At 41.6% G+C, this 115,343-nt stretch carries 103 protein-coding genes, 4 tRNA genes and 2 pseudogenes (1 of these 109 running past the window's edge); 74 read left to right on the forward strand and 35 right to left on the reverse strand.

Going from position 1 to position 115,343, the window contains the following annotated elements; genetic code table 11:
• The first annotated feature begins 155 nt into the window (after positions 1–155).
• On the forward strand, positions 156–644 hold the full coding sequence (locus F957_RS18805) for a hypothetical protein (RefSeq protein WP_016542686.1): 489 nt from the start codon (positions 156–158) through the stop codon (positions 642–644).
• Between the two features lie 31 nt (positions 645–675).
• Here F957_RS18805 and F957_RS18800 read toward each other — a convergent pair whose 3' ends face one another.
• Both F957_RS18800 and F957_RS18795 read right to left on the reverse strand, forming a co-directional pair.
• Positions 676–1,419, reverse strand: coding sequence for a hypothetical protein (locus F957_RS18800; protein ID WP_016542687.1), 744 nt, complete (start codon positions 1,417–1,419; stop codon positions 676–678).
• Positions 1,420–2,343 (reverse strand): DUF2167 domain-containing protein, encoded by a 924-nt coding sequence (locus tag F957_RS18795; RefSeq protein ID WP_016542688.1) that lies wholly within the window; start codon positions 2,341–2,343, stop codon positions 1,420–1,422. It lies immediately after the preceding gene.
• 313 nt (positions 2,344–2,656) lie between these two features.
• Here F957_RS18795 and F957_RS18790 point away from each other — a divergent pair, with 313 nt between their 5' ends.
• The 3 genes from F957_RS18790 to F957_RS18780 all read left to right on the forward strand — a co-directional run bounded on the left by F957_RS18790 (position 2,657) and on the right by F957_RS18780 (position 4,592).
• A complete protein-coding gene (locus F957_RS18790; protein ID WP_016542689.1) occupies positions 2,657–3,487 on the forward strand; it encodes an AraC family transcriptional regulator in 831 nt (276 codons plus the stop codon).
• A gap of 77 nt (positions 3,488–3,564) precedes the next feature.
• Positions 3,565–4,278 carry an AzlC family ABC transporter permease gene (locus tag F957_RS18785; RefSeq protein WP_016660113.1) on the forward strand — a complete coding sequence of 238 codons (714 nt, stop codon included), beginning with the start codon at positions 3,565–3,567 and terminating at the stop codon, positions 4,276–4,278.
• Positions 4,275–4,592 carry an AzlD domain-containing protein gene (locus F957_RS18780; protein ID WP_016542691.1) on the forward strand — a complete coding sequence of 106 codons (318 nt, stop codon included), beginning with the start codon at positions 4,275–4,277 and terminating at the stop codon, positions 4,590–4,592. Before F957_RS18785 ends, F957_RS18780 begins: the two co-directional genes overlap by 4 nt.
• Before the next feature lie 49 nt (positions 4,593–4,641).
• On the opposite strand, the gene F957_RS18775 is transcribed toward F957_RS18780, so the two are convergent.
• Entirely contained in the window at positions 4,642–5,397 is a 756-nt protein-coding gene (locus F957_RS18775; RefSeq protein ID WP_016542692.1) for an SDR family oxidoreductase, read from the reverse strand.
• 106 nt (positions 5,398–5,503) lie between these two features.
• On the opposite strand from F957_RS18775, the gene F957_RS18770 reads away from it, so the two are divergent.
• The gene (locus F957_RS18770) at positions 5,504–6,388 is read left to right on the forward strand and encodes a LysR family transcriptional regulator (RefSeq protein ID WP_016542693.1); all 885 of its coding nucleotides are present in this window, start codon (positions 5,504–5,506) and stop codon (positions 6,386–6,388) included.
• 87 nt (positions 6,389–6,475) lie between these two features.
• Here F957_RS18770 and F957_RS18765 read toward each other — a convergent pair whose 3' ends face one another.
• Complete coding sequence (locus F957_RS18765; protein WP_016542694.1) at positions 6,476–7,783, reverse strand: CitMHS family transporter; 1,308 nt, start codon at positions 7,781–7,783, stop codon at positions 6,476–6,478.
• A gap of 383 nt (positions 7,784–8,166) precedes the next feature.
• Here F957_RS18765 and F957_RS18760 point away from each other — a divergent pair, with 383 nt between their 5' ends.
• Positions 8,167–8,931, forward strand: coding sequence for an HD domain-containing protein (locus F957_RS18760; protein ID WP_016542695.1), 765 nt, complete (start codon positions 8,167–8,169; stop codon positions 8,929–8,931).
• 64 nt (positions 8,932–8,995) lie between these two features.
• On the opposite strand, the gene F957_RS18755 is transcribed toward F957_RS18760, so the two are convergent.
• Positions 8,996–10,288, reverse strand: a complete 1,293-nt coding sequence (locus F957_RS18755; protein ID WP_016542696.1) for an MFS transporter — start codon at positions 10,286–10,288, stop codon at positions 8,996–8,998.
• A 626-nt stretch (positions 10,289–10,914) separates the two neighbouring features.
• On the reverse strand, positions 10,915–11,292 hold the full coding sequence (locus F957_RS18750; protein ID WP_016542697.1) for a MerR family DNA-binding protein: 378 nt from the start codon (positions 11,290–11,292) through the stop codon (positions 10,915–10,917).
• A 109-nt stretch (positions 11,293–11,401) separates the two neighbouring features.
• On the opposite strand from F957_RS18750, the gene F957_RS18745 reads away from it, so the two are divergent.
• The gene (locus F957_RS18745) at positions 11,402–12,499 is read left to right on the forward strand and encodes an SDR family oxidoreductase (RefSeq protein WP_016542698.1); all 1,098 of its coding nucleotides are present in this window, start codon (positions 11,402–11,404) and stop codon (positions 12,497–12,499) included.
• Between the two features lie 67 nt (positions 12,500–12,566).
• On the opposite strand, the gene F957_RS18740 is transcribed toward F957_RS18745, so the two are convergent.
• Positions 12,567–13,454, reverse strand: coding sequence for an SDR family NAD(P)-dependent oxidoreductase (locus F957_RS18740; protein WP_004657366.1), 888 nt, complete (start codon positions 13,452–13,454; stop codon positions 12,567–12,569).
• Positions 13,455–13,703: 249 nt separating this feature from the next.
• Positions 13,704–14,981, reverse strand: a complete 1,278-nt coding sequence (locus tag F957_RS18735; RefSeq protein ID WP_016542699.1) for an O-acetylhomoserine aminocarboxypropyltransferase/cysteine synthase family protein — start codon at positions 14,979–14,981, stop codon at positions 13,704–13,706.
• A 301-nt stretch (positions 14,982–15,282) separates the two neighbouring features.
• Between F957_RS18735 and ettA the strand changes: the two genes are divergently transcribed.
• Positions 15,283–16,944, forward strand: a complete 1,662-nt coding sequence (gene ettA / locus F957_RS18730; protein ID WP_016660115.1) for an energy-dependent translational throttle protein EttA — start codon at positions 15,283–15,285, stop codon at positions 16,942–16,944.
• 44 nt (positions 16,945–16,988) lie between these two features.
• Here the strand turns inward: ettA and F957_RS18725 are convergent, their stop codons facing one another.
• On the reverse strand, positions 16,989–17,366 hold the full coding sequence (locus F957_RS18725; RefSeq protein WP_016542701.1) for a tetratricopeptide repeat protein: 378 nt from the start codon (positions 17,364–17,366) through the stop codon (positions 16,989–16,991).
• Positions 17,367–17,665: 299 nt separating this feature from the next.
• On the reverse strand, positions 17,666–18,352 hold the full coding sequence (locus tag F957_RS18720) for a YidX family protein (RefSeq protein ID WP_016542702.1): 687 nt from the start codon (positions 18,350–18,352) through the stop codon (positions 17,666–17,668).
• A 153-nt stretch (positions 18,353–18,505) separates the two neighbouring features.
• Here F957_RS18720 and F957_RS18715 point away from each other — a divergent pair, with 153 nt between their 5' ends.
• The 5 genes from F957_RS18715 to F957_RS18695 all read left to right on the forward strand — a co-directional run bounded on the left by F957_RS18715 (position 18,506) and on the right by F957_RS18695 (position 25,837).
• Positions 18,506–18,901 carry a cation efflux protein, CzcI-like gene (locus tag F957_RS18715; protein WP_212749890.1) on the forward strand — a complete coding sequence of 132 codons (396 nt, stop codon included), beginning with the start codon at positions 18,506–18,508 and terminating at the stop codon, positions 18,899–18,901.
• A gap of 54 nt (positions 18,902–18,955) precedes the next feature.
• A complete protein-coding gene (locus F957_RS18710) occupies positions 18,956–20,377 on the forward strand; it encodes a TolC family protein (protein WP_016542704.1) in 1,422 nt (473 codons plus the stop codon).
• A complete protein-coding gene (locus F957_RS18705; protein WP_016542705.1) occupies positions 20,377–21,609 on the forward strand; it encodes an efflux RND transporter periplasmic adaptor subunit in 1,233 nt (410 codons plus the stop codon). Before F957_RS18710 ends, F957_RS18705 begins: the two co-directional genes overlap by 1 nt.
• The gene (locus F957_RS18700) at positions 21,599–24,766 is read left to right on the forward strand and encodes an efflux RND transporter permease subunit (protein WP_016542706.1); all 3,168 of its coding nucleotides are present in this window, start codon (positions 21,599–21,601) and stop codon (positions 24,764–24,766) included. Before F957_RS18705 ends, F957_RS18700 begins: the two co-directional genes overlap by 11 nt.
• A gap of 126 nt (positions 24,767–24,892) precedes the next feature.
• Complete coding sequence (locus F957_RS18695; RefSeq protein ID WP_016542707.1) at positions 24,893–25,837, forward strand: cation diffusion facilitator family transporter; 945 nt, start codon at positions 24,893–24,895, stop codon at positions 25,835–25,837.
• Positions 25,838–25,868: 31 nt separating this feature from the next.
• On the opposite strand, the gene F957_RS18690 is transcribed toward F957_RS18695, so the two are convergent.
• Entirely contained in the window at positions 25,869–26,207 is a 339-nt protein-coding gene (locus F957_RS18690) for a hypothetical protein (protein ID WP_016542708.1), read from the reverse strand.
• Positions 26,208–26,436: 229 nt separating this feature from the next.
• Between F957_RS18690 and F957_RS18685 the strand changes: the two genes are divergently transcribed.
• Positions 26,437–28,047 carry a hypothetical protein gene (locus tag F957_RS18685; protein WP_016542709.1) on the forward strand — a complete coding sequence of 537 codons (1,611 nt, stop codon included), beginning with the start codon at positions 26,437–26,439 and terminating at the stop codon, positions 28,045–28,047.
• Between the two features lie 177 nt (positions 28,048–28,224).
• Positions 28,225–29,160 (forward strand): hypothetical protein, encoded by a 936-nt coding sequence (locus F957_RS18680; protein ID WP_004657391.1) that lies wholly within the window; start codon positions 28,225–28,227, stop codon positions 29,158–29,160.
• Positions 29,161–29,203: 43 nt separating this feature from the next.
• On the opposite strand, the gene F957_RS18675 is transcribed toward F957_RS18680, so the two are convergent.
• From F957_RS18675 to F957_RS18645, 7 genes are all read right to left on the reverse strand, one after another.
• Positions 29,204–29,279, reverse strand: a tRNA-Glu gene (locus tag F957_RS18675).
• Between the two features lie 100 nt (positions 29,280–29,379).
• Positions 29,380–29,455 (reverse strand) — tRNA-Glu (locus tag F957_RS18670).
• Positions 29,456–29,667: 212 nt separating this feature from the next.
• The gene (locus tag F957_RS18665; RefSeq protein WP_016542710.1) at positions 29,668–31,074 is read right to left on the reverse strand and encodes an amino acid permease; all 1,407 of its coding nucleotides are present in this window, start codon (positions 31,072–31,074) and stop codon (positions 29,668–29,670) included.
• Positions 31,075–31,182: 108 nt separating this feature from the next.
• Positions 31,183–31,258, reverse strand: a tRNA-Glu gene (locus tag F957_RS18660).
• A 69-nt stretch (positions 31,259–31,327) separates the two neighbouring features.
• A tRNA-Ala gene (locus F957_RS18655) sits at positions 31,328–31,403 on the reverse strand.
• Positions 31,404–31,461: 58 nt separating this feature from the next.
• The gene (gene gltX, locus F957_RS18650; protein WP_016542711.1) at positions 31,462–32,970 is read right to left on the reverse strand and encodes a glutamate--tRNA ligase; all 1,509 of its coding nucleotides are present in this window, start codon (positions 32,968–32,970) and stop codon (positions 31,462–31,464) included.
• A 105-nt stretch (positions 32,971–33,075) separates the two neighbouring features.
• A complete protein-coding gene (locus tag F957_RS18645; RefSeq protein WP_016660116.1) occupies positions 33,076–33,381 on the reverse strand; it encodes a hypothetical protein in 306 nt (101 codons plus the stop codon).
• Between the two features lie 409 nt (positions 33,382–33,790).
• Between F957_RS18645 and F957_RS18640 the strand changes: the two genes are divergently transcribed.
• The 8 genes and pseudogenes from F957_RS18640 (at position 33,791) to F957_RS18605 (ending at position 43,008) form a co-directional block, all read left to right on the forward strand.
• Positions 33,791–34,786, forward strand: a complete 996-nt coding sequence (locus tag F957_RS18640; RefSeq protein ID WP_016542713.1) for a sulfate ABC transporter substrate-binding protein — start codon at positions 33,791–33,793, stop codon at positions 34,784–34,786.
• 197 nt (positions 34,787–34,983) lie between these two features.
• The gene (rsmH, locus tag F957_RS18635) at positions 34,984–35,904 is read left to right on the forward strand and encodes a 16S rRNA (cytosine(1402)-N(4))-methyltransferase RsmH (RefSeq protein WP_016542714.1); all 921 of its coding nucleotides are present in this window, start codon (positions 34,984–34,986) and stop codon (positions 35,902–35,904) included.
• 2 nt (positions 35,905–35,906) lie between these two features.
• The gene (gene ftsL, locus F957_RS18630; protein WP_004657403.1) at positions 35,907–36,245 is read left to right on the forward strand and encodes a cell division protein FtsL; all 339 of its coding nucleotides are present in this window, start codon (positions 35,907–35,909) and stop codon (positions 36,243–36,245) included.
• Between the two features lie 10 nt (positions 36,246–36,255).
• Positions 36,256–38,089 (forward strand): annotated as a pseudogene (gene ftsI / locus F957_RS18625) (penicillin-binding protein PBP3).
• Positions 38,090–38,092: 3 nt separating this feature from the next.
• A complete protein-coding gene (locus F957_RS18620) occupies positions 38,093–39,592 on the forward strand; it encodes a UDP-N-acetylmuramoyl-L-alanyl-D-glutamate--2,6-diaminopimelate ligase (protein ID WP_016542716.1) in 1,500 nt (499 codons plus the stop codon).
• A gap of 22 nt (positions 39,593–39,614) precedes the next feature.
• Positions 39,615–41,012 (forward strand): UDP-N-acetylmuramoyl-tripeptide--D-alanyl-D-alanine ligase, encoded by a 1,398-nt coding sequence (locus F957_RS18615; RefSeq protein ID WP_016542717.1) that lies wholly within the window; start codon positions 39,615–39,617, stop codon positions 41,010–41,012.
• Positions 41,013–42,131, forward strand: a complete 1,119-nt coding sequence (gene mraY / locus F957_RS18610) for a phospho-N-acetylmuramoyl-pentapeptide-transferase (protein ID WP_016542718.1) — start codon at positions 41,013–41,015, stop codon at positions 42,129–42,131.
• A 58-nt stretch (positions 42,132–42,189) separates the two neighbouring features.
• Positions 42,190–43,008: a methyltransferase gene (locus F957_RS18605; protein WP_016542719.1), complete on the forward strand. Its 819-nt coding sequence runs from the start codon at positions 42,190–42,192 to the stop codon at positions 43,006–43,008.
• A 15-nt stretch (positions 43,009–43,023) separates the two neighbouring features.
• On the opposite strand, the gene ponA is transcribed toward F957_RS18605, so the two are convergent.
• Positions 43,024–45,624, reverse strand: coding sequence for a penicillin-binding protein PBP1a (gene ponA / locus F957_RS18600; RefSeq protein ID WP_016542720.1), 2,601 nt, complete (start codon positions 45,622–45,624; stop codon positions 43,024–43,026).
• Between the two features lie 163 nt (positions 45,625–45,787).
• Here ponA and F957_RS18595 point away from each other — a divergent pair, with 163 nt between their 5' ends.
• The 19 genes from F957_RS18595 to F957_RS18505 all read left to right on the forward strand — a co-directional run bounded on the left by F957_RS18595 (position 45,788) and on the right by F957_RS18505 (position 69,044).
• The gene (locus F957_RS18595; RefSeq protein ID WP_016542721.1) at positions 45,788–46,846 is read left to right on the forward strand and encodes a pilus assembly protein PilM; all 1,059 of its coding nucleotides are present in this window, start codon (positions 45,788–45,790) and stop codon (positions 46,844–46,846) included.
• On the forward strand, positions 46,846–47,496 hold the full coding sequence (locus F957_RS18590) for a PilN domain-containing protein (protein WP_016542722.1): 651 nt from the start codon (positions 46,846–46,848) through the stop codon (positions 47,494–47,496). Before F957_RS18595 ends, F957_RS18590 begins: the two co-directional genes overlap by 1 nt.
• Positions 47,493–48,221 (forward strand): type IV pilus inner membrane component PilO, encoded by a 729-nt coding sequence (locus tag F957_RS18585; RefSeq protein WP_016542723.1) that lies wholly within the window; start codon positions 47,493–47,495, stop codon positions 48,219–48,221. Before F957_RS18590 ends, F957_RS18585 begins: the two co-directional genes overlap by 4 nt.
• 3 nt (positions 48,222–48,224) lie before the next feature.
• Positions 48,225–48,752, forward strand: a complete 528-nt coding sequence (locus F957_RS18580) for a pilus assembly protein PilP (protein WP_016542724.1) — start codon at positions 48,225–48,227, stop codon at positions 48,750–48,752.
• Between the two features lie 61 nt (positions 48,753–48,813).
• Entirely contained in the window at positions 48,814–50,976 is a 2,163-nt protein-coding gene (gene pilQ, locus F957_RS18575; RefSeq protein WP_171068252.1) for a type IV pilus secretin PilQ, read from the forward strand.
• Between the two features lie 19 nt (positions 50,977–50,995).
• Positions 50,996–51,553, forward strand: a complete 558-nt coding sequence (aroK, locus tag F957_RS18570; protein WP_004657425.1) for a shikimate kinase AroK — start codon at positions 50,996–50,998, stop codon at positions 51,551–51,553.
• A gap of 24 nt (positions 51,554–51,577) precedes the next feature.
• A complete protein-coding gene (gene aroB, locus F957_RS18565) occupies positions 51,578–52,660 on the forward strand; it encodes a 3-dehydroquinate synthase (protein WP_016542727.1) in 1,083 nt (360 codons plus the stop codon).
• 19 nt (positions 52,661–52,679) lie between these two features.
• Positions 52,680–53,546: a hypothetical protein gene (locus F957_RS18560; protein ID WP_016542728.1), complete on the forward strand. Its 867-nt coding sequence runs from the start codon at positions 52,680–52,682 to the stop codon at positions 53,544–53,546.
• Between the two features lie 453 nt (positions 53,547–53,999).
• Positions 54,000–58,478, forward strand: coding sequence for a glutamate synthase large subunit (gene gltB / locus F957_RS18555; RefSeq protein ID WP_016542729.1), 4,479 nt, complete (start codon positions 54,000–54,002; stop codon positions 58,476–58,478).
• 71 nt (positions 58,479–58,549) lie between these two features.
• Complete coding sequence (locus F957_RS18550; RefSeq protein WP_016542730.1) at positions 58,550–59,971, forward strand: FAD-dependent oxidoreductase; 1,422 nt, start codon at positions 58,550–58,552, stop codon at positions 59,969–59,971.
• A 189-nt stretch (positions 59,972–60,160) separates the two neighbouring features.
• The gene (locus tag F957_RS18545; protein WP_016542731.1) at positions 60,161–61,567 is read left to right on the forward strand and encodes an MFS transporter; all 1,407 of its coding nucleotides are present in this window, start codon (positions 60,161–60,163) and stop codon (positions 61,565–61,567) included.
• A 114-nt stretch (positions 61,568–61,681) separates the two neighbouring features.
• Positions 61,682–62,572, forward strand: a complete 891-nt coding sequence (locus F957_RS18540) for a metal-dependent hydrolase (protein ID WP_016542732.1) — start codon at positions 61,682–61,684, stop codon at positions 62,570–62,572.
• Positions 62,573–62,751: 179 nt separating this feature from the next.
• Positions 62,752–63,342 carry a LemA family protein gene (locus F957_RS18535; protein ID WP_016542733.1) on the forward strand — a complete coding sequence of 197 codons (591 nt, stop codon included), beginning with the start codon at positions 62,752–62,754 and terminating at the stop codon, positions 63,340–63,342.
• Between the two features lie 36 nt (positions 63,343–63,378).
• The gene (locus tag F957_RS18530; protein ID WP_016542734.1) at positions 63,379–64,449 is read left to right on the forward strand and encodes a TPM domain-containing protein; all 1,071 of its coding nucleotides are present in this window, start codon (positions 63,379–63,381) and stop codon (positions 64,447–64,449) included.
• Complete coding sequence (locus F957_RS18525) at positions 64,443–65,003, forward strand: TPM domain-containing protein (RefSeq protein ID WP_016542735.1); 561 nt, start codon at positions 64,443–64,445, stop codon at positions 65,001–65,003. The genes F957_RS18530 and F957_RS18525 overlap by 7 nt, the downstream gene beginning before the upstream one ends.
• 442 nt (positions 65,004–65,445) lie before the next feature.
• Positions 65,446–65,865 (forward strand): pilin, encoded by a 420-nt coding sequence (locus F957_RS18520; RefSeq protein ID WP_378319713.1) that lies wholly within the window; start codon positions 65,446–65,448, stop codon positions 65,863–65,865.
• Positions 65,866–66,163: 298 nt separating this feature from the next.
• Positions 66,164–66,562 carry a prepilin-type N-terminal cleavage/methylation domain-containing protein gene (locus F957_RS22070; protein WP_016660119.1) on the forward strand — a complete coding sequence of 133 codons (399 nt, stop codon included), beginning with the start codon at positions 66,164–66,166 and terminating at the stop codon, positions 66,560–66,562.
• A complete protein-coding gene (tfpZ, locus tag F957_RS18510; RefSeq protein ID WP_016542738.1) occupies positions 66,563–67,321 on the forward strand; it encodes a TfpX/TfpZ family type IV pilin accessory protein in 759 nt (252 codons plus the stop codon).
• 82 nt (positions 67,322–67,403) lie between these two features.
• Positions 67,404–69,044, forward strand: a complete 1,641-nt coding sequence (locus tag F957_RS18505; RefSeq protein ID WP_016542739.1) for a PglL family O-oligosaccharyltransferase — start codon at positions 67,404–67,406, stop codon at positions 69,042–69,044.
• 68 nt (positions 69,045–69,112) lie between these two features.
• On the opposite strand, the gene bfr is transcribed toward F957_RS18505, so the two are convergent.
• From bfr to gmk, 6 genes are all read right to left on the reverse strand, one after another.
• Positions 69,113–69,577: a heteropolymeric bacterioferritin subunit Bfr gene (gene bfr / locus F957_RS18500; protein WP_016542740.1), complete on the reverse strand. Its 465-nt coding sequence runs from the start codon at positions 69,575–69,577 to the stop codon at positions 69,113–69,115.
• A 245-nt stretch (positions 69,578–69,822) separates the two neighbouring features.
• A complete protein-coding gene (locus F957_RS18495; protein ID WP_004776027.1) occupies positions 69,823–70,017 on the reverse strand; it encodes a bacterioferritin-associated ferredoxin in 195 nt (64 codons plus the stop codon).
• A gap of 183 nt (positions 70,018–70,200) precedes the next feature.
• Positions 70,201–70,581, reverse strand: coding sequence for a RidA family protein (locus F957_RS18490; RefSeq protein WP_004657462.1), 381 nt, complete (start codon positions 70,579–70,581; stop codon positions 70,201–70,203).
• Positions 70,582–70,740: 159 nt separating this feature from the next.
• Positions 70,741–72,864, reverse strand: a complete 2,124-nt coding sequence (locus F957_RS18485; RefSeq protein ID WP_016542741.1) for a RelA/SpoT family protein — start codon at positions 72,862–72,864, stop codon at positions 70,741–70,743.
• Positions 72,865–73,192: 328 nt separating this feature from the next.
• On the reverse strand, positions 73,193–73,471 hold the full coding sequence (rpoZ, locus tag F957_RS18480) for a DNA-directed RNA polymerase subunit omega (protein WP_004803954.1): 279 nt from the start codon (positions 73,469–73,471) through the stop codon (positions 73,193–73,195).
• Between the two features lie 70 nt (positions 73,472–73,541).
• On the reverse strand, positions 73,542–74,165 hold the full coding sequence (gene gmk, locus F957_RS18475; protein WP_016542742.1) for a guanylate kinase: 624 nt from the start codon (positions 74,163–74,165) through the stop codon (positions 73,542–73,544).
• 103 nt (positions 74,166–74,268) lie between these two features.
• Between gmk and ispH the strand changes: the two genes are divergently transcribed.
• From ispH to F957_RS18380, 19 genes are all read left to right on the forward strand, one after another.
• Positions 74,269–75,219, forward strand: coding sequence for a 4-hydroxy-3-methylbut-2-enyl diphosphate reductase (ispH, locus tag F957_RS18470; protein ID WP_016542743.1), 951 nt, complete (start codon positions 74,269–74,271; stop codon positions 75,217–75,219).
• A gap of 140 nt (positions 75,220–75,359) precedes the next feature.
• Positions 75,360–75,893: a pilus assembly FimT family protein gene (locus tag F957_RS18465; protein ID WP_016542744.1), complete on the forward strand. Its 534-nt coding sequence runs from the start codon at positions 75,360–75,362 to the stop codon at positions 75,891–75,893.
• Positions 75,890–76,447: a type IV pilus modification protein PilV gene (pilV, locus tag F957_RS18460; protein WP_016542745.1), complete on the forward strand. Its 558-nt coding sequence runs from the start codon at positions 75,890–75,892 to the stop codon at positions 76,445–76,447. The genes F957_RS18465 and pilV (F957_RS18460) overlap by 4 nt, the downstream gene beginning before the upstream one ends.
• Position 76,448: 1 nt before the next feature.
• Positions 76,449–77,417, forward strand: coding sequence for a PilW family protein (locus F957_RS18455; RefSeq protein ID WP_016542746.1), 969 nt, complete (start codon positions 76,449–76,451; stop codon positions 77,415–77,417).
• Positions 77,417–78,202: a pilus assembly PilX family protein gene (locus tag F957_RS18450; protein WP_016542747.1), complete on the forward strand. Its 786-nt coding sequence runs from the start codon at positions 77,417–77,419 to the stop codon at positions 78,200–78,202. The genes F957_RS18455 and F957_RS18450 overlap by 1 nt, the downstream gene beginning before the upstream one ends.
• Before the next feature lie 14 nt (positions 78,203–78,216).
• Positions 78,217–82,170 carry a PilC/PilY family type IV pilus protein gene (locus F957_RS18445; protein ID WP_016542748.1) on the forward strand — a complete coding sequence of 1,318 codons (3,954 nt, stop codon included), beginning with the start codon at positions 78,217–78,219 and terminating at the stop codon, positions 82,168–82,170.
• Positions 82,171–82,184: 14 nt separating this feature from the next.
• Positions 82,185–82,712: a prepilin-type N-terminal cleavage/methylation domain-containing protein gene (locus F957_RS18440; protein WP_016542749.1), complete on the forward strand. Its 528-nt coding sequence runs from the start codon at positions 82,185–82,187 to the stop codon at positions 82,710–82,712.
• Positions 82,699–83,139, forward strand: coding sequence for a type IV pilin protein (locus tag F957_RS18435; RefSeq protein WP_016542750.1), 441 nt, complete (start codon positions 82,699–82,701; stop codon positions 83,137–83,139). Before F957_RS18440 ends, F957_RS18435 begins: the two co-directional genes overlap by 14 nt.
• A 289-nt stretch (positions 83,140–83,428) precedes the next feature.
• On the forward strand, positions 83,429–83,959 hold the full coding sequence (locus tag F957_RS18430; protein ID WP_016660121.1) for a pilus assembly FimT family protein: 531 nt from the start codon (positions 83,429–83,431) through the stop codon (positions 83,957–83,959).
• Entirely contained in the window at positions 83,956–84,420 is a 465-nt protein-coding gene (gene pilV, locus F957_RS18425; protein WP_016542752.1) for a type IV pilus modification protein PilV, read from the forward strand. The genes F957_RS18430 and pilV (F957_RS18425) overlap by 4 nt, the downstream gene beginning before the upstream one ends.
• Positions 84,420–85,502, forward strand: coding sequence for a PilW family protein (locus tag F957_RS18420; RefSeq protein ID WP_016542753.1), 1,083 nt, complete (start codon positions 84,420–84,422; stop codon positions 85,500–85,502). Before pilV (F957_RS18425) ends, F957_RS18420 begins: the two co-directional genes overlap by 1 nt.
• Positions 85,499–86,221, forward strand: coding sequence for a PilX N-terminal domain-containing pilus assembly protein (locus tag F957_RS18415; protein ID WP_016542754.1), 723 nt, complete (start codon positions 85,499–85,501; stop codon positions 86,219–86,221). The genes F957_RS18420 and F957_RS18415 overlap by 4 nt, the downstream gene beginning before the upstream one ends.
• Before the next feature lie 13 nt (positions 86,222–86,234).
• On the forward strand, positions 86,235–90,677 hold the full coding sequence (locus tag F957_RS18410) for a PilC/PilY family type IV pilus protein (protein WP_016542755.1): 4,443 nt from the start codon (positions 86,235–86,237) through the stop codon (positions 90,675–90,677).
• 454 nt (positions 90,678–91,131) lie between these two features.
• A complete protein-coding gene (gene rpsP, locus F957_RS18405; RefSeq protein ID WP_004657497.1) occupies positions 91,132–91,389 on the forward strand; it encodes a 30S ribosomal protein S16 in 258 nt (85 codons plus the stop codon).
• Positions 91,390–91,405: 16 nt separating this feature from the next.
• Positions 91,406–91,954: a ribosome maturation factor RimM gene (gene rimM / locus F957_RS18400; RefSeq protein ID WP_005275908.1), complete on the forward strand. Its 549-nt coding sequence runs from the start codon at positions 91,406–91,408 to the stop codon at positions 91,952–91,954.
• A 45-nt stretch (positions 91,955–91,999) separates the two neighbouring features.
• Positions 92,000–92,740 carry a tRNA (guanosine(37)-N1)-methyltransferase TrmD gene (gene trmD / locus F957_RS18395; RefSeq protein ID WP_016542756.1) on the forward strand — a complete coding sequence of 247 codons (741 nt, stop codon included), beginning with the start codon at positions 92,000–92,002 and terminating at the stop codon, positions 92,738–92,740.
• 192 nt (positions 92,741–92,932) lie between these two features.
• On the forward strand, positions 92,933–93,304 hold the full coding sequence (rplS, locus tag F957_RS18390) for a 50S ribosomal protein L19 (protein ID WP_004657502.1): 372 nt from the start codon (positions 92,933–92,935) through the stop codon (positions 93,302–93,304).
• A 137-nt stretch (positions 93,305–93,441) separates the two neighbouring features.
• Complete coding sequence (truB, locus tag F957_RS18385) at positions 93,442–94,335, forward strand: tRNA pseudouridine(55) synthase TruB (protein ID WP_016542757.1); 894 nt, start codon at positions 93,442–93,444, stop codon at positions 94,333–94,335.
• An 11-nt stretch (positions 94,336–94,346) separates the two neighbouring features.
• Positions 94,347–95,114, forward strand: a complete 768-nt coding sequence (locus F957_RS18380) for a sulfite exporter TauE/SafE family protein (RefSeq protein ID WP_016542758.1) — start codon at positions 94,347–94,349, stop codon at positions 95,112–95,114.
• 14 nt (positions 95,115–95,128) lie between these two features.
• Here F957_RS18380 and F957_RS18375 read toward each other — a convergent pair whose 3' ends face one another.
• The 3 genes from F957_RS18375 to serA all read right to left on the reverse strand — a co-directional run bounded on the left by F957_RS18375 (position 95,129) and on the right by serA (position 98,258).
• A complete protein-coding gene (locus F957_RS18375) occupies positions 95,129–95,986 on the reverse strand; it encodes an EamA family transporter (RefSeq protein ID WP_016542759.1) in 858 nt (285 codons plus the stop codon).
• A gap of 53 nt (positions 95,987–96,039) precedes the next feature.
• Positions 96,040–96,921 (reverse strand): EamA family transporter, encoded by an 882-nt coding sequence (locus F957_RS18370; RefSeq protein ID WP_016542760.1) that lies wholly within the window; start codon positions 96,919–96,921, stop codon positions 96,040–96,042.
• Positions 96,922–97,025: 104 nt separating this feature from the next.
• Complete coding sequence (gene serA / locus F957_RS18365) at positions 97,026–98,258, reverse strand: phosphoglycerate dehydrogenase (RefSeq protein ID WP_005185444.1); 1,233 nt, start codon at positions 98,256–98,258, stop codon at positions 97,026–97,028.
• A gap of 347 nt (positions 98,259–98,605) precedes the next feature.
• On the opposite strand from serA, the gene F957_RS18360 reads away from it, so the two are divergent.
• From F957_RS18360 to F957_RS18325, 9 genes and pseudogenes are all read left to right on the forward strand, one after another.
• Complete coding sequence (locus F957_RS18360; protein WP_016542761.1) at positions 98,606–100,015, forward strand: FAD-binding oxidoreductase; 1,410 nt, start codon at positions 98,606–98,608, stop codon at positions 100,013–100,015.
• Between the two features lie 251 nt (positions 100,016–100,266).
• On the forward strand, positions 100,267–100,689 hold the full coding sequence (locus F957_RS18355; RefSeq protein WP_016542762.1) for a PAAR domain-containing protein: 423 nt from the start codon (positions 100,267–100,269) through the stop codon (positions 100,687–100,689).
• Positions 100,690–100,707: 18 nt separating this feature from the next.
• Complete coding sequence (locus F957_RS18350; protein WP_016542763.1) at positions 100,708–101,265, forward strand: PAAR domain-containing protein; 558 nt, start codon at positions 100,708–100,710, stop codon at positions 101,263–101,265.
• A 9-nt stretch (positions 101,266–101,274) separates the two neighbouring features.
• On the forward strand, positions 101,275–101,970 hold the full coding sequence (locus tag F957_RS21575; protein ID WP_016542764.1) for a hypothetical protein: 696 nt from the start codon (positions 101,275–101,277) through the stop codon (positions 101,968–101,970).
• A 21-nt stretch (positions 101,971–101,991) separates the two neighbouring features.
• On the forward strand, positions 101,992–102,495 hold the full coding sequence (locus tag F957_RS18345; protein ID WP_016660122.1) for a hypothetical protein: 504 nt from the start codon (positions 101,992–101,994) through the stop codon (positions 102,493–102,495).
• A pseudogene (locus F957_RS18340) lies at positions 102,494–102,789 on the forward strand (hypothetical protein); the annotation flags it as partial. The gene F957_RS18345 and the pseudogene F957_RS18340, both read left to right, overlap by 2 nt.
• Positions 102,786–103,274 carry a hypothetical protein gene (locus F957_RS18335; protein WP_016660124.1) on the forward strand — a complete coding sequence of 163 codons (489 nt, stop codon included), beginning with the start codon at positions 102,786–102,788 and terminating at the stop codon, positions 103,272–103,274. The pseudogene F957_RS18340 and the gene F957_RS18335, both read left to right, overlap by 4 nt.
• A 51-nt stretch (positions 103,275–103,325) precedes the next feature.
• Entirely contained in the window at positions 103,326–103,793 is a 468-nt protein-coding gene (locus F957_RS18330) for a hypothetical protein (RefSeq protein WP_016660125.1), read from the forward strand.
• Between the two features lie 300 nt (positions 103,794–104,093).
• Positions 104,094–104,738 carry a hypothetical protein gene (locus tag F957_RS18325; RefSeq protein ID WP_016542768.1) on the forward strand — a complete coding sequence of 215 codons (645 nt, stop codon included), beginning with the start codon at positions 104,094–104,096 and terminating at the stop codon, positions 104,736–104,738.
• A 93-nt stretch (positions 104,739–104,831) separates the two neighbouring features.
• Here F957_RS18325 and F957_RS18320 read toward each other — a convergent pair whose 3' ends face one another.
• Complete coding sequence (locus F957_RS18320; RefSeq protein WP_016542769.1) at positions 104,832–105,620, reverse strand: hypothetical protein; 789 nt, start codon at positions 105,618–105,620, stop codon at positions 104,832–104,834.
• 136 nt (positions 105,621–105,756) lie between these two features.
• Between F957_RS18320 and F957_RS18315 the strand changes: the two genes are divergently transcribed.
• A complete protein-coding gene (locus F957_RS18315; protein WP_032861143.1) occupies positions 105,757–106,521 on the forward strand; it encodes a nucleotidyltransferase domain-containing protein in 765 nt (254 codons plus the stop codon).
• Between the two features lie 75 nt (positions 106,522–106,596).
• Here the strand turns inward: F957_RS18315 and F957_RS18310 are convergent, their stop codons facing one another.
• Positions 106,597–106,911, reverse strand: coding sequence for a putative quinol monooxygenase (locus F957_RS18310; protein ID WP_016542771.1), 315 nt, complete (start codon positions 106,909–106,911; stop codon positions 106,597–106,599).
• Positions 106,912–106,924: 13 nt separating this feature from the next.
• Positions 106,925–107,515, reverse strand: coding sequence for an NAD(P)H-dependent oxidoreductase (locus F957_RS18305; RefSeq protein ID WP_016542772.1), 591 nt, complete (start codon positions 107,513–107,515; stop codon positions 106,925–106,927).
• Between the two features lie 690 nt (positions 107,516–108,205).
• Between F957_RS18305 and F957_RS18300 the strand changes: the two genes are divergently transcribed.
• Complete coding sequence (locus tag F957_RS18300) at positions 108,206–109,033, forward strand: chymotrypsin family serine protease (protein ID WP_016542773.1); 828 nt, start codon at positions 108,206–108,208, stop codon at positions 109,031–109,033.
• 128 nt (positions 109,034–109,161) lie between these two features.
• On the opposite strand, the gene F957_RS18295 is transcribed toward F957_RS18300, so the two are convergent.
• Positions 109,162–110,037, reverse strand: a complete 876-nt coding sequence (locus F957_RS18295) for a DUF4349 domain-containing protein (protein WP_016542774.1) — start codon at positions 110,035–110,037, stop codon at positions 109,162–109,164.
• A 180-nt stretch (positions 110,038–110,217) separates the two neighbouring features.
• On the opposite strand from F957_RS18295, the gene F957_RS18290 reads away from it, so the two are divergent.
• Both F957_RS18290 and craA read left to right on the forward strand, forming a co-directional pair.
• Positions 110,218–110,589, forward strand: coding sequence for a hypothetical protein (locus F957_RS18290; protein WP_016542775.1), 372 nt, complete (start codon positions 110,218–110,220; stop codon positions 110,587–110,589).
• 358 nt (positions 110,590–110,947) lie between these two features.
• Positions 110,948–112,183 carry a chloramphenicol efflux MFS transporter CraA gene (craA, locus tag F957_RS18285; protein ID WP_378319715.1) on the forward strand — a complete coding sequence of 412 codons (1,236 nt, stop codon included), beginning with the start codon at positions 110,948–110,950 and terminating at the stop codon, positions 112,181–112,183.
• A 20-nt stretch (positions 112,184–112,203) separates the two neighbouring features.
• Here craA and yccS read toward each other — a convergent pair whose 3' ends face one another.
• The 3 genes from yccS to F957_RS18270 form a co-directional block, all read right to left on the reverse strand.
• Positions 112,204–114,354 (reverse strand): YccS family putative transporter, encoded by a 2,151-nt coding sequence (gene yccS / locus F957_RS18280; RefSeq protein ID WP_032861129.1) that lies wholly within the window; start codon positions 114,352–114,354, stop codon positions 112,204–112,206.
• A 241-nt stretch (positions 114,355–114,595) separates the two neighbouring features.
• A complete protein-coding gene (gene sodC, locus F957_RS18275; RefSeq protein ID WP_016542779.1) occupies positions 114,596–115,177 on the reverse strand; it encodes a superoxide dismutase family protein in 582 nt (193 codons plus the stop codon).
• Positions 115,178–115,285: 108 nt separating this feature from the next.
• A protein-coding gene (locus tag F957_RS18270; protein WP_005201278.1) for an AI-2E family transporter crosses the window boundary here: on the reverse strand, positions 115,286–115,343 show its 3' portion. It continues 1,037 nt past the right edge of the window; only the last 58 of its 1,095 coding nucleotides appear in the window; the start codon falls outside the window, past its right edge; the stop codon is at positions 115,286–115,288.

Raw genomic sequence — 115,343 nt, forward strand, 5'->3', positions numbered from 1 at the left:
GACCGCATCTATCGTTAAAATACAAAACGCCTAATGAAATGCATCAGGCGTTTGTTTGAAATAAGTGTCAACCTATTTCAGGACGAGACAGTCATATAATCTAGATTTTTGAGCTTAGAGATGACAATACCCATAAAAAGATCAAGGATGAAAGAATGAAAAAAATACTGTTTCTATTGGCGATTTCAAGTTTAAGTTTTGCTGCGCTGGCGAAAGTTCCTTATAGCGCAACAGCAGATTGTCATTTTGATTATGATGATTTTGACTTTTGCTCCAAACAGAGTATTGCTCAATATAAAGCTGCATTGGCAAAACAATTGCCAAACTATGATGCAACAAAAATTTTGCTCAATGTCGGATCGGCTCAAGCGATTCGTTATGTGGTGATTGATACTGAAACTGGGGTTGTGTTTCCATTACGTGATGAAATCTTAGGCTTTAAAGATGAGAAAGGTGGATTAAATGGTCAGCCTGCCTTGATTCAATTTTCACTTAAACAGCCGCAATTGTGTATTCAGGGCAGTGTCTATGCCTATCGAGATGCCTATGATAATGTCAAAGTCTGTTATCGCATGGAAAAAGACGCAGGGCTTAAATATGGTCAAGCCATCAGACGTATGGATATTCCAATGTCATTAAACTGATCAAGATTTTAATCGCCTCCTTTTGGGGCCTTTATTTAGACTCAATTGCTATTTTTAAAGTAAGGAGTTGTTGCTCTCTTAATTCGAGCTGAGCGATGTTCTGCTCAGTAGAAGCCATTTTTAAGACTTGGATATCCAGCAAAATGTTCTCCAATAGGCGTTGATATTGTTGTGGATCGAGTATTTGAGCAGCCAGTAAAATACCATCCGTTTTAGCCTGATAATTTAAACTAATTTTTCGTAAGAGATTTAATGCAAAAGGTGGGCAGAGGAATGCATCTAATAATAGCTGCATGATTTTAAGCCAAGAAAGCTGGAGTTTTTTCCTTTTGACAATCACAAATAAGATTGAAATAAGATTTAAGCTATAAATAATGACTAAGATGATTGCAACAGCAAGATAGCCTGCTTTAAATACAATTAAAAAGGGTAAAACCGCTAAGGTCAGCACAAAGACCAAAATATTAAGCCATTGCAGAGGTTTTAGGGTTTGGCTGATATTTTTGAGATGGATAATATCATGGTGGTGAATCGTGGGGTCAGGATCTTTTATTTTCCATGCACATTTAAAAAGGAGTTGATGAGACAAGCATAGGTTGGGAATAAATAAATATTTACGGAAGACATTTAGTTGTCTGGAAATCAATTGCGATTTAAAGGTAGAGCCCAGTCCTTTTTGAATATTAAATTCATTATAAAAATAGAGATGAGCCGAGTCATAAATATAGAACCCGACTATGCCTAGTATGATCAGTATGTCGAAGGATAACGACATTTATGATTTCTTTTTATTAAATAGGGAGCGAAGCCATCCACCTACAGCAACCACGCCTACAGCAATGAATTTCCATGCTGCTGCGAAGAATGCGGCAATCGCAGCCCAGAAGCCTTTTTTGGTTGCAACGACTGCAGCACCGCCTGCAATTAATGCAGCTAAGCCATATTCAGCGACTTTATCGCCTTCACGATATTCTGCATATTTCTCACCAAAATTATAATCAAAGCCCTTTAAGCTGGATTTAAATGCATTAATATTCTGGGTTAAATGTTCTTCATCAGATACCAATGTTGCACTGGTTACACCAGTACGCCCTAAAATACGAATGGTGTAGTTAATGGCTTCATTATTCTCTTCATCACGGATTTTAAGTGCCCATTCTAAACGTTTGGTTTGATTGTCATAATGTGGCGGAACGGCCCAGCCAACGGTATACAATTTTGGATAACCTAAACGTGCGCGTTCTTCATTAGATGGTTCATCAGACTCTTTGAGTTGTTTTAATAGGGCATCAGCATCGATTTTCTCATCATCTTTAACATAGCCCGAGGGATCAAAATCAAAGGTCGCCCACCATGAATCATCTGGAGCGACTAAAATATTGGTGGTGCCTGTGGTTAAATTTCCCGTGAGTTCTAGAAATTTATCAGCATTCTTTGGGTCTAAAAATCCTTCATCTTTGAGGGTATTTAAAGTTGCCACATTGGCGACATTTTCTTTTTTCGGCCCTAAATGCCAATCTAATGTTGCCATTGGGTTTTCTGCAGCATTTTGAGTGGTCGTATTATTGGTTGCAGTTTCTTCCGTAGATGCAGATGCATGTACATAACTTGGAATTGTGGTGGTCCCTAATACAGAAAGACTGAGTGCGATTGCATAACTTAAAGGGATTAATTTTTTAGGGTGCAGTGGATTTAACATAGTGTTCTCTCAATTTTTTTGCTTTTGGTTTTATTACAATGTATTGCATAAATTATGTGCGGATTTTAAAAGATTTTAAATAAAAATTAAATATGTCTAGATGATTATCTTTTTTATTTCCTTTGTATCAGAGTAGGTAAAAAATATTCCTTATTTTAATTAATCATTTAAATGGTTGAATAAAAGCTTATTCATCTATTTTTACTGCACAACTAAGATTCATCTTTGTTTTGAACAAATAGCAATTTTGTTCTATACATCTCTCTGAATCGCGTTAATCTGACACAATGCAAAAACTTCAAAGGAGGTCGTGATGTCGCGTAGACCTCGTGAGCAAGTCGATTACTTACACCTAGCAGAGCTGGGTGGTTTGGAAATGCTGAAAGCAAGTTATTATCAGCAGGAATTTTCACGACATGTTCATGAAGGATTTTGCATTGGCGTGATTGAAGAAGGGGCGCAACGCTTCTATCGCACAGGGGGCAACCATGTTGCACCACAAGGTGATATTATTTTGGTCAATGCCGATGAAGTACATACGGGCTCTGCGGCGGTCGAAACAGGTTGGCGTTATCGTGCTATGTACCCAACTCCTGAAGTCTTTTATGAATTGACCCGTGATTTGACCACTGTACATGGGACAGCACCCTGGTTTAGAGAGGCGGTATTGCATGATGAAGGGTTGGCACAGCAATTCCGTCTGTTATTCGATTTATTGGAACAACCCAATAATACCTTATTAAAACAGACCTTGTTTCTGTCGACCATTGCTTGGCTGGTCTCGAAATACAGTCAGGTGAAACCGCAGATTGCCGATCTGAGTAATGCCAAACAACGTATCCTTAATATCAAGGAGCTGATGGCGAGTATGCCAGAGCAAGAGTTTTCCTTGGCTGAACTTGCAGCAATGGCCAATTTCAGCCAATGGCATTTTTTACGTCAATTTAAAAAACATGTGGGGCTTTCACCGCATGCATGGCTGGTGCAAGCACGACTGCAAAAATCACAAAAATTGTTAAGACAGGGGCTGCTGTTATCTGAAGTGTCGCAACAATGTGGTTTTTCGGATCAGAGCCATTTCAGTCGACATTTTCGTCAGACTTTTGGGATTACCCCAGGCGGCTATGTGGCTTATCTCAAATAAAATAGCAATTTTGTACAATTCAGGCTGAGTAAAGTTTGGCATAGTGAGCCAATCTTGTATGAAAAATTGTGATGTCGATGTTAAGCGAAGCCATAACCGATGATACGCCAATGAGCATATCACGGGCATTTCTCAATGGGGTCGTCAAAATACTGCCGCTGTGTTTCGCTGTATTACCGTGGGGATTATTGGCGGGTTCTATGGCTGTGCAAGCTGGGTTGAGCACTGGGCAGGCGATTGCTATGTCAGCCTTGGTCTTTGCTGGTGCCGCACAGTTGATGACCTTGGGCTTGGTGATGGCAGGTACGCCAGCACTGACCATTATTATTTCAGTCTTCTTGATTACCACGCAGCATTATTTATATGCACTGTATTTACGTGAAGATATTTCCAAGCAACCTCTCAAACATCGGCTGATGTTGGGTTTCTTGCTCACGGATGAATTATTTGCAGTGAGCATTAAAAAGCAGCAGCACTATATTTATTATTTATTGGGTGCGGGCAGTTGTTTTTATCTGTGTTGGGTCTTGTTTAGTGTGTGTGGGATATTACTTGCCTCTTCAGTACCGAATCTCGATCAGTATCATTTGGACTTTTCCATTGTTGCAACTTTTATTGCGATTGTGATTCCTTTTATTAAGAACTTAAATACGCTCGTTGGGGTATTGGTTTCCGTGCTGTTAACCTTAGTTTTTCTGAGTCTAGGCATTAAAAGTGCCGCGATTTTGGCAGGGGTGATTGGTATGTTGACCGCGACTTGTTTACAGAATCTTCGGGAGCGTGCCGCATGACTTGGTTCCTTTTGATTATTCTGGCTGTGGTGGTGTTTATGAATCGCTATATTTTGCTAGAACCGAATATTCCGTTGCGCTTACCGAAATGGTTTCAACAATCCTTACAGTATTCTGCACCATGTTTGCTTACAGCGATTGCAACGCCGATTGTATTCATGGATGAACATGGCGCATTTCGTTCGACCTTATTGAATCCGTATTTTTTGGCCACGATTTTAACCATCATCATTGCGTATAAGGTGAAACATACCCTATTGACCATTATCCTGAGTTTAGCCTGTTTCTATGCTTTGGTGTTTTTCTTACCTTAGTAGGTTTGGGCATTGCGCTTGAATGCCCAAACCTTTGTCAATATTCGACTTAACGGGTGGTATAACCACCATTGGCAAAAATCGTTTGTCCAGTGATCCACCAGCCATCAGTCACCAAGAAGCGAACCAAAGGTTCAATATCTTCGATCTTGGTTAAGCCACCTAAAGCAGATGCTGATTTATGATAGGCTACGGCTTCAGGCGCTTCCTGACCGTAGAAAAATGGGGTATCCATTGGACCCGGTGCGACCGCAGTAACGGAGATGCCACGTTGACCAAATTCTTTAGATGCGGCACGAGTATAATGTTCGACGGGTGCTTTTAAGCCTTCATAGGTTGAATAAAGTCCCGTATACGCGGCAAGTAAACTGGTTACGATGGTGCAGATCTTGCCATTGTCATTCAGATGACGACCTGCTGATTGAATAAAGAAATAGGCAATTTTATTGTTGATGTCATTCATACCATCGAACTCTTGTTCGGTGGTGTCTAAATAGGGTTTTTTCAGCACACGGCCTACCGTGTTAATCGCAATATCGACACCACCAAAGTTTTCTTTGGCAGTGAGAAATAGTTGCTCGATATTTTGAATATCGGATAAATCGGCTTGTACCAAGATCGCTTTTGCTCCGAGTGCTTGTACATCCTTTAAGGTTTGTTCAGCATCGGCTTGGGTGGCAGCACTATTGTAATGAATGAGTAGATTTGCGCCTTGTTCTGCAAATTTACGTGAAATTAGACCACCTAAGTTTTTTGCACCGCCCGTGATCAATACGGTTTTTCCATTGAGATTATGCTGTGACATGGGATTTCCCTTGGGTTGTTTTGCATAAAAATCATCCTAGTGGAATTTATTTGTTTGAAATAGTTGTTAGTATTGGATTGATTGTACAAAAAAGTTGAACAATAAAATGGACAAGATCGATCGTTTAAGAATCTTTTGCTTGGTCGCAGAGAAACAATCTTTTGCCCAAGCTGCATTGCAATTGGGGCTACCACGTTCCAATGTCACTTATGCGATCCAAACGCTTGAAAAAGAATATGAAGTATTATTGTTTTATCGCACTACACGTAAAGTGGCTTTAACTCATGAGGGCAGCTTGTTTTACCAGGAAGCCACGCGCTTGGTTACTCAGCTTAAAGAACTCAATCGTTTTAAAAGCCAAGTACGCAGTCAAGAAGGCAAGATCAGTATTGGTCTGCCAAAACGCTTAGCGACTCAAGTTCTGATTCCACATTTATCCTCCTTTTATCAACGCTATCCCAAGGTCAAAGTATTGATCAATGGCAGTGATGATTTTTCTAATTTGATTGAACAACAATTGGATTGTGTCGTGCGTGTTGGGCAGGTGCAGGATGAATATCTACTCATTCGACCGATTTGCCAGACCGAAATATGGACTGTGGCAGCACCACAATATCTGGCTGAATTTGGAGAACCGACACAGTTTGATCAATTACAACAGCATTTTGCGGTGGATTATCATGTGGCCAAACATTATCGGGAATGGAGTGAGCTGGAATTCCAAGCGCATCGGATTAAAATGCCGTATCGTTTATTGGTCGAGAATACTGAGGCTTATATTCAGGCGGGTTTAGCAGGTCTTGGTATCATTCAGATTCCTGAATTTGATGCAGCGCCTTATGTTGAGCAAGGACGGTTACAGCGTTTATTTACCGATACACCATGTTTGCAATTAGCTGTGAGTCTTTTATTGACAGATCGTCAGTACCGTCCCCAATATTTTCAGGACTTTGTTGACTGGTTAGATAGGCTATTAAAAACCAAATTGTAATGGGAAGGGAAAGACCCCATGTATGTGGGCAAAGCAAATAGTCAATAAAAAAAGCATACCTGAGTATGCTTTTTCCTATTTTAAAGATCAGTAGAGGCCCAGCAAGAAACCAGCGCCTAAGGTAAAGAAGCTAAATAGCCAAATCCAGCCAAACGAATAGCGTAGATGGCGCCCCATGTCGGTGCCAGTCAGTCCGACTGCAAGCCAAGTTGCAGGTGAGAATGGGCTGACAAAGGTGCCTGCATTGTTTCCAATCGCCATGGCGTACACCACGGAATCTGCATTCACCCCAGCGGTAGCAGTGACTTCCTGCACAATCGGTAATAGCGCAAAATAATAGGCATCAGTACTGGTAAAGATGTCCATCGGTACACCCAAAATTCCCACCAGAATGTGCAGGCTCGCAATCCATGTACTTGGTAGAATTTTAATTAAATCCAAGGCAATCGATTGCAACATACCTGACTCAGACAAAATTCCGAGGAAGGCACCTGCAGCAAAAATAATGGCGACCATGCTCAATGCTTGCGGTGCATGACGACCAATCACTTCAATCTGTGTTTTCGGCTGTGGGAAATTGACGATCAAGACCAAGGCAAGGGCAATCATAAATACGTAAGGGGCAGAGAACAGACCAAAAGCCAAACATACAATGGCAGTAACGATTAGCCCCAAGTTAAACCATAGATTTTTTGGTTTGGCATCTTCTTGCAGGTCTTCTGCCAGATCTTTGGCCATACAGTCTTGTTCAAATGGTGTAGTGCCAAGGGCTTGGGCCGCGAGAATACGTTTTTTCTCACGTAATCCCATGAATACGGCAAACACCATCATCCCTGCAACACCCACCACTTGAACGGGAATCAGACTATGCCAGAGTGTGGCAGCATCTAAACCTGTTGCGGCTGAAGCACGTCCCAAAGGTCCGCCCCATGGCACCATATTCATTACGCCCATACTGCCTGCCATCAGTAATAGCATCAGATAGGGACTCATACCCAATTTACGGTAAAGTGGTAATAAAGCAGGAATAATAATCAAAAAAGTGGCAGCGCCTGATCCATCTAAATGTACAATCGCAGCAATCAGGGTGGTCATCACGGCAACGATCACGACATTGCCACGGGTCATTTGCACCATGCGTTTAATCATGGGATCAAAGACATGTAATTCTTTTAAAATGCTAAAAAATAAAATGGCGAATAAAAACATGGTCGCCACTTTGGTCACTTTGGCTAGACCGGCTTCAAAGAAACCAGAAATCTCGCTAATCGAAAAACCAGCAATGAGCGCGCCAATAAGAGGAACAATCGACATTGCAACAATTGGACTGGTTTTACCAGACATCAGTAGCGCAACAATTGTCACAATAATTAGAATACCTATCAGCGTCAGCATTATTTACTCCCTAAAGTTGTAACCTCTTGCCATAAAAAAAGTGTTAAAAATACACCAAAAATAAAAAATAAAGCGCCGACCATTATGCATAAAAACTTAATTTGTTCTTAAATTTAAGAAGAAAAACTAAACGATTAGACCAATAAACGAACATTCTGTTTAATTTTTTCGGAAAATAGGTCAGAGCGAAATAATGAATTGCCGAAAAAGTAGCCAGATTTTGGAGTGATATCTGAAGATGAGCGCGGTAGATTTAATCACCAACTTTCTAAAAATGCTGTGCCGAGAACAATCAGAAGGACGTGACTTGATTTTGACTTCTGTGTTTTTTTGCAGTAAAAGATAAATTAGAGTAATTGCTCTAATTTTAAGGTTGAATAAAAATGCAAATTGGTCGACAAGCTTGGATGGCGCAGACTTCGGGGGATTTATCCTTAAAAGATCGTATGGCACTCTTGAGCGATAGTCTTTTACCTGTGCTTAAGCAAAGCATCAAAATGTACAGTTTGGCTTATCGGGATAAACCTGCTACGCAGCATGAACTTGAGGTGGATGATCTGAGCCTGCCAGACAGTTCAGATGTGCGACAGGCCTTGGAGAAAATGCAGGATTGCAGTTCGCAGACTTTACAGAATCATTGTCTCAGAACATGGTGCTATGCCACAGCATTTGCCCAAATGCAGCATTTAAAATCAGATGATGAATTATTAGCGGTTTCCTGTTTATTGCATGATTTGGGCATGACAGAACAACATTATCAGCATCATGCACAGTGCCGCTGCTTTGCTGGTCAAGGTGCTTATGCAGCAAGAGATTGGTCGCTTGAACAGGGGTGGCAATTGCCTCGTGCAGATCAACTGTTTGATGTGATCAGTCTGCATATGAATCCTTATGTTGGACTCGATCAGGGAGTAGAAGCACATTTGCTGCAACAAGCGGCCAGTTGTGATGTGATCGGCAGTCGAGGTTTTGAGTTTTCTAAACAGTTTAGACAGCAATTACAGCAGCAATATCCCCGTCTGGATTTCAGCCAAAGTATGATTGAATTTATTCAACAAGAAGCACAGCAGCGTCCTCGCTCCCGTACCTCCATGCTGGTACAGAGTGGACTTAAGCAGTTGGTGCACTTCAATCCTTATTTGCAATAACGCTCAAAATAAAAAAACCACCTTTGCTTTTACAAAAGTGGTTTAGATTTAGGACACAATTTATTTAGTGGTCATGTTCCAGATATTCAGGCTTTTTCGGTAAGGCCCAACTACACATGAAACAGATTAATAGCATGATAATGACGTATACGAAGAAGGTATTTTCAATGCCTGCATCTTTAAATAATAAAGCTACCGATGGCGCGGAACCCCCAAATAAGGCATTACCCACAGCATAAGAAAAGCCGACACCTAAAGCACGGACATGCGGTGGGAACATTTCAGCTTTAACTAGACCACTGATCGAGGTATAGAAGCTCAGCAACATCATCAAGAAGATCAGTAACAGGGTGATGATGACAGGGGAGTCAGCAAAGCTACGCATGCCTGTGACCATGACAGGATAAATAAAGATGGCGCTGAGTAAACTGAATGCCAACATGGACGCACGACGACCAATCCGATCGGAAAGCATACCGAACAACGGTTGTGCCAGCATAAAGACAAATAGCGCCGTGGTCATGATAAAGCCAACCGTTTTACCATCCATACCGATGTTGGTGAGATAGGTTTTTGAATAAACGGTCACTACATAGAAGGTGAGTGAACCTGCTGAGGTATAGCCCACCACCAATAAGAAGGTTTTCCAGTGCTGCTTCAGTAAGGCAATTAAGCTGCCTGATTCTTCACGCTCAGCATCTTCATGTGACAAAGTTTCTTCTAAACGACTACGTGCGAGTAAAGACAATAATGCAGCAACACCACCGATCACAAATGGAATACGCCATCCACCATCATTCAGTTGTTGTTCGCTCATAAAGCCCAGCAAGATCACCCCAAGTAAACTGGCAAGTAGTTGCCCGCCTGATAAGGTGACGTATTGGAAGGAGGCAAAGAAGCCTCGTTGTCCTTTTAGACCCAGTTCACTCATGTAGGTGGCAACGGCACCATATTCACCACCAACGGAAAGACCTTGTAGTAAACGTACCATGAGCAGTAAAAAGGGTGCCCACATGCCGACTTGATCATAAGTGGGTAAGGCAGCAAAGAGGAATGAACTGAGTGCCATTAAGCAAATCGAAATGACCATCGATTGCTTACGGCCCTGACGGTCAGCAATACGCCCGAATAGCCAACTACCGATTGGGCGCATGAAAAAGCTGGCACCAAATACACCCCACACATAAATGGCTTTCGTGGTTGGTTCCATATCTGGGGCAGTTAATGCATGCGTAAAATAGGCAGCAAACACAGCATAAATATAGAAATCAAACCACTCAACTAAATTCCCTGATGCCGCACCCACAATACCTTTGATGCGACTTCTTTTTTCTTCCTTGCTATATGTCTGACTCATATATGTTCCTTTTCAACCAAGCAAGATTCTGTAACTGAATCTTTACAGAATGTTATATACCGCTAAAAAAGCATGAAAATGGCACTATTTTGTATGTTTTTTATGAATGCATTTTTAGATTGGGAGAAAACCCCTTATTTTTTGCTAACCCTTTGACAGATAAAGCATGTCAAAATAGTCAATGTTGAGAATTTAATATGATTAAAAGCAGTAAATTGAATATTTAGAAAAGTAATTAATTGATTTATTAACGATGACACTCTTTTTGAAAAGGCTAAGTTGTTTTTTGTAAGCTGCTTGAAGAGGTGCATCCTACATCATCAAGATGAAATGATGAATTTTATATTCTCAAACAAACTATTCAAAAGATCGATTTTGAAATTAGAGAAAAAGAGGATTTGTGTCTGTTTGCTCAGATCGAATTGATCGGGTTTGCTCCAAGACGCAGTTGAATTCGAAAATAGAATGAAAGTAATCGACTTTAGATATTGTTAATGGCTGGAATGAACATCTCGGTCATACAAGTCATCAGAGCTTAGTTCGTTGATTAAAACAGCAAAGCTGTGGATAAGTTCTAGTTTATACACATGAGCAGTTGTTGCGATTTATGGCTGTTTTCAAAGTAATTAATTGAATACTGGAATAGGGCAGTCTGCTCTTAATGGACATGCTTCTCCTTGCGTGAGCTTGTTCAGCATTGTTCTGATTTGATGAAGCTGTGCAATTTTTTCATCGATCATGTTGAGCTTTTCTTGGAGGATGGTTTGGACTTGTGGTGCGGGAATTTCATCCTGTGCTGTCATTGCTAAAATCTGCTTAATCTCACTCAAGGCAAAACCTAGATTTTTGGCAGTACGAATCAATTGCAATTGTTGCAGCGTCTGTTCTGGGTAATCTTTATAGCCATTATTACAGGTGATGGATTGGATCAACTGCATTTTTTCATAAAAGCGAATGGTGTCTCGGCTCAGATCGGCCTGTTTTGCTAATTGTCCAATCAACATGGTCGGTATCCTTTATTATTTTATAAAAAAGTGGTGCATAAATCACTTGACCATTGAGTGTACTCCATCCTTTAGCCTCTGCCTACATGCATTAAAAAGGGCGTATCAGATGGAGCATAACAACTTAAAAACACAGCCAGATCAACCAGTCGCATTGGTGGCAGGTGCAACGGGATTTATTGGTCGTTATTTAATTTTAGAACTCTTGAGGCAGGGCCACGCGGTCTTTGCCTTGGTTCGAAATCAAGCGAAACAACAAGTAATACTCAGTGATTGGCTCAGTCAAAAGGGTGTTGCCTTGAATCAACTGACGTTTATTCAAGCAGATGTAACACAAGCTAATTTAGCTATTAGCAGTGGGGATTGGGAAAAATTAAAGTCCGTCAACACTTTATATAATAGTAGTGCATTATTTGCATGGAACCTGAGTTTGCAGCAAGCACGGGCAGTCAATGTTGAAGGTGCATTGAATTTATTAGATTGTGTGCATCGGCGGTGTGATTTAAAACGCGCTGTGCACGTTTCGGGTTATATGTTGACGATTTTAAGTCATTTACAGCAAGCGGGAGTCTGCCTTGAGCAGCCGGACAATACCGACTGGCCAGCTGTATACCAACATTTAGGTGCCTATGAAGCTTCGAAAATAGAAGCGCATTTTGCATGGATACAGCAGGCGCAACAGTTATCTGTCGATTGGACCATTATTCATCCAGCGACAGTTGTTGGCGATGAGGAGTCTGGTGAAATTCCAATCAATCAACCGATCGCGCAGATGATTGATTTACTCAAGCGAGGAAAAATGAGTGCCGTCCCTGCGACAGCCCAGCATTATCTTCCATTAATCCGTGTCGATGATTTATGTCAGGTGATGGTGAAAGCGACGCTGGATCATGCTTTGGAAAATCAAGCGATGTTGGTTGTGAGTGAGCATCCTCTTGCCTTGCATCAACTGACCCGTATGATCGCAGATCAATTGCAGGTCAAAGCGCCTACAAGACATGTGCCACTTGCTGTATTGAGGTTTATTTTAAAATGGCAATGGTTGGCGAAAAAATTAGAAATGTCTACGGAAATGCTGAGCTTTCTAAGAACAGAACAGTTGGATCGAGAACGATTGACGCAATTTCAACAGCGCTGGCAGATCTCAATGGGCGATCTTGATGCAGCGATTCGGAAAAGCACTGACTGGATCAATCAAACCAGCTAGAACCGATTTCAAATAAAAAAGCAGCCCATCAAAAGATGGGCTGCTTTTCTGAATTTAGTGAACAAGATTACCAGTGTTCACCTGGGAACAAACGCGCATAAGCACGTTGAATCAGATTCAACTTCTCTTGTTCACCGACAGAGGCGGTAGAGCTTGGGAACAAGTTGAAACCAATCGACATTAAAATATTGTTGATGTCTGGTGCAATGGCATAAGTAATCGAAGCAAGGCGACCTAAGTTCGTCGCGATCTTTTTCGGACGCTTCACGATCGCATAAGCAATCAGGTCTGCCGCTTCTTCAGGAGAAAGTGTTGGTACATATTTATAGATCTTGGTCGGCGCGATCATTGGCGTACGGACTAAAGGCATATAAATAGAGGTAATCGCAATCTTGTGTGAATGAACTTCAGCAGACAAACAGCGGCTAAATGCATCCAACGCAGCTTTAGAGGCCACATAAGCTGAAAAGCGCGTTGCATTGGCAAGTACACCAATCGAGCTGATGTTAATAATTTGCCCGTCTTTACGCTGCATCATGTGTGGTAAAACATTCAAGACTAAACGTACTGCACCAAAGTAATTTAACTGCATGGTACGTTCGAAGTCATGGAAACGATCAACCGACTCATGTACCGCACGACGAATTGAACGTCCTGCATTATTTACAAGAATATCAATGTGATCAACCGCCGCTAAGATTTCTTTTGAAACCGCATCGATTGATTCCATATCGTTGAGATCGCATGGGAAAACAGAGGCTGTTCCACCTTCCGCTTCGATCTCTGCTTTTACCTCATCTAACTTCTCCTTGGTACGAGCAAGCAAGAGCACATGAGCACCTGCTTGTGCGAGGTATTTTGAAACCGTTAAACCAATACCACTTGACGCACCAGTGACAATGATCGTTTTACCGTCGACTTTTTGCTGAAAAAGTTTTTTGAGTTTTGCATTCATGTAAGTGTCCTACATTAATCACGCTGTTGTTTGCAATGCCTTCTTATTACGATTAAACACTGCACTTTATTTTGGTGTAATATTAACCGATATTTTTTGTTTGTCCAGTGTAAATATTTGAAAAATAATGTCTTTTTTAGAGTAAAAGCTCTAAAACAAGATCTTGTAATAGTTGAAAAAGCAATTATATTTTTTAGCTTTTGCACAAAAAATAAGCCCCTAAAGAGGGGCTTATTGATTTCATTTAAATTAAACGTGTGCAAGGGCCTGTTCAAGGTCCGCAATTAAGTCATCTACATGCTCAATGCCAATCGACAAGCGCACTAAGTCTTCACTGACGCCTGCTGATTTCAGCTCTTCGGCATTGAGTTGGCGGTGTGTGGTGGTGGCAGGGTGACAAGCCAAACTTTTGGCATCCCCAATATTTACTAAACGGGTAAATAGCTGTAATGCATCAATAAACCGTGTTCCGCCGGCTAAACCGTCCTGAACACCAAAAGAAAGGATGGCAGAAGGTTTACCTTTCACATATTTTTGTGCCAAATGATGCTGTGGATGATCAGATAGACCTGCGTAATTGACCCATTTTACTTTTGCATGTTGTTTTAAATATTCAGCAATTTTGATGGCATTTTCGGTATGACGCTCCATTCGCAGATTCAAGGTTTCCAGTCCTTGTAGGATCAAGAATACGCTTAATGGACTAATTGCTGCACCAGTATTACGTAAAGGCACCACGCGCGCACGTGCAATAAAAGCGGCTTCACCCAATACTTCGACATAATTCACGCCATGATAGCTTGGGTCAGGTGTATTTAAAGCTTTGAAGCGTTCAGGATATTTGCCCCAAGGAAACTTGCCGCTGTCGACAATCACGCCACCGATGCTATTGCCATGTCCGCCGATATACTTGGTGAGTGAGTGAATCACAATGTCGGCACCAAATTCAAAAGGTTTCAGCAGTGCAGGGGTTGCTACGGTATTATCCACGATCACAGGCACACCATATTCATGCGCAATTTTGGCGATCACTTCTAAATCGATAATATTGCCAAGCGGATTACCAATGGATTCAACAAACACCAATTTGGTTTTGTCATCAATAATCTGACGCAGTGCTTCTGGATTTTGATAATCAAAGAAACGCACTTCAATGCCTTGCTTTGGTAAAGTGTGAGCAAACAGATTATACGTTCCGCCATATAAGGTCGAAACTGAGGCAATATTGTCGCCCGCTTCAGCAATGGTTTGAATCGCGTAAGTGATTGCAGCCATACCAGAGGCTAAAGCCAATGCACCAATTCCACCTTCAAGTGCCGCAATACGTTGTTCAAGTACGGCTGTGGTCGGGTTCATGATCCGTGTATAGATATTACCTTGCACTTTGAGGTCAAATAAGTCTGCACCATGTTGGGTATTATCAAAGGCATAAGACGTGGTTTGGTAAATGGGTACCGCCACGGCTTTGGTGGTTGCTTCTGGTGAATATCCCGCATGAATGGCTAAAGTTTCATCTTTATAGGTCATGATTACATCATCTACGTGAGTTAAATACTGATCGAGTCTAGCGCATATTTTATTCAAAATGGTGCATATTTTTTGCGCTGCATAGCATTTTTGGTGATATAGACCATGCTTTCGCTCTGGTCGCGGTTTTAGGAAAAGTGAAATCATTCAAGCTTGTAATGTCTTGAAAAAGAAAATCCTTTGTTCGAGGCAAACAAATCCCAACATAACTTCAAGTCAATTGGGTTTTCAGCGTATAATACGCCCGATTATTTTATTCGCTTATTTGCGATGTATTGGTTTTTCAATTGAGGAGTCCTGCGTGGCCCAATATATTTATACGATGAACCGAGTGTCGAAAATGGTTCCGCCTAAGCGCGAAATCTTAAAAGACATCTCTTTATCATTTTTCCCAGGCGCAAAAATTGGTGTGCTTGGTTTGAACGGTGCAGGTAAGTCAACCTTACTCCGTATTATGGCTGGCGTAGATAAAGATTTCTCAGGTGAAGCTCGTGCACAACCAGGAATCAAAATCGGCTATTTAGAACAAGAGCCGCCACTTGATCCAAGCAAAGACGTTCGTGGTAACGTTGAAGATGGTGTACGCGAAGCACTGGATGCTTTAGAGCGCCTTGATCAAGTTTTTGCTGAATATGCTGAACCAGATGCAGATTTTGATGCACTTGCGAAAGAGCAAGAAAAATTAGAATCAATCATCCATGCATGGGATGCACACAACCTGAATAACCAGCTTGAAATTGCTGCTGATGCATTGAACCTCCCAGCTTGGGATGCGGATGTATCATTGCTTTCAGGTGGTGAACGTCGCCGTGTTGCATTGTGCCGTTTATTGCTGTCTAAGCCAGACATGTTACTTCTTGATGAACCAACAAACCATTTAGATGCTGAATCAGTGTCTTGGTTAGAGCGTTTCTTGAAAGATTTCCCGGGTACGATCGTTGCGATTACGCATGACCGTTATTTCTTGGATAACGTGGCTGAGTGGATTCTTGAACTTGACCGTGGCATGGGGATTCCTTATCAAGGTAACTATTCTTCTTGGTTGGAACAAAAGAATGCCCGCCTAGAGCAAGAGAACAAACAAGAAGAATCTTTTGCCAAAGCATTGAAGAAAGAACTTGAATGGGTTCGTTCAAATGCCAAAGGTCAGCAAAAGAAAAACAAAGCGCGTATGGAGCGTTTTGAAGAGCTTAACTCTCGTGAGTTCCAACAGCGTAATGAAACCTCTGAAATCTATATTCCACCTGGTCCACGCCTAGGAAATAAAGTTGTAGAAGTTGAAGGCATCAGCAAATCATTTGATGGTCGCTTACTTTACGAAAACTTAACGTTTACTGTACCGCCTACAGCGATTGTTGGTATCGTAGGTCCAAACGGTGCAGGTAAAACCACGTTATTCCGTATGATGACTGGCGAACAACAACCAGATACAGGTACGGTGACGTTGGGTGAATCAGTTAAAGTGGCTTACGTCGGTCAGATCCGTGACACCTTAGATAACAATAAAACCGTTTGGGAAGAAGTTTCTGGTGGTTTGGATATCTTAAAAATTGGTGATTACGAAATTGCATCACGTGCTTATATTGGTCGCTTTAACTTTAAAGGCCAAGATCAGCAAAAACGTGTAGGTGAATTGTCTGGTGGTGAGCGTAACCGCTTACAGCTTGCCAAGATCTTACAGTTGGGTGCAAACGTGATCTTGTTGGATGAGCCATCGAACGACTTGGATATCGAGACTTTGCGTGCACTTGAAGATGCAATTCTTGTCTTCCCAGGTACGGTCATGGTGGTATCGCATGACCGTTGGTTCCTGGATCGTATTGCAACGCACATTTTGTCTTTTGAGAACGAACAGCCAGAATTCTACACAGGTAACTATGCAGAATACGAAGCTTACCGCCAATCACGTCTAGGTGATGATGCTGCTCAAAAACGTACCAAGTACAAAAAAATTACAGGTTAAGTCCTGATATAAAAAAACCAGCTTTCGAGCTGGTTTTTTTATGCTTATGAAAACGCTAATTCACTAAAGGCGCTATATAAATAGCCTTTGGCTTCAGGATGTCCTAAATGGGCTGCGCGTTCTAGCCAATATTGTGCTTTACCATAATTTTTATCTAAACCAAACTCGCCATGTAAATAGCTCTCGCCTAGTTTAAAGGCTGCATCTGCATTACCACGTAGGGCTGCACGTAGAAAATACCAAACAGCATTGCGGTCATTTGAGGAAATGGTGTAATGATCCTCTTTAATATGTTCATTAATAGCCAAATTTTCAAAAAACTGAGCTTTACTAATTTCTTGTTTTGATTCAGAAAGAAGGTCATTATTCCTAAAACTCAGGAAACATGAGCGCAATTGTTGTTTTACGATATTGATGTTCATAGCCGTCTCCTTTCATTTAAGCTTTTTCTTTATTGTGATTTGAATATAAATCTTTTTTATTAGCTTGTGTTGATTTATTTATAGATAAAATCAGATTTAAATGTAATTTATGTAAAGATTTTATTTGTATATCAGATTTTAAATGAATTTAGGTATTTAACCTCTATTCTATTCATATCGCTTGGCCTTTTCGGGGCGATTTAAATAACCAAGGCGCTATGTAATAAGAATGAATAAAGATTAAATGATGATTTGCAAAGTTAACTATTCCAGAGTGCTCGTCTGCTTTAAAGATGAATTTATTTATTAAAGTCACCCCGTAAATCAGACCACATCAGGAGTGGTGTAACAGTGACCACATCGAAGACCATCGCCAAAGGGTAGAGTACTATGCGGGTTGCTCGTTTGACTGGATGTTTGGTGGTGATGGTGGTTTCTTGTTGTAGGGTAATTGGATAGGGGTGTGCCAATTTCTGTTGGATTTTTTGTTGATCAAGCGCTTGATAGAGTTGTCCTTTAAAAAACACATTCATATAAGGATATGGCACAGTTTCTTGATTTTGAATCAAATCAAAATTTTGTCTAAAACCTAGAGATTTTAATAATTCTTTTTGCTTTGGATTGAGATCCACCATACGGGTGTGGTAGCGAATTTGTAATACGCCGTGAAAATGATTTGGGTCATCCATGGTCAACACCAAGGGTGAAGGGCTGGTTAAACTGCGTTGTTCTGTTGGAATGGCATGTAAAAGTTTGAGGAGTTCGGTGCTACCATCAGTCATTAAATAGTTAAAATCTTGGCCTATAAAGACCAACCCTTGGTTTTTCTCATTATGAATGGCTTGTCCCAGCGCCAGAATTTGATCGGTTTTGAGTGTGGTGGTTTGAACCTGAGTGCTTTCATTGGGCAGGGCTGTGGAAAGTAGCGTGGTTGCGCATCCACTTAAAGCAATGGCTAAGACCAGAAGGGAGAAGGTTTTATACATAAGATACCCGTAAGAGAGAACATTATTGTCATGAATCAAAATCAAAAAACGTTTTAAATCAGTGAGAAACTCACTGAAAATTGTTTTGTAATTTTATTACATTGGCATAGCCTGCTATAGTGCCTTTGTACAATTTACTGTAAGGGTGTGCTGTTGCAACGCTCAACTGTTTTCGTGACCGTCTTGCTGAGTTTGTTCATGTTCCAAAGTTTCTGGAATGTGGCGGCAGCTTTTTGTGCGCATGAAACGGTCAGTGAGTACAGTAGTTTGAATCATTTTGGGCATCATGCTTCTGAAAAGAAACCAATAGCGGAACATCGTGCAGCATTTGATAAAGTGGCAGCAGATTTGCCGATGCCCTTAAGCTTGCAAGATCATCATGATCATCTGCCATCTTGTTTTCATGTGGTGGTGGCTGAAGTTCAGCAACGTGTGAATGAACCGATGTTGCATAGCCAAGACATAGAACAAAAATATTACTGGTCTAATTCCTACCAGTCACCACATCTCACAGGACTCAATCCGCCCCCTGTATTGACCCCGCTATAGGTGGGGTAGCCGAAAAATAGCCCACCGCAATCTTATTACTTTGCGGGGCTTTATATGTCTTCTAGTTTAAATCAGCGTATCCATGCGGTTGAGCAGCGTACGCGAAAAAATCCTACTCAATTGTCATTGCCGTGGTCAGTCTTGGCTCTTGCCTTGAGCACTGCTATTTTGAGTCCATCCATTGCCGCAGAATCTTTACTGGATGCCAATCAGCAGCCTGTAACTCAGGCTGCACAACGCAATGTGAATTTTGAGCAAATCTTGCAGGATGTGAAACGATATCAGGCTGGCACGGGGGTGTGGCAAACACAGCAAGGAATTGCTGAGGCCAATGTCAAACAGGCGGGTTTATGGGCGAATCCAAGTATCTCGATTCAGCAAACTGATTTCAGGTCAGGTAAAGACAAGGAATTGGAGTTTGGTGTTTCGCAGAAGCTTGATATTTTTGGGGAACGTCGTGCTGCGGTGAAGCTTGCCAATGTACAAGCCTCTCAAGTCGGTCTCAACCAAGAGCTATACAATGCGCAACTTGAGTTGGCAGTGAAATATCTGTGGTCGCAGGTAGTTGTGTTAGAGCTGGAACATGATGTGGTTCAGGCGCAGTTAAAAACCAGTCAAGCCACTTTAGACGCGACACGTTTAAGACTCAAAGCGGGCAGTATTGCGCAGGTCGATTTAGATCGTACTTTGATGGCGCATATTGAAAATCAGCGTTTATTTCAGCAGACCGAGCTGGCTTTAGCCACGGCAAAGCGTCAGTTGGCAAATCTGTGGGGCAGTACCGATAATCGCTTCTCTACCCAAGCAAGCAATGTCTGGCCACAACAAAAAGATTTGCAAGATTATTTGCAGAACAACTTATTTGAGCGTGCCATTCAACTCGACATCGTGCGTCAAAAAGCCAATATCGATTATTTAAAAGTATCTAATCGACCGAATCCAACCGTGAATTTAGGCATGGTGCAAAGTAAAAGCGCCGAAACCAATTCGACCGATAACAAGTTCAGGGTGGGAATCGATATCCCTTTGAATATTTTTAATCGTCAACAGTATTCATTGCGAATTGCCAATGCCAAACAAGATTTATTGGTCAAGCAGCAACAGTTCTATAAGCAACAAAACCTAAATGCGATTCAGACCTTGAGTTCAGAATTGGCTGGTCTGAAGCAACAGTTTGATCTGGTTAACCAGCGACAAATTCCATTGTCCGAAACGGTACAAGAGAAAATGCTGCTTGGTTTCAAAGTTGGTAAATATGCCATTACCGATGTGCAGCAAGCCACCATGCAATTGCAAGATCAACGTTTAAATAAAGTGCAGTTACTCAAGAGTGCTTGGCAAAAACAAATTGATGCAGAGAGTTTAGCACTGGGCATTGAGCCGAGCATGGTGAGCTCAAGTGACGCATTAAATCAGATTAATCAAACCCTTTGGAAAGATACCAATAGCCTTCCCGCTGTAGTAGGAGCAGAATAATGTCGACAAATAAATCTAAAAAGCAGTGGTTTTGGGTCATTCTGGTTGTTGCTGTTGGCTTAGTCCTCAGCGCATTATTATTTTTCACAGGCAAGAACAAAACCAGTAGTGATGCTGCTACGGCTGATAGCCATGGCGAAGGTGAGGCAGGGCATGCTGAGGGTGAAGCAGGGCATGCTGAGGAAAGTGAGGAAGGCAGTTTAAATCTTAGTCCAAAACAGATGACTGAATACGGGGTTAAACTGGCTCAGGTCGGTGTGGGCGAAGTCGGACAGCAATTCGCCTATCCTGCCAAGTTGGTCACCAATACCGATCAGCAAGCGCATGTTTCAGCGACCTTTGCTGGACGTGTGGAAAGTGTCAATGCGGTACTCGGTCAACAAGTCAAGAAGGGGCAAGTGTTAGCCACGCTATTTATTCCTGATTTGGTGGATCAGCAAGCCAATTTAAGTATTGCTCAGGAAGCGTTAACCCTCGCTCAGCAAGATTATCAACGTGAAAAGCAACTTTGGGAGCAAGGGGTTTCTGCACGTCAGGATTATCAACGTGCTTACAATGCCTATCGTCAGGCGCAGATTCAGGTACAAGCTGCGCGTAGCCGTTTATCTGCCTTGGGTGCATCCAATGGTAGTCAGGGCCGCTATGTTTTGACCGCGCCTTTAAGCGGTGTGGTGAGTCTAAAAGATATTGTGGTAGGTGAGCAAATTACGGCAGATAAGCAGTTATTTGTGATTGATCAGCTAGATCAACTTTGGATTGAATTTATTTTACCAAGTGTGAATAACATCAATGTCCAACCCGATCAACAGATCGAGTTTAAGTCGTTGCAAACCAATAATAGCTTTAAAGCACAAATCCAGACTTTAACCACAGCAGCAGATACACAAACGGGTCGTTTACAGGTACGTGCCAAAGTGTTAACCCCAGCCAAAGAATTACGACCAAATTTGATGGTGAATGTACTATTAGATGGCACGGACAAGAAGCCTGTACTCCGTGTTGCCAAAGCGGCGATTCAGCAGATCGAGGGCAAAGCCACCGTTTTTGTTGCTAAGCAAGAAAAAGACCAAATGCATTTCACGCCAACGCCAGTACAACTGGGTAATTACTCAAGTGATGGATTATGGGTTGAAATCCAATCGGGTCTGACTGAAAAGCAACAATATGTCAGTCAAGGTAGTTTCCTTTTGAAATCAGAGATCGAGAAGGGAGAGGCTGAGCATGGACACTAACGATAAGTTGCAGCTTCCTCCCGCGGAAGGTCTGTTTGATCGGATTATTCAGTTTTCAATCCGCAATGCGATTTGGGTCATGCTGTTTGTAGTGGCATGGATCGGGGTCGGGATTTATAGCTACCAAAAATTGTCGATTGATGCAGTGCCTGACATTACCAACGTACAGGTACAAATTAACAGCCAAGCGGGTGGATTCACCGCGCCTGAAGTTGAACAACGGATTACCTATCCGATTGAAAATGCCATGTCGGGTATTCCAAATTTGGAGCAAACCCGCTCGATCTCCCGTTATGGCTTATCGCAAGTCACGGTGATTTTTAAAGATGGGACTGATATCTATTGGGCGCGTCAGCTGATTAACCAGCGCTTACAGGAAGCCAAGAGTGCCTTGCCTGATGATATTGATCCACAAATGTCACCGATTTCAACTGGTCTAGGCGAGATCTATCAATGGGTGATTAAGGCTGAACCGAATGCCAAAAAAGCAGATGGTACGCCTTATCAGGCCATGGACCTACGTGAAATTCAGGACTGGATTGTTCGTCCTCAATTACAACGTGTGCCAGGTGTTGCAGAAATCAACACCATTGGCGGTTATAACAAGACCTACGTGGTTTCTCCTGATCTGAAACGTTTGCAACAACTGCAAATTCCGTTAACCGATTTACAAACCGTACTCACTGAAAATAATGAAAACCGCGGTGCGGGTTTTATTGAAGAAAATGGTCAGCAACTTACGGTGCGTATTCCGGGGATGTTGAAAACTGTACAAGATATTGAGAATGTCACGGTCAGCACCAAGAATGGTTTGCCAATCCGTGTTGCCGACGTTGCAACGGTTTCGATTGGACATGATCTGAGAACAGGCGGTGCCACCTATAATGGTGAAGAAACCGTACTGGGTATTGCCATGATGATGATGGGTGAGAACAGTAAATCCATCGCTCAAGCACTCGACAGCAAAATGCAGGAAATTAAACGTTCATTGCCTGAAGGGGTGGTGGTCGAAACGGTATATAACCGTAGTAATTTGGTCGACAAAGCCATTAAAACGGTGGCGAAGAACCTGATTGAAGGCGCAATCTTGGTGATTGTGATCCTGTTTGTATTCTTAGGGAACTTCCGTGCGGCATTGATTACCGCCTGTATTATTCCCTTATCCATGTTGTTCACTTTAACTGGTATGGCGGAGCAGAAAATCAGTGCCAACCTGATGAGTTTAGGGGCATTGGACTTCGGGATTATCGTCGATGGTGCAGTCGTGATTGTCGAAAACTGTATCCGACGGCTGGCAGAGGCACAGCACCATAAAGGTCGACTCCTGACCCGTTCAGAACGTTTTACCGAAGTCTTCTTGGCGGCCAAGCAAGCACGACGTCCACTGATTTTTGGTCAAATCATCATTATGGTGGTGTATTTGCCTATCTTTGCCTTAGCGGGTGTGGAAGCGAAAATGTTCCATCCAATGGCGATGACGGTGGTCTTGGCCTTGATCGGTGCCATTATTTTATCGGTGACTTTCGTTCCAGCAGCAGTGGCGCTATTTGTTACTGGTGAGGTCAAAGAGAAAGAAAGTCGCTGGATGGCGACGTTAAAAAGCAGTTATGAAAGCCTACTGGATAAAGCTTATGCATTCCGTTATGTGGTCGTGGCCGGTGCGATTACCATTCTGGTCTTAACGGCTGCGATTGGTTCGCGTGTCGGTAGTGAGTTTGCGCCACAACTGAGTGAAGGCGACTTTGCTTTACAGTTAATGCGTGCTCCAAGTACCGGAATTGAAGAGTCACTGAAAATTCAGGAAAGTGTTGAAAAACAATTGTTAGCAGAGTTCCCTGAAATCAAAGCAATCTTTGCACGTACGGGTACAGCCGAAGTGGCAACAGATGTGATGCCACCCAATATTTCAGATGCCGTGGTGTTATTAAAACCGCGTGATCAATGGCCAGATAAGTCGGAAACCATCGATGAACTTCGGACTCGAATGTTGGCCTATGTAGAGAAAATCCCAGGCAACAATAGTGAGTTTTCACAACCGATTGAATTGCGTTTTAACGAACTGATTTCAGGTGTCCGTAGTGATATTGGGGTCAAGATCTTTGGTGATGATATGCAGGTTCTGAACCAAGAGGCTGAAAAAGTTGCTCAAACCCTGAGAACCATCACGGGTGCAAGTGAAGTCAAGGTCGAGCAGACCGATGGCTTACCTTTACTCAATGTGGATATCGATCATGCTTTGGCGGCGCAATACGGTTTATCCGTGAAATCCATTCAGGACTTGGTCGCTGCCAGTATTGGTGGACAAAGTGTTGGACAGATTTTGCAAGGTGACCGTCGTTTTGATTTTGTGGTGCGTTTGGATGATGTGATGCGTACGCCGCAGCAATTGGCCATGCTGCCAATTCAACTGCCAAATGGTGGTTTGATTAAACTGCAAGATGTGGCAAAAGTGGAAAATATTTTAGGCTTGGCGCAAGTCAGTCGTGAAAATGGCAAGCGCCGTGTTGTGGTCACCACCAACGTACGCGACCGTGATTTAGGTTCATTTGTGGGGGAGATGCAGCAGAAATTATCTCAGCAAAAATTACCAAGCGGTTATTGGCTCGGTTATGGCGGTCAGTTTGAAAATCTGGCCTCGGCAAAAGCCAGAATGCAGATTGTGGTGCCATTGGCATTGCTGATGATCTTCGTTTTGTTGATGGCGGTGTTTAATAACTTTAAAGAAAGCTTGCTGGTGTTTAGTGGCGTGCCATTTGCCCTATCGGGCGGTTTGGTGGCGCTGTGGTTACGCGATATCCCCTTGTCGATGTCAGCAGGTGTCGGTTTTATTGCGCTCTCTGGTGTTGCAGTGCTGAATGGTCTGGTGATGCTGAGCTTCATTAAAGAATTGCGTGAGCAATATGATGTTCATTACGCCACATGGCATGGTGCGGTATTACGTTTGCGCCCTGTCTTGATGACCGCTTTTGTCGCATCGCTTGGCTTTATCCCAATGGCGATTGCCACCGGTACAGGGGCAGAAGTTCAGCGCCCACTGGCCACTGTAGTGATTGGCGGGATTATTTCATCCACTTTACTGACCTTGCTGATTTTGCCAGTGGTGTATCGTTGGATGAATGAAGCGAAACAAAGTAAACGTCAGGAAAGTGCAATTTAATCTGTTTATGCTATCTTCTTAATGAAGCACTTTATTAAGAAGAATCTGAACCAGCCAAAGCGATTTCCGCTTTGGCTGACTTTAAGACTGCAACAGGTCTTATTTAATTATGATAAGGAGTCCAACATGGGTGGACATCAAGGGCATGACCATAGTCATGCAGCGGTCACTGAAGGTAATATCAAAAAACTCACCATTGCGCTGATACTGACTTCAACTTTCTTAGTGGTCGAAGTGGTTGCGGGTTTAATCACCCAGAGTTTAGCGTTACTGTCTGATGCAGCACATATGTTTACCGATGCTGCTGCATTGGCGATTGCTTTAGTGGCGATTAAAATTGCCAAACGTCCAGCAGATAACAAACGGACTTTTGGTTATCAGCGTTTTGAAATTCTTGCCGCCTTATTTAATGCCTCAATGCTATTCTTTGTGGCCATGTATATTTTGTATGAAGCATATCAGCGCTTTACGCAACCGCCTGAAATTCAAAGTGTCGGTATGTTGATTGTGGCGAGCTTAGGTTTGATTATTAATCTTATTTCCATGAAGCTGTTAATGTCCAGTGCTGCTGAAAGCCTGAATATGAAAGGTGCATACTTAGAAGTGTTGAGTGATGCACTCGGTTCAGTGGCTGTTATTGTCGGTGCTGTGGTGATCTATTTTACCAATTGGTATTGGGTTGATACTATTCTTGCCGTTGCGATTGGTTTTTGGGTATTGCCGAGAACATGGATTCTGCTCAAGCAAAGTATCAATATCTTGCTGGAAGGTGTTCCAGAAGAAGTGGATATTGAAAAGCTGCGCAATGATTTACTCGGATTAGATGGTGTTGAGAGTATCCATCAGTTAAAGGTCTGGGCAATTACCTCGAAGAATATTCATTTGACTGTGCATCTGTTTGCACCGAAGGTTGATCGTAATCAATTGCACCGTGCTGCGATTGAAATGTTATCGCATGAGCATGGCATTGCTGAGGTGACCTTGCAAATTGAAGATGATGAAGAAATGAATTGTCAGCATACTCATCAACATGATGAGAAAGCTGAACAAGATCCTTCACATCAGCATTAAGCTGATGTGAAGATTTGTTTTGGAATAATAATTAATTCTGCCATTCGTTGTTGCAGTCACGGCATTTCCAATGTTTTTGTGCTTGCATAAAGGCTTGCATTGAAATTTTAAAATCAGGTAGATCACGCCAGAACAGAACACCTGCAGTCACACAGATTGCAAACACCACAACGGTTGCAATTTGCAGACCTTGACCCGCACCATTACCAAAAATCCACATTGCAACACTAATCAAGACCAAAATTAATAAAATAAAAATGGCAGGAACCAGAAGCACTAAACTTTTAGGTACATTCGGACGAGGGCTGTTAGCACCCTGACTGGCAGGCATAATTTTCACGCTTTGACATTTAGGGCAACGGTATTGCATAAAGGATTCCTATTCTGTTTTGACTATTTTAGCGAAAATTATGCAAAAGCAAAAATCTTGAGCCTTTCAAATACATAAATTTACTTATTTTATTGTTTATCCTGTCCCCCAAGCCGACGTTTAGATTTGCCTAAAAACCTTGCGACAGCTCGTCTAAAGCCATTCGCAAAACTCGGGGCAGTCTGCTAAGTTGCAACATGAGTGGGTTGAATAATGCGAAAGGAAACGCATGTTAAGCACCAAAATTCTAAAATTGCGTTTATCTCGCATTCAGAAGGGCAAAGAACATCTCTCCAGCCAAGATAAGTTGATGTTGGTGACGATGCAAAGCCCTGATCTCAGTGCGCATTTTCTGTTGCGTTTATTTAAGGTGACTTTACCCAAGCAATGGCAATTCAGGCATGAGAATGATGAAGACCTGCTCTATGCCAGCCAATTAATTGAGTTGATTGAAGGTGAGCTACTGAGTGCTTATGAGTCACATGCGCGTAAATATGCATGGTATGAGCAGTGTTTGGTTTATCGTCTGAATTTTATTGAGACTCAGCCGAATCAGCAACATATCAATGGCTATCTACGTCAGTTGGATCGCTGTCTCGATCAACAACCGAAAATTGACCTTTTGCATTATTTCCAACGACATTATCCAAGTGCGCAACATGCGATTGCACTGGCCAAAGCCTACGCAGGGGCTGCACAATATAGCCAAGCAATTGAATACTATGAATGGGCGGCACAACAATCACCGCAACGCAATGAAACTGCTTTTTATGCTTATATTGATTGTCTGTTGAGTCGCAATCAGCCTGAATATCTGTCGCAGCTGAGTGATGTCGAATATGCGTTACATCTGTTGCTCCATCATCTGAAACCGATTGACCAGAAAAATCAGGCCCAGCGATTACAGCGTGCGGTCAGTTTGTTGTTACCCGAGTCGATACTGCGGACACGAGCTTCAAATACCAATTTATTGGCAGATATGGGACGTGGTCTAAATTCGCTGGGGAAATCCTTAAATGGCATTTTTGGCGCTAAGCCATCGCATATTCCTTATAGTCGGGATGTGATTGCAACTGCACCACAGCTTTTAACAGCACAGCGTGTACTCACAAGTTTAGTTCAGCAGAACACGATGCAAGCCGCATGGCAGCGTTTTCTGGAACAGGGTACGAGCAGTACAGAGCAAGTTGATCTACCGCTGACTTGTTTATGGCAAGCCATCCAACAGAATGCAGAGATTTTGTGCTTATTACAGCAACCTGTTCAGTATGAGGTGTTACTTACTCAACTGACTCCAATTGAATCGAAGTCAAACTATGATTTTGATCTGGGCCATATTCAGATCATCTTGCAACAAGGCTTGATGGCATATTTAGGTGATATCCGTTTGAATAAACAGCATCCTGAACGGAATGCACTCTATGAGCAACGTGATGTGGTTGTTCAGGATATGATTGCTTTTGCAGTCTGGTTCAATCAAGAGGTTCTAGCTGCATATTTGCAACAACAAAGCCAGCAGTTTGAGCAAGTGCGGAATGGATTAAGATTATTGGATGTATCGGCCTTAAGCAGTGGATTATTTGCCTTGCAGTTTGAAATGCAAAAACGCGTGCAGGATCTCGCTGATTGGATGGCGCTAAAACTGGTTAAAGGCAGTGAGTTTGAGCAGATGCAAGCCGCATGGGTGGCATTACGTGAACTCCCTAATTTTGGTATTGGACAAGAGAAAGTACAGCAGCTTGAATCAGCATTGGCACACTATAAAGCGCTGCGTTTCAGTCAGATGCAGACGCTGAGTGCTGAAGATCGATCAATACCTAGTGAAGCTGATGAGCCATAGAATTGTATGTAAAAGTGATGTTGCTCTGAAGTAGTAAATAATTTGAAGCGATGCAACAAAAAGACGCAAATCGCAGTGCAGAGCATGCTAATCTACAGAAAAACATCTAATAAGTTCAGAAAGCAGATTGATGCTCATAAGAAATGAGCTGGTAAGAAAGGGAAGAGGGAGAGCATCTTGAATCGACAAGATGATAAAAAGGCGATGTTCGATATTATGCCAGCGGATGCGGAAGTCTCTGCTGAGAAACCATCATTATCACGTCGACTGATTAATAAAACATTGCAGCATGCACAGGATGCGGTGGAATTTGCCAGCGATACTTCACGTAATATTGCGGGGGTGGCAGATGCCGCACTAGATGCCTTGGATCATGTCACGCATCACACCAAACGCGGTGTCGAAGGGGTGCGCAATACTGTACGTGATATGGTCTCGGAGACCAGTGAAGCGGCACGTCAGGTTGCTTTAGCCATGGCCAGAGCTTCTTTGGGAAAAAGCAGTCTGACCCTATATTTACCTGAGATGTTGCTGAATAATCAGATTCGCAAACGCATGGATCGTAGCGAAATTGACGATATTAAAATTGAGTGTGGTAATGACCGCTTCCATATTGAACTGGATGGGCACTATCGGCGTTTTCTGTATCGTCTTTCACTCGAATTTAATGTCTTAGAGTGTCGTATTGGGCAGGAAAAGTATTTACGTTTGCGCCAAGTCGATGAACATCTTGATCTACAAATTCGCCATGGCGGCACTTTAACTAATTGGGCGGCACGTCGTGTTGGGAATGTGAGCTTCGAGTTAATTAATTCTTTACCGATTCCATTCTTAATCAATCATCTGATTCGTGATGTGCCTGGTATTCAAAAAGAAGGGCATCGCTTATGGTATATCGACTTGGAAGAAGCGGGCTTTATTGATTTCATTAATAACCGTTCGTGGATGGTAGATAAGTTATTAAACCTGACCGATTTTAGTATTTTACCAGGTTTAAATATCTTGCAAGAAAGCCGTGAATTGGTACAACAACTGGTTGATCAATTCGAGATCCGTGGCCTACGAGTACAGTCTGGACGACTAGAAGTTCAGGTCGGGATTGGAACTGAATAGGCAATAAAAAAGCCACTGTCAATGCAGTGGCTTTTTCAGAATTTGGCGTCCCTACGGGGATTCGAACCCCGGTTACCGCCGTGAAAGGGCGATGTCCTAGGCCTCTAGACGATAGGGACATATCTGAGGAAATTTACCTGAGCGTCGTATGTAAAACATATTGATCGCTAGGCCTAAATTCTCGGCAAAGATTTTGTCTTTGCTTTTCCTCGAATTTAGTGGCGTCCCTACGGGGATTCGAACCCCGGTTACCGCCGTGAAAGGGCGATGTCCTAGGCCTCTAGACGATAGGGACGTTTCAGAGGTGGGCGTATATTAGGGTGAATTAGATAGGGTGTCAAACACTTTTCTCAAGAAAATCTAAAAAAAGCGGATAAGTGTCTAAAAATAAAACATGTTGCGGAATAAATAATCAAAAATAAGCAGTTAAGCAAAAAATACCGAGAAAATGTGGGTTTTAACAGACATAAAAAAATGCAGTCTAAGCTGCATTTTTTTGCGTATTGCTTATTTACGATGACGATAAAAAACGTAATGACTTAAATAGCAAGCTGCGATAAATAATAAGCAGCCAATAAAGCCCGCTTGCATTTCAGGGTCTGCTGCCATACTTAAACCTGTAATAAAACAGAAGATAAAGCCTAAGATCGGTACAATCGGATAAAGGGGAGCAGCAAATTTTAAATCTTTTGCTGTATGACCCGCTTTATACCATTGGCGTCTGAAGTTAAATTGACTCCAGCAAATACTCATCCACACGATGACCATGGTAAATGCCGCAACGCCCAATAAGTTCTTAAAAATCGTCTCAGGCGCAAAATGCTCTGATAACAGACCTGGAATCGCGCCAAACATGGTCACGACCAATGCAATAATCGGTGTACCACTTTTTGATAAGCGTGAGAAAACACTTGGGAGCTGGCGTTGATCTGACAAAGACCACATCATGCGTGATGCCGCATAGAGACCTGAATTGGCAGCAGACAGGAGTGCGGTAATAATCACGAAACGGATAATATCATCGGCATAAGGAATACCAATGTAGTTAAATACCGTGACGAAAGGACTGCTACTAACCCCTTCTCCCCCTAAGCCAGCGACTTGGAATGGCAGTAGGGCGCTGATCACAATAATGGTCCCCACAAAGAAAATCAATAAACGCCAGATTGCGGCATTGATGGCCTTTGGCACATTTTCAGCTGGATCTTTGGTTTCACCTGCAGCCACACCAATTAACTCTGTACCTGAAAAGGCGAAGTTAACAATCAGCATGGTGGTAAAGATGGGGATTAGCCCTTGCGGGAACCAGCCGTGTGCGGTCAAGTTATGGAATAACGGTGCTGACTCATAACCATTGAATGAAATCAAACCGAAAATTGCCAACAAACCTAAAATGATAAAGGCAATCACGGTCACGACTTTAACCAGTGCCAGCCAGAATTCGGATTCGGCAAACATTCGGGTTGAAGTGAGGTTGAGTCCTAAAATGGTGACTGCAAAGATAATGGTCCAAATCCACATCGAAATATGTGGAAACCATTCCTGCATCAGCAAGGCAGCGGCAGTAAATTCTGTGCCGAGGGTTGCCGTCCACGTGAGCCAATAGACCCAAGAAATCATATAACCTGTGCCTGGACCAATATATTTTTGAGCGTATGCACCAAAAGATCCAGCAACAGGCATGTGTACAGCAAGCTCACCTAAGCAGAGCATGACCATATAGGCAATTAAACCACCTAACACATAGGCGATAATTGCGCCCACAGGGCCAGTTTGAGCGATAACTTCACCAGAACCTAAAAATAAACCTGTACCGATTGCACCGCCTAAAGAAAGCATAACTAAATGGCGAGTGCTCATGGCACGTTTTAATGTTTTTGATTCTGAATGCGTATTCGAGTTGGAAGATTGCATACGACAATTTGTCCAAGCATAGAGAAGCGGCTATTTTATGGAAAATTCGAAAATGTGCAATCTGATTGAGAAAGATTGTGAGAAAAATATAATTATTAGATAAGAATATGGCGTCCCTACGGGGATTCGAACCCCGGTTACCGCCGTGAAAGGGCGATGTCCTAGGCCTCTAGACGATAGGGACAGATGAGGCAACACACAAATGACTAAAAGTCTAACTTCATCTCGGTCACGTGTTGTGATTTCGAGAATCTGGTGGAGCCAAGCAGGATCGAACTGCTGACCTCTACAATGCCATTGTAGCGCTCTACCAACTGAGCTATGACCCCAGAATGTGTGAGCGCAATATTAGGGGGAATGCGCTCACACGTCAATCACTAAACTGGATTAAGTCTCACTATTTGCATCATTTTTCGGCAATTTTAGTGATTCATTTAGCTTTTCCCAAACTTTCAGCTCTTTCTTGCTTGGTCCACCCACAAGTTCTAGGGCATGACGTAAACGTGCAAAAGTCAAATCAGGGCCGAGAGTGACCATCGCTTGCATCACAGGCGTTGAACTGGTTGAACCTGCAATCGCAATAAAGAAGGCTGGCATGAAATCACGTAATTTGATTTCCATTTGATTAGCCAAGTCCATCAAGGTTTGGCTAACCGTGTCATTATTCCAACTAAACTGACTTTCTAAACGCCAAATCGCAAATTGTAGGCTCTGGCGCACTTGCTCTTCAGTCAATTTTTTGCTTTCAAACTGTTCTTTGCTGATTTGTGGCATGTGGTTGAAATAGAAACCTGCCCAATTGACGGCTTCAGAGAGTAAGTTGATACGTGGCTGAATCGCAGCCGCAATATCTTCAAGGGTTTGACGATCACTTTTCCATGTCAATAAACGGTCTAAAAGCTGTCCTGGTGTCAATCCTTTGATCCACTGACCATTGAGCCAATTGAGTTTTTCAACATCAAAAATTGGTCCGCCTAGTGAAACACGTTGCACATCAAAGTTTTCAATCATGTCTTCTAGGGTGAACACTTCACGCTCATCTGGCATTGACCAGCCCATACGACCTAAATAATTTAATAACGCTTCTGGTAAAACACCGATATCACGGTAGTAATTGATTGAGGTTGGGTTCTTACGTTTAGACAGTTTCGATTTGTCTGGGTTACGCAACAATGGCATGTGACACAGCGTTGGCATGTCCCAACCGAAATATTGATACAGTAATTGATGCTTCGGTGCAGAGGGTAACCACTCCTCACCACGCAAGACATGGGTGATTTCCATTAAGTGGTCATCGACCACATTGGCAAGGTGATAGGTCGGTAAACCATCCGTTTTGAGCAGCACTTGCATATCCACTTGTGCCCAAGGGATTTCCACTTCACCACGCAGTAGGTCATTGATTTTGCAAATCCCTTCTTCAGGCACTTTCATACGAATCACATGCGGTTCAGCAGCAGCAAGACGGCGTTGTACTTCTTCTTGTGATAGTTTTAATCCACGACCGTCGTATTTCGGTGTTTCACCACGCGCTTGTTGTTCAGCACGCATTTGGTCAAGTTCTTCTGCGGTTGCAAAACAATAGAAAGCATGACCTTTTTCAACCAATTCCAAAGCGTACTGTTTATAAATTCCCATACGTTCAGATTGGCGATAAGGGGCATGTGGACCACCTACATCTGGACCTTCTGACCAATTCAAACCCAACCAGCGTAAAGAATCTAAAATCATTTTTTCAGATTCAGGTGTTGAGCGAAGTTGATCCGTATCTTCAATACGTAAAATAAACTCACCGCCGTGCTGCTTGGCAAAACATAGATTAAATAACGCAATATAAGCTGTGCCTACGTGTGGAAAACCAGTAGGAGACGGCGCAATACGGGTACGAACTTTCATAAATGATCGGAGCTTAAATTTAAATTGAAATGATTATAACGAAAAAGCCTAGTCACGGCATGACTAGGCTTGATTTAAATATGTGAAGGGGCACATATTTAAAATTTAAGAGGTATGCGGTTGGAATATAGTTTGAACGAAACGGGAAAAACGTTCATGCTGACTTGCAAAGAAGGTTTGTGTCGGTGTGGTACGAATCGTATTCAGCATTTTTAATTCATCATCTGTCGATGGCAACATGCTGGTATTACGTTTTTGCTGATCAAGCGCTTTTACGATCAGGCTCGAAGAAGATTTATCAATGGTTTTTATGTTGTTCGTTTCTTTAATTGCCGCTGCATGTCCCATTTGAACAGACGCTGCTAGAAATATGCTTAGGCTCAGTGCTTTTTTCAATTTTAATGCTCGCATTGCTCACATCCCCTTCATGATTTTGAGTCTACAAGACTAACCAAACAACTATAGTATTGCTTTAATAATACGATTTAAACATAAATCTTAATAAAAAAGTATAACTACGTCACACTTTTTACAAAAATATTAAAATTTGACACATGCTGCCATGTATTTATAGCAAAACGACTACTTTGTATACAAGTGGAATTTAGCAAGCAAATGTGTAGAAAAAGTGGAGAATGATAATTTTTCTCATTTTGACATAAAAATAACTGCTTGAGTATTTTTTTTAATGCAGGAAATACAGGCTGTGGCTATATCTTAAAAACAGAATAGTAATAAATTAATTGATATAACTATATGATTGTAAATTATTTTTAAAGAAATATAGTGGTGACAAACGGGGCGAAATGAGAAAGAATAAATGAAAACAGTTATTGCAGCGGCATTGCTGGCGCTGGGTCTAAATAGTGTGGCACAAGCGGCAACCACTTTTTTAAACGTGTCTTATGATCCGACACGTGAATTTTATCAAGAATATAATCAGGCATTTGGTCAGTACTGGAAAAAAAGAACAGGGCAAGAGGTTGATTTCAAGCAGTCGCATGGTGGTTCGGGTAAACAAGCGCGTTCAGTCATCGATGGCTTGCAAGCGGATGTGGTGACCTTGGCCTTGGCCAATGATATTGATGAAATTGCCAATGCAGGTTTAATTCGTAAAGACTGGCAAAAACAATTTAAAGACAATTCGGCACCATACACTTCAACGGTGGTGTTTTTGGTGCGTAAAGGCAACCCCAAGAATATTCGTGACTGGAATGACTTGACCAAGCCAGGTGTTGAAATCATTACTCCGAACCCGAAAACAGGTGGAGCGCCACGCTGGATTTATTTGGCGGCATGGGGTTATGCACTTAAACAACCGGGTGGTAACGATGCGAAAGCCCGTGAATTGGTGAAAAAGCTCTATCAAAATGTCAAAGTCTTGGATTCAGGTGCGCGCGGCTCCTTAACCACTTTTGCTGAGCGAGGTATTGGTGATGTGCTGTTGTCTTGGGAAAATGAGGCTTTATTGGCAACTCAAGGCTTAGGTAAAGATAAGTATGAAATTGTGTATCCATCAATTTCGATTTTGGCAGAGCCTTCAGTTGCGATTGTTGATAAAACCGTCGATAAAAATGGCAACCGTCAGCTAGCGCGTGGTTACTTGAATTTCCTTTATTCACCATTAGGGCAGGATTTGGCTGCGAAATATTATTTCCGCCCGCGTAATCCTCAAGTTGCGGCAAAATATGCACAACAATTTCCAAAGATTCAATTGTTCAAAATTAATGACGTGTTTGGTGGGTGGGCAAAGGCGCAAAAAACCCATTTTGTAAATGGTGCGATATTTGATCAGATTTATGCGGAAAAACCATAAACCAGATCCGTACTCAACATATTGCAAAAATTGAAAAAGCAAATACCAACTGTATTTGCTTTTTTATTGACTGAAAAATGATAAGAAAACGGTTTTATCTATGAAAAGTTAAGAATTCTCTACAAAAAGTCGTTTGGTACTGGCATAAAACAAGGTGATAATGTGCAGTTACATTTTCAGCTGTTGATTCTTTTCTTATGTCGCATATTTCTGTCTTACTTCATGAAACCGTTGATGGCGTATTGGCAGGTCGCGATACTGGTATTTTTGTTGATGCGACTTTTGGTCGTGGCGGACACACCCAGCTATTACTGTCCAAATTAGATGCCAATGCGCGTGTCTATGCTTTTGATAAAGATCCACAAGCCCTTGAAGTTGCTGCACAATTAGAACAAGAAGACTCGCGCTTTAAAATCATTCATGCCAGTTTTGCCGATATTCAAACAGAACTTGCCAACATTGGCATCACTGAAGTGGATGGGATCATGGCGGACCTTGGGGTTTCATCACCACAACTCGATCAGGCAGAACGTGGTTTTAGCTTTATGCAAAACGGGCCACTGGATATGCGTATGGACAATTCGCAAGGCCCAACAGCTGCACAATGGTTACTTGAAATTGAAGAAGAAAAACTCGCAAATATTATTTACCAATATGGTGAAGAACGTTATAGCCGCCGTATTGCCAAAGCGATTAAACTGGCAGGGGAAATGACCACAACGGCACAACTGGCAGAGGTGGTCAAAACAGCACATCCAAAGTGGGAAAAGCATAAGCATCCTGCCACACGAACCTTCCAAGCGATTCGTATTGCCATTAACAAAGAACTTGATGATATCGAGAGCTTTTTACCGCAAGCTGTCAGTTTGTTAAAAGCAACGGGGCAATTGGCCGTGATTAGCTTTCATTCTTTGGAAGATCGTTTAATTAAGCAGTTTATCCAAAAAGAATCGAGCTTACCTGAAGATTCGGGTTGGGGCATGCCTCAAGCACAGGTGGATACTCGACGTTTAAAGAAAGTCTCTCGTATTCGTGCGAGTGAAGCAGAAGTAAAAGCAAATCCTCGTTCACGTAGTGCGTGGCTACGTGTGGCAGAGCGTTTAGAGCAAAAAGGCTGAGAATGAACAACAACAATGATGATGACGTGATATCAAGTAGCAGAAAGGGACTGAAAAAGGTTGCTGTTTATGCTGTACTCGTTGCACTGGTGTTCACCAGTGCAATGATGGTGGTATTTCAGGTATTTGAATATCGTCATGATTATCGTGACTTGAGTGCATATATGCGTGAACGAGATGATTTAAACGCAGAATGGGGGCGTTTATTGATTGAGCAGCAAACCTTTGGGGCAACCGCCCAGATCGGTTCACGCGCAGTGACGCAACTCCGTATGTTCTCACCACCAGCGACACAGACGGTTGTGATTTCTTTACCTATGACTTCAAAGCAAGATAAATAAGGCATGCTGTATGGCAGATAAGCGAAGCAAACCAATACGAAAAAAACAGCAGTCCATTTCTGAAAGACCGACCCTTACTTTAGATATGTGGCGATTTTACTTGCTTTGGGGCACTGTGCTGCTGTGCTTTGTGGTGCTGATTGCGCGTGCTTTCTATGTGCAGGTGGTCAATAAAGACTTTCTGCAAAATAAAGCCAATGCCAATATTCTGCGGACGGAGCGATTGGAGGCGATGCGTGGCGTGATCAGTGATCGTCACGGCGTACCTTTGGCGATTAGTACGCCGATCATGAAAATTGTGATTGACCCGAGAGATTATTGGGACACGAAACAGCAATTTGATGAAATTACCGCGGAGCTGAAAAAAGATCCGAATAACCGTAAATTAAAACGCCAATTGCCTGATAAAAACTTGAATCTTGATGAGTTGGCAGATGCTGTTGGGGTTGATCGTGCAGATTTGAAAAAACAAATGCAGGCGCGTCCACGCTCACGCTATTTGGTCTTACAAAAAGAAATTCCACCGCAACAAGCGGACTTGATCACCAAGCGTAATTTCCAGGGTGTTTATGCTGAGAAAAGCTATAAGCGCTACTATCCGCAGCCGCAACCGAATGCTCAGATTATTGGGTTGACCAATAGTGAAGGGGTCGGGATTGAAGGCTTGGAAATGCAGCTGAATAAACAGTTGTCAGGTGTTGATGGCGAGCAAAAAATTATTCGGGATAAAAAGGGCAACCGCCTCAAAGTTTCTGAAGTCATTAAAGAAGTCGAGTCGGGTGAAAATGTCACCCTGAGTATCGACTCGCGTTTGCAATATATTATGTACCGTGAATTGACTGCGGCAGGTGTGGCCAATAATGCCCGCTCAGCAACGGCGATTGCGGTGGATGTCAAAACGGGTGAAATTTTGGCGATGACCAGTTGGCCATCGTATAACCCGAATGATAAAAATGGTCTTAGCAACAAAGATGCGATGCGTAACCGTGGCGCGATTGATATGTTTGAGCCAGGCTCAACCATGAAACCTTTTACCGTGGCTGCGGCGTTGGAAAGTGGTAAATATACCCCAAATACCATCGTCAACACTTCACCAGGTTCAATGCGTTTAGGTTGGCATACCATTCGTGATACGCATAACTATGGTGCCTTAACAGTTTCTGGCGTGATTATTAAATCTTCGAACGTCGGTTCGGCCAAGATTGCACTCTCTTTACCTAAAGATACGGTACCGTCTTTCTTTAGACGTGCGGGCTTTGGGCATCGTTCGGCGGTTAAATTCCCAGGTGAAAGTGCTGGTTTACTCTATTCAGGCGATAAGCTGAATCCGTCTCAATTAGGGACCATGGCCTATGGTTATGGCTTGAATGCGACCATTTTGCAGGTCGCACAAGGTTATGCCATGTTGGCGAATCATGGTGTGCAAATGCCCCTGAGCTTGCGTAAGTTAGACAAAGCCCCTGAAGGTACGCAAGTCTTAGCCCCTAAAATTGCGGATCAAGTACTGACCATGCTTGAACAAGTAACCATGCCAGGCGGAACCGCGAAACAAGCGGTAATCCCCGGTTATCGTGTCGGCGGTAAAACAGGGACGGCACATAAATTACGTGCCGACCGTAAAGGCTATTCAAACAGCGAATATCGTGCTTTATTTGCAGGGGTTGCGCCGATCAGTGATCCTCGTTTAGCCATGATTGTGGTGGTTGAAAATCCACAAGGTCGCTACTACGGTGGTTTGGTGGCAGCACCCGTATTTGCACGTATTATGCAAGAGTCCTTACGTTTACTGAACGTACCTTTAGATAAGCCCCTTGATACTTCTATAAAATCCAATCCGTAGGTAGATTATGTCGATTCGTTTTCAACAGATACATCCGATCAACATCGATGCGGCTTGGTATACACAGCCTTTTCAAGGCTTTTGTCTAGACAGTCGCAAGGTTGAACAAGGGCAGATTTTTATTGCACTGAGTAGTTATAGCCAACCTGAAAAAACCCGCCAATTTGCACAAAATGCTTTGGATGCAGGTGCATTGGCGATCATTAGCGAGACTGCTTTAGGTTTTGCGAATGAGTGGGTTTGTCCAGATGTGCGCTATTTGATGGGTGAGTGGCAAAAGCAATATTTGCAAGCGGTTGATCCTGTAACCACATTGCGTGGAATTGCAGTCACAGGAACCAATGGTAAAACCACGATTTCACGTCTAATCGCAGAGTTGGTGAGTTCACAAGGCAAGGGTTGCGCAGTCATGGGCACCACGGGTAATGGGATTTTGCCGAATTTAACCCCATCAACACATACCACTTTGGATGCTTTACAATTACAACTCGCCCTGCATGATTATGCTAAACAGGGGGCAAGCTTTGTGGCATTGGAAGCTAGCTCTCATGGTTTGGAGCAAGGCCGCCTGAATGGCTGTGAACTTGAAATCGCGGTGTATAGCAATTTAAGCCGTGATCATTTGGATTATCACGGGACTTTGGAGGCGTATGCCGAAGCTAAAGCTTTGTTATTCAAATTCACAACTTTAAAGGCTGTGGTCATTAATCTTGATGATGCATATGCACATCTGATGTTGAATGCTGCGAAAGCCAATCCAGCACAACCTAAAATTCTGACTTATTCTTTGACTCAGACGACAGCGGATTATTATATTGCGGATTTGCAATATCGTTTGAGTGGAGCAAGTTTTACGTTAATTGCTCCGACAGGTCACTATGTGGTGCAAAGTCCATTACTTGGGCAGTTTAATGTTGAGAATTTATTGGCCAGCCTGATTGCGGCAGAGTATGCCGGTTTTAGCTTGGCAGATTTAGTCCAGTTTGTACCGCAGCTCCAAGGTGCACCGGGGCGTATGCAGGTGATTCAGGATGCAGAGCGTTTATTTGTGGTGGATTATGCACATACCCCTGATGCCTTGATTCAGGTATTAACGACATTAAAGCGTCATGTCACGGGTCAGCTTTGGGCGGTATTTGGTTGTGGTGGCGACCGGGATCGTGGCAAACGTCCATTGATGACACAGGCTGCATTGGATCATGCCAATCCCGTTGTGCTTACCTCGGATAATCCGCGAACTGAAAATCCTGAACAGATTTTTGCGGATATGAAGCAAAGCATCAATTTCGCAGAACATGAGATGCATGAAATTCATGATCGTCGTGAAGCGATTAAATTTGTGGTCGCACAAGCTCAAGCGGGTGATATTGTGGTGATTGCAGGTAAGGGACATGAAAACTATCAAGAGATTGATGGGGTTCGTCACTGGTTTGATGATGTGGTTGAGGTGCAGTCTGCGATTGCTGCACAGCCACATTCTGTCGATTCAGCATATTCTGCGCAATAAGCTTAAAAGGTAAATAAAGCATATGCATACTTCAACGACCAGTACCGTTCCATTACAAGCTTGGACCGCAGAACAATTACAACAAGCGACCCAAGGCGAGTGGTTTCAGCACAATATTCCACAAGGTGAAATTAAACGTATTTTAACCGACTCACGTCATGCCGAAGCTGGTGATGCTTTTCTCGCCTTAAAAGGTGAGCGTTTTGATGCGCATACTTTTGTCGCGCAAGTTGCGAAGCAAGGTTGTCAAATTGCCATTGTCGAACATCCTGTTGATGCAGATATTGCACAGTTGATCGTCAAAGATACCCGTCTGGCGTTGGGGCAGCTCGGTGCTTATCGCCGTCAACAGAATTCACAGCTCAAAGTGATTGCTTTGACAGGTAGTAGTGGCAAAACCACCACTAAAGAAATGTTGGGCAGTATTTTATCTCGTTTGGCACCGACCTTAATTACCCGTGGCAACCTGAATAATGATTTGGGCGTGCCGATGATGTTGCTTGAGCTACGTCCTGAGCATCAATATGCTGTGATGGAGTTGGGCGCGAGTCATCAAGGTGAAATTGATTACACCTCGAATTTGGTGCAGCCGCATGTGGCAGGCATTTTGAATATTGGTACCGCACATCTGGGTGAGTTTGGTGGACGCGAGGGCATTTGCCGTGCTAAATCAGAAATCTATGCGCATATCTTGCCTGAAGGGATTGCGATCGTCCCTGCGCAGGATGATTTTAGTGAGACCATTCGCCAAAATGCACAAGCACATTCAAGCTTGAGTTTTGGGGAAGGTGGTGATGTATTTGCAACCGAAGTTCAGCTGCATCCTCAATCGGCGCAATTTAATTTGCATACACCACAGGGGATGCGTGCAGTGAATTTGCCATTTGCAGGCGCGCATAATGTCCAGAATGCCGCTGCAGCGACTGCTTTTGCACTCGCGCTTGGTATTGCACTGGATGATATTGTACAAGGTCTGGAGCAAGCGCAAGGGGCGAAAGGTCGGTTAAACTTTATTCAACACCAAAATCATTTATTTATTGATGATACCTATAATGCCAATCCAACTTCGATGCGTGCAGCAGCACAGGTTTTGTTGCAGCAGCAAGGCTTAAAAGTCATGGTGATGGGAGATATTGGGGAACTCGGTGAAAGCAGTTGGCAAGAACATCATGATTTAGGGCACGATTTAGCAATGTTGCCGCTGGATCAATTGGTTGTGGTCGGGGAGTTTGCAACCGCTGCACAACAGGGCTCAGCCAATGCAGCAAAGTTACATGCCTTTGCCTCTCAAACAGAAGCATTACCGTTTTTAATTAATTTAGTCCAAACACATCAACCCCAGTCAATGAGTTTCCTATTCAAAGGGTCTCGTTATACCCATATGGAAACGTTGATGGCTGACTTGATGGAGAAAATTTAAATGTTGTTATGGTTATTTGAACAATTGGCGGACTATAACAGTTCGTTTCAAGTTGTTCGTTATTTAACATTACGCTCTTTATTGAGTTTGCTGACGGCCTTGACGATCGGACTGGTGCTAGGCCCTGTCATGATTCGTAAATTACAAGCATTAAAATATGGTCAGGCGGTGAGCTCTTTTGCGCCTGAAAACCATGCCAAAAAAATGGGGACCCCAACCATGGGCGGGATTTTAATCCTGCTTTCGATTGGAATCAGTACGCTATTGTGGGCGGATTTATCCAATCCTTATGTCTGGATTGTGCTGGGCGTCATGGTGGTGTTCGGTGCTGTGGGTTGGGCGGATGACTGGATTAAAGTTCGTTATAAAGACAATGCGGGTTTGCCTGCACGTAAGAAATTTTTCTGGACCTCAGTGGCTTCGCTTGGTGCAGGTATTGCACTATATGTCATTGCAAAACAGCAAGATAGTGTGGTTCATACCGCGAATATGCTGGATTTGTTGATTCCATTCTTTAAAAATCTCTCTATTCCACTTTCCGCGATCCCATTAGGTTTGGCATTTATTGGATTCACCTATCTGGTGATTAATGGCGCATCTAATGCGGTCAATTTGACCGATGGTCTGGATGGCTTAGCGATTATGCCGATTGTGATGGTGGCCGCAGGTTTAGGGGTATTTGCTTATTTATCTGGTGATATCCGTTTTGCCAATTATTTGCATATTCCTTATGTTAAATATACCTCTGAACTGGTAGTGATCTGTTCAGCGATGGTCGGTGCGGGTTTGGCTTTCCTTTGGTACAATGCGCACCCAGCCCAAGTCTTTATGGGTGATGTCGGTGCCTTGGCGCTTGGTGCAATGCTTGGTACGATTGCGGTGATGGTTCGTCAGGAAATCGTATTTGCCATTATGGGCGGTGTGTTTGTGATGGAAGCGGTTTCGGTGTTCTTGCAGATCGGTTCATTGCGGATGCGCAATAAGCGCGTATTCTTGATGGCCCCTTTGCATCATCATTATGAAAAGCAAGGTTGGAAGGAAACCCAAGTCGTGATTCGTTTCTGGATCATTACTATTTTCCTCGTGGTATTGGGCTTAATGACGCTAAAATTACGTTAAACCAAGATTCAAAAAGAAGCTGGTGATCACCAGCTTTTTTTATGTTTGGAGAAAATAGATGAGTTTGTTGATGTGTCCTGTTTGTCGCCAATCATTGAATTTGGTTGCGAATTCTTGGCAGTGTGAAAAAGGGCATCATTATGATGTAGCCAAACAGGGCTATGTCAATTTGCATGTGGTCCAGCATAAGCATAGTAAAAGCCCAGGAGACACGCCAGAGTCGGTATTGGCACGTCGTGAGTTTTTGCAGGCAGGTTTTTATCAACCCTTACAACACGCAGTTGTGGCATTGTTACAACAATTGCAGCCCAAGGCTGTCTTGGACATTGGTTGTGGTGAAGGTTATTACACCAGTGCTATGCAAGCTTATACCCAGCAATGTATTGGCGTAGATATTGCTAAAACAGCGGTACAACGTGCAGCGAAGTTAAATGACAAGGTAACTTGGGTGGTGGGAACGGGAGCAACATTGCCAGTTCGGGATCATGTACTGGATCTTTGTACCAGTTTGTTTAGTCCAATACCGCAAGATGAAATCGTAAGAGTATTGCGTGATGATGGTTATTTAATTGTGGTGACCCCTGCACCAAAACATCTCTATGATTTGCGTGAAGCCTTATTTGAGCAAGTTAATTTACATGAGCCAGAGAAGTTTGTGCAGCAGTTGGATGCTCAGTTTGAGTTAATGCAAGCACAGATCGTTGAAGCACCCATGCAATTGGATCAGCAAGCATTAAAGAACTTAATTGCGATGACGCCATATGCCTACAAAGCCAATCCTGAGCGCCGTAACGCCTTAGAGCAGGTACAGGGCTTTACAGCGACTGCAGCCTTTCAAATTTATTTATTTCAGAAAAAAAAGAAGCCATCAATGTGATGGCTTCTTTTTTATTTACTGGATTTGATTGATCAAATGCTCAATCCCATCCTTTTCTTTCGGTGGAGGTGCTGGGTTTGATGAATTCGAGCCCATGGCTGGTGGTTGCTTTTTAGCAGGCACAATTGGTTGTTCGTCAGTTGATGAGCTTGTTCCAGGTAAGTCTGAAAAATCATTTTGTACTGAACGTGTTGGCGCTGGTGGCGCTGGACGATACAGTGGACGAGCCAGTGGTGGAGAAGCACGATATTCTTTTTTATCTTCGCTTTGCTGAATCTGCAATTTATCACGAGAGATCGGATCTTTTGCTTCTTTATCCAAACGCACCCATGCAGATGGGGTATCTTTTAATGAGTTCCCCATAAAGTTGGTCCAGATTGGAAGTGCGGCAACGCCACCGTATTCGCGGCGACCGAGTGTACGCGGTTGGTCAAAACCAACCCAAGCAATCGCGACCAACTTGCCATTAAAGCCAGCGAACCATGCATCTTTGGCATCATTGGTAGTCCCTGTTTTGCCCCCTAAGTCATCACGACCAATTTTAAGTGCCGCTCGACCTGTACCGTGCTGGATCACATCACGCAAAATGTTGGCCATGTCATAGGCAGAGCTCGATTTTAAGATGCGTTGGGCTTGACGGTAATCACTGTTGGTTTTGGTAGTTGGTGCCGTATCCGCTGTGAGCATTTGTGCTTCGGAAGCAGCAGTGGACTCATCTAAGCTTTGATTGGTCACATCGGTGACTTGGTCCTTGGATTGATCTTTATCAGCTGCTTGTTGTTTTGAATCTGCATTGGCGCTACTAATACATGGGATACAGGCGTAGTCAGGTTTCGCTTCGTAAATAACCTTACCAGCTGCATCTTCAATCCGCTTAATGAAGTGTGGCTGAATACGGTAACCGCCATTGGCAAAAGTGGCATAGCCTGTTGCCATTTGAATTGGTAATACCTGTGGTGTACCAAGGGCAATGGTATAGTTACGTGGAATTTGATCTTCTTGTAGACCAAAATCCATAAACAATTGACGAGTACGCTCAATGCCAACGTTTTGTAATAAACGTACAGAAACGGTATTTCGAGATAAATATAAGGCACGACGTAAAGGAATCATGCCCAGATAACGACCATCTGAGTTTCTTGGAGACCACTTACCAATGGTAATAGGACTGTCATTGACCATGCTATAAGGGGTCATGCCACGCTCTAAAGCCAATGCATAGACAAAAGGCTTAATGGTGGAACCTGGTTGTCTCCAACCTTGTATAGCACGGTTAAACTTCGATTGATAAAAGTTATAGCCTCCGACAACAGCTTCGATTGCACCGTCATTGGGATTAATGGCAATCAGTTGTCCTTGAACTTTCGGCACTTGAACCAAAGACCAAACGGTTTTACCTTCGTTTGGACGCAGGCGAATAATGTCTTTGACTTTGACAATCTGTGAGGCATTCGAGGGTGCACCACCGACGCTATTGGCGTTGCGATAAGGACGAACCCAAGACATACCAGACCAATTCACGGTCACTGTTGAGCCATCTTGCATCAAGGCATCAAAAGAGTTGTTATTGACCTTGACCACTTGCGCAGGGTAGGTGTTGGCATAAGCCATAAATTGCTTCAATGGTTTATCGTGTGCTTCAGGGCCACGCCAGCCATGACGACGGTCATAAGCCTCTAGACCATTTTGAATCGCTTGTTCAGCATAACGTTGACGTTTGCTATCAATAGTCGTGTAAACCTTGTAGCCTGAGTCAACTGCTTGTTCACCAAAATGTTCGACCAATTCTGAGCGAACCATTTCACCCACATAAGGGAATACATTGCTCACTGAGCGATCAACCATATTCAAATTGATCGGTTCTGCGACCGCTTGTTGATATTGATTTTGGTTAATGTAGCCGAGTTGTAGCATACGACCTAAAATCCAGTTACGGCGTTCAAGGGCGCGTTCAGGATTTACGACAGGATTGTATTTTGATGGTGCCTTAGGTAGACCTGCAATCATCGCCATTTGTGCAGTGCTAAGTTCATTAATATTTTTGTTGTAATAGACACGTGCGGCAGCTGCAATTCCATAGGCATTTTTACCTAAGAAAATTTTATTGACGTAAGCGGTCAGAATTTCCTGTTTTGTTAAGTTTTGCTCGATTTTACGTGCCAGAAACACTTCTGTTAGTTTGCGTCGAAGTGTTCGGTCTGGACTTAAATAATAGTTTTTCGCTACCTGCATGGTAATGGTCGAGCCCCCAGTTTGGACATCAGACCCTGTAACAGATTCAGTCAGTGCTCGCCCAAGCCCTTTAAAACTAATCCCATTGTGCTCAAAAAAGGATGAGTCTTCCGCTGCCAGAAAGGCGTGGATAAAAGAAGGAGGGATCTGTTCATATTTAACAGGAATGGATAATTTCCCGCCATATTCCGCAATTAACTGATCATCTGTCGTATAGACTTGCAATGGTTTTAGTAAAGGCGCTTTTTTGAGTGAACTCATATCTGGCAGTGAAGGTGCAAGATAGAGATACATGCCATAAAATCCCATTGGAAGTGAGACTAAGATAATAATAATGATCAAAAAAAATGGGCGAACAATACCAGAACTGGATAGCTTTTTCATAATAAGTAAGTTTTAATAAGAGCGAATGGCAAACTAATTGTGGTCAGTATATCCTTTAGACTTGCGGATTGTTAGATGAGTTATTGTATCCGTAGCAATTAAAGACCAAAACAAAATTAGTGTGTTGTATTTTTGGGGATAAAAAAATAAATAGGAAAGTACTGTGCTCAGGTTATATCGTAAACCAAATAAGGGGTTAGTGGGTGTCGATATTAGTTCGACAACTGTTAAGTTATTGGAGCTCTCTGTAAAGAACGGTAGATATTGGGTTGAAAGTTATGCGGTGATGCCATTGCCTGAAAGCAGTGTCGTGGAAAAAAGCATACTGAATCCAGAGGCGGTAGGTGATGCACTTGAGAGGGTGGTCAACCTTGCCAATCCTCATGCCACCAATGTTGCAGTTGCTGTGCCGACATCCATGGTCATTAACAAGATTATCGAGATGGATGCCGACATGACGGATGAAGAACGTGAAGTTCAAATCCGCATGGATGCTGAGCAATACATTCCGTTCCCATTAGATGAAGTCAGTCTTGATTTTGAAGTTTTACCTGATCGTTTAGCGAATCCAAATCGGGTCAATGTCCTCTTAGTTGCAACGCGAACTGAGAATGTCGATACACGTGTCGAGGTTCTAGAGCTGGCTGGCCTAACTGCAAAAATTGCTGAAGTGGAAAGCTATGCGATGGAGCGCGCATTCAGTGTATTTGCTGATACCTTGCCAATGGGTGCCAATACGGTTGGGATCTTAGATATTGGTCATACCATGACCACTTTGTCGGTGATGCAAAAAGGCAAAATCATTTATACCCGTGAGCAGGTCTTTGGTGGTCGTCAACTGACTCAAGATGTGCAGACTCGCTACGGTCTTTCTTTTGAAGAAGCTGGGCGTGCTAAGAAAGAGCGCACCTTGCCAGATGATTACGACACCGAAGTCCTTGAGCCTTTCTTGGATGCTGTGGTTCAACAGGCGGCACGTTCGCTCCAGTTCTTCTTTTCATCTTCACAATTCAATGAAATTGACCATATTTTGTTGGCGGGCGGGAATGCCAATATTCCAGGCCTTGCCAAGTTATTACAACAAAAACTCGGTTATCGCGTTACCATTGCCAATCCATTCCTACAAATGGGTTTTTCTCCCCAAATTGATATTAAGAAAATTGAAAACGATGCTTCCTCTTTAATGGTGGCATGTGGTTTGGCATTGAGGAGTTTTGATTAATGGCAAAGATTAACTTACTCCCTTGGCGTGATGAGCTAAGAGAACAACGAAAGAAACAGTTTGTCGCATTTTGCGTTGGGGTCGCTGCATTAGGCATTGCTTCGGTATTTTTTGGATGGATGTACTTTGATCATAAACTCAATGACCAAGAACAAGCCAATCAATTGATTGTGAGTACCAATCAAAACTTAGATACGCAACTCAAAGCACTGGATGGTTTGCAGGAACGCCGTAACGCCATTATTGAGCGGATGAAACTGATCCAAGGCTTACAAGGACAACGTCCAATTACCGTGCGCTTGGTGGATGAATTGGTTCGAGTCACGCCGCCGACAATGTACTTAACCAAATTTAGTCGTACAGGGGATAAATTCACGATTGAAGGAAAGGCAGAAAGCCCGAATACCGTGGCTGAACTGTTACGTAATCTAGAGGCTTCGCCTTGGTATCGAAATGCCTTTATGAACTCCTTCCTTGCCGTGGATGAAAACAAAAATAAAGACAAAACAGCAACGTCGTTGGTGCCTCGTGTTGAGGAAAATTATGGCAGTTTTGTGGTCACTGTAGATCTGGGTGAGATCGGGACAGTTGCGGAAGCTGCACCAACATCAGAAGCAGCCGCATCAGGGGTAGTCGGGGTGGCAAAATGAAGTTAGATAAAGCTGATGATTTAAATCAAGATACCGTTGCGATCAAGAAAAAGAAAATGACGGTTGAACAGTTTTTCCAACAGTTTAATACGTTGGATATGAACAATTATGGTAGTTGGCCACTATCGGTCAAAATTACCTGCTGGATTTTTGTGTTCTTGGCGGTTGTTGCATTAGGTTATTTTGTGGTGATCAAGTCTCAACTTGAATCCATCGCGAATGAGCAAGCCAAAGAGCAGAGCTTACTCAATGAGTTTAGAGAGAAAGATTCAAAATTACGTAATTTGCAACAATATCAAGCACAACTGCAAGAGATGGAAGCGAATTTTAATCAGCAGTTAGAACAGCTGCCTAAAGAAACAGAAATTCCGAGTTTGGTTGAGGATATCAACTTAACGGGGGTGAATTCTGGATTGAAATTTAAAAACATCCGTCTAGAAAGTGAAGTGAAGCAAGAGTTCTTTATTGAGCAGCCAATCAGTATTGATGCCACAGGTGATTATCATGCCTTTGGTGCATTTGTCACGGGCATTGCCGCTTTGCCACGTATTGTGACCTTGCATGACTTTACGGTTGAAGCAAAAGAAGATACGCAGAAAAAATCTGACATTCCTGTAGTGAACTATACCGTTAAAGCAAAAACCTATCGTTATATCGGTGTTGATGAGCATGTAAATGAATCAAAAGCACCGAAAGATAATCCACCTGTCTCAGGAGGAAAATAGTAAATGAATAATTATAAATTGCTTCTGAGTTTTCTGCTTGGGTTGGGCTTGGTTGGATGTGATTCCCGGATTGATGCGGTCAGTCAAAAAATGGCGGAAATCCGTAATCAACCGCCTTTGCCGATTGAGCCAGCACCCGTATTTAGCCCTGTGCCTTTGTTTAATTACGCAGCACATCAGTTAAAAAGTCCTTTCATGCCAAGTTCTTTGGCAGCTGAATTGAAGATTATGGCAGGGAAGCGGGTTTATCCAAATTTTAATCGCCAGCCACAGCCTTTAGAGGCGTATGCATTAGAGTCATTGAACATGAAAGGCAGCATGAGGGGGAAACGTAGTGATACGATTGCTCTGCTTCAGACACCAGATGGTCAAATTGAACGGGTGCAAGTGGGAAGTTATTTGGGGATGAACCAAGGTCGCATTATTAAAATTAGCCCGACTCAAATCGATTTGGTGGAGATTGTACCCGATGGCCGAGAGGGCTATGTCGAAAGACCTCGTACACTCGTTTTAATTGGACCAGCGCCGTAAGATTAAGGGAATAACAATGAAAAAACAGTTTAAAGATTCTTTATTTGGGGAAGCGAAGACCATGAATCATGCATTCCGTCAATTTTCTATGGGTGCTGTTGCAATTGCGGTGATGCAAGTTGCATCGGCGCAAGTGAGTATGACCAATATTGTACCGATGAGTTTGGCTGATCAGGGCACGGAAATTCGTGTGATGTTTAATGGTCTTCCACCACAACCACAAGCGTACCAACTTGAGCAGCCGTCTCGTTTGATTTTGGATTTTGATAAGGCTCAGCAGAGTTTAAAGCAAAACTCAATTCCTGTTTCAACAGCAGAGGCCAGCTCGATTGAGGTTGCGTCAGATGATCAACGTTCTCGTGTGATTGTGAATTTAAAAGAGGCGGGTGCGTTTACGACGCGGGTTGAAGGCAATACTTTTGTATTGAAAATTAATTCAGCGAAACCGACTAGCGTGAATGCACCATCAGTTAGTTCACGTCAGATACAACAAGGCGTTTCCAATATTGGTTTCCAACGAGGAAATCAAGGTGAAGGTCTGGTCGTGATTGATTTGTTGGGCAGTAATACCCCAGTCGATGTGCAACAACAAGGCAGTAAGATTGTCGTACGTACGATGGGGAATAAAATTCCGACTCATTTAGCGCGTCGTTTAAATACCAATGATTTTGCAACACCAGTTGCCAGTATTGATGCATATAATGACAAAGGCAATGGGGTGATTACCATTCAGTCTGCGGGTAGCTATGAATATATGGCCTATCAAGCAGAAAACAAGCTGACCATTAGTTTGAAACGTCCTGAAGATAAATCTCCTGCAAAAGCGAAGGCGCATACTTATACGGGCAATAAAATCTCATTAGATTTCCAAGATATTGAAGTGCGTCGTGTATTGCAGCTCTTGGCTGATTTTACTGGCATCAATATGGTGGCAGCAGATACGGTACAAGGGAATATTACCCTGCGCCTTAAAGATGTGCCATGGGATCAAGCTCTTGATATTGTATTAAAAACCAAAAATTTGGATAAGCGCCGTAATGGTAATGTGATTTGGATTGCACCTGTTTCTGAGCTGATTAAAGCAGAAGAGGAAGAGGCGAAAGCGATTGCACAGAGTGTGAAGCTGGCTCCGTTGCAAACAGAATATATCCAGTTAAGTTATGCAAAAGCCGTAGATATTGAGAAGCTGATTACTCAAGGCAAAAATGTTAACAATAACGGTAGCAATGGTAATAGTAATAACTCGGGTAATAACTCAGGATCAATGTTAAGCAATGATACCTTAGAGGGCGGCTTATTAAGCCCACGAGGCACCATATCGATTGACCCTCGAACCAATACTTTAATTTTGAATGATACTTCACAAAAAATTGACCAGATTCGAAAAATGGTGGATTTACTCGACGTACCCGTTAAACAAGTGATGGTTGAAGCGCGTATTGTACGTGCCAGCACTGACTTTACGAAAGAGATGGGGGTGAAGTGGGGGATTTTATCACAAGGAATTACCAACAATAATGATCTGTTGGTTGGGGGAAGTGATACAACCTTATGGAATTTACGCAAGCCAGAGAAAAATGATGATACAGGGGGCTGGAAGTATGAAATTGAACGTCCAGATAACCTGAATGTGGATTTAGGTGCGACGACCGCCGGTGCTAGCCGTATTGCGTTTGGTTTAATTAGTTTGTCTGATTTTATGCTGGATTTAGAGCTGTCTGCAGTGCAGGCGGATGGTTATGGTGAAGTCATTTCAACACCGAAAGTCATGACAGCCGACAAGCAACCAGCAAAAGTCATGTCAGGGACACAAGTTCCATATCAAACAGTCACAGGAACAGCGGGTAACCAGACGACCAGTACCGCATTCAAAGATGTATTGCTGAGTTTGGATGTTACGCCAAGTATTACACCTGAAGGGAAAGTGCAAATGAGATTAAATATCTCAAATGACTCGATTGGACAACCCGCACCAAATGGACAACTGATCCTGAATAAGAATGCAATTGATACCAATGTATTGGTTGATAATGGTGAAACTGTTGTTTTAGGCGGGATTTTTGAGCAATCGAATCGTAATGCCCAAACCAAAGTGCCATTCTTGGGAGACATTCCTTATCTAGGGAGATTATTCCGAAGAGATCTAAAAACTGAAAATAAAAGTGAACTGCTTATTTTTGTGACACCGAGAATTGTTAATGACACTTTGACCAGAAATCATTAATATATTTTCAATAATTGCAATGAATATAGGTGGCGCGTTGCCAAGCAAAGCGTTTGAAACCCTACCAAATGTTTATTTGGTAGGGCCGATGGGGGCAGGAAAAACAACAGTTGGCCGACATTTAGCAGAATTGTTAGGTCGAGATTTTATTGATAGTGATCATGAAATTGAACGTAAAACAGGTGCGACCATTCCGTGGATTTTTGAAAAAGAAGGTGAAGTCGGATTTCGTTTACGTGAAACCAATGTTTTAAATGACTTAACCTCTCGTCCATTATTGGTACTGGCGACGGGTGGTGGTGCTGTTACTCAACCGAAAAATCGAGAATTTCTAAAACAACGTGGCATCGTTGTTTATCTTTATACACCTGTAGAACTACAACTACAGCGAACCTACCGTGATAAAAATCGCCCATTATTACAAGTCGAAAATCCAGAGCAAAAATTACGTGATCTCTTGGCGATCCGCGATCCTTTGTATCGTGAGGTTGCGCACTATATTATTGAAACAAATCAAGGTGCGGCACGGGATTTAGCGCAACGTATTTTGCACGTTATTTTATCTAAACAAGTTTAAGTCGTTTCTGGTTGGTCTAAGTTTATGCAAACGTTACATGTTGAGTTAGGTGATCGTCGTTATCCAATCTTTATTGGCAGTCATTTAGATCCTAAAACCTTACTTGAGCCGTATTTACATGGCAGACAAGTCATGTTGGTGTCCAATACAACGGTTGCGCCACTCTACCTACAACATTATCTCAATGCTTTAACCCAGTTGGAAAAACAGGTTGCACAGTGCATCTTGCCAGATGGTGAAAAATATAAAGATATTCAGCACCTGAATTTAATTTTTGATGCTTTATTAGAAGCGGGTTTTAACCGTGACTGTACCGTACTGGCTTTGGGTGGCGGCGTGATTGGGGATATGGCAGGTTTTGCATCAGCCTGTTTCCAGCGTGGCGTAAACTTTGTGCAGGTACCTACTACTTTATTGTCGCAAGTCGATTCCAGCGTTGGTGGCAAGACGGGGATTAATCACCCCTTAGGTAAAAATATGTTGGGGGCTTTCCAGCAACCGCAAGTGGTGCTTGCCGATATGGCGCAACTGGATACCTTGCCTGACCGAGAATTGTCTGCAGGTTTGGCGGAAGTGATTAAATATGCCTTACTTGGTGATGTCGACTTTCTGGTCTGGTTAGAGCAAAACATAGATGCCTTGGTTGGGCGTGATGCAAACTTACTGGCTGAAGCCGTTTTTCGTTCATGTGCGCATAAAGCACGTATCGTGGCCAATGATGAAAAAGAACAGGGTGAGCGTGCGTTGCTCAATCTTGGGCATACTTTTGGGCATGCGATTGAATCCTATCTAGGCTATGGCACCTGGTTACATGGTGAGGCGGTAGCAACTGGGATGGTGATGGCGGCAGATTTGTCGCAGCGTTTAGGCTGGATCACTGCTGAAGATCTGCAACGTACAAAAAATATCATTCACCGTGCTCATTTACCGATATCATGTCCGAAAATTCCATTAGATGAATTCTTGGCTTATATGTCGCACGATAAAAAAGTCTTAAATGGTCAATTACGCTTGGTTTTATTGAAAAAATTAGGGCAAGCGGTGATTACCAAAGACTTTGATATTGAGCTGATGAAACAATCTATTCTTGCAAATCAATCTGCATAATTAATCATTTGGGAAAAGCATGGCTGTATCACGATCAATTTGGCAAAATATTCAACAATATAGCTGGCTCGTTTTTGCTGTGGCGTGTTTAATTGCTGCATTGATATTCTGGGGCGTGACGGATAGTAAGGCGCTCGTGAAAGAACAACAGCCAGCTGAAAAAGAAACTCAGGCTCAGATTCAGATTCAACCTGAAAAAGTTGCAGCGACTACGCATTTAGGCGCGCTTTCAGATGAAGTTAAGCCTCTGGATTTGACCACGCGTGTTGTGGTTTCCAATGAGCATGCGCCTGAATTCCGTGGCACCAAATTTATTAAAGAAAATCAGCGCCAATGGACCATGGAAATTTTCCGTAGTTCAGATGAGGCAATTGTTAAAAACTTTTTGTTAAACCGTGAAGACCGTAGAAAGTTTGTGTATTTTCGCTTGAGTGGTGAAGATCAGGTTGAGCAATATGTACTTGCTTATGGTGTGTTTGGCAGTGCTGAAGATGCAAGCCGTCAATTTGCGCAATTGAATTTGGCTTTAGCTGAATCAATTCAACCTACAGCCCACCAGCTATCCAGTTATGCTGCCTTGGTCAATGATTTGGGTTCTGATGAAATGAAGTCGGCAACCAATCAGCTCTATGCTGTGCAATTAAGACCTGCTGCATTGCCACGCGTAGATGAAAGTTTATTGATTGGAACAACATCTGCCTCAAGCAACGCACGTAGCACAGATACATCGAGCACAGTAAAAACCACCGTCACACAGCGTGATGCGCAGGGTAATGTGGTGAACGTAAAGCAAACCCAATCTGCACCGAAACCACCTGCAACTGCTGAAAAAATAAAAGAAAATTCAGATGCTTCTAAGCGTGAAGTGAGTGATCCTTTTAATTAAAATTGCACCATTAGTGTGCGTTAATGGTTCTTTTTATAGCATGATGGTAGTTTTTGGTGCATTTTTGTGCGCAAAAATGAGCTCCCTCTTCCTTGTATCTTGATGTTATTTTAACTTTTTTAATGATTTAGTAAAAACATGTCTATATGGCATGTTTTTTGCTTTTTTGTGGTGCTAATTTGTCTGCTCATTGCCCTTTTTTGTGCTAAACAGTTCATTAATTGGGTGAAATGGAAAGTTTTTGTGCTTTACAAACCTAGGTGAAGGTGTAATAACTGAAAACACTTTATAGGGTGCAATCTTGTAAAGGAAAGACGTATATTGCAAATTCGCCATGAAAAATGTTTTCGCGAAGCATTGAACTTTGTATGAGTTAATCGGCAATATCGCAGAAAATGAATTGATTGTTTGTTGCTCGAAAGAGCCATGTTGAAAGAAGGGTACGCTATGCACATGCCATCGCCTAATACTGTAGCTCCCGCTCAAGGTTTATATCAGCCTGACGAGTTTAAGGATAACTGTGGTTTTGGTCTGATTGCCCATATGAAGGGTGACTCAAGCCATCATCTGGTCGAAACTGCGATTCACAGTTTAAGTTGCATGACGCACCGTGGTGGTATTGCCGCGGATGGTAAGACAGGAGATGGTTGCGGATTGTTATTGGCGATGCCGAAACAATTTTTCCGTGAAGAAGCACAGAAATTAGGCAGTAACCTGACTGAGATTTTTGCTGCAGGAACTGTATTCCTAAACATCGATCCTGCTTTAGCGCAAAATGCCAAAAATATTTTAAATAAAGAAATTGCTGCTGAAGGTTTAACTGTTGCAGCATGGCGTGTTGTACCTACAAATAATGATGCCTTGGGTGAGATTGCACTACAATCCTTACCTGCATTTGAACAAATTCTCGTGAACTGCCCGATGGGTTTAACTGAAGTTGAGTTTAACCGTAAACTATTCTTAGCTCGTCGTCGTGCAGAACAACAATTACAAAATGATCCGCTTTTCTATGTGACCACATTGGCGACAACGGTGATCAGCTATAAAGGTTTGATGATGCCAGCGGCAATTGCTGACTTCTATACCGACTTGGCGGATGCGCGTTTAACCTCACATATTGTGGTGTTCCACCAACGTTTCTCGACCAACACGCTACCACGTTGGCCGTTGGCGCAGCCGTTCCGTTATTTGGCACACAATGGTGAAATTAACACCATTACAGCAAACCGTAACTGGGCATTGGCACGTACGCCAAAATTCGAAAATCCATTACTACCAGGTTTAACGGAGTTAAATCCAATTGTGAACCGTACTGGCTCGGATTCTTCAAGCTTAGATAACATGCTTGAAATCTTGGTGGGTGGTGGTATGGACCTGTTCCGTGCACTCCGTATGTTGGTTCCGCCAGCATGGCAAAACGTTGAGACTTTAGACGCTGACTTACGTGCATTCTATGAGTTTAACTCGAAGCATATGGAAGCCTGGGATGGTCCAGCGGGTCTGGTGATTCAAGATGGTCGTCATGCGATCTGTATGCTTGACCGTAATGGTTTACGTCCAGCACGTTGGGTGATCACCAAGAATGATTACATCACACTTGCATCAGAAATTGGTGTATGGGGTTATGAACCTGAAGATGTGGTGTCTAAAGGTCGTGTGGGCCCAGGTCAAATTTTAGTGATTGATACTTTGACTGGCAAAGTGCTGGATACCAAAGATGTCAGTAATCATCTGAAAAATATGCGTCCATACCGTGAATGGTTACGTGATCATGCCATCCGTTTACAAGCTAATCCTCAGCTTGAAGAGCAGTTGCTTGACCAAGGTTTAACGGGTGATGCATTAAAAGCAGCTCAAAAAATGTTTATGGTGACATTTGAAGAGCGCGACCAATTATTACGTCCAATCGCAGAAAGCGGCCAAGAAGCAGTCGGTTCAATGGGTGATGATACGCCAATGGCGGTATTATCTCGTCAAGTGCGTCACGTGTCTGACTACTTCCGTCAGCAGTTTGCGCAAGTGACCAACCCACCGATTGATCCATTACGTGAATCAATCGTAATGTCATTGGAAACCTGTTTAGGTCGTGAACAGAACGTGTTTGAGCAAGGCCCAGAACATGCGGACCGGATCATCATTTCAAGCCCTGTATTATCGAATTCGAAAATGCAGCAGCTTCGTGATGTTGAAAAAGAACGTGAAGGTTATGGTGTTGTTGATATCGATCTGAACTATGCAGAAGCTGAAGGTTTACAAGCAGCGATTGCACGGATTTGTGAAGAAGCTGCACAAGCGGTTCGTGACGGTAAAACACTGATTGTGCTCACCGATAAGCACTTGCGTGAAGGTTTCTTGCCTGCAAACTCTGCATTGGCAACAGGCGCTGTGCACCATCATTTGATTCAAACTGGTTTGCGTACCGATGCAAACATTTTAGTTGAAACAGGTTTTGCTCGTGATCCACACCAATTTGCAGTCTTGTTAGGTTTTGGTGCAACTGCGGTATATCCATACTTGGCTTATGACGTGATCAATGACTTGGTTGCGAAAGGCGAACTTTTGGGTGACCCAATCCATGCACAAGCCAACTTCCGTAAAGGGATTGAGAAAGGCTTACTCAAAGTTCTTTCTAAGATGGGAATCTCGACGGTTGCTTCTTATCGTGGCGGTCAATTGTTTGAAGCGGTGGGTCTATCATCTGAAGTGGTCGATAAATGTTTCCTTGGTGTACCTAGCCGTATCCAAGGTGCGACTTTTGCTGACCTTGAAAATGACCAGAAAAAATTGGCAACCACGGCTTGGCAACATCGTAAGCCGATTGATCAAGGTGGTTTGCTTAAATTCGTATTTGGTAAAGAGTATCACGCGTTTAACCCAGACGTGATTAACTCACTGCATAAAGCGGTGCGTTCAGGTCAATACCAAGACTTTAAAGAATATGCAGAGCTGGTGAATAACCGTCCTGTTGCAACGATTCGTGACTTATTTAAGTTAAAAACTACGGATTCGATTGCTTTAGATCAGGTTGAAACGATTGAAGAGATTCTGCCACGTTTCGACTCTGCGGGTATGTCACTGGGTGCATTGTCACCAGAAGCACATGAAGCCATTGCCATTGCCATGAACACCATTGGTGGTCGTTCAAACTCAGGTGAGGGCGGTGAAGATCCAGCGCGTTATGGCACCATCCGTAACTCGAAGATCAAACAGATTGCATCAGGTCGTTTCGGTGTTACCCCTGCATACTTAACCTCAGCAGAAGTATTGCAGATTAAAGTGGCGCAGGGTGCAAAACCAGGTGAAGGTGGTCAGTTACCAGGCGGTAAAGTGAATGGCTTAATTGCGCGTTTACGTTACTCAGTGCCGGGTGTAACGTTGATTTCGCCACCACCGCACCATGATATTTATTCGATTGAAGATTTATCACAATTGATTTTTGACTTGAAACAAGTCAACCCTCAAGCGATGGTTTCAGTAAAACTGGTATCTGAGCCGGGCGTTGGTACGATTGCTGCGGGTGTGGCAAAAGCCTATGCCGATTTTATTACCATTTCGGGTTATGACGGTGGTACAGCTGCATCACCATTGTCATCAATTCACCATGCGGGTTCGCCATGGGAGTTGGGTCTCAGTGAAGCGCATCAAGCGTTACGTGTGAATGACTTGCGTGGCAAGGTGCGTGTACAAACCGATGGTGGTTTGAAAACCGGTCTAGACGTGATCAAAGCTGCGATTTTAGGTGCTGAAAGCTTTGGTTTCGGTTCAACGCCAATGATTGCATTAGGTTGTAAATACCTGCGTATCTGTCACTTAAACAACTGTGCGACCGGTGTAGCAACACAACAAGATCATTTACGTCAAGAGCATTATATTGGCGAGCCACAAATGCTAATCAACTTCTTCAAGTTTATTGCAGAAGAAACGCGTGAATGGTTAGCCGCATTGGGTGTTGCATCACTCAAAGATTTGATTGGCCGTGTCGACCTACTCGAAGTTTTACCAGGTGAAACAGAGAAACATGCGCATCTTGATCTCAGTGCGTTATTGACGTCGCATCCTTCTGCAGAAGGTAAGGCACAATATTGCCAAGTTCAAGGCAATGCACCATTTGATAAGGGTGTCTTGGCTGAGAAAATGGTGGCTGAAATGTTGCCAGCGATTGAAGCAGGTCAAGGTGGTTCATTTAACTTCACAGTAGGTAACTGTGACCGTTCGATTGGTGCCCGTATCTCTGGTGAGATTGCGCGTCGCTATGGCAACTTGGGGATGGAAAGCAGCCCAGTGGTGATGAACCTTGTCGGGACTGCAGGTCAGTCGCTTGGGGTTTGGAACGCAGGTGGTTTGCATATCAAACTGGAAGGTGATGCCAACGACTATGTCGGTAAAGGGATGGCGGGTGGTCGCGTATCGATCTTCCCACCAAAAGGTTCACCATTCCAAACTCAAAACACAGCAATCATTGGTAACACCTGTTTATATGGTGCAACGGGCGGTAAAGTCTTTGCAGCTGGTACTGCAGGCGAGCGTTTCGCAGTTCGTAACTCAGGTGCATTTGCGGTGATTGAAGGTGCTGGCGACCACTGTTGTGAATATATGACAGGTGGTGTAGTGACGGTATTGGGTAAAGTCGGTCATAACTTTGGTGCAGGGATGACAGGTGGTTTCGCCTATGTTCTCGACCTTGATAATGACTTTGTGGATTATTACAACCATGAACTGATTGATCTGAATCGTATTTCTACTGAGGCGATGGAAGATCATAAAGAGAATTTATTACGTATTCTGGATGAGCATATCCAAGAGACAGGTAGTGCTTGGGCCTACAAAATCCGTAATGAGTTCGACTTCTATAGTCGTAAGTTCTGGCTTGTAAAACCGAAAGCTGCTAATTTGCAAACGCTTTTGAAAACAACCCAAGCTGACCCACAATAATTCCACGACTGCAAAGACATAGGCAGGTGCAGCGGTGAAGGACATCACTGCGCCTACCCACGGAGAGAGACATGGCAGAGCGCCTTAATAATGACTTTCAATTTCTGGATGTAGCACGCCAAGATCCAGAGAAAAAAGATATTACTGTCCGCAAGGCAGAGTTTGTGGAAATTTATAAACCTTTTACCGCGGAAGTGGCTGCAAACCAGACCCACCGTTGTTTAGGGTGTGGTAACCCGTATTGTGAGTGGAAATGTCCAGTTCATAACTACATTCCAAACTGGCTAAAGCTCATTGCAGAAGGTCAGATTTTCCAAGCAGCTGAACTGTGCCATCAAACCAATACCTTGCCAGAAGTCTGTGGTCGTGTTTGCCCACAAGACCGACTTTGTGAAGGTGCATGTACTTTAAACGATGGTTTTGGTGCAGTCACGATTGGTAATGCGGAAAAATATATCAATGATACTGCTTTCGCTTTGGGCTGGCGTCCAGACATGTCTGGGGTCAAATGGACCAATAAGAAAGTGGCGATCATTGGTGCAGGTCCTGCAGGTTTAGGCTGTGCGGATATTTTGGCGCGTGGTGGGGTTAAACCAGTTGTATTTGACAAGCGTCCTGAAATTGGTGGCCTACTCACATTTGGTATTCCAGAATTTAAAATGGAAAAAGATGTGATGAAACGTCGCCGTGAGATTTTCACAGGGATGGGCATTGAATTCCGTTTAAATACTGAAATTGGTGTGGATGTGACCATCGAGCAATTGCTTGCGGAATACGATGCCGTGTTTATGGGCATGGGCACTTATACCTATATGAAAGGTGGTTTCCCTGGTGAAGATCTTGACGGTGTTTACGATGCCTTAGATTTCTTGATTGCCAACGTGAACCGTTGCCAAGGTTGGGAAAAAGATCCAAGCGAATACATCAGTGTCGATGGTAAAAAGGTGATCGTTCTAGGTGGTGGTGATACGGCCATGGACTGTAACCGTACTTCATTACGTCAAGGTGCGCATGATGTAACTTGTGCTTATCGCCGTGATGAAAGCAACATGCCGGGTTCTGCACGTGAAGTGAAGAATGCCTATGAAGAGGGTGTAAAATTCCTGTTCAACCGCCAGCCAATTGAAATTGTCGGTGAAAATGGCAAAGTCACAGGCGTTAAGGTGGTCACTACACAAATGGGTGAGCCTGACAGCCGTGGCCGTCGTAGCCCTGAACCAATTCCGGGTTCTGAAGAAATTCTACCAGCAGATGCCGTATTATTGGCCTTTGGTTTCCGTCCAAGCCCAGCAGACTGGTTCGGTGGTGCGAATGTGAGTTTAGATGGTTCAGGCCGTGTGGTTGCGGCTGAACAGCAAGAATTTAAATTCCAGACTTCGAATCCAAAAATCTTCGCAGGTGGAGATATGGTTCGTGGTTCTGACTTGGTGGTCACCGCGATCTGGGAAGGTCGTCAAGCTGCTGAAGGCATCTTGGATTATCTTGGTGTATAAACCTATTTTGCATATTTAAGTTATTCAAAAGCCCAAGCCTCGTGCTTGGGCTTTTTTATTTTGTCGATGGCTGATGGTATGTGTTCTTATGGACTATGAAAATAAAAACTTTAACAAGCAGTCAATACCTTGCTATGCTATTAATGATAATAATTCTCATTTTTGATTTTTTGCTGAGTGGATAAAATAATGACATCGAAACTCAATGATCGGTTGTTAATTGCGGCACTGTATACCAGTACCTTTCTCTGCTTGGTGGATTTGAGCAGTGTCAATCTGGCTTTAACCGCAATTCAGACACAGTTCAATAGTCATCTCGCCGATTTACAGTGGGTGATTGATAGCTATGCGTTGAGTATGTCGAGTTTGATGTTGGCAGTGGGGGCTTTAAGCCAATGGTTGGGGCGTAAACGCTTGTGGTTGGTCGGTGTCGGGATCTTTATTTTAGGCTCGGTGATTTGTGCCGCAGCACCAGATTTTGGCATCTTGATTATTGGGCGAGTGATTCAGGGCATCGCAGGTGCGATGTTGATTCCATTGACTTTGGCGATCATTGTACATCATTTTACCCAAGCCAATCGCAAAGCACGGGAAATTGGCAACTGGAGTTCATTCAGTGCCTTTGCCTTGATTGTTGGGCCCTTGATGGGTGGCCTGATGGTGCATTATTTGGGCTGGCAAAGTATTTTCTGGTTGAATCTGCCAGTTGGGTTATTGGCCTTATTTTTGGGCTGGAAAGGTATTGCCGCCGATCAATATCAGCAAAAAATCAGTTTTGATTATTTGGGGCTGATCTATAGCGTGATTGCGATTGCCACCTTGACCTATAGCATTATCATGGTTCAGCAAGCACATATAGGGTATTTAATTGTTTTTAGTTTCCTACTTTCGGTGGCGTTTACGCTGATTTTTATTCGACATCAAAAACACGCTTTGCATCCGCTGATTCCACGTCATTTATTCCATAACCGCATTTTTTTACGTTTTAATCTGATCTCTTTTCTATTGGGGTTTGCAGGCTATAGCTCCTTATTTGTCTTTGCCTTGTTTTATCAGGAACAGGTTCATTTAAGCGCGGCTCAAGCTGGTTGGTTGATCGCCCCACAATTTCTGATGCAGGCGCTGGTTTCTATTTGCTTTGGTCGGTTACAGCAAAGTTATGGTGCATTGCCCTTACTCAGAATAGGGTTATTCATTTCTGGAATCGCCTTGATCGCAATGATCAGTTTCCAGAGTAATTCTTCTTATCTGTTGTTTATGGGCTTAAGCGGCCTGATGGGAGCAGGCATTGGATTGATTGTACCCAGTTCCAGTACTTTGAGCTTACATGCGGTATCGCAGGCAGATGCTAGCTTTGCTGCGGCAATTTTAAATATGCTCAGACAGCTTGGGCTGACTTTTGGCATTGCTGTATTGGGGACACTGACTGCGTTTATGATCAAATGGGCAGTGATAAGCTTGCATTATTCGATGGCGCAGGCGCAGCTATTGGCATTCCATGTGGTGGTGGCGATCATGGGCGGACTATTTCTTGCGGCGATGTGGAGCTTAAGAAAAATTAAACAAGAATGTATCGCACCGATCTCATCGACCTAGACCAGTCATCATTTTGGTAGTTTTGGCAAGTTTTGTAAGCTTTTTTGCCCTGTGCATGGATTTTTTACAGCGTAATACTCGAACACAGTCTAGAAAATGATGCAGGCAATCGAGATGGCTCTTGCAAATGCGAAGGTAGAAAAAACTTATTTAAATCGTCCCAAAGCCTTGGGAATTACAGTACGACGTTTGCAATTTAATCCGAACAAAATCAAACGTCATTATTTTGCCAATTCCCCAGTAATGTCACATTTACTCACGGCACTGTCTTCAACTTTCCCGATTGGAGAGCAGTATTTTGTCAATAGTGTGCGTAATGTCCGAGACAAAGTACAAGACCCACAATTACAAGCGCAGATTGCGGCTTTTATTGGGCAGGAGGCGATGCATTCCAAAGCGCATACGGAGTTTAATGATGCTTGGCGACGTGAGGATTATAATCTTGATCGTTTTCAGGCATGGTTAGCCAAGCGCGATGATGCACTGCGTAATATCCACCCGAAACTACAATTGGCTTTGACCTGTGCCTTTGAACATTTTACCGCGATGTTAGGTGGCTACATTCTCAAGCATCCTGAAATTCTCAGTACCTTGGATGATGATGCCATGAAACTGTGGGTCTGGCATGCGATTGAAGAAATCGAGCATCGTTCGGTGGCTTTTGATGTTTACCAAGATGTCTACGGTGATGACCGTATTCGCCGTTTACTGATGCGCAGTGTCACGACAGGCTTTGCCAGTTTGACTTTTTATGCGACTACGCGTTTGATTTGGCAAGATAAATGGCAGAGCTTGCCGAAACTCGGTGGCAATCTATTTGGTATGTATTTACTCAGTAAAATGCTACTGCAGTTGATACCCGAGTATTTATCGTATTATCAAGCGGATTTTCATCCTGCCAAACATGATTACAGTGCATTGGTGAATTACTGGAAAGCGCGTATGGCCGATGAATATGGGATGGCAAGTTTTCAAGAAGAAACAGCATCTAAAATTTATAGTTAATTTCAATTCAAATCACAACGTTTGTGCTTAGCGCGGCATTACTTCAAGCTTGCTTGGGTAATGCCTTTTTTATTTAAAGACCCATAAATCAACTTTAATAAATGTTACACAGCTGACAAAAAATCCCATTACAATGAATTATCGCAAAAATATAAAGAAAAACTTGAGGATAAATTTTTATGAAAATCATCAAACAAACTGCACTGGCAACCGTATTGGCAAGTACCTTGTTATTTACTGGTTGTGGCTATAACACTTTGCAGGTCAAAGATGAAGCCGTGAATGCGTCTTGGTCTGAAGTGCAGAACCAATATCAACGCCGTGCCGATTTGGTACCGAATTTAGTCAATGTGGTGAAAGGCTATGCCAAACATGAAGAGCAAGTGTTGGTCGAAGTCACTCAGGCACGTTCTAATGTGGCAGGTTTAAAAGTCGATAAAGAGGTGCTAGAAGATCCTGCATTATTCGAGAAATACCAACAGGCGCAAAGCCAATTGACGGGTGCTTTATCGCGTTTGATTGCCGTGTCAGAAAACTATCCTGACCTGAAAGCCAATGAGCAGTTCCGTGATTTACAGGCACAGCTTGAGGGCACTGAAAACCGTATCGCAGTTGCCCGTAACCGCTATATCACCACGGTTCAAGACTATAACGCTTATGTACGTCAGTTCCCGCAAGTGATGACGGCTAAAGTGATTGGCATGAAAACCAAAGAAAACTTCAAGGCGGAACAATCTGCACAGCAAGCACCGACAGTTTCATTTAATTAATCTGTGAAATTGTTCTGAACTGTGAGGAGTTGCCGTATGTTGAACCTGTTTAAGCAGCAGCACTTAAAACAGAAGATTTTACCTGTTTTAAGCATCGTTTTTGCGACACTGCTTTTCCAACATACGGTTTGGGCTGAAGTCGCAACTGCAACCGATCAAAGCGATGTGATTGTTGCGGGTAAGATTATTCAACAACAGCAAAAAGCAAATACCTCATCGACAACACCTCAGCAGCCAGAAACAGCAGCTTTAGCGCAAGTGGCCAATGATATGGCCGAAGGTGAATCCATCCGTGGTTTGCCGACCTTAAACCAACCTGTGATTGATCAGGCCAAAGTCTTGAGTGATGCTGAAATGCAGCAGCTCAACCAGAAAATTTTGGGTCTGTATCAGCAAGGCAAAGCGCAAATCGGGGTGATTATCGTACCAACCACTGGGCAAGAAGCCATTTTTGATTTTGCTTTGCGTGCAGGAGAGAAATGGCAGTTGGGTTCAGCCAAGCGCGATAATGGTTTGTTGATGGCAATTGCGGTCAATGACCGTAATATTCAAATCTTGACAGGTTATGGTCTGGAAGGCGTATTGCCTGATGTGGTGCTGAGTCGAATTATCCGCAATCAAATTACCCCCTATTTTAAACAGGGGCAATATGCTCAAGGGATTGCAGCAGGTTTGGATGAAATTAGCCGTATCGTCAATTTAGACCCTGAAATTGCACAACAAGCCGCACAAGAATTGAAAGATCGGCATGAACAAGCAATCCAAGCACAGCAGGCCAAAGACAATACCTTGACTATGGCACTGTTTATCTTGATTGCGGGTGTGGTCGGTTCGTTTATTGTCGGTAATCGTTTGAGTGCTTCCACCGCTGCCGTGGCTGCAACCGTTGCTGGTCTCGTCAACGGTGCAGGTTTGGTCATGAGTTTATTGCTCGGTGTCGGAATCTTCTTTTTACTGATTACCTCATTGGCGCAACTTATTTTCCAAGCTTTTCTATCGGGTGGTGGTCGCGGCGGCGGAGGTGGAGGATTCGGTGGTGGCAGCGGCGGTGGTTATAGTGGCGGTGGCGGCAGCTTTGGCGGGGGAGGAGCATCAGGCTCATGGTAACCAAGACAGATACAACACAGATTATTACTCAGCCGAAACTGGATGAGCAGGTGCAACCGAGCATAAAGCGCTGGTTTAAGCACTTTCTCTATGTCTCCTCTGCACATCGTTATTTTAGTAAGCAAGATCGAGTCGAGATTGCCAAAGCCGTCCAGCAAGCTGAAAAGGGCCATGTCGGCGAGATTCAGGTGGTGATCGAAGGGCATATCCCTTGTTCACAAGCCTATCACCAAAATACCCGTTTACGCGCGCAACAACTGTTTGCCGAGCTTGGAGTTTGGGACACCGAGCTAAATAGTGGTGTATTGCTCTATCTCAATCTATGCGAGCGTAAAGTCGAGATTGTGATTGATCGTGGTTTAAAAAATGCCACGCCAATAGAAACATGGAATGGGATCTGTCAAAGCATCGTACTGCTCTTGGCTCAAAAGCACTATTTACAGGCTGTGAATAATGGCGTAACGGAAATTGGGCAGGTCTTAGATCAGTATTATGTAAAAACCGAACCAAATGATCAGAATGAATTGCCAAATGAACCAATTATCCTAAACTAAAATAGCGTTGAGTGTTTCGAGTAGAAATAGCGCTTGAGATTTTTAATGAAATCAATTAGTGTGCAGAATGTTCTGTATGTGCTTGTTCGGCAGTCACTTCCATGGCCTTTGCAGCCAGCTTCCGATAAACGGCGAGAAAAAATAAAATAATTAAAAATATTTTTTTTGTGAATTGAGTCGCTCAATTTGCATACAAGTAGAAAGTAGTCAAATTCGTTAGCAAAAAAAACGAATAATTAAGCAGTAAAGATGACGTTAATTGTCATTTTTTTTCTGAAAATGTCTGATTTGATCTTCTTTTGTACAGGGTGAATTTCTTTTAAGTCCCTGTTTTTTTAAGTTAAAATTAGCTAAGCTAAGGACTGGCATAAAACATGCTAATTACTAAATAGCTGAAAAAAGCTTATAAAAAAATACTCATTGGAGAAATGTTATGAAATCAATGCAAAAGGGTTTTACTCTTATCGAATTGATGATCGTTGTGGCGATTATTGGTATTTTGGCGGCAGTTGCGATTCCTGCGTATCGTGAATATGTAGCAACCTCTTATGGTGGTGCGGCAATTGGTGGTGCAAACAACTATGTTTCTAAAGTTCAAGCATGCGTGCAAACAGGTATTGGCTGTACCGAACTAGCAACAAATCCAGGTACTACTGCTATTGCAGCAGCGGCAGCGACTTCACAAACTCAAGTTTACTTAACTGCTGCTCCAGCAGAACAAAGTGGCGCTAGTGTTGTCGGTATTAATAAAGGCTGTACAGTGACTGCTGCTGTGGACAACGAAGGTGCAGTAACGTATTCAGCTGCTGCTACAGGTACTGTTTCTACAGGACCACAATGTCAAAAAGGTGCTAACTTATAATAAGTTTAATCTAAATAAAAAAAGCTTCACTATAAGGTGGAGCTTTTTTTGTTTTTATAAAAAATATACTTTAGTTATTTAAATATAAGTTTTAGCGTATACCCCGATGATGTGATTTTGAATGCTAAATAAAAGCTAGATGATATTAATTTTATGGTTGTATGTGACATAAAATGTTACTTATTTACGCACCTTAAATATTATGAATATTTTTTAAATCTAAGTTATTGAAAATATATGATAAATTTAATGGCATGAAATTTGTAATATTATTAAAAAATCAGTTGGTGAGTTTAATATGCAAAGGGGATTTACATTAATTGAATTGATGATTGTAGTGGCTATTATTGGGATAATAGCGTCTATTGCTATACCGGCATATCGTGAATATATTGTGGTTTCACATGGCGCATCAGTAATGCATGGCGCTTCTAGTCAAGCGATTAATTTACAAATGTGTATTCTTGAGGCAGGTAGTTGTAGCGTAATTAATCAAAAAGTATCAACTACAACAGAATTATCATCTGTACCGAATCCAATAATATCAAATGCACCAGCAACTTTAACTTTTGCGGATGCATTCTGCCAAGTGACGGTGAGTGTGGATATTAATGGTGGTCTGAGTTATTCAGCAAATACATCGAATGCAGCAAAAGCAACGCTTCAACAGTGTAAGCAAGGTGCGGGTTTATCATAAATGATACAAAAGATTGAGGGGAGTATGTTGAGGGATAAATTTAAAGCATTTGCGGTACATTTAAGTTTAAGTGCTTTAGTTGGGTTGGTCTGTGCCTTTATTATTTATAAAGTCTGGTTTATCGCACCTTTAGAGATTGCTACAAAAATTACGCCCATCTTTTTGATGATGGTTGGTATTGATATTGTTGTTGGTCCTTTATTAACCTTCTTGGTGTATAAAAAGGGCAAGAAAACCTTAAAATTCGATCTCAGTGTGATTGTGATCATACAATGTATTGCTCTCATTTATGGGGTTTTTAATATTTATCAAAGTCGTCCATTGTGGATTGCTTTTGACCAAGATAGTTTCTATCTGGTTAGAGCGAATGAGGTTGATCTGGAGAGTGAGAAAAAAGCCGCTGTCGCTTATCAAAGCCGCATTGTTAGCAAGCCGCAGTTTGTGAGTGTAAAACGACCAGATATCGAAACACAAAAGGGTAAAGAGTTACGGTTTTATGATTTTATGGGAATGAATTTAGCGGTAAAAAAACCAGAACTGTATGATTCTATGAATAACGCTCGACAAGCTTTGTCAGCACAAGCATTCGCTTTACAGGATTTAGAAACATATAATGCCAATACCTCACTAATTTTGTCTAAGTATCCACAAGCAGATGCATTTCTACCACTGAAAACAAATGTTATTGATATGACGGTTCTCATAAATAAAGAAAAAGGTGAAGTGGTTAAAATTGTTGATTTGCGTCCAGGGAAGTAAATTGTAGTTTTTATCTTATATTTAGTTTGTAGCAGAAGGCTTGGCGATATAATTCACCAAGCCTTTTTTCCATGTACAACGTATGCGATATCTCTGCCTTTTCCTCGCCAGCATTTTGATAGCTTTTGCTTGGCTTTCTCCATTTCATGTCTATCCTTGGGTGACTTTCTCTGGTGAGCTCGCTGCATTTGGGGCTGGATGGGTATTACTAGCGATTTATTTAAATAAAAATATTGTAGTGCCAAGAGCACAGCTTTTAATTGCGCCGATTATTGTTGTTCCAATGCTGCAATGGGGCTTTGGATTAGTGAATGACTTTAGCACAGCACTCCTAAGTAGCACCTATATTTTTGCTTTTTGGCTGATGATTGTACTTGGCTACAATCTTTCTTTGCAGACCGATCAACGTGAATCTCTCATGCAGGAGTTTTCTAAACTCTTATTGGGTATCGCGATAGTCTGTAGTGTCATGGCGATCGTGCAGTGGTGCGGCCTGGGTGGCGCCATTAATGGCATCATGCAACTCAAAGGGGATCGGCCTTATGCAAACTTTGGCCAGCCAAATCATTTGGCAACCTTTTTGATTATGGGGTTGATGGGCGCATTATATCTTTATGAAAAAAGAGTTATGGCCTCGTATTGGTTATTACCAGCGAGTTTATTGATTCTATTTACGGTGGCTTTAACTCAATCTCGAACATCGTGGGTGGTGTGCGTATTTATCTTATTCTATTGGATGTATAAGCAGTACAAGCAGCAACCTCGCTTTAGCTTTGCTCAGCTTTGGATCTGGTGTGTGGGTTTTTTTGTGATTGCGGCTTGGGGCTTACCACAGCTGACCAATCTTATTGAAACCTTTTCAAATTCAGAGTTGATTCAAACCAGTAGTCTGGCTGAACGTGCTAGTTCTGGCTATTTACGTTTTGATATCTGGACGCAAATGTTGCTAGCGTTGAAAGAGCAGCCGTGGTTTGGTTATGGCTGGAATCAGACCAGTGTTGCGCAAATCAGTATTTTCAACTTGCATCCTTCACATGAATGGGTGATCAGTGCACATAATGTGCTGCTCGATATCTTGGTGTGGAATGGTTTGCCAATTGGACTGTTGCTTATTGCTTATATGGGCCTGTGGTTTTTTTGGTTAGATCGAAATGCCAAGGACAGCACTTCCGTGATTGCAATCATGATGGTTGCTGCAATTCTGATTCATGCCATGCTGGAGTTTCCGCAACGTTATGCGTATTTCCTACTGCCTATGGGGTTTCTCTTAGGTTTAGTTCAAGCACAAACACCTAAGCTCAAAGCGGTGACGCTAAATAAAAACGTTATTCGCTTAATCTGGTTGATCGCATTGGTTGTTTTAGTGCTGATTTGGCGTGACTATAAGCTTTTCCAAGAAAATAGCCGTTTAGTCTTTAAAAAGCAGCAACCAACAGTAGAGATATTCGGAAGTTCTAAAATTTTATTATTGACTCAATTTCAACAACGGCTTGATTGGATTGCTCTAAAACCGCAAACACGAATGTCAGACAGCGATTTGAAGCAGATTGATGCCTTAGTTAAAAATAAGGCGACGCCTTATAACTTGAAGAAGTATGCACAGTTGCTTGCGTATAATCACAAATTTGAAGAAGCGGAACAGCAACTTTTCATTTTACGGCAGTTGTATAAGCAAACACTCAGCTTGCCAGAAGTGGTTGAAATGAATAAACGAGCAGTCTAAAAAAAGCCCTGTACAGGGCTTTTTTTTATTCAATCCAAACTATATTTGGGATTGAAGCATGATTTTAATTAGATTTGGCTTTGAATATAATTCTCGATCCCTACATTCTCAACCAGATCTAGTTGGGTGTCGAGCCAATCCCAATACTCTTCTTCTTTCTCTAGAATTTCTTGAACCAAATCACGGGTCACATAATCCTGTTCTACTTCTGCAAGTTCAACGGCTTGCTTGAGGGCTTCAATGTTTTCTTTGACCTTGCGGATATCGCAATTCAGAACTTCTTCAGTATGTTGGCCGATATAGAGCTTGCCTAAGTGTTGTAGGTTCGGTAAGCCTTCTAAGAATAAAATGCGCTCAATCACTTTATCTGCATGTTTCATTTGGCGAATAGATTCTTTGTATTCAGCTGAACCTAATTGTTCAATTCCCCAATCATTAAACATACGAGAATGTAAGAAATATTGGTTGATCGCAGTTAAATGGTGGTACAGCACTTGATTGAGCTGATTGATAACTTCGCGATTGCCTTTCATTGCACTTACTCCAAAAACACCAAGTGATGCCCTAGTTGCTAAGGCAATTTATTCTATTTTAATCAACAAAGAATCGTCTGGCGAGTAATTTATAGAACGGCAAATGAAAATCACAATCAAAAACATCCTGATATGGTTATGATTTTTATAAAAAAACCGCTTAAATGAGGAACTTTTTAGGTTCTACAGGAAGCGGTGGAGTCGTAAAACACGAGTTGAATTGGAGGAATAATTTTGAAGATAAATCAGGCAGCTATAGAAATACGCGCAGCGATTTCAGCAAGTTCGTCGCTGATAATAGCACGTGCTTCAGGAGCACAACGACCACAACATGTTCCTAGATCGAGTAGGTCACGGATTTCACGATAGCTCTCGGCGCCATTTGCAACGGCGTCTTTGATATCTTGATCTGTAATTCCACGACATAAACAAACATACATGGGAGTGAGCCACAAATATAAATGCGATAATTGATATTATTGATAATTATTATCGTTTGTCAATGAATTTCATTCTAACAATGAATATATTCTTATTGGGAATTTGAATAAAAAAATACCGCCTGATCGGCGATATTTTTGATGATTTATATCTTTTTGATAAATATAAATTTAAAAAAATGCTTATGGAATGATCACAATCCCATCCATTTCAACCAAGGCACCTTTGGGTAAGCTGGCAACACCCAATGCTGCACGCGCAGGATAAGGTTGAGCAAAGTATTCTCCCATGATCTGATTGACCAATTGGAAGTGGGAGAGATCAGTTAGAAAAATATTCAATTTCGCGATGTCTGCCAGACTACCACCTGCAGCAGTACAAACCGCTTTTAAGTTATCAAATACGCGACGAATCTGAGCTTCAATGCCTTCTACAAGTTCCATACTGTACGGATCTAAACCAATCTGGCCAGAGAGATAGAGCGTGTTGCCAACCAAAATTGCTTGAGAATAGGTTCCGATAGCAGCAGGGGCGTGTTCAGTATGAATAACTTGGCGTGACATTTAGCTCTCCTATGTCGTTTTTCTATCTTAAATCCATGTGACTTTAACACAAAACCATAGCGACGAAAGAGCTGAATACTGTGTAGTCGCCATGAAGGAGGTTTTTGTTTGCACTTTTCTGTCTATAAACAGCGAGAACGCTGAATGGGAACAGTGCGCTTAGATTGAGCTGGCGGTGGCTAATTTTGCAACTTCAGGCTGAACAATCGGCATATTTAAGCGTTCAATACGTGGGAAGCCAAAGTGCATACGCAGATCTCGAATGATTTGAGCAATTTGATTTCGGTTGCTGACCACGATATTGACATAGGTTTTTTGGTCTTGCGAGTGCACCATTTCTACGCCGGTTTTGGCTTTACGGCATTGGTAGATCAAATCAGAAATTTGTTCATCGTTCATGGCCATATGGATGCATAGATAGGCACTAAAACGAACATCATCAATTTCTTCAGATTGCCAATGTAGCGGCATGATGTTTTCAGGATGCAGATGCTGTTCGTGTAATAAGTTCCGACAACGGGAACGGTGCACAATCAAGCCACGTCGCGACAAATGTCCTTGAATTGGATCACCCAATACTGGGTTACAGCAATGCGCATATTTGACATCAACGCCTTCTGTTCCGACGATTAAACGATCGGAAGCATCTTGGTGCTGTGAATGATAGTCTTGTGCAAATAAATGGTTGGCAACCAGCTGTGGTAATAGGTCACCGACTGCAATCTGTTCAAATAAGGTGTCTTTACTGCTTAAATGCCGCCATTCAAGTACATTGATCCAATCGGTTGGGGAAAGATCATTGATTGAGCGCTGAAACAGTTTTAAGGCACGATTTAAGGCCTGTTGTCCGACTAAGCGTTGCTCATCGATGTCTTGTTCTCTCAGAATATTCTGTAACGCCCGACGTGCTTTTTGCGTATTAATGAAGCTGAGCCAATCTGGATTTGGTGTTGCCAATACATCGGTAATGATCTCAACCACTTGGCCGCTATGTAGTGGGGTGGATAATGGTCGAATTTCACCATCGACTTTGGCACCTACCGCATGGTTACCCAAGAACAGGCTGGCTGAATAGGCGAAATCAACCACCGTGGCACCTTGCGGTAATTCGTGCAATTGTCCATGTGGGGTATAGACCCAAATTTTTTCTTGGTGCAAATAATCGAGTAGATCACTAAAGGTGGTTTTTGCACAACCGCTATCAATTAAGGTGTTCAAGTTCTGCATAGACGCCTGAATCGCTGAGCGACAGGCTTGCGGTGCATTTTCACCAAGGACAACACCAAAACGGGCTGCTTTACGCATCAATTCGGTTTGGATGGTCAATGAAAGTGTGGTTTTCTCACCTTTCAACTGGATCATGAGCGATTGGTTGCCGCCGGGTAAAGGACGGCGAATATGATCGCGATATTGCAAAACTTGGAAATTGTCTTTTAGCGCATCAACCAGGCGGTCGCAGTCAGCAATGCTTTGTAAAATAATTTCAAAGGCATGGCTGTGGCTAAGTTCATTTAAGTCGATTTCATTTTTAATAAAATGACGCAGTAATTCGATATTGTTGTTTTTCTTTTTAATTCGACCCTTGAGGTCATAGGCTTTTAGCAGTTCAGAAAGTTTTTGCTCCCAAACCGCTTGGTATTCACAACGTTTTGGTTTGGTTTCCAATAATGCGGTTTGCACATCATTAAACATGTCTAAATCAAGATTTTGATAACATAAATGTTCAAGGTTATCCGCCATCTCGTTCATACCGACCAGACGCGCCATTGGCACAAAAATATCGAGGGTTTCTTGGGCAATGCGTGCACGCTTATCTGGACGCAACGCGCCCAAGGTGGTCATGTTGTGATAACGGTCAGCCAGTTTAATAATAATGACACGAGGGTCTTGTAGAGTCGCTTGCAGAATTTTTCGGAATGATGCAGCTTTGTTATATTCTTTATCGCTGGAATGGCTGAGCTTGGTGACGCCATCGACCAGTTCGGCGACGACGACACCATATTTCTGCCCAATTTCATCTTTGGTAAATTCAGTATCTTCAATCACATCATGTAAAAGTGCAGCCATCAACGTTTCAGCATCAAGACGCATGTGTGCCAAAATGCAACTGACGGCTATCGGATGCAATACATAGGGCTCACCACTTTTACGTGTAATACCGCTATGCGCTAGATCAGCAAAATCACAGGCAGCAAGCACACGTTGAACGTCACTATCTTTGAGATAGGCTTCAATAATTGCTTTGAGCTGCTGCTTCGCTTGGCTGACTTCTTCGCCTGGCATATAACACCTTTTATAACTTGAATTCAGTAATCATCTGTCTGTTGATACTTTAACGATCTATTGCATGAATGCTTTTGTGATTCAGTACAATCTTCATGTGCTTAATCTATGGGATCGCATTGAAGACTCATTCCTAGCGCAAGTACTCACAAACATTACGCTTATCTTCTAATGAAAAGCAAATTGACAAACTTGTCAATTTGTTCATTAGAAAAACTCGTAAATTTTTTCAATGACGGATATTGCTTTTATCAATATGCGCTGAATTTTGCAAGAAAGAAAAAAGCCCAAAGTATTCACAATGGGCTTTTCGCATAACAAATTCGATTTAGAAAGTGAAACCTTCTAAGTTCAATGAATTTGTAGACAATACCATATCAAGATTTGATGTTTGGTAGTCTTGATCGCGTTGTTTTAAAATTTCTTTGGTGACATGGCCAATCGCAATTTCGCGTAATGCAACTACGGTTGGTTTGTCATTGTCCCACTCTACAGTTGGTTCCATGCCTTGACGTGCCAATTGACGTGCACGTTTACTCGCCACCAGTACCAACTCGAAGCGGTTATCTACATGGTCTAAACAATCTTCAACGGTTACACGTGCCATAAGTTGTCTCGTTTGAACATTACATTTGAAAAGACTGAGTAGTATAAAAGGCTTTTCGGTCAGACTCAAGTCATTCGCGATTAAGGGTAATCAAGTTTTCGATTAATTGTTGATGGCGAGCGCTTTGTTGTAAGGTCACTAAACGGTTTGCAGTAATAATTGCTTCCAAGTCATGCACGGCTTTATTGAAATCATCATTAATAATGACATAGTCAAAACTGGCAAAATGACGCATATCTTCGACTGCACAACTTAAGCGATGCTCAATCACATCGACAGAATCTGTACCGCGATTAGACAGGCGCTGTCTTAAGTCATACTGTGTTGGAGGGAGAATAAAGATTTGTTTTGATTCAGGAAAAAGTCGACGAACCTGTTCAGCACCTTGCCAATCAATTTCGAGTAAAACATCATGACCCTGTTGTAGTTGTTCTTTAACTTTGGCTTGAGAGGTGCCGTAATAATTACCGAAGACTTCAGCGTATTCGATAAAACCGCCTTCATCCACTTGTGCTAAAAAGCTTTCTTTGCTGGTAAAATGATAGTGAACACCATCGAGTTCGCCAGGTCGTTGACCACGTGTAGTATGTGAGACAGAAACGTGTAAGTTGCTGACTCGATCGAGTAGGGCTTTGACCAAAGATGTTTTGCCTGTTCCTGAAGCTGCAGAAACGACAAACAAGAGACCCGACATGATATTTTTCCTGAATATGATAAAATATCTTGGCTATTGTAGTGTAGCGTGCCATTAAACGAAATAGTTTGGTGTAAAAATTCAGATGATGAGAGAGGATGTTATGGAAATCGTGTTGGCCAATCCACGAGGCTTTTGTGCTGGTGTTGACCGTGCTATAGCAATCGTCAATCGGGCGCTTGAATGTTTTAACCCACCAATTTATGTACGCCATGAAGTGGTACACAACAAATTTGTGGTTGATGACTTACGCCAGCGTGGTGCTGTTTTTGTGGATGAGTTGGATCAAGTGCCTGATGATTCGATTGTGATCTTTAGTGCGCACGGCGTATCTAAAGCGGTACAGCAAGAAGCGGATCGCCGTGGTTTAAAAGTTTTCGATGCAACCTGTCCATTGGTCACCAAGGTGCATATCGAAGTGACCAAATATGCACGCGAAGGGACGGAAGCGATTCTGATTGGACATGAAGGTCATCCAGAAGTTGAAGGCACCATGGGGCAATATGATAAGTCTCGAGGTGGTGAGATTTATCTGGTTGAAGATGAGCAAGATGTCGAAGCGCTCATGGTCAAGCATCCTGAAAAAGTCGCATTTGTCACTCAAACCACACTTTCAATTGATGATACCGCTAAAGTGATTGATGCTTTACGAACCAAATTTCCTCTGATTCAGGGGCCGCGTAAAGATGATATTTGCTATGCCACACAAAACCGTCAAGATGCGGTACGTGATTTGGCTGAGCAATGTGATGTGGTTCTTGTGGTCGGCTCTCCGAATTCATCAAATTCAAATCGTTTGCGCGAATTGGCTGAGCGGATGGGCAAGTCTGCTTATTTGGTCGATAATGCAGATCAACTTGAAAAAGCTTGGTTTAAACAGGACAGTAAAATTGGTGTCACAGCAGGTGCATCAGCGCCTGAGATTTTAATTAAACAAGTCATTCAGCGTTTACAAGATTGGGGTGCAACACCCCCCAAAGAGCTACAAGGGCGTGAGGAAAACATTACCTTTAGCCTACCAAAAGAGTTGCGTATCCAAGTGATACAAGCCTAATTTTATTAGAAAAATGTGAACTAGAAACGGATGGATGACACTCCATCCGTTTTTTTTGGGTGCTTATCTGCTTTGTATTGGTTCTGTAAAAATAAAATTTAATATAGAGTAGTGAATTTTAATCATTAGGTGCTGGGGAAATGGGGAAAACTCGGGGTTTCACCTTAATTGAACTGATGGTGACGATTGCGGTATTTGCAATTATTACAATGATTGCTGCACCTAGTTTTAAGAACTTTCAAGATCAGCAGCAAGTTGATTTTTCAAGTAAGGACTTTGAAAAGACTTTGATACAGGCACGCTATGACGCACTGTTACATCGTAAAACCATCACAGTACATTTAAATCAAACGGGGACTGTCAGCCCAACTGATTTATATTGGGCCGTTGATGAAAATGAAACGATGGTTTTTAAAACATTAGTTTGTACAAGCGAAAAGTGGGTAGGGACTGCCGTTGCCGGTGTGGATCAATTGACCTTTTCGCAAGATGGCAATGCTCAACTTTCTCGGGGATATAAAGATCAGAACGGGGTTGATACACGTGAAGGAGTCGTCTTATCAGGTGTAGAGATTACGCTATCGAATAATAATATTAAAAATTATATCGAGATTACGCCTTTTGGCAAAGTCACAGTCAGCAAAGACACCAAACAAGGCAAGGAGTGCTCATGATGCAACAATACCAAAAAGGGGTGGGGTTGGTTGAAGTACTGGTAAGCCTTTTGTTGTTGGCAATTGGGGTATTGGGTTTTTCTTTGTTACAAGTACGAGCACTAGATTCTTCGATAGAAGCATCAAAACGTATTCAAGGGATGGCATTGGCAAAAGATATTGCTGAGCGAATTCGAGCAAATCAGGAAGGCTTGACGAAAAATATCGAAGTAGAAAAAGATGGCAAGAAAGAAAGTTATAAAGCCTATATTAAAGCATTTGAAGGTAAACAAAATTTAAGTAGTTATAGTTACTCAAAATGTTTTGGAACAGCCGTAGCGTGCAATAGTGAAAACTTTGCAACTGAAGATGCAAATCAAGCGCTGTTTAAAGCCTACCAAATGGGAATGAAAATCGGTGTAAACCAATGTGCAGGAAGCACTCAGCGGGATCGTTACTGTATCTTTGTTGCTTGGGACGAGACCAACCCTAAAGATGGCTCGGATGCTAAGGATTGTACAACGGGAGGCTCCTATCGTTCAGACTCTAAATGCGTCGTCTTGGAGGCATATTAAAATGAAAAAGCAAAAAGGTATGACGCTGATTGAGCTGATGGTGGCATTGGTCTTAGGGCTCATAATTGTTGCAGCAGGCTTTCAGACTTTTCTTGCGGGTACGATTAATTATAACTTACAGAAAACATTAGCTGAACTCCAAGACAATGGGAATTTTGGCTTGAACTATATTACGAAAGATATTCGTATTGCCAATTTAGATGCCAACCTCGCTATTTTAAATGATCGTAACTTATATAGTGGTGTGGTGTTGACGGGGCTTAAAAGCTACGAAGCTTTGACTGAAGAAGAGCAGAAGACACAATCAGCAAATCTCCCGTTCAATCTGAATGACAATGACACCACTAAAGTTGAACTGCTTACAGCCAGTGCCTTAGGTGAAAGTAATGTAAAAAGTGAGAAAAGTGACCAGTTGGTCATTCAATACAAGGCGGTTATTGCAGGTGCAATGGATTGTGAAGGTAATGGCATTAGTCAAGCAGAGATTAATGAAGGGGTCTTTATTGTTCAACGCTACTTTTTAAGAAAAGATGGCGATGACCTGGCACTTGCCTGTGATGCTGGACGTTATAAAACCATGGTTCCTACTGCAAGTTTACCGACAAAAATTTCAGATTTCGGTGGTCAGGGACAGGTCATTATTCGCCGTGTTGATTATTTTCATGTGTTATTGGGCATTAAAGATAATGTTCGGGATGAATATAAATATATGCCAATTAGCGATTATATGGGGAATGGCAAGTTGGTTAAGGATGGCCAAGCTCGAGGGCGTATTATGTCGATTCAAATAGGCATACTCATGCGAGGAGTAGAGGCAATTCCAGCAAATCAAACTGTGCCTACAGCGTTTCAAGTATTGGATAAAAAAGTTGAATTAACGACCAATGCAACCAAGCAAAAATATGTGCGAGAGGTGGTCAGTCAAACAGTTGCGTTGCGCAATGGTTATGGATTAATGGAGAGCCTGTAATGCATAAGATGAATCAACAGGGCGCGACACTGATTACGGTACTGTTTGTTTTACTGATCGTCACAGTCATTGGAACTTTTGCTGTAAAGCAAAGTATTCTAGGCTTGAACATTGCAACCAATAGTCAGGCCAGAAACCTGATGCAACAAACCGCTGATGCCGTCTTTTTTGCCCTTGAACAAGACAGTAAAACTAAAGAAATTCTGCAAAGAAATTTAAGTTCTTTGGGGATGTTGGGAATGGTTAAATCAGATAGTTTTTTAAATAAAGAATTGGTGTTCTGTTATCGACCTAAGACTCAAAAAGAAATGTTTAGTTTGCAGAATGCCAGTATTGTGTCATGGGCGACGGATAGTGATGGGAAAAAAAATATTAAAAACAATGAAATTGGAACAGCTGGCTTTTGTAAGTATGACTCAAATGATTTTAGTAGTAGTCGAGATATTATGATTTCGCAGATTGCTGTGAAAAAAAGTAGTATTAACAGTGATGTTCCGTTTAAATTTTTCCCAACAGGTACCGATACGACAACGGTACAGCTTGATGGTGTACAGCCTGTGCGTATCGTGGTGACAACGATTATTCCAAATGCAACGACAGGCAGTAATAGTTGGAGTTCACTGAAGAGTGATGTCAACAAATGTTTTAGTAATTATACCAATGAAAAATCGACACAGAATGATGGAACAGAATCTGTAACCGACTGTTTTGATCAGCTCGGTGTGCCATATAGTCAGCAAGTGATGGACTATGCCGTGGTTAGTTATGCCACAAAAAGCAGTTAAATGGGGATAAGGCAATGAAAATGATGAAACTAAAAAAATTGGTTGTTGCTTGCCAGGCTGCTGCGATAACCATGGTGACGAGTGTGGCAGTTAGCACACAGGCCAGCGATGTCGAGTTATATAAGGCACCACAGACTTCAGAAACCACGCTTATGTTTATGCTGGATGTATCTGGAAGTATGAATCCAAATTCGAATAGCTATGGCGAAAATCGTTTAAAAAGCTTAAAGGATGGGATGACGACTTTATTACAAGGAGATAGTAGTAAAGGTATAGCACCACTTGAGGATAAGCTGATCGTTGGCTTATCTACATTTAATGCCAGTACAGGGCGTATCAAGCTAGAGGCAAAACCATTGGGTGAGCCTGTACAACTGGCTGGAAATCGTGAGGTGTTTAGAACAGTTCAGCAGGTGACGCAGCTGGCACAAAGAACACGGTCGCGTACAAAAACCGATCTAACATGGCAAGAGAGGATAAGAGTTCAGACGCGCTCATGTAGTTTTTTGGGATGTGGGAATTGGTCAAGTTGGAGTAACCCTAATTGGTCAAACCAAAGTTCGAATGGAAGTTGGTCTAGTTGGTTTGAGTCTAACTGGAGCTTAATAGGAAATGAAACGGCGGGAAGCCCTATTGCGCAGGAATGCGTTGATTGGAATGCTAACTATACTTGCAAGGCCAATGGTTGGGTAGCTACAACAAAACAAGCTGAAGATTTTGCTGGAACGATACCTGTTTCGCAAATAACGAACCTTAGTTTTAATAACATAACCGATATTGACCGTGTTTCAACGCCCTCTCCAGCAGTCTTGTTACCGTCAACAAGTAATGAGAAATGCACGCAAACGGATTTTTGGAACAGATGCACGAGAAATGAAGATACACAAAAACAAAATCAACAAAGCATTACGACTACTGAAACTGTGAGGCAGGAATCTACTGCATCATTTTCAAAAACAACGACTTATACCGGAGCAGCTTACGAAACTCATCGTAAAAAAATGTTGCGAGAAGTCAATAATCTTAGTGCTAATGATGGTACCCCTACTGCATTTGCGTATGCTGAGGTTGCAGCTTATTTGTTGGGCCGGACAACGAAGGGGTTATCGGGAAGTGGTTTTACAGAGTCCGTCGTCGGTAATATTCGGGATAATGATCAGTATAACAAACCAGCGCAAATTGATCGCTCCAAACAATGTAATACCCAGGGGATTTATTTTCTGACCGATGGTGTACCAGAATATAGTAATCGTATTTCTGCTGAAAATGTTATGCAATCTGCATTAGATGATACGAGCTATACATGTTCAGCAACGGATTTAAATCCAACATCAGGAATGTTATCCAATAATTTTTATAATGATTGTAGTGGTTGGAATCAGGCTGGTACATCTTGTGACAGAGGTTGGTATAGCAACAAAATCGCAAAGACAAACTGGCAATGTATAGCAGGTTTAACCAAAAGGTTAAAAGATGGAAAGTTAAATGATAGTGGTAGCCCTGTGAACAATCCGCAAGGGGTGAGTATTTTAACCGCGGTTGTTGGTTTTGGTAGTACATTGGGTGAATCCACAGGTAAATACGCCAATGATGTCGCCGCCGCAAAAGCTTGGGGTGATCTTGGTGGTGGTGGCTATTATTCGGGTTCAAACGATAAAGCCGTTGTTGACAGTGTCAATGCCTTCATTCACAAATTAGGCAAGTATATTCCGCCTGTTACAACGGGTTCCGTTACGATTCCTGTCGATGCACTGGATACACAGAATATTCAACCGTGGGGGTATTTCCCTCAGTTTGACCCAAAACCCAATGCGATTGGTAATACAGGTGTTGTTACCTGGCTCGGAAACTTGAAAAAATTTAAAGTGGCTGAAGGGGTGCTGTATGATCGCGATTCTAGTGCGGTTGCCAATAGCAATGGCTTATTAAAAGACGATATCAATGATTATTGGGCAGATACGTCAGTCAAGAAATGGATTGAAAAAGAAGAAAATGGAGTTAAACAAAGTCTTGAAGTCAAGGTGGGTGGGGCATTAAGTCGGATGTTGTTAGGCTATAACACCGCCCAAACACCCAATGAAAGACGAATTTTTACCGATCGAGCACTACGACAAAATGCAACTGATAATAGTCAAAACGATATCATCAGTATTAACTCTGGTAATCTGATTCAAGTAGGACGAGCAGACTTCATTTCTTCCAGCCAGAAATTGTATAAACAAGATCCAAAAAGAGGATATCTACTTTCATTATTTGGCTATCCAATTGCAAAAGATTTAGCTTATAACCTTGATCTATATCCGAAAGAAGCAACATTCCAGTCAGAACTAGAGCAAGTGATTCAGCAACAACCTAAACGAGATTGGTTAATGGGTGCGGTCATGCATTCTCGACCTATATTGTTGACTCAAGAAGGTACGACTGCCTTTGAAAAGGATGTGCTGACCTATACCAACAGAGATGACTTGGTCTTGTTTGGAACAACTCAGGGTGTTTTACATGTAGTCACAGCAGGAAAAGATGCTACCGATGGTAATGGTGGTAAAGAGGTCTTTACTTTTGTTCCAAATGAAATGATTGAAAATCAGGCCAAAGGATTCTTGTCACAAGATAATCAAGCTGCAAATTTACAATATGGTATAGATGGTCAATGGACGGCTTATACAGAGTATGTAACCAAATCTAGTTCTACACCAAAGGCACCTGTTGTGACTGTAAAAGGTGGGAAACAATGGGTGTATGGTGGCTTAAGGATGGGAGGTAAAAGTTACTATGCTCTAGACCTTTCAGATGTCACTTCAACTGGCGGTACCCCAAAACTGAAATTCCGTATTAACCCAACTGGGAGCTGTAGCACAAGCAATGCCTTGGGGTGTATGGGACAAAGTTGGTCGAAACCAACGATTGCATGGGTAAATTGGCAGGGGCAACGTAAACTGGTGATGTTTGTGGGAGGTGGCTATGATCCTAGATATGAAGCAGATATCAATTATTCACCAAGCGGTACAGATCAAGGTGCTGGCGTTTATATGTTTGATGCAGATAATGGTGATTTACTTTGGTGGGCCAGTGCAAACGCTGGATCGAACTCAACAAATAAAACATACAATAAAGATCTGAATCGCAGTGTTGTCAGTAGTATTAAGACAGTAGATCGTAATAGTGACGGTATTGCTGATCATTTATATTTTGGTGATTTGGGTGGGCAAGTCTGGCGTATTGATTTAAGTAGTTCAACCAATGCAGGGAAGACAGGTGGTGATAACTTTGCCACACGTGCAGTCCGCCTTTTAGATATGTCTGGAACCGATGCACCACGTTTTTATAGCACTCCAACATTTACAATTCATAACTCAAACAATGGTCTTTTTGCTGCGATCACGATTGGTTCAGGTAATTTTAGCTATCCAATGTCAGCAAAAAATAATGATAAAGATGCTGTCTATGTGATCTATGATAAAGATGTGACACGTCGTAACTTACCGATTTTACTCAATAATGAGCTATATACCTATGATGTAAAGGTGAATGGAGCAACAGGTCGAAATCTGGTTAATAATGTTAACGGTAATACTGAAACGACCATAGCCAATGGCGGATGGTATTATTCGGTTGGGGCAAAAAAACGTATTTTAAATGACCATGTCGCAATTGATAATGATCTTTATGTGAGTGTCTTTGATGCTGCCAAAGATATCGTAGGTGTTGATTGCGCAGGTGGCGTAAGAGGTGAAAGTAAAGTTTCACAATTTTGCCTACCATATGGGCAGTGTACGAAAGTAGGAAGCTCTGGTGCTGTTGTCGCAGAGCGTCCCGATGATATTTTCTTGGGTAAAGGCAATATTGGTATTAGTTTTGGTGGAATCAACCAGACTAGGAATATGGTTTTGAATTTGCCTAGTAATGGCAATATTAAAAAATATGCAGGAAAAACTCAATTTGTATCTCAACGTTGGTATGAGCGATGATGGGATAACAGAAGATGAAAAAGAATCTAGGTTTTACTCTGATAGAAGTCATGGTTGTGGTCATTATTGTTGCGATTTTGGCTGCAATCGTTATACCCAGCTATAAAGATTTTGTACGTCGAGGAACAGCTTCACAAGCGGAGCAAGAGATACAACGTTTAGCGACACTGTTGGAAAAGCACAGAAGCCGTAATTTTAGCTATGCAAATTTTACAGTTGCTAGTTCCGTGTTACCTGAAGGTAAAACGGGAGCGGATATTACCTATAATGTCTATGTACGTGATGTGATAGATCCATCCAAGGCATTAAATGATCCCGCTGCGATGGGTGTGGGTTGGGTTATATTGGCAGAAGCTAATTCTGAAATTAATCATCCAGGAAGTTGCCCATCTTGCAACCCTCTGCAAACAGGTAACTATAGCTTTTTGATGATGAGCAATGGGATGAAATGTAAAACCAAAATGAAATTGGCTAAGGATGACTTAACAGCGAGTAACTTATCGGGAACAACCCCATGTGGAGGTCAAGGTGAAGATTGGTAATCATGTGGGCTTTACCCTGGTTGAGGTAATGATTGTTGTGGTCATTATTGGGATATTAGCAGCCATCGCCTATCCTGGATACAATGATTATATACTCAAAACAAACCGTACAGCGGCACAAAGTGAAATGTTGGATGTAGCCAGTAAGTTGCAACGCTATAAAGCACTAAATTCCAATTTGCTGAAAAATAATGCGGCTGTGACCTTGGCTGATTTTAATCATAATGGTGCTATTCCGCAGACGGGTACGAAATTGTATAGCCTAGAGCTTGCAAATGTAACGGCTGGTGAATGGACGCTTATTGCGACACCTGATTCTGCTGGCCGGCAAAAACAGGATGGTATTATTTGTTTAAATCATTTAGGACAGCGGTATTGGGAGAAAGGCCAAACGGCATGTGACTTTAGTAAGAATAAATGGAGTTAATCTTAAGAGCACTGCAATCTTCTGATTTATTTAAAAGCAAAGATCCTGATCTTTGCTTTTTTTATGCGACTAAAACAACACATTTATAATTTAATATTTATTGTGATGTTTATCACTAAATGTAAAAAAATATTATCAAAAGTCTGAAACAGTTTCGGTTATCTGACATTCTCTACCATTTGTCTGTGAACAATAGATTTTTAATCACTTTTGGCAAAAAGTGATAATTAAACATAATAATGTTAATCAAAAAAACGAAAACAATAAGATATGTAGTGAGGAGGTCTAAATGAAAAGAGGCCATTGTTTAAAATTTCATTCTTCCCATTTTTTGGGTGAAGGATTTATTAAGACGAGATCACCTTTCACTGATCCACACCGTGGATTTACGATGATAGAGTTAATTGTTACGGTTGCTGTATTGGCTATTGTTGCAACCTTAGCAGCTCCTTCTTTTACCGCATTGTATACGCAAAAAAAAATAGAATCAGTCTCAAATACCATAAAAATCAAAGTCTCTGAAGCAAGAAGCCAAGCGGTATTGCTACGTGATACGACAGGTCTTTGTTTAGACTCTTTATCGAAACAAAGCTGTTCGGCAGCGCTCTCCATTCCAGAGACTGATGCAGATCGGATTTTCTGGGTGCATTTAGCGCATGGTGTAAGCGTAGTGAATACGTCAGCGACAAGCTTGTTATTTAATCAAAATGGCGGAGTGAAAACATCGAAGAACTTTGAGTTATCTAAAGATGGCTTTGTGTATTGCATTCAAGTCGGCATTGTTGGGGACACAATAATAAAAAAAGGGGCTTGCACATGAAAAATATACAACACGGTGTGGGTTTAGTTGAGGTGCTTGTGGCGCTTGTGTTATTGGCTATTGGTATTTTGGGTTTTATTGGCCTCCAGCTCAAAGCAATAGATGCAAGTGCCGAAGCTCGGCAGCAAGTTCTAGCACTGACCATTGCTCGTGATTTGGCGGAACGAATGCGGGCAAATCCAGAGGCGACATTAAAGAGATATTATCAGCCTTTAGTTGTGAGTGAGCACAGCGTCGCCAAAATTGCAAAGCAGGATGTTCTCGAGATTCAAAGTCAGGCAAAAGACTATGGGATGAATTTGGTTGTCGATCAGTGCCCATCAGGGAAGAGCCGCCAATGTATTTATGTCGCTTGGAATACAACGCTATTGGTCAAGGATGGGAAAACGGATTTAACACAGTGCATTGAAAATGGCACTTATGTTCCAAACTCCCATTGTTTATTTTTGGAGGCGTATTAATGAATACAGACCTTCAGATCAATTCTCAGTTTTCAGAAAGCCATGATGATGCGTTGATGAAGTTTCATATTACCGAAGCTGAGCAGCGCCTTCATACTCGGCCACATGTGAATCATAGTGCTGGCTTTACATTGATTGAGTTGATTATTTCTTTGGCCCTGGGGTTGTTGATCGTTGCCGCAGCAACTCAGTTGTTTATTGCGGGTCTCACCAGCTATAAGCTACAAAAAGCGATGGCGGATATACAGGATAATGCAAGTCTCGGGCTGAACTTTATTATTAACGATATTCGTAAGGCCAACCTGAGTGCACCCGTGCCTGCATTAAATAATAAAATTGGTTATGCCGGAATTATTATGACGCCAGATAATATTGGCGAAAAAATTAATTTAAATTGTAACCCTGCATGTTTTGAGAGTAATCAACTTGCGGATTTGGGTACAGCCAATGTCGTTGGTAAGAAAAATAATCAGCTGATTATTCGTTATCAAGTACCCCAAGCAACCGTTGATTGCTCAGGTCAGGATGTTGAAAAAAATACCTTTGTGATTCAACGCTATTTTGTGGCTTCGACTTCAACCGATTCGCGACAGTCGTTGCGCTGCCAAGCTGCTCAGTATACCCAAGCTCAATTGGATAAAATAACGGGGACAAATAAGCTTGCTCTAGCTTGGGAAGCAAGTCAGGTTATTTTGCCGAATGTTGACTATTTTAAAGTGCGTATTGGGTATATGGATGGCGATTTAAATAATGTGAATAGCACATTGGTTTATAGCGATATAAAAGATTACGTCAACTTAGATCAAACGGAAAAGAAATACCAAAAAAATATAGATGGTGTCGTCCAGCCCATTCTTCCGCATGTCCATGCAATTCAAATCGGTGTACTGGTACAGTCCGAAAGTAGTACAGGTTTACCCGACCTTGTTGTAGAGAAGAATAAGGCGGATTTTACCATGTTTGGAAAGGAAAAAATTAAGCTCGATACCCAATATCAAAATACTCATTTGCGTCAAGTTGTTGAACAAACGATTTCATTGCGGAATGCCATGGGATGGATTAATGAGGGAGTTGAATCATGAGCAAACATCAACAAGGTTCAACATTGGTCGTTGTATTAATGCTGCTTCTGATTATTACCGTGATTGGAACATTGGCTATTCGGCAAAGTGTAAGTTCTTTAAAGTTAGTCACCAATAATCAGATTCAAACATTATTACTACAAAGCTCTGATGCTGCTTTGCTGGCATTGCAGAATCCAGAAAACAGCACTGATATTACAGCAACGAGTGGAATCGTCAGTTTTTTTAGAAATGCAGATAATTACGATAAAGAACTGATTTTGTGCTTTAGAGGTGATCAGCCCTTTCATTTATCCAATACCAGTTGGCTATATTGGCAAAACACGACTGCATTTCGTCAAAAAATGGCAACAGGTGGTGGGCCATGTACCGATGATAAGAATGATACTGCTGGTCGTAAAGCCGTGATCACACAGGTACATATTAAACGAGCAGATACGGATGCTCAGCCTTTTTCAGATATGGCTCGCGGTACTGATGTTGTGAGTGCTAAAACTGAACAAAGTCTAAGATTACAAGTCTATGTAACTTCTGTCATGAAAGGACTTGCCAATACGGATGATTTATTTGATAGCACGAAGGGATGTCTCAACCTCAGTATTAAACCACCAGTGGGGCAACAAGGTCTTATTTCATGTTTAAAAAAGAATAAAGTTTTATATAACACTCAGGTCGCGGAATACCGCTTCTTGTCTGACTTTGAACCTTCAGCTTCATAAAGGAAAAATTGTCATGAATAATAATAAAATGAAAAGCCGAATAAAAAATCAGTCTAGCAAAGAACTTAAAATAAAAAGCTTGTTGGCATGTTGTTCGGTATTGTCTAGCTCCTTAGTGTTGTGTTCGGTTGCTTCTGCAAGTGACATAGAAGTGTATCAACCTGCTGATGGCAATAAAAAACGGATTATGTTGATGGTGGATCAGTCTCGTAGCATGGGAGGGGCTGGTTTATTAGATTTAGTGAAAGATTATCCCTTGTGTGTGGGAGGCGGCGTTACCAATGTCCTTGGTAAAGGTGGTTTGGACTTAGGGATTAAAGTTGCTGGAGAGACTGATGTCAGTAATATTGTCACTAATATTTTGGGTGCAGTAGATAAGAATGTTTTACAACAAGCACTTGGTGGTAGTTTAGACCCGTTGTTAAAAGTGACCACAGAGCAGCTGTCGGATCAGTATCCATTTCCTCGGCAATATTGTACGGTCGTAACCACAGATTTGGTGGTTGACACTTTAGATGGGCTTTTAAAGCCACTGTTAGGTGCAACAGGTTTATCTGCAAAAGAATATATCGAGCAGACCTGTGACTTACAAATGAACCTAGATTTATTAAAACCCGTGACAGGCAAGTCTGCGGTTGGTCTTTATCGTTGTTATGATAAGAGTTCTCGCGTTCGTATGGCGTTGCTTGATGTCCTTAAAGGAAATGATGCGTTTGGAATAGAGCGTATTCCTGATAGCACAGCTGTCGGATTGTCCGTTTCTCCTGATGATCATACTCAAAATGACCGGGCCGGTGCGATTGTCAGTGAGCCAAAACTGTTAAGCACAAAATATATCGTAAACGGAACAGAAAAAACGCATCGTGAACATTTGATCGATTATATTTCGAGTCCGAAGATGGCTTCCCAAGGTGAGTTTAGTGTAGGAAATTTATTGGCTCAGAATATTCCGAAACTGATTGGCGCAGTACTGAGTGATGTTTTAAGTAAAGTATTAAATATCTTGGCGAATCCGCTTGGCGCAGCGAGCTCATTATTAGAGTTTGAGAAAACCAATAGTGAATTAAATAAATTATTAAGCGTTCTTGGGTTGGGGGGCAATAGCCCGTTGGCAAGCAGTTATGCGGAAACCGGAGCTTATCTATTAGGGACGACCACCAAAGGAACAGGTGCTCGACAGTTGTATATGAGAACGACTACGTTGAGTCTCTTGGGGATTAAAATTGGAGAGCAACAGTATCGATGTCAAGACTGGGATGTTAAGGGAAACTGTTTAACAAACAAATGGCAAAAAAGAGAGTTTAAATTGTTTGGGGGAGGCTGGAATTGGAACTGGGACACTGAAGAGATCAAGCAGCTGGTCAAAGTGGAGGGCGATCTGGTCGGCAACTTATTAGGTGATGGAGGATTGTTAGGAGCGGTCGGTAATATTGTTGGTAGCCTCGCTGAAATTGGTGAGAAGGACCTCTATTACGGATTCGTTGCTGAGCAGGATGCAGAATATAGTGGTTTTAGCAACAGTTTGAAACATCAGAATACAGCCAATGTTTTAACTCAAAATAATAATAAATTTTATAAAACACCTTCTGAAAGTCCTGAGTGTGATGCCAATGGTCTAATTGTTATTGCAGGAGGAGTTCCCAATATTTCACCAACGATTACCGATGCATTATTGCAACCCAATAGCCAAACCAAGATTGGTGGAGTTGAAAAAGCAATTGAACGTATGATGGGGCGCTCTTTAGATCAAAAACAGGCGATTTCGATTACTTATAAAAATGGGGATATGCGTGAATGGGATTTTAGATGTAATTCTACGGAATTGAAAAAAACACAAAAAGGAGATAGTGACTTTGCTACGTGGCAATGTATAGGAGCGTATGCAAGAGATATTCGGAAATTGTCCAGTAACCCAATTACAACGGCCGTGATTGGAATGGATCGTTCATTTTTACAATTACCCAGTCAAATTAATGGACGTATGAATGAGCAGGATACCAGTGGTCTAGATCTGATTAACAATACGACGGTGTCAGAAGATCAACTATTGACTGGGTTTGTTCCGAAAACGGTAAAAAGTTTATTGGATACTTTGGCAATAGGTCCTCTTGGAAATGGGGTAAAAAGCTTACTGAATAGTTTGTTCCCGCCAAGTCCAGAAGACATTAAAAATATGGCGCGTTGGGGCGTAGTCGGTGGTGGTGGTTGGTATAACTCTGCAAATAGTGCCAATATTTCAGCAAGTATTAAAAACTTCCATGACAATCTAGGCGTAGTGGATGGAGATCCAATTGGTTTACAAGCTTTACCAGCGGATCCACTGACGCCGTATCGTATGGAAAATAGTGTGTATACAAGCCTATTTGAACCCACATATAAAGCGAGTTGGTTTGGTAATTTTAAAAAATATTATGTTGAATCAGATAACGCAATCAATAAGTTAAAGGATGCATGGGATAGCAATGCACCGTCTTATGATGTTAAGGATTGGCATAAAGGAGGGGTTCTAGGTTTTTTGCGGGGCAAAGCTCGCAAACTGTATATTAATCGCGGCTGTCAAAAAACAGGTGATAGTTATCAGTTTATCGCGACAGACCAGCTACAAAGCATTGATAATCATTATCTAGATAGTAGTAATGCAAAACGCTGTGTACTGAATAATAGCCTGAAAGATCCTAAAGGTTATTATTTGATGAACCTTTTAGGCTATCAAATTGCACAGAATGCAACTGCAGCAGATCTAACCGAGATCAACTTTAAGAACTGGCAAATAGGAATGAATTTACATTCGATTCCAGTGAAGCTCACCCAAGAAGCAACCCTCAATGCAGATCAGAGCATTCAAAAAAGAAGTGATTATGTGTTGTTTGGAACCACACAAGGTGTTTTACATGTTGTGGATGCAAAAACAGGTCAGGAAAAATTTGCTTTTGTTCCAAATGAGATGCTGGAAGATTCAAAAGACCCGACCCGAATATATTATAAAGGCTTGCAGCGTGAGGCATTTATGCATACGCGTAAAGGGGTGAGAGAGCAGATGCCATATGGTGTAGATGGTGCATGGACCGTATACAGTGAATATGCATATGGAATAGAGCCAGGAAGTAGTGGAAGTACTAGTCGCAACGTTATTGCAACCGTTGGAACGATTAAAAGTAATGGTCAGATCATTGCGAAAGGTCAGCAGATCGCATATGGCGGTTTAAGAATGGGCGGGCGGAGTTACTATGCTTTGGATTTAGTCGATTTAGATGCGCCTAAACTCAAATTTCATATTGATCCTGACAATGCAGATAATGCCTCACCATTGAGTTATATGGGGCAAAGTTGGTCAAAACCGACCATTACTTATGTCAAATGGAATGGTCTTCGTAAACGCGTCATGCTTGTTGGTGGTGGTTATGATATGGGCTATGAAAAAACGGATTATAGTCCAAGCTTTGCCAAAGGTGCTGGTGTCTATATGTTTGATGCTGACAATGGTGATTTGTTGTGGTGGGCAAGCGCCAAAGCAGTACCGGCTCAAAATGGTTTGAAAATTGATAATATGAAATATAGTGTCGTGAGTCGTATTGCCGTTGCAGATCGTGATGGTGATAGCCTGACGGATCATTTGTATTTCGGTGATTTAGGTGGGCAAGTTTGGCGTATTGATTTTGATGCAAATTTAGGAAAAAAAGAGACTTCCAATCAAGTGAATATGGGCGGGTATAGCCTATTATTTTCAAATACAGCGGATCGTTTCTATGAAGCTCCTAGTTTTAGTGTATATGGCTATGAGCAACCTATAGCCGTCGTGAGTATTGCATCAGGGAATCGTAGCTTGCCGTGGAGTGATAGAACGTCTTCAAGTCGGATTTATAATTTATTTGACCAAGATGTCGTTAAGCCTAATTTTACGATAAATCAAAATAATACCGCTAAAATTGTGCTGTCTGATCTGAAAAATATGGCCAAAGCAGATCAGATTAAAGGGAAAACGCTGGCAGAGGTCAAAGCCTCTATGTCATCTGGTTGGTCAACTTTGGCGGTTAACGTTGCTGGGCTTGAGGTTAAGGATGGTAAAGAAGGGCTAATTCAAGATAGTCGAGGAAGTAAAGTCCTTGGTGAAATGGTGGTAATGAACAAAAGTTTATACGCCAGTGTTTATAATCCAAATGATACCTTGGGTAAGGGCTGTAGTGTCCAAGCCAAAGGGCTGACAACGGTTCAACGTTATTGTTTGCCATTTGGTGTTTGTGAGCAAAAAATTAATGAAAATACCATCATGAGCTTTGGTGCAGGTCATGGGATTGTCGACAGTATGGTGGGGTCTGGTGTTGCGACAAAGGATAATGGACTGGTACGTCAACTGTTAAATACAAGTGCTAAAGACAAAATCGGAAATGGTGTAATGTCGGCCAATCAAATGCGTCGACATCTGGTACCGCTTAAATGGTACGAAGACAGTGAATAAACACGCGATATCTAGGTTGATTAAGCGGATTGTTGTGGGATCGCACCGATCTAAGCTGTGATCCCACGCTCAGCAAGCAGAACAATACGCTAATTGCAAAACCAAGTCGGTATTTTAATGAGGGTTACTTTATGTTACGTGACCTAAACAGGCCATCTGTTTATGACATCCTTTTTGTTGTAACCAAGATGAGTTTGTTCTCGTAGCTTCTTTATTAATCAGTGGTGCTGATCAAAACTGCCGCTAATATTATTGCATCAATTTGCGGTAATACTAGCGAAGACGGGTAAGGTCATTGATTTTATAAATTAAATTCAGAGCTGTGGATAAGCTGAAATTTAATCTTTCTTTCAGGGTAAATATAACGTAGAATATCGCCCTCTATGAAAGGGGTTTGAAGTGTTGCCGATGGTCGGTGGCAGGGATAATCCGTAAAAATTATAAGGTTGTTCTCATGGTTGTTATTCGTTTAGCGCGCGGTGGTGCAAAAAAACGTCCATTCTATCAAATCATTGTAACTGATAGCCGCAATGCACGTGATGGTCGTTTCATCGAGCGTATTGGTTTCTTTAACCCAACTGCACAAGGTAAAGCTGAAAAAATTCGTTTAGATGCTGACCGTTTTGCTCACTGGGTTGCTCAAGGTGCTCAACCTTCAGATCGCGTTGCTTCTTTAGCTGCTCAAGCTAAGAAAGCTGCAACTACTGCTTAAGTGTAGTAGGTAGCCCATGACATCGACACAGAATGTGCCAGAAGATCGTATTCAGATTGGACAGTTACGTTCAGCTTATGGATTGAATGGGTGGCTCTGGGTGTATTCAAATACTGAACCCATGAGTAATATGTTTGACTACCTTCCTTGGTACATTGAAACCAAGGCAGGTTGGCAAACTATAGATGTAAAACGTTGGAAACCACATGGCAAAGGCTTGGTTGTTGCACTAAAGGACGTGAATGATCGTACTGGTGCAGAAAACTTAGTTGGCGCGAATATCTGGATTGCCAAATCTCAGCTTCCTAAAGCAGATGTAGACGAGTACTACTGGTCTGATCTTAAAGGCTTAACCGTGTTAGGTCTTGGAGAGGATGAACAAGAAGTCAATCTCGGTCAAATCTACGAGCTGTTTGAAACAGGTGCTAATGATGTCATGGTTGTGAAAGCGACCCCTGACAGTATTGATGCTGAAGAGCGAATGATTCCTTGGCATAAAGATGTGGTACAACGCGTTGATCTTGAAGCTGGTCGTATTTACGTCAATTGGGGCGTAGACTACTAATCCTTTCGAGGAGTGTAGCGCAGCAGGAAAATAGAGGAGTCTGCGGTGTTTTTTGCAGTCATCACATTGTTTCCTGAAATGTTTACAGCGATTACAGCGCACGGGATTAGCGGGCGTGCAGCAAAGCGTGACATCGTGCAAGTGACTTGCATTAACCCACGAGATTTTGCTGAGGGCAACTACAAACGAGTGGATGAACGTCCTTTCGGTGGTGGCCCGGGTATGGTGATGATGGCCGAGCCATTGGCAAAAGCAATTAACCATGCCAAACAACTTGCAACACAAGCAGGCTGTGTTCAGGCCCCGGTGGTGTATATGTCACCACAAGGCAAGACTTTGAATGAACAGGCAGTACAGCAATTCGTTGATTATGATGGTTTGATTGTATTGTGTGGGCGTTATGAAGGCGTCGATGAACGTTTAATCCAGCATTATGTTGATCAAGAATGGTCAATTGGAGATTACGTCTTATCGGGTGGTGAACTGCCAGCGATGGTGTTGCTTGACAGTATTATTCGTCGATTGCCCAATGTCATGTCTGATGAGCAATCTGCGATCCAAGATTCTTTTGTGGACGGTCTGCTGGATTGTCCACAATATACCAAGCCTGACCATTTTGAAGGGTTGGATGTGCCTGAGGTACTTAAATCAGGACATCATGCCAATATTGAAAAATGGCGTTTTTTGCAGCGTTATCAACGAACTTTAGAGCGTCGACCAGAATTGGTGGAAAAAGTAGAGTTGAGTAAGCAGCAAATTAAATGGTTAAAAAATTCGAAAGGTTAAACTGATATCAGTTGATCTTCGCACCCAACGAGAAGCTTTGCTTCGAGTTCTGCTTAAACAATGTTTAAGTTAAAAATAGGCTCTTTAAGACGTTGGTCTTAAGGGGAAAGTTAAACGGGAGATATGCGCTTTAGCCTCTATTCCCAGCGGTGTCAGAGACCTCTTCTCTCCCGCACATATTGGAGATTCCACATGAGTGGTAAACATCCTTTAGTTCAAGCTGTTGAAAATGCACAGTTAAAATCAGACATCCCTGCTTTTGCACCGGGCGATACAGTTATCGTTCAAGTTAAAGTAAAAGAGGGTGACCGTGAGCGTCTTCAAGCATTTGAAGGTGTTGTAATCGCGAAGAAAAACCGTGGTTTAAACTCTGCTTTCACAGTTCGTAAAATCTCTAGCGGTGTTGGTGTTGAGCGTGTTTTCCAAACTCACTCTCCAATCGTTGCTAAGATCGAAGTGAAACGTCGTGGTGACGTTCGTCGTGCTAAACTTTACTACCTACGCGAGTTGTCTGGTAAAGCTGCACGTATTCGTGAAAAGTTACCAGCTCGTAAACAAGGTTAATTTTAACTTTGTTGTAAAGCAGAAAAATGCGCCCTCGGCGCATTTTTTTATGTCTGCGTGTGCTTTAAAGCCATTCCTTTTTTAAATCTTCGACCTAGTTTTGCTAAAATAGGTCTTTATGCTTTGATTTTTCTTTTATGAAAAAAAGTTCTTATCGTCATTTGAGCGGTGTTTTCCTATTAAATAAACCTTTGGGTTTAAGTTCTAATTCTGCATTACAAAAAGTGCGCCGTCTGTTCAATGCTCAAAAAGCAGGACATACTGGAGCGCTCGATCCATTAGCGACTGGTCTACTACCGATTTGCTTAGGTGAAGCGACTAAGTTTTCACATTATTTATTGGATTCAAGCAAACGTTATCAAACTACGGTCAAATTAGGGCAAACCACAGCAACTGGTGATGTTGAAGGTGAAATTCTGCAACAACGAGAAGTGCCCGCATTGACGCAAGAACGAATTGAACAAATACTTGAGCAATTCCGTGGTGATATTCAGCAGGTGCCACCGATGTATTCAGCGTTAAAACGCGAAGGTCGTCCACTCTATGAATTGGCACGTAAGGGCATTGAAGTTGAGCGTGAAGCACGTCCAGTCACCATTTATAACTTAAGCTTGCTTGGCTTCACTGAAGATAGTCTGACATTGGATGTGACTTGCTCAAAAGGCACTTATATTCGTGTATTAGGTGAAGATATTGGCGAATCTTTGGGTTGTGGTGGACATTTAACCCAATTGCATCGTACTCAAACAGGCCATTTTGAGATTAATCCAAGCTATACCATTGAATATCTTGAAAGTCTTACTCAAGAACAACGCGATGCATTATTGCTGCCAGTCTATGCACCTGTTGAGCATTTTCCTCGTGTGCAATTGCCTGAAGGCCGTGAAAAGTATTTTGGTAACGGTCAGGAAAGCAATATCGAGCATGAGGCTGCTGCTGAAGTGTTGGTTTTTGATGGGGAACGTTGTCTAGGTTTGGCTGAAATTACCGATAAAAAACGTCTAGTACCAAAACGCTTGTTAAATTTATAAGAGTATCGTCAATGGAATGGGAACTGATTCTAACTTTAGTGTTCTTTGCGTTTTGTGCGGGAACCATTGACGCCGCTGTCGGTGGTGGTGGTTTGATTCAGATTCCAGCCTTGATGGGGGCATTACCACAAACCGCACCTGCCACCTTATTTGGCACCAATAAATTGGCCTCGATTTGTGGCACAGGGTCGGCGGCTTTTTCATTTGTACGCCGTGTCAAATTACAATGGTCGTTGCTCGGTGTGATTGCACTATTCGCCTTTATCAGCTCATTTATTGGGGCGGCGTGTGTATCGTTAGTACCCACACATATTTTAAGACCAATTGTTTTGGTCATGCTGATCGTGATTGCGATTTATACCTTTATGAAAAAGCAATTCGGGCAAGTGCATGTCGATCAGAAAATCACGCCTAAGTTACTGATACTGGCTGCAATGGGTAGCTTAGCGATTGGTTTTTATGATGGTATTTTTGGTCCAGGTACCGGCAGTTTCTTTATTTTCTTTTTTATCCGCTTTTTGCAAGTCGATTTTCTACATGCTTCAGCCTTGTCGAAAATTGGCAATTTCATGACCAATCTGGCGGCATTAAGCTTCTTTATTCCAACTGGTCATGTGCTGTTTGCATTGGGCTTGATGATGGCAGTTGCCAATATTGCGGGTTCATTATTGGGTGTGCGTTTGGCTTTAAAATATGGCAGTGGCTTTATCCGTATTTTATTCTTGATCCTGGTGAGTATTTTGATCTGTCGTTTGGGCTATCAAATTATTACGGGATAGAGGCTTAGATCTCACTAAGCTTTTCCACCGCGTAAGGTAACGCCAATCGAAGCCACCATAATACAGGCCAAAGCCACCCATTGAATTAAGCTAATGCGCTCATGGAGCAGCACCAAACCTGCTAATGCCGCTAATGCCGGTGCAAGGCTGGAAAGTGTGCCATAGCTGAGCTTGGTCAGACGTTTGAGTGCCATTAAATCCAGAGCATAAGGAATCGCAGTTGCCATTAGGGCAATCACCAGTGCTTTGCCCCAATATTGAGTGTCTAGCAGTACAGGCGCATTATTCCATAGCCCGAAGGGCAGGAGCGTCAGTGCGGATAAACCAATGGCAATAGTTAGCGCATGCATGCCAATATTTTGCTGTACTACACGATGTCCATAATAAATATACAAGGCCCAGAAGAATCCTGCGCCCAGCGCACATGCCGCACCGATATAGGAAAAATGCTGTGCTTGAGCATCGTGCCACGGTACCATCAAAGCAATGCCTAAAATCGCAAAGGCCACCCAAATATAATCACTGCGCTGTTTAATCGAGAGCAGGGCCAAACCCAATGGGCCAATAAACTCTAAACCTACTGCAATGCCTTGAGGTAACTTGCCTAAAGAGGTATAGAACAGAATATTCATACAACCCAAGGCTGCGCTATAACAGAGTAAGTCGCGCCATTTCAGCTCTTTCAATTTGGCAATGATTTTCCATGAGCGGAACATGATTGCGACTAGAATAGTGGCAAAACAGAGCCTTAAAATCGTCACGGTCAAAGGATCAAGTGTGGCAATCAATTGCTTGGCAAAGGATGCACTGATCTGATAGGACAGCATGGACAATACCATGTACAGCACAGCAACCAATTGGAGATTTTTCATCTAAGATCTCCAAGATAAGCGAGGGCGCTTTTCTGATTTTGAGAGAACATCTTTTATTTGGCCTCTTTTTGCTGTCGCGCTTGTTGCGTGGTAAAGGTGCAGCCAATTGAGGCAATGATAATGGTACCCAACGCTAACCATTGATTCCAAAGCAACATTTCACCAAGGAAAATAAAGCCTGAGAGAGCGGCAACTGCGGGTTCCAAGCTCATCAAGGTTCCAAAACTGAGTGGGGTTAAACTGCGTAGCGCAATCATTTCTAGGGTAAATGGTAGAGCACTGGCTAAAATTGCAAGCCCGATAAAATAATATAAATTAGGCAGTTCAAAGACTCGATCAATCGCCCCTGAAAATAGGGCGAAAGGCAGTAGGCAGAGCATACCAATTGACATGCCTAAGCAAACGGTATGATTGCCAGAAATGCCCGAAGGCTTTTGCCCTGCAATAATATACAGCGCCCAACATGCACCCGCACTGACCGCAAAAAATACACCGACCATGTCGAGACCTTGCTGTGCCTGTTGCAAAGGAAACAGCAAGATTAAGCCTAAAATGGCACAGCCGACCCAAATAAAGTCGTATTTTTGTCGAGCATGATACAGTGCCACACTCAAGGGGCCGATAAATTCAAAGGCCACTGCCAAGCCTAAAGGTAAGCGTTCTAGTGATAAATAGAACAGCGCATTCATCCCTGCAAGCGCAACCCCATAGGTCACAATGGCTTTCCAGCGTACCACTTTGAAGTTGATGGTCCAGATTTTAAAAATCAGCGCCAATATGATCGCACCAAAAAATAGGCGCATGGCGGAGACGGTCAATACAGGAAAGCTTTGAAACAGAATTTTGGCCAAAGAACCACTGCCTTGTACACACAACATGGCAATCATTAACAGCAATAAAGCATGCAGTGGTGTTTTCAGTACAGGGCTAGGCATCTTATTTTTTTAACATTCAGTATAATATTCACATAATAATTCAAATGCCCATAAAAAAGCCACAGCATCAACTGTGGCTTTTTCGACATTATTCTAAATATTGCTTAGAACAATACGCGAACGCGGATCGTGCCTTCAACGTGGTTCAAGGTATCAAGTGCTTCTTGAGATGCAGATGCGTCAACATCCATCACCAAGTAACCGATATCACCTTTGGTCATTAACGACTGACCAGAGATGTTGATGCCTTGTTCAGCGAACAATGTGTTGATTTTCGATAACACACCCGGAACGTTTTTGTGGATGTGAAGCAAACGGTGCTGACCATCAGAAAGTGGTAATGCGATTTCTGGGAAGTTCACCGCAGAAAGGGTCATCCCTTTGTCTGAATAAGCAACGAATTTTTCAGCTACTTCTAAACCGATGTTTGCTTGCGCTTCCATGGTCGAACCACCCACGTGTGGGGTTAAGATCACGTTGTCTAAACCGCGAAGTGGAGATAGGAACTCTTCACCATTGGCTTTTGGTTCTTTCGGGAATACGTCAACCGCCGCACCAGCGATGTGGCCAGATTTGATCGCATCGGCTAAATCTTCGATGACCACACAGGTACCACGTGCTGCGTTCAAGAAGATTGAGCCTTTTTTCATTTTCGCGAATTGTTCTTTTTTGAAGAAGTTACGCGTAGACGGAACATCTGGAACGTGTAGCGTTACCACATCTGCCGTTTCTAAAAGTTCATCTAAAGAGCCCACTTGACGTGCATTACCCAATGGTAATTTAGTCACAGCATCAAAATAGATGACTTTCATACCTAAGCTTTCTGCTAATACAGAAAGTTGTGAACCAATCGAGCCGTAACCGACGATACCTAGAGTCTTACCACGAGTTTCAAATGAACCCACCGCAGCTTTATTCCAACCGCCCGCATGGGTATCTTTCGACTTTTCAGGTACACGACGAAGCAACAAAATGGTTTCAGCAAGAACCAATTCTGCAACCGAACGTGTATTTGAATACGGTGCGTTGAATACAGGGATACCACGAGACATCGCCGCTTTTAAATCGACTTGGTTAGTACCAATACAGAAGCAACCGACTGCGATCAGTTTGTTTGCAGCTGCAAAGATTTCTTCAGTCAATTGTGTACGGGAACGAATACCGATGAAGTGCGCGTCTTTAACTGCTTCTTTCAAAGCGTCGCCTTCAAGCGCAGTTTTGTGGTAGTCGATGTTGGTATAACCCGCTGCATTTAAGGTATCGATGGCATTTTGATGCACACCTTCTAACAGAAGGAAACGGATTTTGTCTTTAGGTAGTGATAGATGTTGGCTCATTACGGCTCCGCTACAAAGGCCAAAATTTAGTTGCAGTACTATAGCATAGAGCTTTGAGATATAAATATTTGGTTTAAAATTCCCACAGCAGAATTATTGATAATTTTTCAGTTGAAGCTGAATTTTATTGGTTATACACATTTTGTTATTACAGTATCTTTATCCTAAGCTTTATCCCGTGCCTGCTTCTATGTAAAATGCAGAGATCTGATAGTCAAATCTGAAAACATCAGGTTTGCGCTGTTCTGCCGAGTTTCTATATGTTGAATACTGCATTTTAAGATATTGAAAAATATTATGTTGTTATTCAAATGCTCTATCTTTACTTCTTGCTAGGCCTGTAAACGATGAATGCTTCAGTCGCTTTAACACCTGAGTTATTGACCCAATTAACGGCAATTGTGGGTGAAAACCGAATTAAAACCGATGCCGACAGTTTGGAAAATTGGGGACGAGATCATACTAAACATTTTGATCCGAACCCATCAGTCATCGTTTTCCCTTCAAGCACTGAACAAGTTCAGGCCATTGTCAAACTTGCCAATCAATTTAATGTGGCGATTACCCCATCGGGTGGTCGTACTGGCCTTTCAGCGGGTGCAGTGGCTGCCAATGGTGAGATCGTAATTAGCTTTGACAAGATGAACCAGATTCTTGAGTTCTTCCCCGCAGATCGTATGGTCCGTGTTCAAGCAGGTGTGGTGACTGAGCAATTACAGAATTATGCCGAACAACAGGGCATGTATTATCCAGTAGATTTTGCTTCAGCAGGTTCAAGTCAGATTGGCGGTAACATCGGCACCAATGCGGGCGGGATTAAAGTGATCAAGTATGGTATGACTCGTAATTGGGTGCTTGGTCTGACGGTGGTGACGGGCAAAGGTGACGTACTGCGTTTAAACAAAGGCATGATTAAGAATGCGACGGGTTATTCGTTACAGCATTTGTTTATTGGTGGTGAAGGGACATTGGGTCTCGTCACCGAAGCTGAAATTAAACTTGAGCGTCAGCCACAGAACCTACAAGTTTTGGTTCTAGGGGTGCCTGATTTTGATGCGGTAATGCCTGTACTGCATGCGTTCCAGAAAGATATCGACTTAACTGCATTTGAGTTCTTTGGTGAGCTTGCGATGCAAAAAGTACTTGATCGTGGTCATGTACAACGCCCATTCGAAACGCAATGCCCATTCTATGTATTGCTTGAGTTTGAAGCACCGTATGAGCCGATTGTCGACAAGGCAATGCAGATTTTTGAGCATTGTATGGAACAAGGTTGGGTGCTTGATGGTGTGATGAGCCAGAGCCTTGATCAAGTGGAAAGCTTATGGCGTTTACGCGAAGATATTTCTGAATCAATCGCGCCGTTTATTCCATATAAAAACGACATTTCAGTATTAATTACCCATGTGCCTGCATTTATCCGTGAGATTGATGCCATTGTTCAAGATAATTATCCTGACTTTGAAATCTGTTGGTTTGGTCATATTGGTGACGGTAACTTGCACTTAAATATTCTCAAACCTGAAAATCTGACCAAAGATGAGTTTTTTGCCAAGTGTCAGGTGGTAAATAAATACGTGTTTGAGACCGTGAAAAAATATGATGGTTCGATCTCTGCCGAGCATGGTGTCGGTATGACTAAGAAGCCATATTTGGAATATTCACGTTCGCCTGAAGAAATTGAATATATGAAAGCATTGAAATTGGCGTTTGACCCGAATGGGATTATGAACCCAGGCAAATTATTTGATCTTTAATGCTTGATGAGATAAAAGAAGTTCTGTTAAAAGCGTATCGAAAGATACGCTTTTTTATTTTCCGTAAATAAAAAATTAATGTTGTGCGTTTCTTCTTATAATACAAAATGTAAATATATAAACTTCATTTTCATTATTTGTTGACATTAAATGCCAATTATAAGTGTTATATATGATTTTTATTGAATAAATAAAAAGAAATAATGTATTTAGTATTCATTATTCAATTAAATAAGAATGAGGGTATATAAGTGAATCCTAAAAAACATTTTTCTGAAGATGAAGTATCCAATTTATCTATAGAGGAAATTCATGAACGTATTGCTGCTGAACAAGAGTTTATGAATAAACAGAAGCATAAAAAGTTCTTTGCTGCGACACATGGCTCTAAAACAAAAAATGGTGGATTAATTAGAGCGACGATGAACCAAAAAATTAAAGTACAAGGGCATCTTATTGCTGTTGTTGGTGATGAAGCCATTTATAAGGATGGAACAACTTCTAAAATTATTTCGGGTGCTGGCGAAGCAGGGTCAATTGAAGGATATGACATTGCACTTGTTGGTAGCCGTTTAGAAAATGGTGATGAAATCATTGAAAGCCTACAATCAGTATTTGAGTATCGTTTGTATGCTGATCAAGAAATCCCTCAAGGTTTTCTCAGTCATGACTAAATTTCTTAGGAGACAATCATGGCTGTAGGCTTTGCAATTCATAACTCGATGACAAATCATGGTGGTATCATTCCTGCAACCCAAATGAGAACCTCTCAAATGGGTAACTTATTTTTGGTAGCAGGGGATGGCCATTTTTGCCCTAAATGTAAATGTTGGTCAAAGATTATTAAAAGTCATGATCATATTATTCTTGATGGAAAAGCTGTTGCTTATGTCGGTGATCAGCTTACTTGTGGTGCTAAAATTTTACCGAAACAATCTCATGTTGTGGGGGAAAGTCAGGGGACTAACTGTTCTTCAATATCATCGTCACCTCTAACACCTTTGCAAGATTTTCTTGTAGGAACCCCATCTAAAGAAATCCATAAGATTCAGTTTAAAATTGTAGATGAGGAAACAGAGGAAGGAATCTCTGAAATGCTATATGAGATCTATAGTAAAGATACTGGTAGTTTGCTCGTAAAAGGATATACAAATAAACAGGGAATGACGGCTCTTTATGAAAGTGAATACTCTCCAGAATCAGTTCAGTTAATCACTGTAGATCTATCAAAACCATTAGACGAGCTATAAGGGATATATATGGGAAGTAGTAATCGAGTTAGTAGCAATGAAGGTCGATTAATTTTTCATTCAAACTATGATAAGACACCTATAAATTCCGAACCATCAAGTCGAATAAACCTAAAAGAAGATACCAATTTATGTAGAGCAGATGATGGATATTTGACTGTATGTAGTGGTTGGGAAAATTTAATAAAGGTAAGAAAAATAGTGCCTTATACTTTTTGTATTCCGCAGCATCTTTGGAATCATATCAAGAATAGACAGCCTTTCGAGTATGATATGGCTTTACGTTTTGGTCTAGAGTTTGATCTAAAGGAAATAGAAAAAAGTAATCCTGGATTAATTTACACAGAATACTTTCACACATTGATGTATTTACGTTTTTCTACGTATCTATATAAAATTTCTAGAGATAAAGCACTTATTGCTGCGACAGAACTTTTAAAAGATAGTTTTGATATCCGAGTCACAGCACACTATAAGAATCTAGAAGATATTATAAAGCTAACCCCAGCAGGATATGGTATTTTTGATAAAGCTAGATATACAGCTTTAGCTGCAGCAAATAGAGATAACAGAGGAACATTTATGATTGGGCATCGGCTCTATCAAATGGTTTTTAATAAAAAATGGAATAGACAAGCCTATGAACTGTGCCGAACAGAATATGGTTATCAAGTTCCAAAATCTGAAGAATATGAAAACTTTTAAGTTCAACAACTGGAATAATTAATGAAACGTTTATGCATATCTTTTTTAATTTTTGCTCTTTTCGGATGTAGCCATGCAAATAATACAAACAAAGAAGACAGTGAAAAGCTTATTGGTGAAATTCTAAAAGCAAGATCAATAGCTATTAGTGATGATATTAATAAATCTAGAAAATTATATATTTCAGCTTATGAAAATGCTGATAAAAAATCAGTGATTAATAATGAACTACTCATTTATGCTGTAAATAAAACTGACTCTTTGTTTGGCAGTTATGAGATGAATAATGAAAATTTTGAAAACGAAGTTAAAAACAATAAGGATATTGATATTGGAGGAATCGATGGGCTTTGTATTTTTAATAAGTTTTTTAAAAAATATTCTAATACAACCGATATGAAAAAATTTCCACAAAGTCTCCAAGAAGATATGAATAAAGCTTTATCATTGCAGTCTATTTATCTTGAAAAACTCAGCGGAAGTAAGGATTATTTAGATCAATTAAAATGTTTAACATTAAAGTAAACATGCAACCAATGAAGGGAAAAGTTTATTTCAGAGCTAGCAAAAAATAGTTTTACTGCTCGTATGGCAATTGCTAAAAAGAGTTTTGGTAAAGTTATAGATATAGCACTATCCAATGCCAGTAAACCAGTATTGGCAGCCAATGCTTTGGCTACCTTTACTAACAATGGACCATATGGAATCAACGAATACATGTATCAAAATGTCTTTGGTCGCCCATATGATAGAGCAACAGTATCTCAATATATTCAGAGTTACCTATACACACCACCTAAAAACCGCTTCTCACTATGAAAATTACTTTACTACCAATATTGGTACTTTCCTGTATCTTTTTAACTTCATGTAAGGCATCGACAGATAAAGAAGATATTGATAATTATGTGAAAGTAGATTTAAAAAATTATGCAACAGACAATTATAGATTGCTTATTGAAGCCAATAAAAACGTAAACACTGAGCCAGCATTGAAAAACTCCTTGTTTAACAATGCATATGTTAAGTTAGGAACAGCTCGAAGTCTTTTAAACGAACAGTACCCTGATTGGATTGATGGTTTGGAGAAAAATGGTTATGACTATGGAGATCTTAACACTGTGTGTTGGATGACAGTATTCATGGAAAACTATGTAAACAATATTGAAGGGAAATACAAAAAAGACCTTAAAGATGAAACCTTAAATGATGTTCATAATCTTTATAATGAAAGACAAAAAATTATCAAACTGCGTGATAGTAAAGATAGGACTGCTAAGAATTTTGTAGAGGTTTGCGAGTGATTTTTAAATCACTTATTTACACCCTCAGATACTGATACAGGTTCAAGTAATATGTTAGCTGCTAAAAAAATTATACTCATATGTCTTTTATTACTTTCTAGTGGTTGTAGTAATAAAACACCTCCAAAAGAACAACTTGCATTGCAAATACCATTACCTCCTATTTTAATTGGTTTTGATAGTGTTGTTTATGCGAAAGCATTACAACAACAACCATCTGACTTAACAAAAAGTATTTATGATTCCTCAATATCCAAAGCAATGTTTTTTAAAAGGCTTTTAAATGATTCTGGTGAAAATGATGACTTCGAAAAAGATATTGAGATCACCCAAATTAATTCCCTATGTGTAATGGGGAAATTCTTACTTTCAGATAAATATAAAGATGCATTGAACTTAAAAGGGGATGTTTATACAGAATTCTATGGTTGGCTTAGTAAAAAACAACAAAAATGGGAAAGTTTATTATCCCATCAAGATAAAAGAATATTTGATGTTCCTTGCTCAACTTTAAAGTAAATTCTCTATTTCCCCCAATTTTTCTTAACTTTGGGGCTACATCCCAAAACTCATGTCTCAATCTTGTTTAGGTTGGGGTTACTCTATTTCTAATTGGCTATCTTTCATTTGGACGAATTCTTTCATTTGGACGAATTTTCCAATATTTAGAAGTTCCTAGTACGTTCTGCTGTGTCCGAGAAACTATCAGAGAGACTCCTATTGATATTTGTAAAACTATGAATACAACACGGGTAGTAACGTAAGCAAATCACTAACTGCCAAAGTAACAGCAGGCCATACTATTTTTTGGAAAGCAGCATGAAGTTTAAAGTATTCAGTTTAATATTTATGTTTTTTTCATACATAACCATAGGGCATACAAAAACAAATAATGAGTTAATTAGCAACCATATTATGCCAAGCCATAATCTTCAATTAAGTGGTTCATATCCATCAATAAAAGGAAAACAATTTAAAGAGATTAATAATTCTATTTCTAAATTTATTGCAATCAATTTTGATAGAGAAGATGAGCAGTACCCTACAGAAATTAGTTTTGAAAAACTATTTCAGAATGAGAAAATATTAAGTTTTTCAATTGATTATAATATCAGCAACTCAACAGAAAGATACTTTAATAAATATTACACACTGAGTCTCTCTAATAAAAAGGAGCTAAGTCTTTCAGAATATCTTAAAGATAAAAAAATTTCTAAGTATGATGTACTAAAGAGTATAAATAGTTTTATTTCACCTTGTCTATCCGTAAAAAAATCTCTACCTGATTACTGTGCTGATATGACACTGCAAAGCCTAATTGAGAATAAAAAAAGGGTTGCTTATTCAGATATATCTAGTTTTTTTATTAAGAATAATAGTGATATAGGAGTAGGTATCGACTCCAATAAATTTACTACTACTTTTATCTATAATATAAGAAGTAAAAAGATTGTTTTAAATTAGCCATTTATATTCTACAGCTCATAACCCACCTATGTTTAGGTTGGGAGTGTTTATTTTCGTTTTCCATTCCTTTATTTGGATGATATTCGTTTTTTATTTTTTATATGCTTTCCAACCTGCCAAAATATGGTAAATCAGTGGTAAAAGGCAGAGTGCAAAGAAGCCACAAATTGCAACTGCCCAGACAGGTAGACCCTGTGGATCTCCCAAAAAGAAATAAGCAAAAACCGAATAAGACAGCATCCCAAACATCGCCATTGTGCCGAGTGGAAGGGTAATTCTAAAAATTAAGACCTTAGCAAAGGCTTTGTAAGGCGTCATATTTCGATTCAAAGCATAGGCAATAATCATGACCAAGATATAGCCCATAATAAACAGCATAAATAGGGTAGCGGCAAACAGTAGACCCGTGCGCCAACTCTTTTCCTGAGCAGAATGATCACCTGCCTCATAAACGACCTGAATATGATCTCCGACCACGGGCACATCGCCTGAACGGACTGAATTGTCCAAGACCAATGTTCTGTTTTGATTATCTTTGAATTGTACTTGTGCGGTATGCATTAAAGTTTTGGTCTTATATTTACGCCCGTTGGAATCTGTACGTTCGGTATCGACCCATTCTGAGGTATAGCTCACGATGGTTGCATCATAGCTAGGTTTGGTTGCCAAGCCATATACCGCTTGCGACACCCAATAAGTAAAAGGAAAAAATAAAGAACTGATGCTAAACACCACAACAAATAAATAAGCAAATTCAAACTTACTGCTGTCACGATTTTTAGCTAAACGTTTCAGCCAAAACTTTGTTAGGACAAAAGACCAGACACATAAGATCGCAACCACCACCAAGAAAACCTGTCCCGCATAAGTCAGTTGCATGCATGATCCTATTTGTTATATTGAATAGAGCTTGATTTTATCAGTTGGTGATCTTTTTAAAATCAAATTAATGAGTACAGTCAAAAAGAGTATTGTCTCTCACAAGTATAAATTTTTAAATAATGAAGCCATTGCAATGAATATCCATTACGAAATTGAAAAACTGTTTCAACAACGCCAAGATATCCCATTATTTTATATCGAAAGTGGCAGCCGTTTATGGGGCATGGCCAGTCCTGACAGTGACTACGATGTACGCGGTTTTCATCTACCGAGTAAAGACCAGTATTATGATTATAAAAAGCATCGTGACTTGATCGAGATCATGGATGGCGATTTTGATTTTGTTTCTTATGACTTGGATAAAATGTTTGGGTTATTGGCAAAAAGTAACCCCACTGTTTTGGAGTGGGTCAGAGCACATATTGTGTATTTTAATGCCTTTCCTGAGTGGCAGGGTTTTCGTGATGGATTACTAGAGCGAATCGACTATAGCGCGTTGTATCACCACTATTTATCACTGGCAAAAGGTGGCATGAAAGTGATGCAAAGCGCAGATAACTTTACCTATAAAAAAGTGTTTTATTCGATTCGTGGCTTGATGTCGGCTGAGTTAGCCACTCAAGAGCAGATGCCTGAATTACTGATTACCGATCTGTTTGCGCAAGTCGATGCAAATGATCCATTACGGCATTGGGCGGAAGATTATCTGGAAATTAAAAAGCAGCAGAAAGAAAAGGTACAACTGCCTGAAGCAGAACAAGCCGCGATTCTTAATTTATTGGAACATAAGATCGAGCAGTTGGCGGAAAAGTCGATGCAGAAGGCAGATCGACGTGCTAGTTTGGAAGCTTATTTAACGGATTATAGCCGTCATTTAAAACAGCATTATTATCAATAAAATGATTCATTTACCCATTACCGAAGTTCGACTTAAATATTCAATATGTCGAACTTCGGTTAATGGTTCTATTTGTTAAATCCCGCTGTTTAGAATACGAATTTTTACATCGACAACATGGTCTTTGGTTGCTTCAAAATGCTGTTGCATATGGGCAGTTTGCATATGCGCTGCTAAATGAGCGGTACTCTGCCATTTCTCTAACATGACAATCGTATTCTCATTCGTTGCCTGCATCTCAATGGCAGGAAGATGATCAATCAATGGCTCATAACCATGACAACCATCTTCTGCCAGTACCGTTGGAATGATTTTTTCAAAAGCATCTAAAACGGCTTGGCGATGTTCCACACCTGCATGTGTATAAATTTCAGCAATAATGGTTAGCATATTATTTTCTCACTTAATGGCTTATGGCAAACAACTGATCTAAATGGGTTTTATACGCTTCAAGGTAACTTGGCACATTCGGCGCCTTGATCACATCATTGACGATAAAGGTCGGTAATGAGTCCATACCCAAGAATTGATTAGCTTTATGGAAAGGTAAATAAACGCCATCCACGCCAACACCGTGGAAGAACTGGTCTGGATCGGTAAAGGCTTCGATTGGTGCATTCCAAGTTAAAGACAACATATATTTTTTACCTTGGATTAGGCCACCTGAACCATACTTTTTCGATGCATCTGAACGGCTACGGCCATCGCTGGCATACAGTGAACCATGGCCAATCGTGAAGATATCATCGATGTATTTTTTCATGGTCCATGGTGCGCCCATCCACCAACCTGGCATTTGGTAAATCACCACATCTGCCCATAGATATTTGGCAATTTCGGCTTGAATATCATAGTCACTGTCGGTACGAGTCACTTGTACCTGATGACCTAAGGTGCTTAGATGTGCTTGAGAAAACTCGGTCAGGGTGTCGTTCAACTCACCATTCGAATGTGCAAATTGTTTGGCACCATTAATAATTAAAATATTGCTCATACGATTACTCAAAAATAAATCTCTAAAAACTGGAACGCATTTTAGAAAATCTATTCATGAGTAAAAATGCATAAATGAGCAAAAGACTATTGATCAAAAGTCAATAATTGGACTATTCGATTTTAGATTTTTTAGCTTTATACCAACGACGAATGCCCCATAAAATCGCAATCATTAAATCTGTCGTACCTTATGTTTGAATTTAAATTTTATTCACATAAGTGGCTCCAAAGAAGTAATCTTGTAAAATAGCTTTGATAGGCTCAGATTATTATAATTAACAAATATATCTAATTATATTGATATATTAGGCCATAAATTAATTATTCAAAAATATTAATTTTTAAAAATTAAAAAGTTACCATAAAAAAGGAAAAATAATATTTAAATATTTAAAAATTTGGCATAGAGTAAATTGATCTTAATTAACCTGAATCCTACTTAAGGAGATAAGATCATCACAACTTGTGAGCGATTCGCTATCTTGTTTATGAAAAAATTTATGATTAGATCTGATAGAACTAAAATTGGATTTAAATAGTCATAAAAATTACAATTATTTCATTGTCTTAAATAAATATCTTAGCCCTGATTCGAGGTGATTACGTTTTTCTATTCTTTAATATGTCAGAGAGGTTCTTAAAATTAATTGTTTAAAAAATTAAAATCTAAATATCAGGAATTAAGTTGATGAAAAGTTTGTATTATATTTTAAGTATTTTAACAGCCTTTACTTCAGTTAGTACTATAGCGGCTGATAAAACTAAAACTTCAGAGTTTGAATACGCATTAAAATCAGATTCTGCTAAATATGCGCAGCTTACTAAAATAGATCCAGAAAAAGCTTATAGAAGGTTTTTAACAGAAGACTATTCAGCCAAAATAGTAGAAGAGTTGCGCGCAAAATATAAAGATAGGTTGGCTGGAATTTATATCGAGCACGAACCATACTCTAAAATAGTGGTAAAATTAGTTGGCAACTCTAAAGAGAGAAATAAAGCACTTACGATTCCTCAACCACAATTTTCTAAACTAAAACAGTCAAATATTCCACTTGAGTTAAAAGTTGAATTTGAAGAAAACGCTCAATATACAAACCAACAACTCAATGACTTATTAGATAATCATATAAATGAAATAAAGCAAATTTATCCAAATCTCCAAGGCAGTTATGTAGATGAGAAAACAGGAGAAATTGTTCTTACAATTTTGAAAAGCAACGATGATCTAACAAAATTAAATCAAGTAAAAAGTCTATTAAATATACCTATTCGGCTTATGTATATTGGAGCCCCTTTGTCAAGAGAAGCTGTACGAGGAAGCGGTACAATAATTAATAGTGCTACAGGAGAAGGCTGTACAACTGGGTTTGTAGTCAAACAAACATCAGGTTCAACTACTGGTGTGGCAACGGCTGGCCATTGTGGCCAAAATAATACCACAGCATCTTATACAGGTGTTGATGGAGCATCACATACTTTAACGCCACAGTCCTCTGCACATAACAATAATAGATAACTCATTGGAATCGTGTCATAAAAAAAATCTCACGACAGATAATATGACAGACTTCAATGAGTTATAAGGCTATATTAGAAAAATCTATTGATGAGCAAAATACTCTTGATCAAAAGTCAATAATTGAACTATTCGATTTTAGATTTTTTAGCCTTGTACCAACGGCGAGCTCCCCATAAAATGGCAATTGCCAAATACAGCGGCCACAGCATCACAAGCCAAATGATGGTTTCTCTAAAGCCATATAAGCCCACTTTAATCGCTTCCCAAATTCGACTGAATAGCGGATCACTGTCTAAGGTGGCAATACGATTGATATTCAGATCATGGGATTTACGCACTTGTGATTGCTGGAAGAATTCCAGTCGAATGGTGCTATAAGCCAAACGGTCTTTGACTTCTAAATTGGTCAGTTGCTGTAGCTGATTGTTCACCGCATTGGATCCGCTGTTACTTTGATTGGCGGTATTGAGTTTTTCTTCGAGCAATTTTAATTCATAACGCTTCGCTTCATAGCTTTGAGTATTAAAGTTCAGCATGAGGGGTAATAAATTATTTAAGAAGCTGGTGACTTGTGCATTGGGAATACGAACCGTGAGTTGCACTGTGGGGGTAATCTTTTCATAGATGTCGACACTGCCATCAATACGATCACGTTCAGAGCGGTCACTGACTTGATAATTAATCTGCTTCTCTTCGATATAACCATTGTATTGCAATAACTGCTGCTCTAGTGCTGATGTGGTTTTTAGTACATCCTTCACTTCAAATTGCAATTGTGCGCTTTTGACCAATTGACGATTCTGTTCCAAAGCACTTTGTTGATTGCTGACTAATTGCTCTGGATTTTGGACTGCATTGTCTTGCACTGCTTGACTGTCTGCAGCGGCAGTTTCAGTTGCCATTGCAGCTTCACTGGCAGGGTCTTCCTGTTTTTTCGAGCAACCTAAGGCGGTGCTCCCAAGGATTAAAATAATCGTTAATTTCTTTGCTAAATCTGACATATCGGCATGTCCAAACTAAGGTGATTTTGATGTTATAAACTGTGTTTTTTTAATCATTTGTTATGATCATCATCTTGAATGATGACAACAAATTTAATGCACGCCACATACATTTTGTTGCGTGGCCATTCAGTTTTGCATAGTAGCATAAATGAGCTAAATGGATTGGATAGGTACAAAATGCATAAAATTGCGATAATCTTGGGATCTGCTTTATTCCTCACTGCATGTAATCAGCCGATTGCACCCTCGCAACAGCAAGCAGAAGTGCAAAAGAGTACAGTGATGCATGTGATTTTATCGGATCAACCCAATCTGTTTCATGAAGACAGTAATTTAAAAATCGATCAGCAGTTCAATCGTGCGGAAAATCCAACCGATGCACAAGTGACAGTGGAGCAAGCACAGTTGGATGATTCTGTGATTGCGGTGCGTACTGAGTATCAATTAAAACGCGACCAGAATACTTGGAAAGTCGTCAATAAGAAGCAAAGTTATCAATGTGCTAGAGGAGAGAATACCGAAACTTTCCAATTTGAGTTATGCCCATAATTTTGTGCATTATTAAACAGTGAATAAAAGTTCAGCAAAATTGTGGATAACTTTTCGGTTATGCACATTGCTGAATTGCTGTGATGGATTGTTTAAATTGCGGTCATTTTGAAAAAGTGCTACAGTTGCGCGTGGCAATTTAGCCAAACGGTAAAATATTTACCAACCTCACGTAATAAATTGTTTTTCTTATATACACCCAGTGAATACGGTGTTTTCACATTTATCACATGCTGGTTCACAGCATGGAATCAAAATTTAATTTAAATCTAAGCCATAAAACCTTGTGGTAATGATCCCTTTTTCGTTTTGAAAAATGGGACGAACACGAGTTGGTTATTTTTGTGAATAAAACATGATGACGAATAATCAGAACATGACGTTAAACCGTATAACGCTCATGTTTCCTTTAGCTTTAGTGCTATTCGAATTTTCAGTTTATATCGGTAATGACTTGATTCAGCCTGCGATGTTGTCGATTACAGAACAATTTGCGGTCAGTGCAACGTGGGCACCCTCGTCAATGTCATTCTATTTATTGGGCGGTGCCAGTGTTGCCTGGCTGTTGGGGCCGCTTTCAGACCGTCTCGGGCGTAAAAAAGTGCTCTTGGCTGGTGTGGCATTTTTTACGCTGTGCTGTTTGCTGATATTACTGACCCATAATATTGAACAGTTCCTGACACTGCGTTTCTTGCAGGGTATGGGGCTGAGCGTCATTTCTGCGGTGGGTTATGCTGCGATTCAAGAAACCTTTGAAGAGCGCGACGCGATCAAAGTCATGGCACTGATGGCGAATATCTCCTTATTGGCACCTTTACTGGGCCCTGTATTAGGTGCATTTCTGATTGATTATGTGTCATGGCATTGGGGCTTTGTTGCCATTGCTGCGGTGTCTTTTATCAGTTGGTTTGGTTTAAAGAAATTTATGCCCGCGACCCAAGAAAGCCGTAAACAACCGAAGCAGCCTTTTAGCTATATCTTTGATGACTTCAAAAAAGTATTGAGCAACCGTCGTTTCTTGGGCTTAAGCATCGCCTTACCGATGGTGGGGATGCCGTTGATGTTATGGATTGCCTTATCACCGATTATTTTGGTGGATGAGCTGAAATTGAGCAGTGTGCAATATGGCTTGGCACAGTTCCCTGTGTTTTTTGGCTTGATTGCCGGTAATATCATTCTGATCAAGATCATTGATCGTTTCCCTCTCGGTCAAACCATTCTGTTTGGTTTGCCAATTATGTTATTGGGTACGGTCTTCTTGGTGTTGGGTGTGATTTGGCAGACTTATCTGGTGCCTTGTCTCTTGATTGGCATGACTTTAGTGAGCTTGGGTGAGGGGATTAGCTTCTCGGTGATGTATCGCTTTGCCTTGATGTCATCTGAAGTGTCCAAAGGAACAGTCGCAGCAGCCGTATCGATGTTGATGATGGTCAGTTATTTTGTCGTGATTGAATTGGTTCGAGTACTGTATACCCATGTCCATATCTGGGCCTTTGCTTTAGCCAGTCTGGTTTTGATCGTATTCTGGTTTAGCTCCCCACGCCAAGCTTTGAAACAGCATATGCTGGTACGTCAGCAAGATGGGCTGAATTAATTTTGGCTTCCATTGACTGCTCACTTAATTTCTAAGCTGAGCAGTTTATTTTTTAACGATACTAATTCGGTCAACGTTTCTAGCAGCAGACTCATTTGTTTTAACAACAAGGGATGCTTTTCAGAGATCTGTTCTTGCAGATTCAATGCTTCAATTTCTTTAAGCAAGTGCTCTACCTGATGTTGTGGAACGGGCACTTGTTCAATCAAGCTTTGCTTAAGTAGCTCCTCAATTTTATCCAGCAGTTGGAGCAGTTTCAGATCTTCGATTTTTTCCCGTTGATGTCCCAAGGCCGAGACATAACTGAGTTGGCTATGGCTATAGACCAAATAGCGAAACGCATGTTGAATGAGTTCTTGGTTGGGCTGAGGTTCGGTACTCAGACTTGAGATCATATTAGACAGCTCAATCTGGGCATTATGTGCTGCACGTCGAGTGGTTCGGTATTCCAGATCGAGTTCACGCCCTTGATGATATTGCTGTACCACCACATGAAAATAATCGAAGGTAGTTTGATTATTTTTCTTGATGTTGCTGGAGATATTGCGGAAATTCCAGTCTGGCCAAATAAAATTAACGGCGAGCCATGCAATCGCGCAGCCAATAAAAGTGTCAATCATGCGTGGCAGGATAATACTAAAACCTGCCCCTTTTAAATTAAAAATCAATAACACCATCAAGGTGGCCATCACCGTGGCGAGTGCATATTTTTTTTGTCTTAAATAGAAAAATAATACCCCACAAATCACAGTGAGGAGTAGTTGCCCCTCAATACTGGGGACAAAATAAAGAATGGGGATACCTAATAACACTCCGAGTAAAGTGCCAATGGTTCTGAGTTTGAGACGGCTTTTGGTGGCAAAATAGGTAATCTGGCAGACAAATAAACTGGTGAGTAAAATCCAATAGCCATTTTGCGCAAATGGTAATAAGGAAATAGCATAGCCAACCGCAAAGATCACAGCCAAGCGGACGGCATGACGGAATAGTGCCGATTGCGGACTGAGTTGCTGTTTGATTTTTAAAAGTAGATCCTGCGCACCCTGAATATCATCATCAAGCAAATTGAGATGGTCATGATGTTGTTGTGGAGCGCGTTGTTCAATATTCTGATTGAGTTGCAGTTGGGTAAACTGCTCATGCACACTTTTTAAATTATTGAAGATCAGTTCCAGATTTTTAACTTCGAGATTGTTGGGGTGTTGTTGCACCCAGTCACGCATGGATAATTCTAAATTGCCTAAAGCTTTACTGGCAGATTCACGCGGCTGATAGCTCTGATGCTGCAAGATTGCTTGGCTTAAATCATGACAGGCCAAGGCTTGTAGCTGCATATTCTTTTGAATACGAAAAATCAAATCACTGCGGCTAAAATTTTGATGAATTTTTTCATAATGCAGATAGCTGGAGGTGACTTGTTCATGCATATCTTGAGCAAAATAATATAAGTTCAGCCAATAAATACTGGTGTTGTTCACCCGAGACGCTTTTAAGCGCGTCAGTAAGGAGTTTTTGGCTTGATTCAGACTAGTGACCACTTGGCTGTTTTTTTGAGAAAGTTCGAACAGGAGTGTTTCGACATTATCAATATTATCTGGGTCGAATAAACGTGATTTGGCTTGCAGTAATTCAGCAAGCTCTTGAAAAATAGCTGAGATCTTTTCTTGTAGTGGCAGGGTTGGGCGAATCACAAAAAATAAGATTGAAGTTAGCCCATACCACAAGGCACCCAATACAAAATAACTGGGTTGCTGGTACCAGTGTGGATATTCACCTAGACCGAACATGGTATAGATCGAGAGTAAAATCGTGCCAAAGGAAATGGTGGCATAGCGTTGCCCAAGTGCCCCCATTATGACCAGCGCTGCACTGGAGAGGCTGAGATAAACAATGAACCAAAATTTATAGGGGGCGAGAAACTCTAAAATAGTACTGACCGTAAAGAACAGCGCGCAGACATAGATCAGATTGCGTAAACGAATGCTGAGACGATCATCAAAATCGGTCAGTGCGGTCGCAATTGCCCCTAAGGTGGCAGGCACAATCAGCTGTCCAAATCCGAAATAATGTAAACCGAGTGTTGTACCGCAAAGCACAATCATGATTTGTAGGCAATAAAGCAGAATCGAGTTGGAGCGAAAGCGATTGAACAGGATAGATAAATTTTTCACGATTCTTATTCTTGAATATGTTCTGGTTTCATCATACAAATAAATGTCCCAAAGGAAAGCATTGTCAGCCAACAAGCGGCACTATTTTTGAACATCAATATTTGCTTGATCTTTCAAATAATAGATAAGATGCAAAATTCATGCTCAGTTGTATTTTGTTCTTGTAAGATTGGATAAGAAATAAAAATGGCTAAAAGTAGTGTAACTGTGGATAACTCGGAAGATACCCACAGTATTGAAATTACTTAATCACACCGCAGGCAATACGGTCACCACCACCGCCTAATGGTTTTGGTGTATCCGAATAATTGTCTCCACCGACATGAATCATAATGGCACGGTTCTGGATATCAGCCAGTTTTAAACGTGGTGCAATCACAGGTGTGGTTGCAAAACCTTTTTCATTTACAACCAACACAGGAAGGTCACCCAAATGTCCAGTTTCTGGCGTACCATGATGTGCAACCTTTTCAGGGTTTAAGTGGCTGCCTGCTGCCAAGGCGGCGCCCATTTTTCCATCTTTAAGCGCCGCTTCACAGGATGGGTTTTCATGGATGTGGAAACCATGTTCGCCAGGAGAAAGTTTCCAAAGTGCAGGGGTGATTAATAAACCCTTTGGTGTTTGTTGAAAAGCAACCGTTCCGATGGAAGCACCAACGCCATTGGCATCGACTTGATAGACTTGGATCAATTGCTTTTGATCGCTTTTGCTGGCTTTGGTTTGAATCTTAGCCGCATTTTTGTCGAGAGAAACCGAAGAGCAGGCTGCGATACTTAAACTCAGACAGCTCAGTAGAGAAATTTTTTGAAGCATTGACGTCATTGCGAAGATATCCTTATAAATTATCTTTATTTGATGATTCAAACAAAGTCAGGGATATCTCGCAAGCCACATTAATCAATTCATGACAAAAAATTAAACGAAATATACCTATTTAGTTTCGGGTGGTGCTTCCAACGCTGCAACAGGTTCGTCAACATTTTCATGC

It is taken from the genome of Acinetobacter gyllenbergii CIP 110306 = MTCC 11365, from assembly GCF_000413855.1.
Taxonomy (GTDB): Bacteria; Pseudomonadota; Gammaproteobacteria; order Pseudomonadales; family Moraxellaceae; genus Acinetobacter; species Acinetobacter gyllenbergii.

Bases quoted from the DNA above. Each gene is read 5' to 3' on its own strand.
- F957_RS18805 (WP_016542686.1), top strand. From the start codon at position 156: ATGAAAAAAATACTGTTTCTATTGGCGATTTCAAGTTTAAGTTTTGCT.
- F957_RS18800 (WP_016542687.1), bottom strand. From the start codon at position 1,419: ATGTCGTTATCCTTCGACATACTGATCATACTAGGCATAGTCGGGTTC.
- F957_RS18795 (WP_016542688.1), bottom strand. From the start codon at position 2,343: ATGTTAAATCCACTGCACCCTAAAAAATTAATCCCTTTAAGTTATGCA.
- F957_RS18790 (WP_016542689.1), top strand. From the start codon at position 2,657: ATGTCGCGTAGACCTCGTGAGCAAGTCGATTACTTACACCTAGCAGAG.
- F957_RS18785 (WP_016660113.1), top strand. From the start codon at position 3,565: ATGTTAAGCGAAGCCATAACCGATGATACGCCAATGAGCATATCACGG.
- F957_RS18780 (WP_016542691.1), top strand. From the start codon at position 4,275: ATGACTTGGTTCCTTTTGATTATTCTGGCTGTGGTGGTGTTTATGAAT.
- F957_RS18775 (WP_016542692.1), bottom strand. From the start codon at position 5,397: ATGTCACAGCATAATCTCAATGGAAAAACCGTATTGATCACGGGCGGT.
- F957_RS18770 (WP_016542693.1), top strand. From the start codon at position 5,504: ATGGACAAGATCGATCGTTTAAGAATCTTTTGCTTGGTCGCAGAGAAA.
- F957_RS18765 (WP_016542694.1), bottom strand. From the start codon at position 7,783: ATGCTGACGCTGATAGGTATTCTAATTATTGTGACAATTGTTGCGCTA.
- F957_RS18760 (WP_016542695.1), top strand. From the start codon at position 8,167: ATGCAAATTGGTCGACAAGCTTGGATGGCGCAGACTTCGGGGGATTTA.
- F957_RS18755 (WP_016542696.1), bottom strand. From the start codon at position 10,288: ATGAGTCAGACATATAGCAAGGAAGAAAAAAGAAGTCGCATCAAAGGT.
- F957_RS18750 (WP_016542697.1), bottom strand. From the start codon at position 11,292: ATGTTGATTGGACAATTAGCAAAACAGGCCGATCTGAGCCGAGACACC.
- F957_RS18745 (WP_016542698.1), top strand. From the start codon at position 11,402: ATGGAGCATAACAACTTAAAAACACAGCCAGATCAACCAGTCGCATTG.
- F957_RS18740 (WP_004657366.1), bottom strand. From the start codon at position 13,454: ATGAATGCAAAACTCAAAAAACTTTTTCAGCAAAAAGTCGACGGTAAA.
- F957_RS18735 (WP_016542699.1), bottom strand. From the start codon at position 14,981: ATGACCTATAAAGATGAAACTTTAGCCATTCATGCGGGATATTCACCA.
- F957_RS18725 (WP_016542701.1), bottom strand. From the start codon at position 17,366: ATGAACATCAATATCGTAAAACAACAATTGCGCTCATGTTTCCTGAGT.
- F957_RS18720 (WP_016542702.1), bottom strand. From the start codon at position 18,352: ATGTATAAAACCTTCTCCCTTCTGGTCTTAGCCATTGCTTTAAGTGGA.
- F957_RS18710 (WP_016542704.1), top strand. From the start codon at position 18,956: ATGTCTTCTAGTTTAAATCAGCGTATCCATGCGGTTGAGCAGCGTACG.
- F957_RS18705 (WP_016542705.1), top strand. From the start codon at position 20,377: ATGTCGACAAATAAATCTAAAAAGCAGTGGTTTTGGGTCATTCTGGTT.
- F957_RS18700 (WP_016542706.1), top strand. From the start codon at position 21,599: ATGGACACTAACGATAAGTTGCAGCTTCCTCCCGCGGAAGGTCTGTTT.
- F957_RS18695 (WP_016542707.1), top strand. From the start codon at position 24,893: ATGGGTGGACATCAAGGGCATGACCATAGTCATGCAGCGGTCACTGAA.
- F957_RS18690 (WP_016542708.1), bottom strand. From the start codon at position 26,207: ATGCAATACCGTTGCCCTAAATGTCAAAGCGTGAAAATTATGCCTGCC.
- F957_RS18685 (WP_016542709.1), top strand. From the start codon at position 26,437: ATGTTAAGCACCAAAATTCTAAAATTGCGTTTATCTCGCATTCAGAAG.
- F957_RS18665 (WP_016542710.1), bottom strand. From the start codon at position 31,074: ATGCAATCTTCCAACTCGAATACGCATTCAGAATCAAAAACATTAAAA.
- gltX (WP_016542711.1), bottom strand. From the start codon at position 32,970: ATGAAAGTTCGTACCCGTATTGCGCCGTCTCCTACTGGTTTTCCACAC.
- F957_RS18645 (WP_016660116.1), bottom strand. From the start codon at position 33,381: ATGCGAGCATTAAAATTGAAAAAAGCACTGAGCCTAAGCATATTTCTA.
- F957_RS18640 (WP_016542713.1), top strand. From the start codon at position 33,791: ATGAAAACAGTTATTGCAGCGGCATTGCTGGCGCTGGGTCTAAATAGT.
- rsmH (WP_016542714.1), top strand. From the start codon at position 34,984: ATGTCGCATATTTCTGTCTTACTTCATGAAACCGTTGATGGCGTATTG.
- ftsL (WP_004657403.1), top strand. From the start codon at position 35,907: ATGAACAACAACAATGATGATGACGTGATATCAAGTAGCAGAAAGGGA.
- F957_RS18620 (WP_016542716.1), top strand. From the start codon at position 38,093: ATGTCGATTCGTTTTCAACAGATACATCCGATCAACATCGATGCGGCT.
- F957_RS18615 (WP_016542717.1), top strand. From the start codon at position 39,615: ATGCATACTTCAACGACCAGTACCGTTCCATTACAAGCTTGGACCGCA.
- mraY (WP_016542718.1), top strand. From the start codon at position 41,013: ATGTTGTTATGGTTATTTGAACAATTGGCGGACTATAACAGTTCGTTT.
- F957_RS18605 (WP_016542719.1), top strand. From the start codon at position 42,190: ATGAGTTTGTTGATGTGTCCTGTTTGTCGCCAATCATTGAATTTGGTT.
- ponA (WP_016542720.1), bottom strand. From the start codon at position 45,624: ATGAAAAAGCTATCCAGTTCTGGTATTGTTCGCCCATTTTTTTTGATC.
- F957_RS18590 (WP_016542722.1), top strand. From the start codon at position 46,846: ATGGCAAAGATTAACTTACTCCCTTGGCGTGATGAGCTAAGAGAACAA.
- F957_RS18585 (WP_016542723.1), top strand. From the start codon at position 47,493: ATGAAGTTAGATAAAGCTGATGATTTAAATCAAGATACCGTTGCGATC.
- F957_RS18580 (WP_016542724.1), top strand. From the start codon at position 48,225: ATGAATAATTATAAATTGCTTCTGAGTTTTCTGCTTGGGTTGGGCTTG.
- pilQ (WP_171068252.1), top strand. From the start codon at position 48,814: ATGAATCATGCATTCCGTCAATTTTCTATGGGTGCTGTTGCAATTGCG.
- aroK (WP_004657425.1), top strand. From the start codon at position 50,996: ATGAATATAGGTGGCGCGTTGCCAAGCAAAGCGTTTGAAACCCTACCA.
- aroB (WP_016542727.1), top strand. From the start codon at position 51,578: ATGCAAACGTTACATGTTGAGTTAGGTGATCGTCGTTATCCAATCTTT.
- F957_RS18560 (WP_016542728.1), top strand. From the start codon at position 52,680: ATGGCTGTATCACGATCAATTTGGCAAAATATTCAACAATATAGCTGG.
- gltB (WP_016542729.1), top strand. From the start codon at position 54,000: ATGCCATCGCCTAATACTGTAGCTCCCGCTCAAGGTTTATATCAGCCT.
- F957_RS18550 (WP_016542730.1), top strand. From the start codon at position 58,550: ATGGCAGAGCGCCTTAATAATGACTTTCAATTTCTGGATGTAGCACGC.
- F957_RS18545 (WP_016542731.1), top strand. From the start codon at position 60,161: ATGACATCGAAACTCAATGATCGGTTGTTAATTGCGGCACTGTATACC.
- F957_RS18540 (WP_016542732.1), top strand. From the start codon at position 61,682: ATGGCTCTTGCAAATGCGAAGGTAGAAAAAACTTATTTAAATCGTCCC.
- F957_RS18535 (WP_016542733.1), top strand. From the start codon at position 62,752: ATGAAAATCATCAAACAAACTGCACTGGCAACCGTATTGGCAAGTACC.
- F957_RS18530 (WP_016542734.1), top strand. From the start codon at position 63,379: ATGTTGAACCTGTTTAAGCAGCAGCACTTAAAACAGAAGATTTTACCT.
- F957_RS18525 (WP_016542735.1), top strand. From the start codon at position 64,443: ATGGTAACCAAGACAGATACAACACAGATTATTACTCAGCCGAAACTG.
- F957_RS18520 (WP_378319713.1), top strand. From the start codon at position 65,446: ATGCAAAAGGGTTTTACTCTTATCGAATTGATGATCGTTGTGGCGATT.
- F957_RS22070 (WP_016660119.1), top strand. From the start codon at position 66,164: ATGCAAAGGGGATTTACATTAATTGAATTGATGATTGTAGTGGCTATT.
- tfpZ (WP_016542738.1), top strand. From the start codon at position 66,563: ATGATACAAAAGATTGAGGGGAGTATGTTGAGGGATAAATTTAAAGCA.
- F957_RS18505 (WP_016542739.1), top strand. From the start codon at position 67,404: ATGCGATATCTCTGCCTTTTCCTCGCCAGCATTTTGATAGCTTTTGCT.
- bfr (WP_016542740.1), bottom strand. From the start codon at position 69,577: ATGAAAGGCAATCGCGAAGTTATCAATCAGCTCAATCAAGTGCTGTAC.
- F957_RS18495 (WP_004776027.1), bottom strand. From the start codon at position 70,017: ATGTATGTTTGTTTATGTCGTGGAATTACAGATCAAGATATCAAAGAC.
- F957_RS18490 (WP_004657462.1), bottom strand. From the start codon at position 70,581: ATGTCACGCCAAGTTATTCATACTGAACACGCCCCTGCTGCTATCGGA.
- F957_RS18485 (WP_016542741.1), bottom strand. From the start codon at position 72,864: ATGCCAGGCGAAGAAGTCAGCCAAGCGAAGCAGCAGCTCAAAGCAATT.
- rpoZ (WP_004803954.1), bottom strand. From the start codon at position 73,471: ATGGCACGTGTAACCGTTGAAGATTGTTTAGACCATGTAGATAACCGC.
- gmk (WP_016542742.1), bottom strand. From the start codon at position 74,165: ATGTCGGGTCTCTTGTTTGTCGTTTCTGCAGCTTCAGGAACAGGCAAA.
- ispH (WP_016542743.1), top strand. From the start codon at position 74,269: ATGGAAATCGTGTTGGCCAATCCACGAGGCTTTTGTGCTGGTGTTGAC.
- F957_RS18465 (WP_016542744.1), top strand. From the start codon at position 75,360: ATGGGGAAAACTCGGGGTTTCACCTTAATTGAACTGATGGTGACGATT.
- pilV (WP_016542745.1), top strand. From the start codon at position 75,890: ATGATGCAACAATACCAAAAAGGGGTGGGGTTGGTTGAAGTACTGGTA.
- F957_RS18455 (WP_016542746.1), top strand. From the start codon at position 76,449: ATGAAAAAGCAAAAAGGTATGACGCTGATTGAGCTGATGGTGGCATTG.
- F957_RS18450 (WP_016542747.1), top strand. From the start codon at position 77,417: ATGCATAAGATGAATCAACAGGGCGCGACACTGATTACGGTACTGTTT.
- F957_RS18445 (WP_016542748.1), top strand. From the start codon at position 78,217: ATGAAAATGATGAAACTAAAAAAATTGGTTGTTGCTTGCCAGGCTGCT.
- F957_RS18440 (WP_016542749.1), top strand. From the start codon at position 82,185: ATGAAAAAGAATCTAGGTTTTACTCTGATAGAAGTCATGGTTGTGGTC.
- F957_RS18430 (WP_016660121.1), top strand. From the start codon at position 83,429: ATGAAAAGAGGCCATTGTTTAAAATTTCATTCTTCCCATTTTTTGGGT.
- pilV (WP_016542752.1), top strand. From the start codon at position 83,956: ATGAAAAATATACAACACGGTGTGGGTTTAGTTGAGGTGCTTGTGGCG.
- F957_RS18420 (WP_016542753.1), top strand. From the start codon at position 84,420: ATGAATACAGACCTTCAGATCAATTCTCAGTTTTCAGAAAGCCATGAT.
- F957_RS18415 (WP_016542754.1), top strand. From the start codon at position 85,499: ATGAGCAAACATCAACAAGGTTCAACATTGGTCGTTGTATTAATGCTG.
- F957_RS18410 (WP_016542755.1), top strand. From the start codon at position 86,235: ATGAATAATAATAAAATGAAAAGCCGAATAAAAAATCAGTCTAGCAAA.
- rpsP (WP_004657497.1), top strand. From the start codon at position 91,132: ATGGTTGTTATTCGTTTAGCGCGCGGTGGTGCAAAAAAACGTCCATTC.
- rimM (WP_005275908.1), top strand. From the start codon at position 91,406: ATGACATCGACACAGAATGTGCCAGAAGATCGTATTCAGATTGGACAG.
- rplS (WP_004657502.1), top strand. From the start codon at position 92,933: ATGAGTGGTAAACATCCTTTAGTTCAAGCTGTTGAAAATGCACAGTTA.
- truB (WP_016542757.1), top strand. From the start codon at position 93,442: ATGAAAAAAAGTTCTTATCGTCATTTGAGCGGTGTTTTCCTATTAAAT.
- F957_RS18380 (WP_016542758.1), top strand. From the start codon at position 94,347: ATGGAATGGGAACTGATTCTAACTTTAGTGTTCTTTGCGTTTTGTGCG.
- F957_RS18375 (WP_016542759.1), bottom strand. From the start codon at position 95,986: ATGAAAAATCTCCAATTGGTTGCTGTGCTGTACATGGTATTGTCCATG.
- F957_RS18370 (WP_016542760.1), bottom strand. From the start codon at position 96,921: ATGCCTAGCCCTGTACTGAAAACACCACTGCATGCTTTATTGCTGTTA.
- serA (WP_005185444.1), bottom strand. From the start codon at position 98,258: ATGAGCCAACATCTATCACTACCTAAAGACAAAATCCGTTTCCTTCTG.
- F957_RS18360 (WP_016542761.1), top strand. From the start codon at position 98,606: ATGAATGCTTCAGTCGCTTTAACACCTGAGTTATTGACCCAATTAACG.
- F957_RS18350 (WP_016542763.1), top strand. From the start codon at position 100,708: ATGGCTGTAGGCTTTGCAATTCATAACTCGATGACAAATCATGGTGGT.
- F957_RS21575 (WP_016542764.1), top strand. From the start codon at position 101,275: ATGGGAAGTAGTAATCGAGTTAGTAGCAATGAAGGTCGATTAATTTTT.
- F957_RS18345 (WP_016660122.1), top strand. From the start codon at position 101,992: ATGAAACGTTTATGCATATCTTTTTTAATTTTTGCTCTTTTCGGATGT.
- F957_RS18335 (WP_016660124.1), top strand. From the start codon at position 102,786: ATGAAAATTACTTTACTACCAATATTGGTACTTTCCTGTATCTTTTTA.
- F957_RS18330 (WP_016660125.1), top strand. From the start codon at position 103,326: ATGTTAGCTGCTAAAAAAATTATACTCATATGTCTTTTATTACTTTCT.
- F957_RS18325 (WP_016542768.1), top strand. From the start codon at position 104,094: ATGAAGTTTAAAGTATTCAGTTTAATATTTATGTTTTTTTCATACATA.
- F957_RS18320 (WP_016542769.1), bottom strand. From the start codon at position 105,620: ATGCAACTGACTTATGCGGGACAGGTTTTCTTGGTGGTGGTTGCGATC.
- F957_RS18315 (WP_032861143.1), top strand. From the start codon at position 105,757: ATGAATATCCATTACGAAATTGAAAAACTGTTTCAACAACGCCAAGAT.
- F957_RS18310 (WP_016542771.1), bottom strand. From the start codon at position 106,911: ATGCTAACCATTATTGCTGAAATTTATACACATGCAGGTGTGGAACAT.
- F957_RS18305 (WP_016542772.1), bottom strand. From the start codon at position 107,515: ATGAGCAATATTTTAATTATTAATGGTGCCAAACAATTTGCACATTCG.
- F957_RS18300 (WP_016542773.1), top strand. From the start codon at position 108,206: ATGAAAAGTTTGTATTATATTTTAAGTATTTTAACAGCCTTTACTTCA.
- F957_RS18295 (WP_016542774.1), bottom strand. From the start codon at position 110,037: ATGTCAGATTTAGCAAAGAAATTAACGATTATTTTAATCCTTGGGAGC.
- F957_RS18290 (WP_016542775.1), top strand. From the start codon at position 110,218: ATGCATAAAATTGCGATAATCTTGGGATCTGCTTTATTCCTCACTGCA.
- craA (WP_378319715.1), top strand. From the start codon at position 110,948: ATGACGAATAATCAGAACATGACGTTAAACCGTATAACGCTCATGTTT.
- sodC (WP_016542779.1), bottom strand. From the start codon at position 115,177: ATGACGTCAATGCTTCAAAAAATTTCTCTACTGAGCTGTCTGAGTTTA.